104 protein-coding genes and 3 pseudogenes (1 of these 107 only partly in view) are annotated in these 115,343 nt (G+C 40.4%); 62 read left to right on the top strand and 45 right to left on the bottom strand.

Annotation, left to right across the window (positions count from 1 at the left end):
• Positions 1-325: 325 nt before the first annotated feature.
• The 3 genes from OCV27_RS15715 to OCV27_RS15705 all read left to right on the top strand — a co-directional run bounded on the left by OCV27_RS15715 (position 326) and on the right by OCV27_RS15705 (position 5,977).
• Positions 326-2,665: a M4 family metallopeptidase gene (locus OCV27_RS15715; protein WP_125322092.1), complete on the top strand. Its 2,340-nt coding sequence runs from the start codon at positions 326-328 to the stop codon at positions 2,663-2,665.
• Between the two features lie 84 nt (positions 2,666-2,749).
• Positions 2,750-4,300 (top strand): M28 family metallopeptidase, encoded by a 1,551-nt coding sequence (locus tag OCV27_RS15710; protein WP_125322095.1) that lies wholly within the window; start codon positions 2,750-2,752, stop codon positions 4,298-4,300.
• Between the two features lie 126 nt (positions 4,301-4,426).
• The gene (locus tag OCV27_RS15705; protein WP_125322098.1) at positions 4,427-5,977 is read left to right on the top strand and encodes a M20/M25/M40 family metallo-hydrolase; all 1,551 of its coding nucleotides are present in this window, start codon (positions 4,427-4,429) and stop codon (positions 5,975-5,977) included.
• Positions 5,978-6,046: 69 nt separating this feature from the next.
• Here OCV27_RS15705 and OCV27_RS15700 read toward each other — a convergent pair whose 3' ends face one another.
• The gene (locus tag OCV27_RS15700; RefSeq protein ID WP_221740614.1) at positions 6,047-6,877 is read right to left on the bottom strand and encodes a 5'-nucleotidase, lipoprotein e(P4) family; all 831 of its coding nucleotides are present in this window, start codon (positions 6,875-6,877) and stop codon (positions 6,047-6,049) included.
• Positions 6,878-7,209: 332 nt separating this feature from the next.
• Between OCV27_RS15700 and OCV27_RS15695 the strand changes: the two genes are divergently transcribed.
• From OCV27_RS15695 to OCV27_RS15650, 10 genes are all read left to right on the top strand, one after another.
• Complete coding sequence (locus tag OCV27_RS15695; RefSeq protein ID WP_125322101.1) at positions 7,210-8,055, top strand: tryptophan 2,3-dioxygenase; 846 nt, start codon at positions 7,210-7,212, stop codon at positions 8,053-8,055.
• 18 nt (positions 8,056-8,073) lie between these two features.
• The gene (locus tag OCV27_RS15690; RefSeq protein ID WP_125322104.1) at positions 8,074-9,252 is read left to right on the top strand and encodes a kynureninase; all 1,179 of its coding nucleotides are present in this window, start codon (positions 8,074-8,076) and stop codon (positions 9,250-9,252) included.
• A 152-nt stretch (positions 9,253-9,404) separates the two neighbouring features.
• A complete protein-coding gene (locus OCV27_RS15685) occupies positions 9,405-9,953 on the top strand; it encodes a DUF2975 domain-containing protein (protein ID WP_125322107.1) in 549 nt (182 codons plus the stop codon).
• Between the two features lie 9 nt (positions 9,954-9,962).
• Complete coding sequence (locus OCV27_RS15680; protein WP_125322110.1) at positions 9,963-10,181, top strand: helix-turn-helix domain-containing protein; 219 nt, start codon at positions 9,963-9,965, stop codon at positions 10,179-10,181.
• A gap of 15 nt (positions 10,182-10,196) precedes the next feature.
• Positions 10,197-11,087 (top strand): hypothetical protein, encoded by an 891-nt coding sequence (locus OCV27_RS15675; RefSeq protein WP_125322112.1) that lies wholly within the window; start codon positions 10,197-10,199, stop codon positions 11,085-11,087.
• 104 nt (positions 11,088-11,191) lie between these two features.
• Positions 11,192-12,916 (top strand): LVIVD repeat-containing protein, encoded by a 1,725-nt coding sequence (locus tag OCV27_RS15670; RefSeq protein WP_125322115.1) that lies wholly within the window; start codon positions 11,192-11,194, stop codon positions 12,914-12,916.
• Between the two features lie 106 nt (positions 12,917-13,022).
• Entirely contained in the window at positions 13,023-13,925 is a 903-nt protein-coding gene (locus tag OCV27_RS15665) for a homocysteine S-methyltransferase family protein (RefSeq protein WP_125322117.1), read from the top strand.
• Complete coding sequence (locus OCV27_RS15660) at positions 13,912-15,447, top strand: BCCT family transporter (RefSeq protein ID WP_125322119.1); 1,536 nt, start codon at positions 13,912-13,914, stop codon at positions 15,445-15,447. Before OCV27_RS15665 ends, OCV27_RS15660 begins: the two co-directional genes overlap by 14 nt.
• Before the next feature lie 95 nt (positions 15,448-15,542).
• Entirely contained in the window at positions 15,543-16,928 is a 1,386-nt protein-coding gene (locus tag OCV27_RS15655) for a TldD/PmbA family protein (protein WP_125322121.1), read from the top strand.
• On the top strand, positions 16,928-18,271 hold the full coding sequence (locus tag OCV27_RS15650; protein ID WP_125322123.1) for a TldD/PmbA family protein: 1,344 nt from the start codon (positions 16,928-16,930) through the stop codon (positions 18,269-18,271). Before OCV27_RS15655 ends, OCV27_RS15650 begins: the two co-directional genes overlap by 1 nt.
• A 74-nt stretch (positions 18,272-18,345) precedes the next feature.
• Here the strand turns inward: OCV27_RS15650 and OCV27_RS15645 are convergent, their stop codons facing one another.
• On the bottom strand, positions 18,346-20,049 hold the full coding sequence (locus OCV27_RS15645; RefSeq protein WP_125322125.1) for a protein adenylyltransferase SelO: 1,704 nt from the start codon (positions 20,047-20,049) through the stop codon (positions 18,346-18,348).
• A gap of 143 nt (positions 20,050-20,192) precedes the next feature.
• Here OCV27_RS15645 and OCV27_RS15640 point away from each other — a divergent pair, with 143 nt between their 5' ends.
• The gene (locus tag OCV27_RS15640; RefSeq protein WP_125322127.1) at positions 20,193-20,408 is read left to right on the top strand and encodes a TIGR02450 family Trp-rich protein; all 216 of its coding nucleotides are present in this window, start codon (positions 20,193-20,195) and stop codon (positions 20,406-20,408) included.
• A 57-nt stretch (positions 20,409-20,465) separates the two neighbouring features.
• The gene (locus OCV27_RS15635) at positions 20,466-20,777 is read left to right on the top strand and encodes a DUF4144 family protein (RefSeq protein ID WP_125322129.1); all 312 of its coding nucleotides are present in this window, start codon (positions 20,466-20,468) and stop codon (positions 20,775-20,777) included.
• Positions 20,778-20,884: 107 nt separating this feature from the next.
• On the opposite strand, the gene uilS is transcribed toward OCV27_RS15635, so the two are convergent.
• Positions 20,885-21,790 carry a UilS family quorum-quenching N-acyl-homoserine lactonase gene (uilS, locus tag OCV27_RS15630; protein WP_245986770.1) on the bottom strand — a complete coding sequence of 302 codons (906 nt, stop codon included), beginning with the start codon at positions 21,788-21,790 and terminating at the stop codon, positions 20,885-20,887.
• A gap of 267 nt (positions 21,791-22,057) precedes the next feature.
• Between uilS and OCV27_RS15625 the strand changes: the two genes are divergently transcribed.
• Both OCV27_RS15625 and OCV27_RS15620 read left to right on the top strand, forming a co-directional pair.
• Positions 22,058-23,314 (top strand): peptidoglycan DD-metalloendopeptidase family protein, encoded by a 1,257-nt coding sequence (locus OCV27_RS15625; protein ID WP_125322136.1) that lies wholly within the window; start codon positions 22,058-22,060, stop codon positions 23,312-23,314.
• Between the two features lie 277 nt (positions 23,315-23,591).
• Positions 23,592-25,226 carry a methyl-accepting chemotaxis protein gene (locus OCV27_RS15620; protein WP_125322130.1) on the top strand — a complete coding sequence of 545 codons (1,635 nt, stop codon included), beginning with the start codon at positions 23,592-23,594 and terminating at the stop codon, positions 25,224-25,226.
• A gap of 147 nt (positions 25,227-25,373) precedes the next feature.
• On the opposite strand, the gene OCV27_RS15615 is transcribed toward OCV27_RS15620, so the two are convergent.
• Positions 25,374-25,853, bottom strand: a complete 480-nt coding sequence (locus tag OCV27_RS15615; RefSeq protein ID WP_125322131.1) for a PaaI family thioesterase — start codon at positions 25,851-25,853, stop codon at positions 25,374-25,376.
• A gap of 372 nt (positions 25,854-26,225) precedes the next feature.
• On the opposite strand from OCV27_RS15615, the gene OCV27_RS15610 reads away from it, so the two are divergent.
• On the top strand, positions 26,226-27,929 hold the full coding sequence (locus tag OCV27_RS15610; RefSeq protein WP_125322132.1) for a S8 family peptidase: 1,704 nt from the start codon (positions 26,226-26,228) through the stop codon (positions 27,927-27,929).
• A gap of 53 nt (positions 27,930-27,982) precedes the next feature.
• Here OCV27_RS15610 and OCV27_RS15605 read toward each other — a convergent pair whose 3' ends face one another.
• Positions 27,983-28,696, bottom strand: a complete 714-nt coding sequence (locus OCV27_RS15605; protein ID WP_125322133.1) for an SDR family NAD(P)-dependent oxidoreductase — start codon at positions 28,694-28,696, stop codon at positions 27,983-27,985.
• A 932-nt stretch (positions 28,697-29,628) separates the two neighbouring features.
• Here OCV27_RS15605 and OCV27_RS15600 point away from each other — a divergent pair.
• The 3 genes from OCV27_RS15600 to OCV27_RS15590 all read left to right on the top strand — a co-directional run bounded on the left by OCV27_RS15600 (position 29,629) and on the right by OCV27_RS15590 (position 32,137).
• On the top strand, positions 29,629-30,231 hold the full coding sequence (locus OCV27_RS15600; protein ID WP_125323272.1) for a nitroreductase family protein: 603 nt from the start codon (positions 29,629-29,631) through the stop codon (positions 30,229-30,231).
• A gap of 204 nt (positions 30,232-30,435) precedes the next feature.
• Positions 30,436-31,353 carry a LysR family transcriptional regulator gene (locus OCV27_RS15595; protein WP_125323273.1) on the top strand — a complete coding sequence of 306 codons (918 nt, stop codon included), beginning with the start codon at positions 30,436-30,438 and terminating at the stop codon, positions 31,351-31,353.
• Between the two features lie 190 nt (positions 31,354-31,543).
• Positions 31,544-32,137 carry a cysteine dioxygenase gene (locus OCV27_RS15590; protein ID WP_125323274.1) on the top strand — a complete coding sequence of 198 codons (594 nt, stop codon included), beginning with the start codon at positions 31,544-31,546 and terminating at the stop codon, positions 32,135-32,137.
• Positions 32,138-32,239: 102 nt separating this feature from the next.
• Here the strand turns inward: OCV27_RS15590 and OCV27_RS15585 are convergent, their stop codons facing one another.
• Positions 32,240-33,244 (bottom strand): Gfo/Idh/MocA family protein, encoded by a 1,005-nt coding sequence (locus tag OCV27_RS15585; protein ID WP_125323275.1) that lies wholly within the window; start codon positions 33,242-33,244, stop codon positions 32,240-32,242.
• A 447-nt stretch (positions 33,245-33,691) separates the two neighbouring features.
• Between OCV27_RS15585 and OCV27_RS15580 the strand changes: the two genes are divergently transcribed.
• Positions 33,692-35,449 (top strand): ABC transporter transmembrane domain-containing protein, encoded by a 1,758-nt coding sequence (locus OCV27_RS15580; protein WP_245986875.1) that lies wholly within the window; start codon positions 33,692-33,694, stop codon positions 35,447-35,449.
• Positions 35,450-35,505: 56 nt separating this feature from the next.
• Here OCV27_RS15580 and OCV27_RS15575 read toward each other — a convergent pair whose 3' ends face one another.
• Positions 35,506-36,267 carry a YdcF family protein gene (locus tag OCV27_RS15575; protein ID WP_125323277.1) on the bottom strand — a complete coding sequence of 254 codons (762 nt, stop codon included), beginning with the start codon at positions 36,265-36,267 and terminating at the stop codon, positions 35,506-35,508.
• 396 nt (positions 36,268-36,663) lie between these two features.
• Between OCV27_RS15575 and OCV27_RS15570 the strand changes: the two genes are divergently transcribed.
• On the top strand, positions 36,664-38,283 hold the full coding sequence (locus OCV27_RS15570; RefSeq protein WP_125322916.1) for a M91 family zinc metallopeptidase: 1,620 nt from the start codon (positions 36,664-36,666) through the stop codon (positions 38,281-38,283).
• Entirely contained in the window at positions 38,283-40,400 is a 2,118-nt protein-coding gene (locus OCV27_RS15565) for a hypothetical protein (RefSeq protein ID WP_125322917.1), read from the top strand. Before OCV27_RS15570 ends, OCV27_RS15565 begins: the two co-directional genes overlap by 1 nt.
• Before the next feature lie 71 nt (positions 40,401-40,471).
• On the opposite strand, the gene OCV27_RS15560 is transcribed toward OCV27_RS15565, so the two are convergent.
• The 3 genes from OCV27_RS15560 to OCV27_RS15550 form a co-directional block, all read right to left on the bottom strand.
• A complete protein-coding gene (locus tag OCV27_RS15560) occupies positions 40,472-42,874 on the bottom strand; it encodes a hypothetical protein (RefSeq protein WP_125322918.1) in 2,403 nt (800 codons plus the stop codon).
• A 349-nt stretch (positions 42,875-43,223) separates the two neighbouring features.
• Positions 43,224-44,087: an AraC family transcriptional regulator gene (locus tag OCV27_RS15555; protein WP_125322919.1), complete on the bottom strand. Its 864-nt coding sequence runs from the start codon at positions 44,085-44,087 to the stop codon at positions 43,224-43,226.
• A gap of 106 nt (positions 44,088-44,193) precedes the next feature.
• Entirely contained in the window at positions 44,194-44,616 is a 423-nt protein-coding gene (locus OCV27_RS15550) for a hypothetical protein (protein ID WP_125322920.1), read from the bottom strand.
• Between the two features lie 246 nt (positions 44,617-44,862).
• Here OCV27_RS15550 and OCV27_RS15545 point away from each other — a divergent pair, with 246 nt between their 5' ends.
• Positions 44,863-45,123, top strand: coding sequence for a DUF5062 family protein (locus OCV27_RS15545; protein ID WP_125322921.1), 261 nt, complete (start codon positions 44,863-44,865; stop codon positions 45,121-45,123).
• 96 nt (positions 45,124-45,219) lie between these two features.
• Here the strand turns inward: OCV27_RS15545 and OCV27_RS15540 are convergent, their stop codons facing one another.
• From OCV27_RS15540 to OCV27_RS15520, 5 genes are all read right to left on the bottom strand, one after another.
• Positions 45,220-45,810: a ShlB/FhaC/HecB family hemolysin secretion/activation protein gene (locus OCV27_RS15540; RefSeq protein ID WP_337969485.1), complete on the bottom strand. Its 591-nt coding sequence runs from the start codon at positions 45,808-45,810 to the stop codon at positions 45,220-45,222.
• 55 nt (positions 45,811-45,865) lie between these two features.
• Positions 45,866-46,891: a ShlB/FhaC/HecB family hemolysin secretion/activation protein gene (locus OCV27_RS15535; protein ID WP_125322923.1), complete on the bottom strand. Its 1,026-nt coding sequence runs from the start codon at positions 46,889-46,891 to the stop codon at positions 45,866-45,868.
• 6 nt (positions 46,892-46,897) lie between these two features.
• Positions 46,898-48,757 carry a hypothetical protein gene (locus OCV27_RS15530; RefSeq protein ID WP_125322924.1) on the bottom strand — a complete coding sequence of 620 codons (1,860 nt, stop codon included), beginning with the start codon at positions 48,755-48,757 and terminating at the stop codon, positions 46,898-46,900.
• Positions 48,758-48,845: 88 nt separating this feature from the next.
• Entirely contained in the window at positions 48,846-49,058 is a 213-nt protein-coding gene (locus OCV27_RS15525; RefSeq protein WP_125322925.1) for a hypothetical protein, read from the bottom strand.
• A 255-nt stretch (positions 49,059-49,313) separates the two neighbouring features.
• Entirely contained in the window at positions 49,314-49,706 is a 393-nt protein-coding gene (locus OCV27_RS15520) for a hypothetical protein (protein ID WP_337969458.1), read from the bottom strand.
• A gap of 704 nt (positions 49,707-50,410) precedes the next feature.
• On the opposite strand from OCV27_RS15520, the gene OCV27_RS15515 reads away from it, so the two are divergent.
• The 7 genes from OCV27_RS15515 (at position 50,411) to OCV27_RS15485 (ending at position 54,311) form a co-directional block, all read left to right on the top strand.
• On the top strand, positions 50,411-50,827 hold the full coding sequence (locus OCV27_RS15515; RefSeq protein ID WP_125323505.1) for a tail fiber domain-containing protein: 417 nt from the start codon (positions 50,411-50,413) through the stop codon (positions 50,825-50,827).
• A 154-nt stretch (positions 50,828-50,981) separates the two neighbouring features.
• Positions 50,982-51,686, top strand: coding sequence for an AzlC family ABC transporter permease (locus OCV27_RS15510; protein ID WP_245986752.1), 705 nt, complete (start codon positions 50,982-50,984; stop codon positions 51,684-51,686).
• Entirely contained in the window at positions 51,676-52,002 is a 327-nt protein-coding gene (locus OCV27_RS15505) for an AzlD domain-containing protein (RefSeq protein WP_125321675.1), read from the top strand. Before OCV27_RS15510 ends, OCV27_RS15505 begins: the two co-directional genes overlap by 11 nt.
• A gap of 403 nt (positions 52,003-52,405) precedes the next feature.
• Entirely contained in the window at positions 52,406-53,137 is a 732-nt protein-coding gene (locus tag OCV27_RS15500) for an acid phosphatase (protein ID WP_125321677.1), read from the top strand.
• Positions 53,138-53,172: 35 nt separating this feature from the next.
• On the top strand, positions 53,173-53,565 hold the full coding sequence (locus tag OCV27_RS20900; protein WP_420919494.1) for a DUF1440 domain-containing protein: 393 nt from the start codon (positions 53,173-53,175) through the stop codon (positions 53,563-53,565).
• Positions 53,477-53,734, top strand: a complete 258-nt coding sequence (locus OCV27_RS20895) for a DUF1440 domain-containing protein (protein ID WP_420919497.1) — start codon at positions 53,477-53,479, stop codon at positions 53,732-53,734. Before OCV27_RS20900 ends, OCV27_RS20895 begins: the two co-directional genes overlap by 89 nt.
• An 85-nt stretch (positions 53,735-53,819) precedes the next feature.
• Entirely contained in the window at positions 53,820-54,311 is a 492-nt protein-coding gene (locus OCV27_RS15485) for a GNAT family N-acetyltransferase (protein WP_125321679.1), read from the top strand.
• Positions 54,312-54,488: 177 nt separating this feature from the next.
• On the opposite strand, the gene OCV27_RS15480 is transcribed toward OCV27_RS15485, so the two are convergent.
• Positions 54,489-54,902: a hypothetical protein gene (locus OCV27_RS15480; protein WP_125321680.1), complete on the bottom strand. Its 414-nt coding sequence runs from the start codon at positions 54,900-54,902 to the stop codon at positions 54,489-54,491.
• A gap of 17 nt (positions 54,903-54,919) precedes the next feature.
• Entirely contained in the window at positions 54,920-55,594 is a 675-nt protein-coding gene (locus tag OCV27_RS15475; RefSeq protein WP_125321682.1) for a hypothetical protein, read from the bottom strand.
• Positions 55,595-55,817: 223 nt separating this feature from the next.
• On the opposite strand from OCV27_RS15475, the gene OCV27_RS15470 reads away from it, so the two are divergent.
• Positions 55,818-56,276, top strand: a complete 459-nt coding sequence (locus OCV27_RS15470) for a DoxX family protein (RefSeq protein ID WP_125321684.1) — start codon at positions 55,818-55,820, stop codon at positions 56,274-56,276.
• A 121-nt stretch (positions 56,277-56,397) separates the two neighbouring features.
• Here the strand turns inward: OCV27_RS15470 and OCV27_RS15465 are convergent, their stop codons facing one another.
• The gene (locus tag OCV27_RS15465; protein WP_125321686.1) at positions 56,398-56,754 is read right to left on the bottom strand and encodes a hypothetical protein; all 357 of its coding nucleotides are present in this window, start codon (positions 56,752-56,754) and stop codon (positions 56,398-56,400) included.
• Between the two features lie 477 nt (positions 56,755-57,231).
• On the opposite strand from OCV27_RS15465, the gene OCV27_RS15460 reads away from it, so the two are divergent.
• Positions 57,232-58,146, top strand: a complete 915-nt coding sequence (locus OCV27_RS15460; protein ID WP_125321688.1) for an omptin family outer membrane protease — start codon at positions 57,232-57,234, stop codon at positions 58,144-58,146.
• Between the two features lie 41 nt (positions 58,147-58,187).
• Here OCV27_RS15460 and OCV27_RS15455 read toward each other — a convergent pair whose 3' ends face one another.
• On the bottom strand, positions 58,188-58,643 hold the full coding sequence (locus OCV27_RS15455; protein ID WP_245986745.1) for a RebB family R body protein: 456 nt from the start codon (positions 58,641-58,643) through the stop codon (positions 58,188-58,190).
• 158 nt (positions 58,644-58,801) lie between these two features.
• Positions 58,802-59,230, bottom strand: coding sequence for an acyl-CoA thioesterase (locus OCV27_RS15450; protein WP_125321690.1), 429 nt, complete (start codon positions 59,228-59,230; stop codon positions 58,802-58,804).
• A gap of 167 nt (positions 59,231-59,397) precedes the next feature.
• On the opposite strand from OCV27_RS15450, the gene OCV27_RS15445 reads away from it, so the two are divergent.
• On the top strand, positions 59,398-60,162 hold the full coding sequence (locus tag OCV27_RS15445; protein ID WP_125321692.1) for a ferredoxin--NADP reductase: 765 nt from the start codon (positions 59,398-59,400) through the stop codon (positions 60,160-60,162).
• A gap of 67 nt (positions 60,163-60,229) precedes the next feature.
• Here the strand turns inward: OCV27_RS15445 and OCV27_RS15440 are convergent, their stop codons facing one another.
• The gene (locus tag OCV27_RS15440) at positions 60,230-61,600 is read right to left on the bottom strand and encodes a YjiH family protein (protein ID WP_125321693.1); all 1,371 of its coding nucleotides are present in this window, start codon (positions 61,598-61,600) and stop codon (positions 60,230-60,232) included.
• Positions 61,601-61,945: 345 nt separating this feature from the next.
• A complete protein-coding gene (gene ppsA, locus OCV27_RS15435) occupies positions 61,946-64,336 on the bottom strand; it encodes a phosphoenolpyruvate synthase (RefSeq protein WP_125321695.1) in 2,391 nt (796 codons plus the stop codon).
• A gap of 158 nt (positions 64,337-64,494) precedes the next feature.
• Between ppsA and ppsR the strand changes: the two genes are divergently transcribed.
• Positions 64,495-65,328 carry a posphoenolpyruvate synthetase regulatory kinase/phosphorylase PpsR gene (gene ppsR / locus OCV27_RS15430; RefSeq protein WP_125321697.1) on the top strand — a complete coding sequence of 278 codons (834 nt, stop codon included), beginning with the start codon at positions 64,495-64,497 and terminating at the stop codon, positions 65,326-65,328.
• 6 nt (positions 65,329-65,334) lie between these two features.
• Here the strand turns inward: ppsR and OCV27_RS15425 are convergent, their stop codons facing one another.
• Positions 65,335-66,033 carry a substrate-binding periplasmic protein gene (locus tag OCV27_RS15425; RefSeq protein ID WP_245986747.1) on the bottom strand — a complete coding sequence of 233 codons (699 nt, stop codon included), beginning with the start codon at positions 66,031-66,033 and terminating at the stop codon, positions 65,335-65,337.
• A gap of 204 nt (positions 66,034-66,237) precedes the next feature.
• Positions 66,238-67,947: a phospho-sugar mutase gene (locus OCV27_RS15420; protein WP_125321700.1), complete on the bottom strand. Its 1,710-nt coding sequence runs from the start codon at positions 67,945-67,947 to the stop codon at positions 66,238-66,240.
• A 393-nt stretch (positions 67,948-68,340) separates the two neighbouring features.
• Between OCV27_RS15420 and coxB the strand changes: the two genes are divergently transcribed.
• The 4 genes from coxB to OCV27_RS15400 are packed head-to-tail and all read left to right on the top strand — an operon-like array spanning position 68,341 to position 72,604.
• On the top strand, positions 68,341-69,456 hold the full coding sequence (coxB, locus tag OCV27_RS15415; protein WP_479676696.1) for a cytochrome c oxidase subunit II: 1,116 nt from the start codon (positions 68,341-68,343) through the stop codon (positions 69,454-69,456).
• Complete coding sequence (gene ctaD / locus OCV27_RS15410; RefSeq protein ID WP_125321704.1) at positions 69,453-71,111, top strand: cytochrome c oxidase subunit I; 1,659 nt, start codon at positions 69,453-69,455, stop codon at positions 71,109-71,111. The genes coxB and ctaD overlap by 4 nt, the downstream gene beginning before the upstream one ends.
• 9 nt (positions 71,112-71,120) lie before the next feature.
• Positions 71,121-71,723 carry a cytochrome c oxidase assembly protein gene (locus OCV27_RS15405; RefSeq protein ID WP_125321733.1) on the top strand — a complete coding sequence of 201 codons (603 nt, stop codon included), beginning with the start codon at positions 71,121-71,123 and terminating at the stop codon, positions 71,721-71,723.
• Entirely contained in the window at positions 71,720-72,604 is an 885-nt protein-coding gene (locus OCV27_RS15400; protein WP_125321706.1) for a cytochrome c oxidase subunit 3, read from the top strand. The genes OCV27_RS15405 and OCV27_RS15400 overlap by 4 nt, the downstream gene beginning before the upstream one ends.
• A 7-nt stretch (positions 72,605-72,611) precedes the next feature.
• On the opposite strand, the gene OCV27_RS15395 is transcribed toward OCV27_RS15400, so the two are convergent.
• Entirely contained in the window at positions 72,612-72,848 is a 237-nt protein-coding gene (locus OCV27_RS15395) for a DUF2909 family protein (RefSeq protein WP_125321708.1), read from the bottom strand.
• Between OCV27_RS15395 and OCV27_RS15390 the strand changes: the two genes are divergently transcribed.
• The 4 genes from OCV27_RS15390 to cyoE all read left to right on the top strand — a co-directional run bounded on the left by OCV27_RS15390 (position 72,799) and on the right by cyoE (position 76,137).
• Complete coding sequence (locus tag OCV27_RS15390) at positions 72,799-73,578, top strand: SURF1 family protein (RefSeq protein ID WP_125321710.1); 780 nt, start codon at positions 72,799-72,801, stop codon at positions 73,576-73,578. The two genes, OCV27_RS15395 and OCV27_RS15390, sit on opposite strands and share 50 nt — an antisense overlap.
• A 3-nt stretch (positions 73,579-73,581) precedes the next feature.
• Entirely contained in the window at positions 73,582-74,130 is a 549-nt protein-coding gene (locus tag OCV27_RS15385; RefSeq protein ID WP_125321712.1) for a hypothetical protein, read from the top strand.
• Between the two features lie 76 nt (positions 74,131-74,206).
• The gene (locus tag OCV27_RS15380) at positions 74,207-75,244 is read left to right on the top strand and encodes a COX15/CtaA family protein (RefSeq protein ID WP_125321713.1); all 1,038 of its coding nucleotides are present in this window, start codon (positions 74,207-74,209) and stop codon (positions 75,242-75,244) included.
• Positions 75,241-76,137: a heme o synthase gene (cyoE, locus tag OCV27_RS15375; RefSeq protein ID WP_125321715.1), complete on the top strand. Its 897-nt coding sequence runs from the start codon at positions 75,241-75,243 to the stop codon at positions 76,135-76,137. The genes OCV27_RS15380 and cyoE overlap by 4 nt, the downstream gene beginning before the upstream one ends.
• Here cyoE and OCV27_RS15370 read toward each other — a convergent pair.
• From OCV27_RS15370 to OCV27_RS15355, 4 genes are all read right to left on the bottom strand, one after another.
• Positions 76,125-77,036, bottom strand: coding sequence for an amino acid ABC transporter permease (locus OCV27_RS15370; protein ID WP_125321717.1), 912 nt, complete (start codon positions 77,034-77,036; stop codon positions 76,125-76,127). The two genes, cyoE and OCV27_RS15370, sit on opposite strands and share 13 nt — an antisense overlap.
• A gap of 74 nt (positions 77,037-77,110) precedes the next feature.
• Positions 77,111-77,947 carry a transporter substrate-binding domain-containing protein gene (locus OCV27_RS15365; RefSeq protein ID WP_125321719.1) on the bottom strand — a complete coding sequence of 279 codons (837 nt, stop codon included), beginning with the start codon at positions 77,945-77,947 and terminating at the stop codon, positions 77,111-77,113.
• An 8-nt stretch (positions 77,948-77,955) separates the two neighbouring features.
• On the bottom strand, positions 77,956-78,756 hold the full coding sequence (locus OCV27_RS15360) for an amino acid ABC transporter permease (RefSeq protein ID WP_125321720.1): 801 nt from the start codon (positions 78,754-78,756) through the stop codon (positions 77,956-77,958).
• A complete protein-coding gene (locus OCV27_RS15355) occupies positions 78,753-79,472 on the bottom strand; it encodes an amino acid ABC transporter ATP-binding protein (protein ID WP_125321721.1) in 720 nt (239 codons plus the stop codon). Before OCV27_RS15355 ends, OCV27_RS15360 begins: the two co-directional genes overlap by 4 nt.
• Before the next feature lie 308 nt (positions 79,473-79,780).
• Between OCV27_RS15355 and aroG the strand changes: the two genes are divergently transcribed.
• Both aroG and OCV27_RS15345 read left to right on the top strand, forming a co-directional pair.
• Entirely contained in the window at positions 79,781-80,833 is a 1,053-nt protein-coding gene (gene aroG / locus OCV27_RS15350) for a 3-deoxy-7-phosphoheptulonate synthase AroG (protein WP_125321723.1), read from the top strand.
• 17 nt (positions 80,834-80,850) lie between these two features.
• The gene (locus OCV27_RS15345; protein ID WP_125321725.1) at positions 80,851-81,345 is read left to right on the top strand and encodes a hypothetical protein; all 495 of its coding nucleotides are present in this window, start codon (positions 80,851-80,853) and stop codon (positions 81,343-81,345) included.
• Between the two features lie 227 nt (positions 81,346-81,572).
• On the opposite strand, the gene OCV27_RS15340 is transcribed toward OCV27_RS15345, so the two are convergent.
• Together OCV27_RS15340 and OCV27_RS15335 are read right to left on the bottom strand one after the other, a co-directional pair.
• Entirely contained in the window at positions 81,573-81,872 is a 300-nt protein-coding gene (locus OCV27_RS15340; protein ID WP_125321727.1) for a type II toxin-antitoxin system RelE/ParE family toxin, read from the bottom strand.
• An 8-nt stretch (positions 81,873-81,880) separates the two neighbouring features.
• Positions 81,881-82,123: a type II toxin-antitoxin system Phd/YefM family antitoxin gene (locus tag OCV27_RS15335; RefSeq protein WP_125321728.1), complete on the bottom strand. Its 243-nt coding sequence runs from the start codon at positions 82,121-82,123 to the stop codon at positions 81,881-81,883.
• A gap of 639 nt (positions 82,124-82,762) precedes the next feature.
• Here OCV27_RS15335 and OCV27_RS15330 point away from each other — a divergent pair.
• From OCV27_RS15330 to OCV27_RS15305, 6 genes and pseudogenes are all read left to right on the top strand, one after another.
• Complete coding sequence (locus tag OCV27_RS15330) at positions 82,763-84,016, top strand: zinc metalloprotease (protein ID WP_125323404.1); 1,254 nt, start codon at positions 82,763-82,765, stop codon at positions 84,014-84,016.
• A gap of 601 nt (positions 84,017-84,617) precedes the next feature.
• On the top strand, positions 84,618-86,090 hold the full coding sequence (locus tag OCV27_RS15325) for an aerolysin family beta-barrel pore-forming toxin (protein ID WP_337969457.1): 1,473 nt from the start codon (positions 84,618-84,620) through the stop codon (positions 86,088-86,090).
• A 441-nt stretch (positions 86,091-86,531) separates the two neighbouring features.
• Positions 86,532-87,413 carry an aspartyl/asparaginyl beta-hydroxylase domain-containing protein gene (locus tag OCV27_RS15320; RefSeq protein ID WP_337969456.1) on the top strand — a complete coding sequence of 294 codons (882 nt, stop codon included), beginning with the start codon at positions 86,532-86,534 and terminating at the stop codon, positions 87,411-87,413.
• Between the two features lie 30 nt (positions 87,414-87,443).
• Positions 87,444-88,310, top strand: a complete 867-nt coding sequence (locus OCV27_RS15315; protein WP_125323471.1) for a DMT family transporter — start codon at positions 87,444-87,446, stop codon at positions 88,308-88,310.
• A gap of 96 nt (positions 88,311-88,406) precedes the next feature.
• Positions 88,407-88,756, top strand: a pseudogene (locus OCV27_RS15310) (aerolysin family beta-barrel pore-forming toxin); the annotation flags it as partial.
• A 257-nt stretch (positions 88,757-89,013) separates the two neighbouring features.
• Complete coding sequence (locus tag OCV27_RS15305) at positions 89,014-90,072, top strand: hypothetical protein (protein ID WP_125319991.1); 1,059 nt, start codon at positions 89,014-89,016, stop codon at positions 90,070-90,072.
• Between the two features lie 583 nt (positions 90,073-90,655).
• Here the strand turns inward: OCV27_RS15305 and gcvP are convergent.
• The 3 genes from gcvP to OCV27_RS15290 form a co-directional block, all read right to left on the bottom strand.
• Positions 90,656-93,520, bottom strand: a complete 2,865-nt coding sequence (gene gcvP, locus OCV27_RS15300) for an aminomethyl-transferring glycine dehydrogenase (RefSeq protein ID WP_125319992.1) — start codon at positions 93,518-93,520, stop codon at positions 90,656-90,658.
• Positions 93,521-93,639: 119 nt separating this feature from the next.
• Positions 93,640-94,020, bottom strand: a complete 381-nt coding sequence (gene gcvH, locus OCV27_RS15295; RefSeq protein WP_125319993.1) for a glycine cleavage system protein GcvH — start codon at positions 94,018-94,020, stop codon at positions 93,640-93,642.
• A gap of 38 nt (positions 94,021-94,058) precedes the next feature.
• Positions 94,059-95,354: a serine hydroxymethyltransferase gene (locus OCV27_RS15290; RefSeq protein WP_125319994.1), complete on the bottom strand. Its 1,296-nt coding sequence runs from the start codon at positions 95,352-95,354 to the stop codon at positions 94,059-94,061.
• Between the two features lie 376 nt (positions 95,355-95,730).
• Between OCV27_RS15290 and OCV27_RS15285 the strand changes: the two genes are divergently transcribed.
• The 6 genes and pseudogenes from OCV27_RS15285 to OCV27_RS15260 all read left to right on the top strand — a co-directional run bounded on the left by OCV27_RS15285 (position 95,731) and on the right by OCV27_RS15260 (position 102,157).
• Positions 95,731-96,351: a helix-turn-helix domain-containing protein gene (locus OCV27_RS15285; protein ID WP_125319995.1), complete on the top strand. Its 621-nt coding sequence runs from the start codon at positions 95,731-95,733 to the stop codon at positions 96,349-96,351.
• A 247-nt stretch (positions 96,352-96,598) separates the two neighbouring features.
• Positions 96,599-97,717 carry a glycine cleavage system aminomethyltransferase GcvT gene (gcvT, locus tag OCV27_RS15280; protein ID WP_125319996.1) on the top strand — a complete coding sequence of 373 codons (1,119 nt, stop codon included), beginning with the start codon at positions 96,599-96,601 and terminating at the stop codon, positions 97,715-97,717.
• A gap of 174 nt (positions 97,718-97,891) precedes the next feature.
• Positions 97,892-98,872, top strand: a complete 981-nt coding sequence (locus OCV27_RS15275; protein WP_125319997.1) for a S1 family peptidase — start codon at positions 97,892-97,894, stop codon at positions 98,870-98,872.
• Between the two features lie 247 nt (positions 98,873-99,119).
• Complete coding sequence (locus tag OCV27_RS15270) at positions 99,120-99,788, top strand: LuxR C-terminal-related transcriptional regulator (protein ID WP_125319998.1); 669 nt, start codon at positions 99,120-99,122, stop codon at positions 99,786-99,788.
• A gap of 119 nt (positions 99,789-99,907) precedes the next feature.
• A pseudogene (locus OCV27_RS15265) lies at positions 99,908-100,755 on the top strand (helix-turn-helix domain-containing protein).
• Positions 100,756-100,838: 83 nt separating this feature from the next.
• Positions 100,839-102,157 (top strand): annotated as a pseudogene (locus OCV27_RS15260) (MATE family efflux transporter).
• Positions 102,158-102,222: 65 nt separating this feature from the next.
• Here the strand turns inward: OCV27_RS15260 and nadE are convergent.
• A complete protein-coding gene (gene nadE, locus OCV27_RS15255) occupies positions 102,223-103,050 on the bottom strand; it encodes an ammonia-dependent NAD(+) synthetase (RefSeq protein WP_125319999.1) in 828 nt (275 codons plus the stop codon).
• 107 nt (positions 103,051-103,157) lie between these two features.
• On the opposite strand from nadE, the gene OCV27_RS15250 reads away from it, so the two are divergent.
• Positions 103,158-103,670 carry a nicotinate-nicotinamide nucleotide adenylyltransferase gene (locus OCV27_RS15250; RefSeq protein ID WP_125320000.1) on the top strand — a complete coding sequence of 171 codons (513 nt, stop codon included), beginning with the start codon at positions 103,158-103,160 and terminating at the stop codon, positions 103,668-103,670.
• A 30-nt stretch (positions 103,671-103,700) separates the two neighbouring features.
• On the opposite strand, the gene OCV27_RS15245 is transcribed toward OCV27_RS15250, so the two are convergent.
• Both OCV27_RS15245 and OCV27_RS15240 read right to left on the bottom strand, forming a co-directional pair.
• Positions 103,701-105,551: a putative bifunctional diguanylate cyclase/phosphodiesterase gene (locus OCV27_RS15245; protein WP_125320001.1), complete on the bottom strand. Its 1,851-nt coding sequence runs from the start codon at positions 105,549-105,551 to the stop codon at positions 103,701-103,703.
• 123 nt (positions 105,552-105,674) lie between these two features.
• A complete protein-coding gene (locus tag OCV27_RS15240) occupies positions 105,675-106,553 on the bottom strand; it encodes a LysR family transcriptional regulator (protein ID WP_125320002.1) in 879 nt (292 codons plus the stop codon).
• Positions 106,554-106,665: 112 nt separating this feature from the next.
• On the opposite strand from OCV27_RS15240, the gene OCV27_RS15235 reads away from it, so the two are divergent.
• Both OCV27_RS15235 and OCV27_RS15230 read left to right on the top strand, forming a co-directional pair.
• On the top strand, positions 106,666-107,844 hold the full coding sequence (locus OCV27_RS15235; RefSeq protein WP_125320003.1) for a multidrug effflux MFS transporter: 1,179 nt from the start codon (positions 106,666-106,668) through the stop codon (positions 107,842-107,844).
• Positions 107,845-107,905: 61 nt separating this feature from the next.
• Complete coding sequence (locus OCV27_RS15230; protein WP_125320012.1) at positions 107,906-108,253, top strand: hypothetical protein; 348 nt, start codon at positions 107,906-107,908, stop codon at positions 108,251-108,253.
• Positions 108,254-108,321: 68 nt separating this feature from the next.
• On the opposite strand, the gene OCV27_RS15225 is transcribed toward OCV27_RS15230, so the two are convergent.
• From OCV27_RS15225 to norR, 5 genes are all read right to left on the bottom strand, one after another.
• The gene (locus OCV27_RS15225; protein WP_125320004.1) at positions 108,322-108,945 is read right to left on the bottom strand and encodes a glutaredoxin domain-containing protein; all 624 of its coding nucleotides are present in this window, start codon (positions 108,943-108,945) and stop codon (positions 108,322-108,324) included.
• 52 nt (positions 108,946-108,997) lie between these two features.
• Positions 108,998-109,888, bottom strand: a complete 891-nt coding sequence (locus OCV27_RS15220) for a DMT family transporter (RefSeq protein ID WP_125320005.1) — start codon at positions 109,886-109,888, stop codon at positions 108,998-109,000.
• Between the two features lie 106 nt (positions 109,889-109,994).
• On the bottom strand, positions 109,995-110,621 hold the full coding sequence (locus OCV27_RS15215) for an HAD family hydrolase (protein WP_125320006.1): 627 nt from the start codon (positions 110,619-110,621) through the stop codon (positions 109,995-109,997).
• A 20-nt stretch (positions 110,622-110,641) separates the two neighbouring features.
• A complete protein-coding gene (locus tag OCV27_RS15210; protein WP_125320007.1) occupies positions 110,642-111,001 on the bottom strand; it encodes a glutaredoxin family protein in 360 nt (119 codons plus the stop codon).
• A gap of 51 nt (positions 111,002-111,052) precedes the next feature.
• Positions 111,053-112,642, bottom strand: coding sequence for a nitric oxide reductase transcriptional regulator NorR (gene norR / locus OCV27_RS15205; RefSeq protein ID WP_125320008.1), 1,590 nt, complete (start codon positions 112,640-112,642; stop codon positions 111,053-111,055).
• A gap of 240 nt (positions 112,643-112,882) precedes the next feature.
• On the opposite strand from norR, the gene hmpA reads away from it, so the two are divergent.
• Positions 112,883-114,055 carry an NO-inducible flavohemoprotein gene (gene hmpA, locus OCV27_RS15200; RefSeq protein ID WP_125320009.1) on the top strand — a complete coding sequence of 391 codons (1,173 nt, stop codon included), beginning with the start codon at positions 112,883-112,885 and terminating at the stop codon, positions 114,053-114,055.
• A gap of 38 nt (positions 114,056-114,093) precedes the next feature.
• On the opposite strand, the gene OCV27_RS15195 is transcribed toward hmpA, so the two are convergent.
• The 3 genes from OCV27_RS15195 to OCV27_RS15185 form a co-directional block, all read right to left on the bottom strand.
• A complete protein-coding gene (locus OCV27_RS15195) occupies positions 114,094-114,630 on the bottom strand; it encodes a hypothetical protein (RefSeq protein ID WP_245986668.1) in 537 nt (178 codons plus the stop codon).
• The gene (locus tag OCV27_RS15190; protein ID WP_125320010.1) at positions 114,623-115,162 is read right to left on the bottom strand and encodes a YaeQ family protein; all 540 of its coding nucleotides are present in this window, start codon (positions 115,160-115,162) and stop codon (positions 114,623-114,625) included. Before OCV27_RS15190 ends, OCV27_RS15195 begins: the two co-directional genes overlap by 8 nt.
• Before the next feature lie 68 nt (positions 115,163-115,230).
• Positions 115,231-115,343, bottom strand: partial view of a cold-shock protein gene (locus OCV27_RS15185; RefSeq protein WP_006960450.1) — the 3' portion only. Its footprint extends 97 nt past the window's final position; 113 of the gene's 210 nt are visible here — the last part of the coding sequence; its start codon lies beyond the right edge, outside the window — the gene reads right to left on this strand; the stop codon is at positions 115,231-115,233.

Below are 115,343 nucleotides of genomic sequence, written 5' to 3'. Positions count from 1 at the left end.
CAACTTTTATTATTAAAGTAATTTGTATTAATGCGCAAGGAAACAGATGATTATTTTGTATTATGTACTAAATTTGCTCTTCTAATGAAATATTTAGTTGTATTTCATATTATTATAAATGATTGATTCTTTATATTTAAAAATTATAAGCTGATGGATTTTATTATTTTTATTGGTTTATTTTATGATTTATAAAATAAATGCAACAAATGTTGTGCACTTGTTTGGTTTATTAAATTTATGTTAAGAATGGGTTGTATTTTTTTTAATCGTTAGTGTTATGGTTCTAGTGGCATTTATAAATGCCATGATAAGGAGAATCATAATGAAATTAGACAACCGTCTATTGGCCATAGCCGTAGCCAGTGCACTGTCGTTATCAGCACATGCCGGTGAGTCAGTCTATCTAAGCAAACCCATCAACTTTACTTCTTTTTCTGGGCTGAACTCTCAGCTTGGTGTTGATAACGCTTCCAGTTTCAAAATGGTGAAACAAGTGAACCTGGAGCAACGCGGTATTCACAAAGTGAAGGTTCAACAAAACATTTGGGGAGTACCCGTATGGGGACATTCTCTGAATGCAACACAGAGCGTTCGTGGAGGAGCCCTTAAATCTGTTCAAGGGCAATACGTCAAAGTGACAGGCGTTGACCGTAAGTTTGTTAAGCCATCGTTGAATCGGGCTCAAGCTCTAGAGTTGGCTAGTAAGGATATCACCGCTGGTTTGACAGGTAACAAGTCTATAGCAAATGCAAAAGATAACCTTTATGTCTACCAAGATGGTGACAAAACTCGTTTGATTTATGTGGTTTCTTACTTGGTGCAAGGAAAAGGACATCCATCACGTCCTTTCACTATGTTAGATGCTCATAGTGGCGAAATTATCAAGCGCTGGGAAGGTATAGCCCATGCTGAAGTCGGGACCGGACCAGGTGGTAATGACAAAACAGGCATGTATGAATATGGAACTGACTACCATTATCTAGATGTTATCGAAAATGGTACTGATTGTGTTATGGAGTCTGATAATGTTGTCACCGTTGATCTAGATGGTGCAACAGAAGGAACAACAACATATTCATATGAGTGCCCACGCAATGAACATAAAGCGGTTAACGGCGCATTCTCACCGCTCAATGACGCTCACTACTTTGGTAATGTCGTATTCGACATGTACAAGAACTGGTTTGATACCGCGCCATTATCATTCAAGTTAATGATGCGTGTTCACTACGGTAGTAGTTATGAAAATGCGTTCTGGGATGGTGAGGCTATGACATTCGGTGACGGCGGTAGCATGTTTTACCCGCTTGTTAGCCTAGATGTATCAGCCCATGAAGTAAGCCACGGGTTTACTGAGCAGAATTCTGGTCTTATTTACGCCAATCAATCGGGTGGTATGAATGAAGCTTTCTCTGATATTGCTGGTGAAGCTGCTGAGTACTTCATGAAGGGGACCAACGATTGGATGGTAGGGCGTGACATTTTCAAAGAAGAAGGTGCCTTGCGCTATATGGAAGATCCATCTCGTGATGGATCTTCTATCAACCATGCTTCTGAGTACTACGATGGATTGAATGTTCACTACAGCTCAGGTGTCTTTAATAAGGCCTTCTACCATATAGCAACAACTGAAGGTTGGGATACTAAGAAAGCATTTGAACTGTTTGTACTTGCAAATCAGATTTACTGGGCGGAAGACAGTAATTACTGGCAGGGTGCTTGTGGCGTTAAAAATGCGGCCAATGATTTAGGTTACAGCACTGATGACGTTGTTGCAGCGTTTGATATTGTTGGTGTAGAACCTTGTGCTGAGCCCCCATTACCACCAGAGCCAGAGTATCAACGTCTAGAAAACGGCGTAGCGACTACGGTTGAAGGTGGAACAGGTTCAAAAACTTACTTCGATATTGAAGTACCAGAAGGTCAAGACAACTTAACGGTTGAACTTGAAGTGGCATCCGGTGACCCAGATATCTACATCGGTCTAGACTACGCACCAAGTCAACAAGAAAACATTTGTAAGAGTAATTCTGTAACAAATGAAGTTTGTGTGATTGAAAGTCCTGAAGCTGGTCGCTACACCATCAATGTCTTTGGTTATTCTGAGTATGCAGATGCGAACCTTAAAGCTTCATTTGACGCTGGTAGCACTAATGTTCCACCAGTAGCCGCGTTTGATCATGTTGTCACTGGCAAGAAAGTTGACTTGACTAGCACAAGTACAGATAACGATGGTCAGATTGTGTCTTACCAATGGGATCTCGGTGATGGCACTTCTAAATCTGGTGCAGTTGTTAGCCACACATATGCAGCAGCAGGTGACTACATGGTGACTCTAACCGTAACAGATGATGCAGGTGCAGCGACATCAACCAATCAAACCATCACTATTGAAGGTGGAACAACGGATGCATTCCCTCTGAGATTGCAGTTTGGTGACAAGCAGCCTAATGGCAAAGCTCGCGTTAAACTTGCTTGGGAATATGCGACTGATGATTACTATGTTGTGAAGCGCGACGGTAAAGTAGTCGGAGCAACTGAGTTCACTTCATACATTGATAAATTCCGCCACAATGGAAGTATTAACGTTGAATACCAAGTATGTACTTCAGGTGGTATTTGTTCTGAAACGAAACGTTACCGCTTCATCAAAGTTCAATAAACCATTCTAAACTTCAGGGCTCCGAGACCGGAGCCCTTCTTTGCTCTTATTTTTAATATAAGTTACAAGGGATTGAGTCTCGCTATGAAAAAAACATTATTAGCTATTGCTTTAATTAGCAGTACATCTGCCTTTGCCTCGGTTGATAACAACACATTAAAAGATGGTGAAGTTTGGATCACTACAGATGCCGATGCCCAAGAGCTAATCTCTCAGCATGGCGCAACAGTATTGAAAAGCTTCTCTCATAAAGGCTTTGCCGCATATCCTAATGCAGTAGTTGCGAAAGTAAAAGAAAGTCAGCTAGCGGCTGTATCAAGTCACATGCATAAAGAAAAACACCGTTGTGGTGGTTATATGGTGCATGCTGACAAGGAAAGTGCCATAAAAGCGGCGTCTATGCCTCTTTCTATGAGCGATTTTGAAAAACCCGTGATTAGTCACAATGAAACTGTGGAGTCACTTATTTCTCAGGTTGAGCCAAATAATTTGGTCACAACCATTGAGAATCTGACCAGCTTTACTAACCGCTTCTATACCACGTCTACAGGTATTGCAGCGTCAGATTGGCTGTTTGAACGCTGGAGTGAAGAAATTAAAGACGTATCTTTTGCATCAGCACGTCAAATATCTCACAGTGAATACCCGCAAAAATCAGTTGAGGTGACATTACTAGGTGCAAAGCATCCTGATGAGATTGTCGTTGTGGGAGGGCACCTTGATTCTACTGTAGGCTCATGGACCACAGAAGGTACAATTTCTCCAGGAGCTGACGATGATGCTTCAGGTATTGCGACTGTAACTGAAGCGCTACGTCTAATGATTGCAAGTGGTATTCAGCCAGATCGTACTATCAAGTTCTATGGATATGCTGCCGAAGAAGTTGGTCTACGTGGTTCGCAAGATATTGCAGAGGCAATGGAGAGTGAGGGGGCTAATGTGATATCAGCGCTACAACTTGATATGACGAACTACAATGGCTCCGTTCATGATATTACCTTTATTACTGATTACACAGATTCAAACCTAACCGCTTTTCTTAAAGAGCTGATTGATACTTACACTGATGAAATCTCCTATGGGTTTGATCGCTGTGGCTACGCTTGTTCAGATCATGCTTCTTGGCATAATGCGGGATATCCAGCCGCGATGCCTTTTGAGACTATGTTCCATGAATACAATTCTAATATTCATACTGAAGAAGACACATTAGAAAACTCTGATCCGACTGCTAGCCACGCGATGAAATTCGCGAAATTGGCTATTGCTTACTTGGTTGAAACAAGTCTTGATGATGTCGAATCGCCAGCCAATGAGCTAGAAAATGGAGTACCTGTCGAAGACCTTACTTCAGGATATTTTGATGAGCAGTTTTTCACTTTCCGCACTACGGAAGCTGGTGAAGTGACGATCTCGATTTCTGGGCCGCAAGGTGGGGATGCTGATCTGTATGTAACTTACGAGGGTCTAGTCTCTAAGACTGAATTTGATTGTCGTCCGTTCCAAAATGGCAGTAATGAACAGTGCGTGTTCAACAAGCCAGCTGGAGAGTTCAACATTATGGTTCGTGGATATCGCAACTTCGACGAGGTTGATATTGTGGCCAGCTTCAGTCCTGAAAGCTCCCAAGAGTAACACATCCAACATGTGTCAAAGTTTTTTATAATCAATGTGTTATAAAATTGAATGAACCATAGGGCTCCCCAGGGAGCCCTATTTTTATCGATAGAAATAATATCAAAAAAGGAACTGAGCTTGGTTATGAAAAAAACACTTGTCACTCTTGCTTTATTTGGGCACATGTCAGCCTTCGGTGCAATCGATTCAACAGAGCTAAAAGAAGGAGAAGTCTGGATAACCACAGATGCTGATGCTAAACATCTCATTACTCAACATGGTGCTGATATATTGACCAGCTTTTCACACAAAGGCTTTGCTGCATACCCAAATACCCTTGTAGCGAAGATCCATCAAAATCAATTAGCTTCTTTATCGAGTCATATGCATCAAGAGAAGCACCGCTGTGGTGGTTATATGGTTCACGAAAATCAGGAAAAAGCTTTAAGGGCTGCGGCAATGCCACTTTCAGTGAGTTTGTTTGAAAAGCCAGTGATAAGTCACCACGAAACCGTTGAATCACTTATTGCTCAAGTGGAGCCGAATAATATATTAACCACCATTGAGAATCTTACCAGCTTTACTAACCGTTTCTATACTACTTCTACAGGTATCGCTGCTTCCGATTGGCTATTTGAACGTTGGAGTGAGGAAATTAAGGAGGTATCCTTTGCATCTGCAAGGCAAATCTCACACAGCGAATATCCGCAAAAATCAGTTGAAGTGACCTTACTTGGCTCTAAATATCCTGAAGAAATTGTAGCTGTGGGAGGGCATCTTGATTCCACTGTCGGCTCATGGACTACTGAAGGAACTATTTCTCCGGGAGCTGATGATGATGCATCTGGCATTGCTACGGCAACCGAAGCGTTGCGTCTTATGATTGCAAGTGGTATCCAACCAGATCGTACCATTAAATTTTATGCTTATGCGGCTGAGGAGGTAGGTTTGAGAGGGTCTCAAGATATTGCTGAAACACTCAATGAGCAGCAGGCTAATGTTATTGCCGTTTTGCAGCTTGATATGACTAACCATCAAGGATCGGCTCATGATGTGACCTTCATGACGGATTATACAGATGCTAATTTAGTGGAGTTTCTTACTGAGTTGATGGATACTTATATTAGTGAATTGACTTATGAGACTGATCGTTGTGGTTACGCATGTTCTGACCATGCGTCTTGGCATAACGCAGGCTATTCAGCTGCAATACCTGCAGAGAGTTTTTTCCATGATACAAACCCGAACCTTCATACCCCCAATGACACGCTAGAAAATTCTGATCCTACAGCAAGTCATGCAACAAAATTTGCAAAGTTGGCGGTTGCTTATTTGGTCGAAACAAGCCTTGATGATATAAATTCGCCAGTTAAAGAACTAGAGGGCGGTGTACCTGTTGAGGGACTTTCTTCTGGCTATTTTGATGAGCAGTTTTTCACTTTCACAACGACTGAAGTGGGAGAAGTTACCATCTCAATTTCTGGACCACAAGGAGGTGATGCTGATTTGTATGTGACCTATGACGGCCCGGTATCTAAGACAGAATTTGACTGTCGTCCATTCCAAAATGGTAGTAACGAACAGTGCATTTTCAACAAGCCAGCAGGAACGTTCAAAATTATGCTTCGAGGCTATCGAAACTTTAATGATGTAAGTATTGTGGCTAGTTTCAATCAAGAAATCCCAAGTGATTAAAAGTTAGGGTATAAACCATGCCGTTCATGTAATGTGAACGGCATTTTTGTTGGATATCATGATACTAGGTTATTTATCCTTCCAAGCCGTTTTCGTTGCTGCTTTAATAAGCGTTTTTCGATTCTCTTGTGTTGCTTCAGGTTCTGATTCACCAAAAATAGCGGCAAGCCAATGACCATCTGTTGGATTTGGGAAAAGAATGTACTTGCTGCCAAATAAATCTTTGTCCTCTTCCATCTTAGCAATGCGTCCATCTACATCGCCTTTGATATAGTACTTATGCTTAAAATCATTCAGGTTGTCACCAAGGAGCACAACCACGTTATAGTTCTTTAATATTTCATTTTGGCGTGTTTCTTTATTGGATGTATCCGTTAATACAGTGAGGTGCGCATCATCTTTCAATGGGAATCCCATAGCCAAAATATTTTGCTTGGCTAATTCCCATGTTGGCTCTCCCTGATCACGGGAGGTGACATAGAAGATGTCTACATTATTGCGATTTGCGTATTCAAGAAAATCGTTAGAACCAGGGCTTGGAATCATACCATTTGTTGGGATCCATTTATCCCAAAGAGGATCCTCAAAGAAGTCCTTCTTGTTTTGTATCAACCTTCCCCAGTATTCAAGCGGCAGTACTAAAGTATCATCAAGATCTGTCACTATAGCTAAAGGCTTGTCTCCTTTTTTGTGATTCATAAGTGCTTTATCAAGGTGCATTTTGGCAAGATTGAAGCCCTGATAGTAAAGCGCTCTATATTCAGCAGCTGTTTGTTTCCAAGCTACTGAGTAAGCTAATAAATTATGCTCATTGTTATCAGTAGCATAAGAATTGCCAGTAAGTAATGTAGCTAAGGTAGTTACGCTCAAGGTGATGATGCTCTTTATTCTATTTTTCACTGTCTAATCCAATCCATTAGTACATATTTTGTAAATGATTCTGCTGTATAACTTAAAAACTTGTGATAGTCACATCAAAATCAATTAATCAACAATAATCTAAATTATTGCTTCAAACTTTTTCAAGATTACTTCTATGGTTAGTTATAGGTTTCTAGGTAGATTTTAAAGCTACTTATGGTGAATCAATCAAGGTAACTGTATTCACTATGACTTTCTAAATGACATACTTCATTCTAGGTCTGTCCTTTGTTATTAAAGCGATAACCTTGAATTTTTCGTAATAATATACAATTGATAGCATCTTCAGTAAGAAAGCAAGGACTTAGCTTATGGCATGCCCACATGATAATTTCCGAGAAATGGAAAAAGACATTCATACCGATTTTAAAGACGATATGTCTTATGGGGATTATCTAAAATTAAATCAAATCCTTTCCGCACAAGTACCTCTCTCCGACCAACACGATGAAATGCTGTTTATTATTATTCATCAATCCAGTGAATTGTGGCTCAAGCTTGCTGGTCATGAGTTGTCGGAAGCGATAGAAAACCTTAAGCAGGGAGATTTTGGCCATGCATCTAAAGTGATTTCTCGTGTTAAACAAATCTTTAATCAGCTTACCCAATCTTGGTCTATTCTCTCCACTCTAACTCCAGTCGATTATCTGAAGTTCAGAGATTCTTTGGGCTATTCCTCAGGTTTTCAGTCCTGTGGTTATCGCAAGCTTGAATTTTTGCTAGGCAATAAAAATCAAGCACTACTGAAAGTTCATGAAAATAACGCTCAAGCGTATCAAGAATTAAAGGCAGTGCTCGAAACGCCTAGTTTGTATGACGTGACCTTGTCAATACTTGCCCAGCAAGGGTTAGAGGTAGACAAGAGCCAACTATTAAGAGATGTGAGCTTACCTTATGAAAAAAACGGCTCAGTACTCAATGCATGGCTTACAGTTTATCGTGATGCAGATAAATACTTCGAATTGTACGAATTAGCTGAAAAACTGGTGGATATTGAAGATAGTTTTCAGCAATGGCGATTTAAGCATATGTATACGGTGCAACGTATCATTGGTCATAAGCGAGGTACCGGAGGCTCATCTGGAGTGGCATTTTTAAAAAAAGCACTCGATATAAGCTTTTTTCCTGAACTGTTTGAATTACGTACTCAACTTTAAGCGAAACAGGATTAAAGAATGGATATTGCCAAAGATTTACAGCAGCATTACCGAGAATTTGATGTTGCTGAGCGCATTTTGCTGTCTGGACACTCTCATCAGGCGTGGCCAGATGTGGCAAAGCAGGGTGTGTTAGATTGCTTCAACGACGCAGCTAAACACATTGATGATAAATGGGAATTAGCGTTTGAAAAAGCAGAGAGAGTTAGAGTATTTTATCGTTTAACTATGCATGAGCCAAATGGGCAAGTTGTTCTGGGGCAGTCAACTCATGAGCTTATTCTTAGGTTCTTATCTGATCTCAATTGTTTCAAATCGAAGAAAAATACACAGATAAAAATAGTGACTACAGATGGTGAATTTTATTCAATACGTCGTCAACTAGAACGGCTTAAAGAGCTAAACATTCATATAGATGTTGTTCCTACTCAACCATCAGAAAGCTTAGCTGATCGTATTATAGAAAAAGTGGATCGTTCGACAGACGCAGTGATGCTATCGGCGGTCTTCTTCGCAACTAGTCAAATCTTCAAAAAAATTGGTCAAGTTGCCAGTGCGGCAAAGTCACTTTCTATTCCATGCTTAGTCGATGTCTACCATGCAACTAACGTGATTGAGTTCGATCTCGCTAAATGGCGGCTGCAACACGCGTTTATTGTTGGTGGTGGTTATAAATATTGTCAAGCGGGAGAGGGAAATTGCTTTATGCGTATTCCCCGAGGTTACAATGGTTCGCCAATTATCACAGGATGGTTTGCTGAGTTTGAATCTTTAAACCAAAAGGCCCATCAAGTGAGTTATGGCAAAGGGCAAGGCGCATTTGCCGGTTCAACTTATGATCCTACCAGCCATTACCGTGCTGCTGCTGTATTTGATTTTTTTGACCAGCAGGATTTATCTGTAGCAAGACTTGCAGAACTCAATCGGCAACAAATCACTAGGTTATGGCAAGGCATTGAAAGCTTAAACCTTACGAACAAGGTTTTATCGTTTCCGCGACATAGTATTCAAAATAATGCAGGTTTTCTATCCTTAACTACGCCAAAAGCAGCTGAATGGGTAAAACGGCTTAAGGCTAGAGGGATCCAAACCGATAGTCGAGGAGATCAGCTGAGGTTGGGTCCTGCGCCTTACGTATCAAATGAACAAATCGACAATGCGTTGAACGAGATAGAGCAAGTTGCAGGGCACTTTTAGTTAATCATCTCAGGGATCATTTCCTAACATATTAAGCTATTGGCAAAGAATAAAACATAATAAAGATAAAATTTTAATGTTTATCAATAAATTTTTGTTGTTTTGTTGGTTTTTGATGCTAAGATGCCTCCATCAATCAGTTGGAGATCTTTATGCAACAAATTCAAATCTACAGCCGAAGAATTGGGATAGTTATTAACTTTTTGATGGTTTTATTACCTGTCGCGACTATCTATTTTTGGCTAACAGTGCAAACTTCCGGTGATATATTGACTAAGTCAGGTATATTTGAGCTTAGTTATGATGTTAGTTCATACACTAGTGAGCCTTTAACTTTACAAACTCGTTTGTTGTCTCTATTGATTAGCTTACTCCCTTGTGGAATTGTATTTTATGCCCTTATCTTACTGAAAAATCTATTTAAAAGTTACGAGAACGGGGAAATATTTACCATTCAGACTGTAAAATACTATCGCCAACTTGGCTTTGTCTTTTTTTACTGGGCGATTGGTGGTTTTGTATATTCAGGGCTCTTTTCAGTAGCACTAAGTTTTAATAACCCTCCTGGTGAGCGCTTGCTGGCATTGACTTTCACCGGTTTAGATGTGATGGCCTTATTCTGCGGTTTTATTGTGGTGGTTATTTCACATGTTATGCGTGAAGCTCAGCAACTTGCCGATGAGCAAAAACACACAATTTAGGAGGTAGCAGTGGATATTATTATCAATCTGGATGTGATGATGGCCAAACGCAAGATGCGCTTAAAAGAGTTATCTGAAAGAGTGGGTGTGAGTGAGCAAAACCTATCGATTTTAAAAAATGGCAAAGCCAAAGCAATTCGCTTCAGCACGTTAGAAAAAATCTGTCAGGCTTTAGAATGCCAGCCCGGTGATATTTTAGAGTATCAGCCAAATTCTTTAAGTAATTAGTTTTATGGGATCAATATGAATATTAAATCGTCAAAATTATTACTCGGAGTTTACCTTTTTATTGTGGGAATACTCGCTGTTAATATCCATATACAAATGACGAACTGGGGGGTAGCTTATCCTCAATGGCAACCGACGCAATGGATAAATATGTTCATATTTGTTATTCAAAGCTTAGGAATACTTTGGTTGAGTTTGCAATTGGTGCGCTGGAAGCCCTCAATCAGCTTCGCTCAACATATTGGTATTGCTTTTGTCACTATGGCTGCAATTCAAGAGCTTTTTATCCGTTTACCACTTACTGCAGGCTATACAGTGGATCAAAAGTATTTATTTGTTTGGGTATTAAGCTACCTTCCCGAGCTTTTAGCAACCTTTGTTATAACGTTAGCTATTGTTAGTTTTCAGCGCTGCTTAGCAAAGCGTTATAATCTGTTTTTCACAGCAATAGTGGTCATTTTTTACAGCGTTGGGGTACATCTCTGGCTAACCCCATTTTTGCAAGAAATCACAGCCCCACTTGCTCAGCTTCTTACTCCGCCATCTGAATCGGGCGTGCTGTCTTTCCCATATCCTAAGATAGTCGACATCATTGCATCAGTAACCTTTATTGAGCCTATGATTGCCGCCTATTTTATTTGTTATCTGATCGGTCAAAACGGCACCAGAAATCTAAAAATGCTTTTGCCCAAAACCATCGCTGCTCTACTGATACTGACTCAAAGCGGCGCAAAGTTTGTATTTTATATGTGGATTTCAACTATTGATGATTTGATGGATCGTTTGTTGAGTATCAGCCAATTTACCCTAGAGTGGGTGTTTATTGGCGTGGCAGTCAGTCTTGCTGTTGCGTATTCTCAATCAAGGAAAAGTAGAGAGGTATCTCTCGCCAACACTACTGATTAAACTCCAGATATCCTATTGAGATAAAGCCAACAAGGTTCAGTTTTCTGTTTTCCTGCTGAGATATAGTCTTATTCTCATTTACTTGATTGATAATAAGGCTGTTTATGTTTGATTCGATTCCGATACGCTCCTTAATTTTAGTATCATTGATTGCCAGTAATACGGCTTGTGCGGCGAGTGCTGACACGCCATATGTGATTGATGATGAGATGGTAAAAAGGCAAGTGGCTTTATCTCCCAATAAGGATCCTAAAGCTCCCAGTCCGTCAGATTATGGGTTTGGTCCAGATGGGCGTTTTTATCACCCTAAGGAAGCGCCAAGCTCGCATCAAGCGCAGCCGTTTGAAGGCCAGTTGGACTACTGGGATACGCAAAGCTATCAGCATAATATGACGGTTGAAGCCTACTATCCGATTACGGTTGAGCCTTTTCATACTTGGCAAAATATGGTGGACTTTGATGGCAAGCGCTACTTGTATCAGTATGTCAGGGGCGATCTGAAGGTTTTCGATATTACGAATCCAAAGGACGTAAAATTGCTGTTAACTAAAGGGCATACATGGGGGAAATCGGGTCTAGGAGAAGCACAACAGCCCTTTAAAGACGGAGAAATGATGGGCGCCGCGTCGATTCAATGGAGTGAATCTGAGCAAAGTTATGTGATGGTGCAAGCTTATGAGGTCAGGCGTTTTGGCTTACTTAAGGATAAATATCGTAGTCCAGAGCAAGTTAAAGCTATTCGGCAAAGTCAGCATTTGAAGGGATTTAAGGTATATAGCATGAAAGGGCCAATGCCTGAAGATTGGACCTTACTTTCCGAGCGCACCACGGATATTCTTAATCCAGATGCTCCAATTGGTCAGCAACAAGGCTCTGGCGTGCGCGACATACCGTCGTATTATGGTGATGGTGTGATGTATTTAGCGGCTGCGCCCGATAAAAAGTATGCATTAACGGAATACCCTAACGATTTATACAGTGCCGGCTACCAGGCTTGGGACATGTCTGATCCTCGCAATCCTCGTTTGTTAGACATGCTGTCAGTTCCCGGTCAAATCGCTGGTGATCCTGAGCATGAAAAAGCATATAAACAAAATCCTCGTGTAGGTAATCGAACTTCATGGATGGGAGCGCGTATGTCACTGTTTATTAATAATAAAGAATCAGAATATGCGTATGCTGCTATGGGAGGGTTAGGGCTTTATGTGGTCGATATACATGATCCAAGCCAGATGAAGACGGTAGGTCATGTTACTTTCCCGCCTAGTGTTGCTGGCACGGAAGGGGATTTTATCGATGTATCTCAGGTCGAAGAGACGGGGCTAATTTATTATAGTGGTTACCCATTGAATGAAGATTGTTATGAACCCTATAAAGATGTATATGTGATTGATGTATCAAAACCCACTAATCCAATAGTTAAAGGGGTTTTGCCAAGACCTATGCCACCAAAAGAGGCAAATTTTACAGACTATTGTCAGCGCAGAGGCAGCTTTGGTCCTAAACGTACAGGAGCCTACCATCAACCTGGTATTGCCAAGTCAGGGTTATTGCCCTACAACTTTTATAATGCAGGTCTGCAAGTATTTGATGTATCTAAGCCGAACAAACCCAAAATAACAGCTTACTTTGTTCCACCATTTGCTCCGGATAAAGTGGCTGATTATGCGATGGGTAACTTATCTCATGCGGTGTATGTCGAGTATGACCGAAACTTATTTTGGCTCTTTACTAACCATGGTTTTTACGTATTGTCTAGCCCTGTATTAGGGGAGCCTAGCTTTGAGGCGCCAACGAGACCTTGGCCAGAAAAAGTGATTAACGAATAAGTTAACTATGAATTTTCTTCATGTTAAATATGAAGAAAATTAACTGTAACTTGCAGTCTATTGTGATTTAATGACCATTAAGATGTTAAGACGTATGGATGTCTAAATGGTTAGCCTTACAATATTGGATGGTGGAATGGGGCGAGAGCTTAAACGCATTGGCGCCCCTTTTTCTCAGCCTCTATGGAGTGCGCAAGCACTGATCGAGTCTCCACAGCATGTTAAGCAAGCGCATCAAGGTTTTATAGAAGCTGGCGCGCAGATCATTACTGTGAATAGCTACGCTTGTGTGCCGTTTCATTTAGGTGAAGCGCTTTATGCAGAACAAGGCCAAGTACTGGCAGAAAAAGCTGCGCAGCTTGCCCGCGAAGTGGCGCAAGAATCAGAGAAAAAAATTTTGGTTGCAGGTGCACTTCCGCCGGCGTTTGGTTCATATCGTCCAGATTTTTTTGATGAGCAAAGAGCGTACGAAATCATTACCAGCTTGGCTGAAGCTCAGCAGGCATATGTTGATATTTGGTTAGCTGAAACTATTGCAAGCCTTGGTGAGGCGAGAGTCATCACTAAGGTATTAGCGAATTCTAAAAAACCGGTATACCTATCTTTCACCTTGCAAGATGACACTGAGCAATCACCATCTCTCCGTTCGGGAGAGTCAGTTACGGAGGCAGTGGAAGAATTACTTGACGCCAATGTCGATGGTATTTTCTTTAACTGTTCTATCCCAGAGGTTATCGAAAATGCTATCAAAGAAGTGAACAAAGTAATGAAGCACAATGATAAGCCTTTTATTATTGGGGTATATGCTAACAGCTTTGCACCAATAAAATCTGACCATCAGGCCAATGATTCACTGCAGGCAATTAGACACTTTTCACCCTCAGAATATCTTGAATATGCTCAAAGATGGTACGAGTTAGGGGCGCACGTTATTGGGGGATGCTGTGGTATTGAGCCGATCCATGTCCAAGCTCTAGCACAGTGGAGAGACAGTCTTGAAGAATCTTAATTTAGGATTGGCTATCCCTGCTATTGTAACTGTTTTGTTTATTCTACTTGTTTCCTCTTTGTATCCTGATCAAGCTCAAGATATGGCAGGCAATGCGATGACTTTTGTCACCGACTGGTTTGGTTGGTTAGTGCAGCTTGTTAGTTTGGCATTGGTTGGTTTTTTGCTTTGGCTCGCTTTCTCGAAATATGGAGATATCCGCTTAGGAGATGATAAACCTGAATACTCTAATTTCTCGTATGGAGGGATGATTTTTACTGCTGGAGTAGGAGCATCTTTGATTTATTGGGGTATTGGTGAACCCATGTACTATTTACAATCGCCTCCTCTTTTTGCAGAAGCTAATAGTTATACTGCCGCCGCTTGGTCTGTAACTTATTCTATTTTCCATTGGGGTGTCACAGGGTGGGCGATTTATTGTTTCCCTGCGATTCCGTTTGCCTATGCCTTCTATGTTAAAAAGAAACGCACTTTAAAGCTTTCTACCTTATGTGAGCCAGTACTAGGTCGTAATAAATACGTGGCTAAATCCATAGATTTACTGGCGATTTTTGGTACTTTGGCAGCATTTGCAAGTTCATTGGCGTTGACGGTAACTTTGCTTAGTGCTGGTGCTGCTGAGTTGTTTGGTGTAGAGAATAATCTTGTTCTACAGGGGAGCATCATAGTGCTGTTTGTTTTGGTCTTATTTGCTGTCACCTTGGTGGGATTTAATAAGGGTATAAGCAAGGTATCTGATTATACAGTGATCTCGGCGATTATATTCGCTTTGTTTGTTTTGTTCTCATCCAATGTACAATTTATTTTAAACAATCTCACCGATTCTTTGGGGGTAATGTTAGATAGTTTTTTTCGTATGTCACTTTGGACTGATCCTGTGCAGCAAAGTGGCTTCCCGCAAGCATGGACACAATATTATTGGTTTTGGTATTACGCTTACCTGATAATGATGGGGCTTTTCATTACTCGCATATCAAGAGGGCGGACAATACGTGAAATGATTTTGTATGCGATTTCAATGGGTTCTCTTGGTTGTACTTTTTTTATTTCAATTTTTGGCGGTTACGCGGTATGGGCTCAGCTATTAGGTGGCTACCCTGTACAAGAATGGATGAGTAGTGGTGGGCAAACTTTCGCAGTTGTTTCCCTAATTCAAACGTTACCAGCAAAGAATCTGGTTCTCTCTTTGTTTTTGATAATCCAGTTTTTTTTAATGCTCACTACCATGTCTAGTGCGAGCGTAGCGACTTCTATGCTGACCACAAACCGATTGTCCATAAATGGGGATCCTGACATTAAGGTAAAGCTACTTTGGGCTGGAGCCATTGCTTTGATTAGCTTTAGTGTGTTTTTGACAGGCGGTGGTATCAATACCATAAAATCATTGTGTGTGGTGGCTGGGCTGCCGATGATGTTTATTTATGGGGTGTTAATTAAACAAATTATGATGGAATTAACTGGAAAGAGTGCGCGAGAGTATGATGTTGAAGAAGAGTTGAAACCCAAGGAGTTGATCGCTTAGTCGCAAAAATACCAAAAAGCGCTTTAACAATAGAGGTAGTTAAAACCAATTCTTGTTAAGATGAAATCTCTAAATGCAGTCCCCTAGGAGATTTCATGCTTAACTTTGTAACAGCGCAAGCCGTCATTGATCACGCTCTTTTTTTAGGCGCTGATTTTGCCGAGCTATTCGTTGAACATCACCAAACGAATACTGTTCAAATTGCTTCAAGTGAAGTAGATAAAGTCAACACAGGTATCGATTTTGGTATTGGTATCCGACTCTTTTTTGGTTATAAAGTTCTTTATGGTTACACCAACAGCACAGATGAGGCTGAATTAAAACGAGTGACTTCACTCCTTGCTGCCAAGGACAAACGCCAGCAAATTGTTTCATCAGGAGCACTGAATTTAAACTCATATCCAGCTCAACATGGTTGTAAAATGCCTCTTAGCCAAGATGCTAATCTAGATGCAAAGATTGCTTTTTTATTGGATGTTGATAAATCCGCACGCGCAGAAAGTGAGTTTATCAGCCAGTTTATTGGTAGTGTGCTTCAGCGTGAGCAGAAAATCTCTATCTTCAATTCTGAAGGTTTACAAGTTGATGATACCCGCCATTATATTCGTGTTGCAGGTAATACGGTTGCGCAGCAAGGTGATGAGCAAACTTCTGGTATGGAGGGGCCTGGTGCTCTATCTGGTTGGGAATTTAGTCAGCATTTGGATGCGAAAGAGCTTGGGCAAACCATAGCGCAGCAAGCACTGGTTAAATTGGGCGCAGATCCCTGCCCATCCGGAGAAATGCCAGTCGTAATTGGTAATGGTTTCGGAGGTGTCATTTTCCATGAAGCATGTGGCCACTTACTGGAGACGACAGCCGTTGCCAAGAAGGCGTCGGTATTTCATGACAAGATGGGTGAGATGATTGCACATTCTGCGGTCAGTGCTGTTGACGATGGCACTATGACCAACGAGTGGGGATCGATTCATGTTGATGATGAAGGCATGCCAACTAAACGCACTCAATTGATTAAAGATGGTAAGTTGACCAGTTTTATGGTCGATAAAATGGGTAGCCTGAAAACGGGTTATCAGCCGACAGGATCAGGCCGTCGCCAGAACTACAAGTTTGCTCCTGCGTCTAGGATGCGAAATACCTTTATTGAAGCAGGTGATCATTCTCTTGATGATATGCTAGCTGGAATAGAGCACGGTATTTACGCCAAAAAAATGGGTGGTGGCTCGGTTCAACCGGGCACAGGAGAATTTAACTTTGCGGTGCGAGAAGCTTATCTAATCGAAAACGGCAAAATTACCAAACCATTAAAAACAGCAACCCTTATTAGCACTGGCCCTAAAGTACTTAAAGAAATCAGTATGGTAGGCCAAGATATGGCCTTAGCACCGGGAATGTGCGGTTCAGTCAGTGGTTCTGTCCCGACGACCGTTGGGCAGCCTTCCCTTAAAGTGGATAATATTCTGGTTGGAGGTGGTAACTAATGAGTAGTGAACAACAACTTCTTAACTCGGTGGATTACGTTTTATCAGAAGCTAAACGGCAAGGCGCCGAAGCAGACGTGATTGTCAGTCGCAATAGCAGTTTCTCCCTTAAAGCAAACCAAGGCCAGTTAGATGAATATAAAGTCAGTTCTAGCCAGGTGCTTGGGGTGCGTGTTGTCAAAGATGCACGCGTTGCCACCAGTTACTCAGAATCCCTTGAACAAACCAGTTTGGATTTAATGCTAACCAACGCGTTAGAAAGTGCACGCTTTTCTAAGCAAGATGAACACCAAACGATTGCTTGTATAAACAGCCATATCCAATCCGATGCAGACGAAATTGCCCAGCCGGATACGGCGTTAGTTGATGATAAAATTCAATTAGCCGTCTCACTTGAGCAAGGGCTTGTCGATAAATCTGATGGAGTTAGCTCTCCTTACAATGGATACAGTGACGGTGAAGTTCAACTTATTATCGCTAATACTCAAGGAAGTTTGTGTCAGCACTTTGAGCGCTCATTCAATTGTTATGCCTATGCATTACTTGAAAAAGACGGTAAACAAGCCATGGCAGGTAAAATGTCAGTGGGTCGACGTTTTACTGATTTGAGCCCGGCATTATGTGTTGATGAAGGGTACAACCTGGCACGAGAATTACTTGATGGTTCGCCAATAGCAACAGGAAAGTACGCGGCTGTATTTTCCATTAATGCTTTAAGCAGTTTATTTGGCGCTTTTGGAAATGCATTTTCTGGTATGAGCGCGATGAAAGGTGTGACGCCACTTGCCGATAAGCTTGGTCAAAGTATTGCCAGCAATCTGATTTCTTTAACAGATGTAGCTTACACGCCAAATGGTATGTCGATTGCCAGCTTTGATAGTGAGGGTTTTGCTACGCAAGACAATGTATTGATTGCCGCTGGTGAGCTTAAGACTCTGCTACATAACAGCCATAGCGCAAGTTATTTTTGCGTGGTATCGACAGCTAGTGCTGCTCGAGGTGCAAAATCCAGTTTAGATGTCTCTGCAAACCATAAAATGATTGCACTTGGTCATAGTAGTACATCTGAAGTTCAAGCGGGTGAGTACTTGGAGTTGGTTGAATTGCAAGGTGTTCACTCTGGCGCAGATGTGGTCAGTGGGGACTTCTCGTTTGGTGCTAGTGGTTTCTTGTGCCGTGATGGGCAGCGTATTCAACCGGTGCGCGGAATAACCGTAGCTGGCAACTTCTACAAGATGTTGCAAGAAGTTGATGCAGTGGGTAGTACCCAAGATATCAATGATAGTCGGACTTTCTTCGCCCCAGAGATCAGATTTTCACGATTGAGTATTGGTGGTAAATAATCTGTATTTGTAAGAGGACTTGGTTAAGTCCTCTTTGCTATGGTTAGATTTTTGTTCTATTTAAATAGAGTGCTTTATGACGAACAACTGTAGTGTGACACGCCACCTGAAGCAAAAAACTCTAGTGGCCTTAAGCGGTAATACTTATCTTCCATCTGCTGTGATTGTTCACCATAAGGGTCTTGAAAAACCTCTTCCAACTCATGTATTAAAGTATAATCACCATTTTCTGCTAGCTGGTAGGCAGGCACAATTAACCACTCACGCCATGTGTATTTGGGGTTAATCTGGTTCATCTGTTTAGCGATAGCTTCCGGACTTGATGCTGAAGGTATTTTTTTTCGCCATGAGGTTAACCATTGTTGCCATTCTTCCGTAACTTCATCACTGGGCGCGGCGTAGAAACTGCTTTCAATGTCTGAGATGTTTTCGGGAATATTACAAAGCTCACGAAAAAAGAGTGTGTAGTCGACATGGGTTTTCATCATCAATGTGATAAGTTGGTTGAGTAACTTATGATCGAGTGTTTCTAGTCCAAGTTTATCTGCCCACATCTGGTTAATTTTAGTTTGAATCAACGGAGAGAAACCTTCACAGATCTTCGCTAGTTGCCTTTTCTGCTCTGGTGACGAATGCAAGAGCGGTTCTAATGCTACGCAGAACGTCTCGAAGTTTTTTTCCGCAGCTAAAGGTTGATTTAGAAAAGCGAAGTGGCGACCACCGCCAGTCCATGGTTGAAAATAAGGCTCAAAATACTCACAAAATCCAAATGGCCCATAATCTAGAGTAAACCCTCCAATAGCGCAGTTGTCGCTGTTAAAGTTACCTTGGCAATAGCCGACTCGAATCCAATTGGTGACTAAAGAAGTTAGTCTTTCTCGAAATGAACGGGCTAGAATTAATACCTTCTCCGTAAGTGGTAAAGTGTGATCAATCTCATCTCGATATTCTCGCTCGATTATATGGAGCGTAATCATTTCTAACTCTTTCAATGCATCAGAGTTAGTATGGCAGCGAGCCCGACGACTAAAGAGCTCAAGTTGTCCCACACGTAAGAAAGAGGGGGCGACTCGGGTTGTAATCGCAACCGGGTTAGACACCAGGATGTCAGGATTTTCAGAGCGAGTTCCTTCGCTATACCAAGGCCTGTCGACAGTTTCTGATTGTGATGCAAAAAGGCATAGAGAACGGGAAGACGGGATCCCAAGAGCATGCATGTATTCTTGAGCAAGATATTCTCGCACACTTGAACGAAGTACAGCCCTACCGTCGGCACCTCGACAGTATGGGGTTGGACCACCACCTTTTAACTGCATTTCCCAGCGCTTATTATTCAACATACCTTCAAATATTGAAATGGCTCGGCCGTCTCCGTAGCCATTCCCCGTTCCAAATGGGCACTGTTGTATGTATTCAGTACCAAAGATAGAGAGAGCATAGCCCGTCGCCCAGCCAGTATTTTTCATTGGTTCAGGAGCATTATCCATATCACCAGAAAACAGTCGTTTGAAGTCTTTTGATTTGGCTAGATCATCACTTAGTCCAAGTTCTTCAAAGAATGTGGTACTGTGACTTACATAAACAGGCTCAGCAATAGGGGTGGGTGTTACGGGAACATAATGCCCAGAGAATATTTGCCTTGAGAGATGATCCTCTCCATTCACTGTTGCATCAGGGTCTGGTTTGAGAGTGTTTAGCAAAGAATAATCTACTGCCGCAGCAAGACTCTCGATGTGCACCAGGCAATTTGAGATTTGGATGTCTTTCGGTTTGCTCATCGTCTTAATGCTCCAATGATGAATCTGACTTACTAGCCATGATACGTTTCTATTGATAAAAAGGCATCAATCATTGACCTAATGTTTTTTTAAAGACGTACAATGAGTTGATAAATCAAACACTCTTAATCTGTGGATTATATATGAACAAAATCAACCCAGCTAAGCTTCGCAATAGTAAATGGACCGCAGTTACGCCTTTGAAACGAGAAAAGCACTTTTTGGTAACAGAAGCGGAGTATGATGATGAAGGCCGTATATTATCCTGCACTTTGCAAGCAATACTGTCGAAAAATGACTATCTCATTGATTGGAATAAGTTAAAAGACTCAAGCCAATGGCTATATGGCTGGAAGTAGTGTTAACAGCAGTTCAGTGGTAAATTAGATTATTAATTACAGCTACTAAAAATTGTTATGGTGAAATGGCCTTGTTTACTCAAACTAGAAGGGGATCCTGAGCTTATTGTTCTCGCTTGCGAGCAAGCTTTATTCCGCGAACTTGACGGTCTGATTTGCAGCTATTCCGATTGCCTGATTGATAGTTTTGGGCAGGTCTATCAATTCAAAACATCCCAACGCGGCTGTACCGTTGAATCACTTGATCTAATTCTCTCTCTTGAGCGTGTTACACAGCTTATTCAGGAGCACCAGTTTGTCCAAGCTGAAGTCTGCTTGACGAAAATTCAGTTCACTTCGATAATTGAAGCGATTCAGTCGCTAGCGTAAAAAACACAAGGACACATATCAAGAAAGTTAAAGATTTTTTGATGCCATAAACTTTAACTATGGTGAAACTAATCTTTTTTCTAGTGTGTCCTAAGTGTTGCTACTGATTACAAGTATTGGTTAAACCAATCCAGCTGTTTGGTTACTACCGATTCAAAGTGCTTACCAGAATAGACTTGATAATGTGTTGCTTCTTTTTCCACATACAAGGCTTTTGGTTCATTGGCATGGTCGAACAATACCCTTGATTCTTCTAACGGGTTTACACCATCGTCTTCTGCCGCAACAATCATCAATGGCTTATTAAGATTTTTCAGCGCTTGTACTGGCTTATGATTTATTGTTTCCCAAACAGTGAGAAACGGAATCTTGATTGTCAGCGCAGGGAAGTCATCTTTGTATTTATTAAAGAAGTCCACTGATTGAACGTCACTTAATACTTTAGCAATGGGGACCATCATTTCTTTGCCAGTTTTTGCTTTTTTGTCACGCATGCGCTCAACTGTAGAGAGAAATTTATCTTTTTCTTCAGCAGACATTTCACCAGTAATGACAGTTTCGCCGTCAGCAAAGGTTAATTGGGCGATGACACATTTCACTTCTTCGCTCTGACTTGCTGCAATGATCGCATTTGCGCCACCAAATGAACTTCCCCATAAAGCGATACGGTTTGAATCAAGAGATGGCTCTTGTTTTGCCCAATCAATAGCAGCATGGATGTCTTCGATTTGTAGATCTGGGACTAGGCGCCCTTTCTCGCCTTCGCTTTCGCCAAATCCACGGTAATCGAATGTCAAAGCAGCGTATCCTTGATCAGAAAAACGCTTTGCAAAAGCTGGAAGCAGTAGCTCTTTTACACCACAAAAACCGTGGCAAAGAATAATTAAAGGTGCAGGCTTAGTTGTATTTTCTGGTAAGTATAAATGACCTGAAATTGAATAGTTTTGTGATTTAAATCCGATTGCTTGGTACATCTGTATTTCTCTTATCATGTATGTGTTGTTTTTATACATGATGCCATCACTTATTTCATTACGATGAGTGAATAAAAAAATAATTTCAATAGATGTATTTAATTGATGAATTGATAATTTAATCAATAATGGTTAATCTATACAGAGGCTTGTTTGTCTTATTTTTGATTCAATAATGACAATCGGAAGGTGACAAGCCTCCCGGAAAACCGTAATCTTAGTGCTTTGTTTTAACCATGTATAGGTCAAGTTGTGCAACCCAATAGTTTTAAATCTCGTTTTAGAGAGCTTTCTAAGTCGAGAAAAATGATACTTTTGAGTCTTCCTATTGTTGCCGCATTGGTTATATCTGCAACGAATAATTCCAGCCAGAACAAACGTATTATCCATCTTTCTTTACCTGAATCGAGTATCACAGGCAATCTGATGAATCAGACAGAAGTGATTAGTGATATACCAGATTATGAGTATGTCATTAAAAGAGGAGATAACTTGAGTACCATTTTCGATCAGTTGGGCTTTGGCTATACGGAACTGATGAAAGTGATGGAAACGGACCTAAACTATCTGGCATTAGATACTTTAAGACCAGGAAATACATTGAGGTTCTGGCGGGATATAGATACCAAACGTTTAGCTAAAATGGAATTGGAATTTAGTATTGTTGAGCGGGCGGTATATCGTTTACTTGATGATGGAAGTTTTACGTTTAATACGGTCAAAATCCCTAGCATATGGAGAGAGCAAGCGCTAGTAGGAGAAATCGCAGGCAGCTTTTCTCAGTCTCTACACCGTGTTGGCCTTGGAATTAATGAAAATGAACAAATTGTAACGTTACTCAAAGATAAGCTTAACTTCTCTCGTGACTTGCGTGTCGGTGATGTATTTGAGGTTGTTCTTTCCAAGCAATATGTGGGTGAGCAAGATACGGGTAATCGTGAATTGCAAGCGATAAAGATTTATAATCGCGGCAGAGAAATAACAGCATATCTTCACTCTGATGGTCAATACTACGATAAGAATGGCAACAGTTTACAGCGTGCGTTTCAACGAAAACCTGTGGGCGGTAGTTATCGATTAAGCTCTAATTTTAATCCCACTCGCAAACATCCCGTTACTGGTCGTATTGCTCCTCATAATGGAACTGATTGGGCGACTCCTACGGGTACTCCAATTCAAGCTACAGGCGATGGAGTTGTTGTGATGACTCGCAAACATCCGTATGCGGGTAACTATGTTGTTATTCAACACGGAAGTCGCTATAAGACACGTTACCTTCACCTGAGTAAAATTTTAGTGAGTAAAGGGCAAAAAGTGTCACGTGGGCAACGAATAGGTCTTTCTGGCGCAACGGGGCGTGTTACTGGCCCACATATTCATTATGAGTTGATTGATCGCGGACGAGCAGTAAATGCTATGACTGCAAATATTCCTATGGCGAGTTCAGTATCAAAGAATGAAATGGTGGCATTTAAAGCACGTCGAGATGAGTTAGATACAATGTTGAGACAGCAAGAAATTCAACTGGCAAGTAAGATGGAGTCTGAAAAACCAACCAGTTAAAGATTAGGCAAGTCATAGATAGTATTCTCTTGCATTAGAACAAGGTCATGGATTTATCCTAGTTTTATCAAACTAAACGCACACATTACTTAAATCAATGTGTGCGTTTTTTATGGTCTCTAATAAACTTAATGCTGATGCCACAAAGTATTGCTTTGAGAAATACAAAAAATATTCATAATTTGATGTAAATGAAGCTTATTTGTGCTTTGTATTACCACAATTGGTGATTTTTCGCCTAGAATTATTGATTGAAACGACAATTAGGATTTGTTTTATGAAAACTTTGCAAAAACTGCCGACAAAGATGCTGATTTTTGGTGCACTTACCGTCATTATTGTGGGCTTTACTTCAATTGCCATTCTTGCCAGCCAGTCAAATCAGAATGTGATCACTAGTCAAGAACAAGTTTCTAAGACCTATATGATAAAAGGCAAGATTGATAGCTTACTTGAGCAAATTCTAAATATTGAAACAGGTTTTCGCGGTTATATGCTAACGAAATCTCAGTCCTCTTTGATGCCCTATAAAATAGGTATTGAAAACATCAAAAAAGATATGCAGTACTTGGCTGGTATTTTTATCAACAACCCGACGGACGTGCAAACAAAAAGGCTAAATGAGATTAGAAACCTCTATGAGGAGTGGCTTAGCGTTGAAATTGATAAGGGAATCAAGCTGAGAACATCTGTTAGTGACACCGAAGTCTTAGATTTCATTCAGCAAGATCGTAGAAAATACGTGGATGATATGCGTGTCATCTTCGAGAAAATTGTTGGAGCGGAAGATGAATTCTTACAGACGCGTTATACAGCGCTCAAATCTTCGCTATCTTCTTCAGTGTTTAATGTGATTGTGCTGTCGATAATATCTTGTGTCGTATCAGGTGTATTTTTGATGATTATTAATAATTTACTGTCGAGTAACATCAGTGAAATGTCTCAAGCAATAAGGCAACTCGCCAAAGGTACACTAAAACCTTTAGTTCTGACACCTTCAAAAAACGAATTTTTCAAAATAAAGCAGACCTACAACCAGTCTATTGAGCAACTTTCTCAGTTGATTAGAGAATTGACTGATTCGTCGGACAACACCAGTGCGGCTTCTAGCCACTTAACGCAACTAATGCAAAATACAGCAGATAATACTCAGGATGTGCTTAATCGGGTTGAAAGTATATCGACGGCTATCAATGAGTTATCTAGTACATCTAAAGAAGTGTCATCTAACGCTGTACAAGCTGAGGAAGAAACGAAGAAAGCGATCAGTAATGTGAAGGATGGTAACACAGCATTGGATAAATCAATTGTATTGACACAGAACATTAACAAGTCAGTGCAAGAAACAGCAAGTATGATCGAGGAATTAAAAAATAGTGCAGTCAACATTGGAGAAGTCACTAATGTTATCAGTTCTATTTCTGAGCAGACTAACTTGCTTGCCTTGAATGCCGCAATTGAAGCCGCTCGTGCAGGAGATCAGGGTCGCGGTTTCGCTGTTGTAGCTGATGAAGTTCGCCAACTCGCGGGCAAGACACAAGAATCGACACAAAATATTCAAGAGATCATTACTAAACTTCAAGAGCAATCAGAAAAAGCGAATAATAATATGATTGCTAATGTTGCTTCGATACAAGAATCAGTAGATTTGTCTGATAATGTTAAGTCGTCTTTCGATGATATTGCTGGTTCAGTGGAAACTATTTCTGGCATCAATACGCTTGTTGCTACAGCCTCTCAAGAGCAATATAGTGTGACTGAGGAGATTTCCCAAAGTACTGTAGCTATGTTTGATTTGGTCAATGAGAACGTTGGTGCTGTTGATCAAGCGAAGTCATCAGCGACAGAGCTCGCATCACTGGCAGACAAACAGAACACAGAACTTTCGTTTTTTAAAGTTGAGAAAAATTAGGAAAAATACAAGCCGAATGTAAATTAAAGCTCATCAGCTATTTGGTTGTTGAGCTTTTTAGCATATTTAATCACTGCATTGTAGGGAAGGAATGACTTTTCGATAATCTGGTTAGATGAAAAGCGAGCAATACCTAAATTGAGTCACTTATGAGCGAGGCTCAAACCATTCATTGGGTACTTTTACTGCGATAATAGTACTTTGGCAGCATAAATCTCCGCCAGAAAATAGGTCACAATTTAACATGATTTTATGGTCTTTTGCCTCAGATATTGATGCGATTAACTGTACATCACTATCTATGGGAACAGGCTTTAAAAACTTGATGTCCAGATTTCCTGTTGCGAACCACACAGTTTCACCTATACCAATATTTCTGCTACGCATTTTATACCCTTTGGCAATGGCAGTACATACACAATGACAATCAATGATGGTTGAAATGATACCGCCATTGAGAAAATGCAACGGTCCGGCGCTATGATGTTGTAGGGGAGTAAAACTGCAGACCGATTCGTTTTCACCATTCCAATAGCTATGAATTTTTAATCCTTGCTCATTCTGAGGACCACATCCAAAGCAATGGTTATTGGGTATTTGTTCTTGAAACGACTTTTTGGGTTCCATTTGTACTCCTCAGCTATTGGTGCCATAAATTTCAGTTGTTTACCATCCACCCTAGTTAAGCATGTGTTATATATTCTTCAAGTTTAAAATACGATTTTGTGATGTTTTACAGTTGCTTTCCGCTATCTTTGATGGCCAAAACAGCATATTTGTCCAGATGGTATGCTGTATATAGATAAGTCTTTTTATGTGGGTTAAATGTTATGAAAGTGTTAGTTTAGTCAATAGGAGTTATCTCAAACTTTAGGGAATAAGTGTTACCAATAGTGAGATCTTAATATCATTTAATTGACGATATGAATGATTTTCTAAGTTTTGCACCTTATCTTTTGTGCGCTTTTTGAGCGCATAATTAAATAGGATGTAATTAAGATGAAAAATGGATATAAGCTTTCTACGCTTGCCGTTGCAATTATGGCTTCTGCGTCAGTTTCAGCTAGTGTTGAACCAGCTCCGGCTAACTTACCTTTTATTACAGATGTAAAAGGTAATATTATTGAAGACTATTCACCACAACTCGCTAAACCTGCAGCTTTGTTTTCAATAAACATGTTTATCCCACCCTCTGAACAACGAGGTGATTGGTTCAATATGTCTGCTAACTACTCAAATCTGCAAGGCGTTGGTGCTGATTATGTGTATGAATCTATGCTCCCACCACTTAAACCTCAACCAATCATTGTTGCAGTTCTTGATTCTGGTGTTGATATTGAGCATGAGGATTTAAAAAATAAGCTTTGGACCAATAAAGACGAAATCCCAGGTAATGGTATCGATGATGACGGAAACGGCTACATTGATGATATCCACGGTTGGAATTTTTTGGGTAATTCACTAGGACTAAATGTTGATCAGGATACTTTGGAAGTAACTCGTGAATACAAAAAGTATCTTGGAATGGTCAATGAGCAAGAGTGGATTGCACCCAAAGAGCTTGAATATTATAAAGGTGTTGAGGCCGATTACCTTAGGTCTGTAGCAAAGAATCAAAGCTTGCTTGAGAAAGTTACTCTTGCTTTCGAGCAGGCGAATCAGTTCAAAGGGGATATCCTTGAGTTGATCGAACATAAAGACTTTACAGTGGATGGTTTACAAATATTGTTATCGCATTCAAATCCAGAGGTAGTCGAAGCTACAAAAGGTATTTTAGCAGTATTTGCATCATGGTATTCATTTGACTATTTGGAGTCGCGTAAAAATCGTTATCAGACTGCTCTCGATTATCATTACAATTTAGAGTTAGACACTCGTCAAGATATTGTAATGGATGATATCGATAATGCTTGGGAGAAGGGTTATGGGAATAATGATGTTAAAGGCCCAGTAGGATCACATGGTACACACGTATCCGGTATCATTGCAGCTGAACGCCGCAACGGTATTGGTATTGATGGCTTGGCTGAGCATGCTCAGATCATGGCTGTTCGCATGGTACCAAATGGTGATGAAAGAGATAAAGATATTGCCAATGCGGTGCGTTACGCGGTAGATAATGGCGCAAAAATTATCAATATGAGCTTTGGTAAGAGCTATTCACCGCGTAAGTTTATTGTTGATCATGCATTCCGTTATGCAGCAAGGAAAGGTGCGCTTATCGTGCACTCTGCAGGCAATAGCCGCAATGATAATGATATCAAACCAAGCTTCCCTAACCGCTTTGCAAAACACCAATGGTCCAAGCCTATTTCAACTTGGATGGATGTAGGTGCTTCTGCGAAATATGCTGATGATTCTCTCGTTGCGAGTTTTAGTAATTATGGTCAGGAAACGGTAGATGTATTTGCTCCTGGCTACCGTGTTTTATCATCTACGCCAAATAATACATACTCTGCATATAGTGGTACTAGTATGGCAGCACCAGTGGTTTCTGGAGTGGCTGCAATGGTATGGTCACATTACCCTGATCTGTCAGCTGTTGAGCTTAAAGATCTGTTAATGAACAAAGCTCGTATTTATCCAGAGCTATTGGTCAAAAACCCTACATCACCAGAAGATTTAGTTCCATTTACCACTTTGTCTATCTCTGGAGGCGTTGTTGACGCAGAAGCTATTTTTGCTGAGCTGCAAAGCCGTTAATTTTGTTGTTTATGAAGTGAAGGGGGGCTACGTTATGTAGCCCCCTTCTTATTTTAACTATTTTCTAAATCAATGATTTTACATCGTATTGGAATAACCGACATAGCTGAGCCAGAAGATAAGCTGCGAACAAAATCTATTGCTTTGGTGATATCTTTGGTTTCAATTTTAAGTTGATTATCGATTCGTCCATCATCTGTCATATCGGTATCAACGACGCTTGGACATAAGCAACATACCTTTATGTTGTATGGTAGGAGCTCTTGATAAAGCGATTGGCTATAACTGACTATGGCTGATTTCGTGGCTGAATAAGCTGCAATTTTTGCTACAGGAGATAGTCCAGCAGTCGATCCTAGATTATATATTTCACCAAATTTTTGTTGCTGCATTTTTTGCGCTACAACATTACATATCACCATTGTTGAAGTCAGGTTAATATTGATCAACTCTGTGAGTTGGGTGAAAGATAGTCCAATGTTACCAGCTTTAAGTATGCCAGCGCTGTTAACTAATACATCTATGTTATTAATATTTTCTAAAATTGGTAGTAGTGAGGACTCTAAAAGTTCAGGGTATGAGAAGTCAATACTGTATACCTGTATTGATAGATCTGGAAACTCTCGATTTATTTCAGACCTGAGTTTGTTTAGGTTGTTTAGGCTATTGGCAATTAGCACTAAATGATACCCTTGTTGAGCAAAGTAGTGAGATATTGCCTTTCCGATCCCTCTACTTGCACCAGTGATTAATGCGGTTTTAGCCATAGTGTATACCCTCTGAATCTTAAGATTCTATGTTAGTTAACGGCTGGGTAAGGTTTCCAGCTTTAAATAAGTAGTAACTAGTTATAGTACACCTATAAGTTACAGGTTTTTTCTAAAAGGTGTAAGAGATATATAAGAGGTCCTATCAGATATTATGATTTATTGCTCGGTAACATAGGTATTACTTTTGTTCTACAATTAAATAATAAAATTTTAATTAGACTGATAATTATATTTAATAATAATTTTTTTATTATCTTAATTAGTCCATCGGTACTATAATTAATTTAACGGATTAAATGGTGATACTATGAAATTTTTAAAATATTTTATATGTTAATTTAACAATAAAGATTAATTAAACTTGTTAAATGAAAAATATATGCAATGGTTATAGTATTGAATAGGTTGACTAAGAAATGCTTCAGAGGTTATGCTGAGACAAACCTGTTGATTTTTTTGGTAAATATTCATTATGTGAATACACATGATCTTTTTTGTGAATTTCATTCGTCATACGAATTTCATTCAGAATGAAAATTATGTGAAAATGAACAAGAACATAGGATCACAAAAAATAAGATGCCAAAAAGAAATTTAATTATCATAATCCACTTGCTATCGATAGAAGCTATTTATGACAAGTTGGCAATGAATAGCTCTTTAACTAAGCTAAGATCATTGATTTTCCTACATAGTCGCATAGGCCTTATGAATTATTGATTATATTTATATTTTATTTTTAGTTTCATTAATTATTATTTTGTTTACAAATAAAATGAGTCTTAAATCCTTATTTTATATTTCCATTTGTGGTTGTGGGTATTGATGCAGTAATGATTTTCAAGTTTTCTGAGTAATAAAAGTAAATACTTACCCTTTAGAGAAAGAAAAGTAGATATCATTAATAGAATATAAAAATGGGAAAGCTGATGAAAAATTCATTTTTGCTAAACCTAGAAAGGAGACGCACTATATATTGTTTAGGCGACAGTGTTACCCAGCCTAAGAAGCATATCTCCGATCTAGTAAACAAGGCGGTAAAGTTATCGCCTTCTGCGTTTAACTCCCAGAGTACACGTGTTGTGATATTGTTTGGTAACCACCACTGTAAACTTTGGGCATTAGTAAAACATGAACTGAGTAAATTACTAACGTTTGATGCTTTAGATACGAGTTTATCTAAAATTGATGCTTGTTGTTCTTCTGGGTTTGGGACTGTACTCTTTTTTGAAGATACTTCAGTGATTAAAAAACTGGAACAAATCTACCCTTTGTATGCTGAAAATTTTAAAAACTGGTCCGAGCAAGCTAATGGAATGGCACAGTTATCGGTTTGGACTGCGTTGGCGGCAGAAAATATAGGGGCATCTATACAACACTACAATCCAATAATTGATGAGGGTGTCTCACAAGAATGGCGGATTCCTAGCAACTGGAAACTGATAGCCCAGCTACCATTTGGCACCATAGAAAAGGATCCGGAAGATAAAACATTTATTACTGATGAAGAGCGCTGCATTATTTTTGAGTAGGGCGCTCAAGGCCATCAGTACATTTTGAACATTTTGTATATCCAGTTCCATCGTCCAATCAGTTTGCTTGGAAAAACATGCGCTAATAAATATTTTGGAGTGCGTCCAAACTACAACTCATATGGTTCTAGGTGAATTGAAAATTAGTTGAATTTTTTATATTGTACAATGAGTTAAGTAAAAATGCCGTTCACAAGCCATAATATGAACTACCTAAGACGAGTTGATCTTAATCATTTAGTGACCTTACAGGCGTTATTGTCTGAAAAGCATATTTCTCGTGCTGCAATTCGGCTGAGTAAAAGCCAACCCGCTGTAAGCCATTCTTTGGCTTATCTACGAAAAACATTTGATGATCCATTGTTGATCCGCCGGTCAGGTAAGCTGGAATTAACATCGAAAGCCGAAGAGCTTTTACAACCACTAGAGGAGGCGCTAGCTCAGTTGACAACTTTGTTTGCACCATTAGAGTTTTCTCCAAAAATAGCTAATCGTACATTCCGGATTGCTATGTCAGACTATGGTGCGAAAGTAGTTCTGCCTAATTTATTGTCTCAGATTCGTGCAATTGCCCCGAATATAAAATTTGTGGTTAGACAAGGTAGCAGAGACGCTATGATAGCAAGTGTAATAGATGGTGAATCTGATTTAGCATTTGGTGTTTTCCCTGATATCGGTGCTGAACTACAAACCGAAACACTTTTTCAAGAGGAGTTTATTTGTGTCGCTGATAAGTCGACGATCCCAGAGTGTGGTTATCTGAGTTTATCAGCTTGGTTATCTCGTTTTCACCTTCTCGTTGCACTTAAAGAGGGGAGCGATAATGAAATTGATAGCTCACTTAGTAAAATTGGACATAAACGAAATATTAGTATGGTTCTTCCTCATTGGGGGATTGCTGGTGATTTAGTGAGAGGAACGGACCTAATACTAACAGTAGCAAAACGAGCTTTGAATGCATTTGAAAAGCAACCAGATCTGGTCACCTTTAGGCCACCATTTCATATTGATTCCTTTAACTTTGATGTTATTTGGCACAAAAGAAGGTCAACTGATCCTGCTCATATTTGGTTAAGGAAAATGATTTATCGCTCTCTTGCTACGAGGACCGATCAGAGTTAATAGTAAGATTGTATGAGCTGATGCCATTTTGTTATTGAGTGAAATTTGGTCTAAAGATTAATTGCAATTTTAGCGTGATCTAGCTCTTTATTCGGAACTGATTTATGACACTTTTAATGCATGTAAGTGTCTACTGAATCATCATGTAGTTACATTACTTTAACATAGCTACCAAGATAAGGAGGGTAATTTGGGACATCCAATAACGATTACCGATCAGGTACCAGCACTTGCTGTATTGTTTGATAGTGATTTTAGGCTCAATTTTCAGGCATTCATAGAGCAAATCCAGTTGGCGAATAAGCCTCTATCACTGGCAACAATTCGCTTCATATTAGAACACGTAGATCTTACAGATGAAGAGATAAAATCGTTGGTGAGTTTTGATCAAGATAATTATTGTCGGAAGCGTTTATTTAAAAATAAACACTGTGAAATTTTGATATTAAGTTGGCTTAATGGTCAGCGAAGCAAGATTCATGACCATTTGAATACTGCTTGTGGTGTACGTGTATTGCAGGGGGAAGCAACTGAAACCTTGTTTGAGACTGCGCCGAATGGCTATATTTATGCTTCTCAGTCATCGCATTATCCAAAGGGGAGCGTAACCGTAAGTCGAGACAATGATATTCATCAGATTTCTAATTTGCAGGCAGATGGTAAACCTCTTGTCACCTTGCATGTATATTCACCACCTTTGAGTCAGTTCCATTTATACCAGCTCGAAAAAGGTCAGCCTGAACTTCTAGATTTACAGCAAGATACTTGGTTCTACGAAATTTAACTACTTGTCGTTGCACTATTGGTTGAGTCACTTAGTTATACGGCTTAAAAGGAATCAATCAGATAAGAATGTAGAAGAGGCTAGGTCGCCCCTTTAGATATTTTAATTATTTTTCTTTAAGAGTCGAGAAAACCCTTGTTCTTTTAAGCTCTGTTCCATAATGGCGATGACTTTTCGGCTCGTATCTGCTCTGAGTATCGGTGAGCTAACATTACCTTGAATAATTAGCTCAGAGACATGAGTTGCTTCATATTCAAAGCCACCTCCCATTGGTGATTGAGATATGACAGTATGTTGTCCCTTATAGATCACGTCTATTTTGATTGGATTCCACCACTTATCATGAATAATAATTTTGATCTCAGGGCCTTGTATAATTGCGTGGCGTGCTAAGTTCTGAGTAATGGAGGCTTTGATGTTCCCATTGATACCTTGTTCGAAAATGAACTCGGCGGTTTCATCTACCTCTGAATTTGGATTGTCTTGCCAGTAAGTGACTTTCGGAAGAGAAATGTTAGAGCCAGTAAGATGAGATAAGTCCGCGTATAGCCAAAGTGGGTATACGCCCACATCCAGAGTAGCTCCGCCACATAACTCGGGGTTGAATATTTGCTGCTCAATACCGAACGAATGCCAGTTACCAAAAGCTGCCTCAATTGAAGTGATTTTGATTTTGTTTTGCTTAATAAATTGGCGCAAACTCTGATAAGCCGGAAAAGTAACCGATTTCATAGCTTCCAATAGAAGTACACCTTTTTCAGAAGCTAGCTGATGCATTTCATCCCAATGACTTAACTCCGTGAAAGCCGGCTTTTCTACCAAAATATGCTTACCAGCATTTAAAAATAACTTGGCCATATCGTAGTGAAAAGGATGGATAGTAGCTATGTATACCACATCAACATCTGGATCATTTGCTAGCTCCTGATACGATGAATAGGTGTTTTCCACCTCATATTGATTGGCAAATGACTCAGTACGCTTTTCACTTCGTGAAGCGATTGCATATAAGTACCCATTTGGGACATGTTTTGTTAGATCGTTGGCAAATCGGTGGGCGATTTTTCCAAGCCCTGCGATGGCCCAGCGAACACGCTGCTCTACCATTCTCTTTCCTTATTCAGGCGTTTAGGTGAGCAATGATACTAAATGGCAAGTTATACTAAGGTCAATAATTATAGTGTCCATAAACCTAGCTAGTATAGTTTGCAGGTTAATGAAAATTAATAGGTGATCGAGCCTTATGAGTAAAATTGATTTTCACACGAGTACTAACTTATCCTACTAAGTAGTAGGTAAAAATCATCTTTCAACGTGGTTTGCAAAGCTGTTGCGTAAAGCTACGTTTTACTTTTTGATATAAAAAATAAAGTTTTATATCATTCGGATAGTTAGCGTTAGCCTCATTTTCGTTTTCATGCTTATAATTAGCAATACTCGGATATTCAAAACCTTAACCAGCCCAATCCAAATTTCAATTCACTAGGCGGTATTATGCGTGGCGCTAAGCAGCATGACATAGATAATTCTCATCCCTCTCGGGAAAATACACTCATGACCAATCGTCGATCTATACATGTGTTAGGTGAATTGATTCGGTTTATTCACCCTTATCGATGGAAAATATTTGCGGCCCTGTTTGCTTTGGTACTAACGGCATGCCTTACTTTATCTGTTGGTCAGGGTCTTCGTTTGTTGATTGACCAAGGTTTTGCGCAGCAGTCTGGAGAGGCTCTTAATCGTGCTATTGGCTTTATTTTAGTTGTCACTATTATGATTTCTATAGGCACATTTTTTCGTTTTTATTTAGTGTCTAGTGTCGGGGAGAGGGTCAGCGCTGATCTTCGTCTTGCTGTTTTTAATCATGTCATTACTTTGCACCCCAGCTACTTTGAAACCAACGGAAGTGGTGACATTATGGCTAGAATTACCACAGATACTACGTTGCTACAAAGTATTATCGGGTCATCATTATCTATGGCGATGCGCAGCGCGTTAATGTGCTTCGGCGCTATCATTATGCTTTTTGCGACAAATATTAAGCTTACCCTTATTGTATTAGTATCGGTTCCTGTAGTCATACTTCCCATCTTGATTTATGGGCGACAGGTTAGAAAACTTTCTCGTCAAAGCCAAGACTCGGTGGCAGATGTTGGAAGTTATGCGGGTGAAGCGATTGAGCAAATTAAAACCGTTCAAAGCTACAGTCGGCAAGCTTTGGAAATTGATGCTTTTTCAGTTGAAGTTGAAAAAGCCTTTGATATTGGTTTTCGAAGGGTTAAGCAAAGAGCAAGTCTCATTTCTGGTGTTATTTTAATCGTGTTCAGTGCGATTGCAGGCATGCTTTGGGTTGGTGGCAGTGACGTTATCAATGGTACTATATCTGGTGGCGACTTGGGGGCGTTTGTTTTTTATTCCATTATGGTTGCTTCATCCTTAGCAACAATATCTGAGGTGATGGGAGAGCTTCAAAGAGCTGCTGGCGCTATTGAAAGGTTGATTGAGATTTTAGAGGTAGAAAACCATATTACTCCGCCCAGTTCGTCTTCGCTCAATGTCGATTCCTTATCTAATGAGCTTAGGTTTGATGACGTGACGTTTTTCTACCCCTCGCGCCTCGATCAACCCGCAATCGATAAATTCACATTGACGGTCAAAAAAGGTCAAGTAGTCGCTCTTGTCGGGCATTCAGGTGCTGGGAAAACGACACTATTTGATCTATTGCAAAGATTCTATGATCCGCAAGAAGGAACAGTTACACTGGGCGGAGCGGATGTTCGTGATTTAGATCCAAGTGCTTTACGTGGAAAAATGGCGCTTGTTCCACAGCAGCCAGTACTGTTTAGCCGTGATGTACTTTACAATATTCGTTATGGTAAACCTGATGCAACAGACGAAGAAGTTATTGCTGCAGCCAAAAAGGCTCATGCACACGACTTTATCCTTAAACTACCTCAAGGCTACAGTAGTTTTCTTGGTGAGAGAGGGGTTCGGCTTTCTGGTGGGCAGCGCCAGCGCATTGCTATTGCAAGAGCGATTCTTAAAGATCCAGATATCTTATTACTTGATGAAGCGACGAGCGCACTTGATAGCGAAAGTGAGTATCATGTCCAGCAAGCACTTGATGCATTGATGCGTAATCGGACGACAGTCATTATTGCTCACCGATTATCTACTATTCAACATGCAGATCAGATCGCTGTTTTAGAGCACGGGCATTTGGTCGATACTGGTGATCATAAGCAATTGTTGACGCGCTGTGAGTTGTATCAGCGACTGGTGGCTTTACAGTTTACTCCAATGAATGGGTAGGCGAAAATTCTATAAGAAAGCGAGCTGTACTGGCTCGCTATTTACCAATTTATACTTTAAACATCACCCGGCTGTTCTTGTGTCGCATTCCAATCCATAAAGTTATATACATAGTAGCGTAGAATGCCTGCATATTCGTGTAGTGCGAAATCAGTCACCGCGAAATTGTACCACAGGGGCATGGTTGAAATTCTCGCATCCATATAATCAGCTCGTACGGGAACCGTCTTAATACCGAAATGCTTAAAGTAGAGCTGGCTGCGTTGCATATGCAAGCCGGAAGAGACAAGTACTATAGTCTCAGCTTGCTGTTGATTAAGAAGTACCGAAGTAAACTGAGCATTTTGCCACGTATTGACACTGTCAGCCTCCAAAATAATGTCTTGTTTAGGAACATTGAGTCTTAGTAGTTCTTTTTGATATATGTCAGCTTCAGTTACCCCATTGTTTTGGGCGTCTCCTCCGCTAATGATAATTTTACATATTGAGTCTTGTTTAACACAACTGTAATACTGAGTTGCGGTTTCATGTATACGTCCATAAGAGAAAAATGTTGGTTCAAAACTTCCATCTGTTTGTATCAATTGTGTGCCAGCACCAAGCAAAACAATGGCATTGTTAGATGACCACGGAACCTCTTTTTTTACTTGATATTGAGTTTGCAAATTATCTAGTAAATAACTGGGAACAACCCCTGTACCTATGAGTGTGAACAAAGTAAAAAATATTGATAATGAAATGTAAAGGGTCTTTTTCCATTTGAATGCCTTGGCTGCAACAGCAAAGAGCAGCAATAAAAGAAGTGCAAGAAAACTCATAACTATCCTTCAACTAAATAATAATCTTACTGACAGTATACGTGACTGGAGCTAGAAGCAATAGATATGTCTTTTGATGATGACATAAAAATAAATAATAAAATCATGCACAGTTCAGTGTGGTTTTATTGTTCAGACTTGTGAGTCTATGAAAAAAATTGCTATAAAAATAAATATAACTCAGATAGTTATATCGTAATTTTCATTCTTAATTGATCTAAATCAGTTTTCATATGGTCATGATATAGCAGACTGGTCATGTTTGATTTCATGTGAATGAATACGCATTTAAATTGGATTTATTGAGATGCAGCCATCCTTCTTTTTGTAATAAAAAATGTCGTAATGAAATCTAATTTTTTGTGGTATTCAGAGAATAATAACAAGAGATAAAAGATGAAAAGGCTATTGGGGATATTACTATATATTTATACAACCCACGCAGTGGGAGCTCTATACTATGGTCCCGCCGATGGTAAAACTATTATTGATATTGGCGATCCCAAGGGATATCTATTTAAGATTGAAAAAGGGATCTATGTACAAAGTACATCTCAAGATTATATTAAGAATATAACGAATTTATTAGATCAGATTAAAAGTACGCCAAGTGGTAGGGCGATTTTACATCAAGTATCACATTATCACCCATTACCATTACCCGGCCAATCTAGAGCCTTGCCTTTCTCAAAATCTTCTGCACCCGAAAATGTATTAAAGAAAATCCATGTCGTTATAAATGAGGCAACCGGCAACAAAAACTTTGTCACTGAACCTTTAGTTACAGAATTGTCATATATTAGTCATCAATCAAATGGCCTTGGTGTGCCTGCACGTATTTATTTCAATCCGAATACAGAAGTCGTGATTCCAGGAACGAGAGAAACGATTAAACCATCTGTCGCTTTAGGCCATGAATTGGTTCATGCTCGAGATTATCTTTCAGGTGGGTTACCTACAGGCCTGCGTACCGTGTCACATATCGCGCCTGTTGATGGAGTCGATGAACAAGGAATGATTTTTAGGCAAGGTGATCGTGTTGAGTTTCAGCTTGCTCGCAAAGAATTTGAAGCGACAGGTATTGCTTATCGTAATAAGGAATCAACTACAGAGATAAAGAAACTTACCATTACTCGTCAACGTTCTATCGAACGCCGAGAAAGTTATGGTGACCTTTGGCATCAAGCCAAAAAGCAAGGCAATGTATCGCGGGCCGAATATAAAGAAGTCAAAACCAATCTTGCTTTGCTAAAAAAGGAAAAGCCGGTTACTGAATACCATTTAGCCAAGGAATTAGGTGCGCCTACTCGAGATATGTACTGGCCAAGTCGTATGCTTCCTTACCAGCATGTAGATTCGCCTAGTCTAGGTAGTAGAAGTACGTCTAGTCTAGGTAGTAGAAGTACGTCTATGCTTCGTCGCCGTCCCGGAAAAGTCAGTGCTTTGGCCGAACGTACCCATACAACGACATCTTATTTAGATAATTCTGAAAATCCACTGGTTGTTGTGAGCTCAAGTGTATTCTCAGACCACAATAAGAGTCCCAAAATCAACCGAGATGCTAAGAATATTATTGATATCGCGCTTGCAACAGACAGCGATATTGTCGTTCTTGAGGGGGATGAATTTAGACGTCTTTCTTATGGTAAAAAAAGGTTTATTCGTGAATTACAGCTAAAGGCGATTGCCAGTGCAACGAATAACTCAAGTATTGAGGTGAAATTTGTCTCAATGGGCACAAGTGAATTGACAGGAGAAGGAGTTGTGAGTCTTCGGCAAGCCATTCATGTCGCTTTGTTTGCCCCCAATAACGAGGTGAACGCAATTAGGTTAGCTCAGTATATTTCTGGGCAGGGGACATCACTTATGGTCAACCATACCGGAGAGCTTACTTCACACGCTCGAATTCACCCTTTTCAATTAAAACAAGAGTGGGCTGACCTTGCATTACAACAAGATGTCACTCTGATCCCCGAAAAACCGCTCCCTCGACTTAAAAAATGCTGGAGTTTATAATGAGGGATAGATGCCATTTTGTGTGTTTACTCTCTCTTGTCTTGTTTCAAGCTCAAGCTGAACAGTGGTGCGATATACTCAACAGCCAGCTTGAGCAGGAAGAGGTTTGGCTCTCTCGACTTGACACGGAATTCTCATCTAGCTTGCAAAATGCGCAGTCTCTATCTGCCATTGAACAAATCCCAAGCTTAGTTTTTCCACAGGATAATATTCTTTCAGGACATCGAGCATGGTCTGGCTTAGCATTGACGGTCAGAGAGAATACTCAAGCACCTGGCACAGCATCTAGCTCAAGAAAAAATCAGTTTCAACGTCTTGCGCAACGTACTCTGAGTCGGCAATTGTTGTATGGTGTTGCAGAAGGTTTATCCGCAGGGCTAGATGTTATTACTTTGATCCCTTGGTACGATAGATTGGTCAGAACGATGTGGGATGATTCAGCGACAGCTTTGGACAGGCTTGCAGTGACATTAGATCCAATACCCTTTATAGGCTTTGCAGTCAGCTACTACGATACCTTATCTCATATGGATAGCCCCCAAAAGCGCATTGAGCAATTTGCCCAATTGGGTCACTATACCTACGCGAATAATAACCCTGAAGCCATAATCAATAGAGCGACAGCGGTTCATATCGATCAACAGTATCAACAGCTGAAAAACCACACTAACGAGCTGGCTAAAAGGATCATTAGTGTCCATATGCTGCATTACGATGCGACGTTTAGTGCAAAAGTTCTTGAGATCGAAAAGGTGCTCGATGAAACTTTCGCACAAATGGATTCAGAGTATGTGCACCTTATGCTCAATCGCTATAATTCGACCGAGCACTTGACCCATCCTTTTGGTAATAGAGCTTGTATTAATCAACGAGAATTGCTGGAGGATAAATTACAAGCGAGTGAAAATATCAGTGTTAGGGAGCGCCAGAGTCTTAGAGAATGTAGCTACCAAGCTTTGATAGCTAATTTAATGGTAATTGGTGTCGGAAGAAGTCATTTAAATGAGGCGGCTAGAAGTGACTTTTTTTCTTACAAACAACAAATGGTAGACCAAGCTATTGAGCATATTTCAAGTTGGCGACAGACTACCATTGATATACAGAAAACTGCGATTGATGCAGCAATTGAATCTGTTATTTCTAGTGACGATCTTATTCGTTATCAGCAAAACCTTTACCAACGAGCGAGAGATATTGCAATCAACAACTTTTCAGTACAGATTATGCAGCGTCCCGCAACTGAGCGTGAACTTGAAACAGGACGTTTTTTAGTTGATGAAGGTGAATTGGTGTGTGGTCTCTATAGCTGTACTGTGTATGAGGGACGAGAAGTGTTGTTTGATGAAACAAAAGATCCTCTACTCACTAGATTGAATCAGCCTCTGCTCACACTCAATACACAACAATACCTCTCGCAGCATTATCAGCATGCTTGGTCTGAGGCTGAATTGGATGAGCCCTACATCAACTTGTGGACTCAGTGGCAACATAGAAATGAGTATCATTTTTATGCCTTACCTTATTTAGGTAACCCATCGCTGCAAGTGATAGAAAAAGACATGCCATTGCTTATTGATGTGCTTGAAAATATTCCAGAAACATTAACTGCGCAGCAAGCTTTACCATATATATATCGGTCGATGCGAGAAACCATTTCTACCATGGATTCGCATAAAGCGTGGGTGATGCTTGGTGATTTTGTTTTTCGTTTTCAGTATGAGCTACGCCAACAGCAAAGGTTGCACTTTCTGCCTGTGTCTTGGCAGCAGGTAATTTGGCCTGAATCTGTTTATGGGCCTATGTTTAACGCCTACCTAAGTAAGCCATACTGGTACTTATCATCTCAATCTTGGGCACAAATTTTGCCTCTTTATAATCAACGTTTCCGCGTTGACTGGTTTTTACAAATGGGGCAAGGTCATCGAACTTATCTCACCGAGTCTGTAAGTCGAGACGTTTATCTCAGTGATAAGTATTGGCATGATGTTAGTGCTCAGCTCTATGCGGTATTAAATATTCCATCTATGCGCTGGCGCCCATTTGATCACCTGCTGTTCACTGATATATGGTCACAGGTGATAGAAAATGAAGCTTTAATAGCTGCGAGTCAAAGCTAGTCTTTAGGGTTCATATGCTAGATTAGAAGAATTTAGGCTGCTGGCTAAAATACTGCGCAGCCCATTGAGTATTAGTGAGATGAGTTTGTTTGTTTGTTTTTAGGAACTTTTCTCTGCAAATGCAATGCTTTAGCAATTTTACTCTTATTGCTGAGAGCTTTTGAACGCTCAGCTTTAAAGGGCTTTTTAGCCCATGTTTCCTTATGTAACTTCTCTGTTTTTACAAATTGGCTTATGAGTAACTGGTTGAATACTAGAAGCGCATTGGCAAAGCTTTCTGCAGAATTATTGTCTTCAGATGCTTCTATTGCTTTTCTGTAAGCTTGCATCTGTTCGAAAAACTCAGCTTCTGTAATTAATGCCCTAGCTTCCTTTTGTGCTTCTTTTAGCAAAGTTTGGGCTTGATGGTGTAAAGCACTCTCGGGATCTGCCAGCTTGAAAAACATCTCCTGATAACTGCTTTTGTGTGACTGAATAAATTGTGCCCAAGGATTCTCCTGCGATGAAAGATCTTTACCCGCATCTTTATACAGCTTATTGAATCTGACTAAGCTGTATATAAGGTCGTTAGAGTCGATATCTTCACCTACCACCTGTTGCTGGCGCTGTTGGTAGCGTAAATTTGCATCGAGTGAAAAACCTGAACCAGTTTGAATGCTGCCGGTAGTACTTGTCACTATATCGCTTCCCGTGTAATAACGGGTAAATTGGCGTTGTTCTTGGCCATTAAATACTAGCTGTTTTGCGTCGGGTTTGAACCAACGCTTCTGTATGGTTACCAACCCTGTCAAGTCGAGTTGTAATAAGGTTCCTACATTGATAATGGAGTCCAGTTGATTACTCACTAGTGCTTCAGACAGTTGTTTTTGCAACTTGGGAAGTTGGAGTAGTTCTGTTAAATTCGTGTGAGCCGAGAGTGTTATATTCACATCTCGATACTCTCCGCATCGAACCCTACTAGGATGGATAAAATGTCGCTCGCGCTCATGAATAGTAAGGGTAATAGGCCCTACTTGTACGGTAGCAGTTTGGTTGACATCCTTCTTGCTCTCCATAACATGTTGTCGAACTTTAGTGAGGTGGTTGAGTCGAGTAACTGAATATTTAAAGTCAATATTTTTCAGTGTCTGATGGATACGATCGGCCATGTTTGTAAAGCCATTTTCTGCTTGATTTGCAGATGGGCTAAGCTCTTTAGCTGAGGCATTAAGCCATGCATGGCACAAATAGAAGAACTGTAATTGTTGATGACGGCCAATATTGCCGTATTTATCTTCTAACCTATGTTTATTGCATTCATGAGAGGCGTTCCATTGGTTTGCTGATTTTATATGATCGTGCTTTTTGACGGTTTCAGAATATTCAATAATGTCTTTTTCTAACTGCTCAGAAAATGCTATCCACTCTTTAGGCTTGTCAATACTTGGTACAAATGCGTTAAGAAAAGGTGCAAGGCTAATCATATCCTCTGGATTTTTAATATATTGGGTAAGATCTTCATACACAGTTTCTACAGTTTTTTCTTTGCTTTTGGACGTTTGCAGCGCTGCCTGAGCACCTAGTGTATAACGTGGGCTGACACTAAACTTTGCTGTTGCACTGACTTCAGCAGCAGAAGTTTGTCTATTTTTGATGCCATGCTTGTAGGTTTTACTTTGCTCAGGTCGCATTGACTGATACATCTGGTCAAATTTTTTGTCGCTTATGCTGGCAACATGCTCAGAAAGTACAGGGGCTATAGTGGTTTTGGCATTTAGTGCTTTTTGCTTTTGTTGTGTCAGCTTAGACGACGATTTTTGGGCAAGGTATTGACCGAGTTCTTTGTGATTGGTGAACTTTTTATATTTAGTTTGAGTTGTAGATAATTGGGTTTGAGCTCCAGCCCCCAGTTCAAAATGCTCACTTATTTTAAAAGAAAGCCCTGTCCATAACCTTGCCATAACGCGCCTAACGCTATTGATTCGCACCGAGCCTTCGTCATTGTTGTCAAAGCGTTTACCCGACTCGATACCAAATGTTTTACTTAGTACTTTTGCACCGCTTGCATCAATATTACCAGTGATATTTAGGCCTGTTGTGGTTTGTTGCCTTGCGCCCACTTTGCTGAGATAAGCTGTATCTTGCATGTATCGTTCAGCTCGTAACTCATGCTCTGTTTCTAACTTTTCTATTTGATTTAAGCGCCCGAGCTCTTTCTCTATAAAGCGGGCCTCTTTTAAACTGATGTCATCACTAATAACTATACGCTTACCTTCTTGGCCCAGTTTAAGACTACTTACATGACGTGAAATGTCTCTTTTTAACTCGGCTAGTTTGATTTTATTAGCGTCGTTTTTTCTATGCGTAATGCGTGCGATAGACTGAGCTAAATTTGGCAGCTTATATGATTGTACATATTCGCTAATAGAACGAATAGTTGGACAATTAATATCAATTTTTTGCATCTTAAAAATCGGTTCATAAGTAGTTAGCATGTAAGGTAAACTCCTAATATTGCGCTTTTATGAACTTACTGGCGTATGTATAATTTTTGTACGCTATAGATTTGCTTTGTGCAAACCTCACTCTTTTAAATTATGGCAAAGGATCACAAGCTTGTAACAATTAATAACCTAAACGTTACTTCTATAGCATATTTTATGAACAGTGTGAGTTACTGTTTTTAGAGGTAGGTAGTAAAGTTGCTGCAGGGTTTGTAAATTTCGTTTTCATCAAGGTCGTGTTGCTATGGATCATAAGGCTGAGTACTCTAATAAAACTTAGACTCCAGTGAAGCCTAAGTTTTATTAATTAGTTCGACTCTCAGAGTTTGAAGCCAGATTTTTACCGGAGAGGTAGATAAACTTCAGTGAGTAGGTCACACTCATCCACTTGATGGCTAAAGTTTATATACCGAAAAAAGCAAGGAAAATCCCGTAAACTGGCTTCGCTTTGAGGAAGCCACTTTTGATATAGGTATTCTATCGTTTCATTCATACGGCTATAGCTTCCCTTGTGAATTACAACCGCGCATCTACCACTAGGAATTACCCCAGATTTTACCCCATATTCATTTTTTGGAACCTCACCCTGATAGGAGCCGCAAATATCAAACTGGAACTCTTCATCTGGTGTGATACTTGGGTCAGAGTGAGGGATACCGAATGTGTCATGTGTTTTTATTGGCGATAATCCTGTCGATTTTCGCCACTGTATAAACGTTGAGACAGTTTCGTAAATCAGCTTTTCAGAGCCGATATGCTCAATTAAAGCAACTTGGGTTTGTTTGAAATCAATGATGTTCACATCCATTACTTTATCTCCAACTTTTGGGGGATGATAGTCATACCGTGAGTGCCAACAACGCCACTCAGGTTGATTTCTGAATTGAGAGGGGGACTGACCAAATATTCGCGAAAAAGCGCGAGAAAATGCCTCTAGACTTTCAAAGTGCGCTTCAAATGCAATATCCGTAATACTTACTTCATATTCGAATGCTAAACGAAACGACGCTCTCTTCATACGAGCCAATAATACATATTGGGTTGCACTTTTTCCCACAGACGACTTGAATATCCGATGAAAATGGTATTTGGAGCTTGCTGCCAGTGTGCTGAGTTGCTCTAGTGTGAACTCATCATCTAGATGATGATCAATAAAATCGCATACTTTTTTGATTTGAAGTTCATGGCGTTTGGTCGTTGTCATTCTTTGCTTATTCCCAATTCAGAAGTCGCATTAATAGTAATTAAGATGATTTCTGGTTGCTTGATTGAGATTGCTTAATAGAATTGGTGGGATGACTCGTGGGCACTTATGCCCACTTGATAGAATTGGGTAACTTTTGTTTAAGTGCATATATGTGTCTGATTAGCTGGCCTTCATGTATGGCTTCATGCTCAAGTAAATGGACGAGCAATTCGTTTCTTTCTGGTGTCCAGTCATGAACCTTGTTGACTTCATGATTGAATTTATCTGTTGAAGAGTGCAGTTTAGAAATAATGCTTGATGGGCTATCTGTCTCTTCTAATGAACAAGTAAAGCCATCCCATTTTCCTAAGCTTAGGGCTCGTGAATAGCTTTCTCTTGCGCCGACAATGCACCACATATGTTCACCAACAGATTTACTTTTAGCTATATCGAGTTGTGAAGTAAGTAGAGAAGGTTCAAGTGATTCTATGAGGTCCAGAAGGGATTCAAAACGCTGGCGAATATTCTTTAATATAGTATCTCTCAATATATGTACTCCATGTGCCCTATGTTATGTTCAGAATGTTGAAATCGAGGATGTGCATTGCAATAAGTTGTTGATAGCTATGCCATATCGATAATGGTGAATGAGATGTTAGCATTAAAACGACAACGATAAATTAGGCTTGCCGAGTATTGGTGTGACTAGCCTAACGATTATGAGAGTCTGTTAGCACGCGTTTTTTCTGGTTTGATGTTAATCTAAGTGCAATTGTTTAAAGAGGTTTTCTCTATGTCAAAAAAATCAAAGCTTCATAACGAAGACAAATTAGTAAAAAAAGCGTTGGAAATTGGTGGGAAAATGGCCAATATGCAAGGCTTCGACTTACCGCAATCACCACAGCCTTTAAAAGTTAAAGCCATCTATCTATTTTTGGTTGATGCCAAACAGATTACGCCACTACCCGATAGCAAGCTCGATGGTACTAGCATCAAGCACAGACTTGCACTTTGGATCCATAGTGTATTACCTGACGATGATCCATTGAAATAGTTTTTACTACTGTAGTTAAGGCGAACCTACGGTTCGCTCTGCATGGCAGTTAAAGCGTGAAAATACAGATAGCTAGATTTTTAATTTTGAGTGGGTTCAGAAGTTATAGGAAATATTTAACCACAATGTGGGTGTAGTAATACGGCTGTCTGATTGTGGAAGACCTCCAACTGTTCGCCATGCTGCTGCGGTATCTATATTTAGGCTTTTGTATGTGGCTTGTAGGCCAAATCCGATGCCACCTATGCTTCGGTCGTTATCTTGTGTTGTCCATGAAGTGTGATTAGTTTTGATATGCCCATAATCGTAAAAGATATATGGATTAATGTTATTGTTGTAGGTATGACGTAGTTCTACTTGCCCGAAAATGCCTTCATCACCATAAGATTCACCAACTGGATAAGCTCGTACACCATTTGGTCCGCCCAGACCAAAATCTTCCGAAGAGTCTAGGTTTTCAAAGGTTTTCTGCCCTACTATGCGAACATAGAGACTGAGTTTTTTGGCTGGTAGAGCTTGTATACGTCTAACATCCAAATTAATTTTATCAAACACACCTTGAGTATGGGCTGTCAAATTGTCAACTGCGTATAGATTGTCATCCAGATCAAGAAAGCCATGGGCCCAAGATAACGATCCGTATGTTACTCCTCCACCCCAGAAGGTATCTCTATAATCAAAGTTCAGTGCTGTTGTGATAGTGTCGCTTGATTTTTTCGCTTTGGTAGAGGTGATTCTTTGTTCATCTACTAGCCATTTTCGCTGGTAGGTAGTGAAAAAGGATAGATTTTTTTTGTTGGGAGCGAATTAGAGGATAGCTTAATCCAGCACTTATTATATCCGCGGTACCATGGGCATCAAGGCTACTAAACTCTTTACCCAATTGATAATCAGTATGCTGAAATCCCATATTACCACGTAGCCCTGAATGAAGAAGTGGTAGGCTATATGCTAATGAGCCAAACCACATGTTTTCTTCTGTATAGATTATTGTCGTGTCGAACTTATCTCCAAAAGTTAAAGGACTATTTAAATAACCTTTTACCTCAATGCGACCGCTACCTGTATAACGATTTCCATGGTTGTCTAAACGTACACTTCCCCCATAATGAGTGTCAGGGCTCATATTGATGATAAGATCGCCTAAGCCGATACTTTTACCAGGGCGTATCACGGGTGTGACCTTATAACCTGGTTGATCGTCAAGAATAAGGCAGATATTTTCAAGCTCGGAACCTTTTATTATATTCCCTGCTTTTAGTAAAGACAGGTATTGCTGGGCAGTTTCTAAATAATCTGCGTTGAGTTCGTCATTTGATATAGATATGTCACCATAGCGGCCCTCAATAATTGCTATTTGAAGTTTGCCGTCCGTTAAGGTTTGAGCAGGCATAATTGCACGGGTGAAAGGGTAGTCGTGTTTGTGATAGAAGGCTGTAATTGTATTGGCAAGACTCCGTATACCAGAAAAATCTAACGTTCTCGCCGTAGTATCTAGAAGTGATAATAATGTTTCATCTGAAAAAATTGAATTACCGTTCAACATAATAGTTAGTATCTGCACTGTTGCACCACCTGGTTTGACATTTTCTTGTGCGGCAGGCTCTGTAAGTGATTGCATTGGGGTCGCTTTGGGAAAAAAGGATGATTTGTTGAGCTCTTGGACTGTGTGACCAGAATCAGGCTTTTGTTGTGCTTCTACTGCAGCCGTAATAATGCTTACAAGGCTAATAATTGTGAGGCGATAAAGTGAGTTTATTTGATACAAATCTCTTTACCTTTTTTGAATTTGGGTATCGACTTTTATTTGATTGAAAGAATTTATAAAATCTGGTGTAACCCATGTTGGGAAATTAATACCACCATCGACCACAAAAACTTTTAGTGGACCAGACACATTATGTTGACTATAAAGCCAAGTGGAAGATTCAATAGTTTTGTCTTTTCCATTATTTGATGAGTTGGTATCACCCTCCACCTCTGAACTATCAATTTGCACTATATTTAAAGATCCGATGTCATTTGAAAAATTGATTTCAAGAGGTGTAACGATAACTTTGTTTGGCAAAGGTGCGATGGATTGAACCACAGATACCGCAGTTGCTTGTGGGATAGAGGAATCTATAGCAGGAGTAGGAGTAGGAGGAGTAGTAGGAGGAGAAATAATAGCACTACTGTCATCAGCTACATTTTGGATGATATTTTCAATACCACTGGCTTTCCCGGCAGCGTAATACCAATTAAGATTTTCACTGCTGTTGGGATCTAAGTCAGCCATACGTAAAAATAACCCGTAAGATCCATCAATTTTGTTTGTTATTATTTCCGATGAGCGCGGATCCTTCTGCATGATTTTGGAAAATTTGCCGAAACCTGTGGTAACAGTATCGGCACCGTCAGAGGTTGAATAAAATAATACGGCCGCGCCAGTGCCATCGATTTCTTCAGTAATCTTAATCGCTTTAGCTTGGGTATTTTGTTCTGAAATCTGGGCAAAACCATCGGAAATATTTCCTTTGGCCATATAACTTGTATCTGATTCACCAACAAAGTCATCCCTAGTTCCAATCCACAAACGAACATTAGTTAAGGGGGTCGTAGTGCTATTATTCGAAACGGTCGTTGTAGTTCTTACAAATTTTTTATCCTGCTCTAAAGTGTATGAGTTAGTAATATCAATGGTGTTTGCTGTTTCGGTAACATTGACATTAGTCGTTGCTACGAGAGTTCCTATCCCCTCATCGTAGTTGGCTATGTTTATTGAAAGTGAATTCTTAACACTTTCAAGTAATGTCATGCTTCCTATCTCTCCGTTGGTTGCCAACACCTCTCCATTATAATTCCAGCTGTTGCTTCCATCGCCACCTGTTGCAATGCCAAAATCTAATGGGTAATCTTGATAGGTTAGTTGGTACCAGCCAGCTATACGGCTTGATGATATTCCATCATCATAATAAAAGGGCTGAAGTAGCGCCCCTGTGTCCGTTATTGCAGCACCTGTATTCTTATCAAACTTAATTAAACTATTACCAAAATAGAGATTATTTACCGTTCCAGCACTGCCTTTTTTCCAAGTGAAATTTGCAGCTTTTGGTATTAAAACGTCTACTCCAGATGCGATGGTATACGCACTTCCTAAGCCAGTTGCTACTATGTTGGAGTTGATTTCGATATTATTATTTGCAGTCAAAGTGAGTTTGTTGGCAGACCATGACACAGTATCGTTAACGTAGAGGTTTCCTCCTACTCCAGTAGTTTGAATCTGTACATTGCCACTGGCTAAATTACTTGATAGCGCGGTGCCTGAAATATCACCACCACTTGCTGAGACGGTAAAATCGGTTGGATCAATAAGCCATGTACCATTTTCGCCTTGTTTTGATTTGGTATTAATTTGGGTGTCATTGGCTATTTTTATATTCGCTGCACTGGTTTCAATAAATCCTCCATTACCGCCGTTAGGGGCAGAAGCATCAATGACACCTGCTACTTTAGTGGTTCCATAATCCATATCACCGAGTAGGACAATTTCACCTTGTTCTCCAGTAGATAAAGTTTGTGCTACTGTAATTCCAGTATGATTGATAACGCTAGTAGCAAGTTCATGCACGGCCTTTGTTGTTAAATAGACCATACCGCCATTCGCATGTACTGCACCGCCTTGCTCAATCAAGGTTGTAATGGCACCTTCTTTGACTTCTAGCTTTACAGGGCCACCTAAATCAAGTTTCTTTATTCCCCGCGCCCATCATGATATTGCCTGATTGAGAACTAATTGTTCCCTGATTAATGATTTTTGCAGCGATTAATGCAACAGTTCCTCCTTGTGTTGCAGTGATATTTCCTTGATTAACGATGACGTTAGTACTTTGTCCTTCAAAAATATAGTTGCTAGCCAGAAAATCTTGTGTGTCGATGTCATCCCAAACGTGCACAGAAAACAGACTAAAAATTTTGGCGTATTTGGATACATAAGTGATTTCCCTTTACAACGTACCCTTTATACTAAAAATAGCATAAAGCCCTTTAATCTGTATGCGCTTAGTGATCTTGCTGAACGATGGCTTAATTTAACTGGTTTCCGTATTCAAATTTTGTGGCATGTTCTATCTCAATCTCTCCATATATATTTATAAGTTAGTTATGTGTAGAACTAGTGGTCTAACCCCAATAAAATTGGCAAGAAAGGGTTAAAGGCGATATGCAGATGGAATAACGCCTCCTGTATTATAGTAAGTCTTATATGAGTCAACTAGCACCTGAGTACCGTTAGGCTTCTGTATTTCAAATACCTCCCAACGAGATGTTCCTCTGTCTGCTGGTTGTGGTGTGTAGCCCGCAGGGCAACTAAAGGCTTTACTATCAAAATGGCTTTCAGTGACGCGGAATACATTAAAATACTGACCATTTCTTTGATGTACTCGTCCCCATGTACCTTCGATAGTCTCATAATTTCCATTTTGATCGAGTAACCAATCCCAATCACTACCATCAGACAACCCACAATAAACATAAGTCATAGAATATGACAGGGATGAATAAATACACAATATGGAGAAAGAATATACTATTATTTTTTTCATTATTAATTAAATCCGAAGTTATATATTTATATTGTTTCATAGTGATCGCAGATAATGATTTTGTGGTCGTATGGTATTATGATAAGATTTATTCCCTTCCATAAAGTATGATGATCCGTTTGGAAGGGATATTTGAAATACTTCCCAGTAGGAGGTATTTCGATCTGCTGGTTGAGGAATATAACCAGAAGGGAATTTGATTTTTTTTTGATTAAAAATTGATTGCTGTACATTGAACACATTGTAGAAACTCGAGTCGTGTAATGATATACGCCTCCATTCACCTTCTATATTTATATAGTTTCCTTGTTCATCATACAACCAATCCCAATCACTCCCATCTGGCAAGCCACAGTAAACATATGTTGTGGAACTAGCTTGTGCTAAGTTTATTATACTAATGTAAAATAATAATATTACGGATAGTGTTTTCATTGTTAACTGATATTAAAAAATCATATTAGATGTCATTTTTAACATAAAAAAAACATTTTATAATCTGAAATTTGAACTTACTTGGTATATGTCACTAAAACAATTAAATATAAAATTAAAATTATCATCCGTGTGGTTATTATATTTTATTAATTCTAGGTTTTTATATATAATTCTTTCTATAATTGATCTTGTATGGTTAGATGTAAATGCCTATTAAAATGATATACAATAAAAATTATTTATAAAATAAAACACAGTGAGACTATATGATAAGTAAAAAAGTATTTTTTTTCATCACTATTTGCATGGGATTGATGTCACATTACTCCATCGCAGAACAGTTAAATAAACCTAAAATTTGTTCTGATAAGTTCCAGCCATGGTGTAGCGATAAGGAATTAAAGAAAAACATATCTAATATAACATCACCAATAGAAAAAATAATTAAAATTAAAGGTGTTAGATATCAACTTAATGGTTCAGATCAGGTAGAGTTTGGGTTTATTGCACAAGATTTACAACGTATTTATCCAGAAATTGTTCGGGAATCATCTGATATAGACTATTTAAGGGTTGACTATCGTTCAATGATTGCAATCTTACTAGAAGCTATTAAAGAGCAGGAAAAACGTATTCTTACTTTAGAAAGCTTAATTGAAAAAGATCTCATTACTAACGAATAATAACAAATCTCATAGTTAGATTGTTTATCTCACCATATAAACTTATGTATAAATATTACTTTCTCCTCATATGATTTAAGACTATGAATAATATTTTTATTATGTTATAGAATGACATACATCATTATTAAGTAAAAAGAGGTTAGTAGATTTAGTGTTAACAATTAAAGAGAAATCGGCCTTAATATATCAGGCCAGTTTTGCTATTTTTCCACTTTGCTTAGCTGTTATCCCTTGGGGTGTTTTATGTGGTTCGTTGGCGATTCAAGCTGGGCTTACATCACTTCAAGCACAATCAATGTCACTGTTTATTTTTGCTGGTGCGGCTCAATTAGCAGGTGTTTCTATGTTCGGTGCGATGAGTCCAACGGTACCTATACTTTCTTCAACGTTTGTCATTGGCTCTCGTCATTTACTTTACTCAGCAGTATTTCAATCATATATAAAGGATTTGCCTTGGTTTAGAAGAATGATTTTTGCTTTCTTTCTCACAGATGAAATGTTTGCAATTGCAACGAGTCATATGGATAAAAGTCGTTCATTTAGTTATCTGTATGCGGTGGCCGCAGGTGCCATTTTCTATTTGGTTTGGAACCTTGCAACGCTTGGGGGAATTATCGCAGGGTCAAATATCAGTAATATTGAAGAGTTAGGACTTGAGTTTGCTATTGCGGCTACTTTTATTGCGATTGTTATTCCATCAATAAAAGATCGTTCCACTTTGGCTGCGGTATTGGTCAGTGGAATAGTTGCACTTATCTTAGATCTCGTTGGGTTTGAATATTCGCTTATTTGCGCAACGGTCTTGGGAATGATTGCAGGCTTTTATACTTCGAACGGAGAACACTATGACACTTAATACGGATTGGGTGATTTTCTTGATGGCGCTTATTACTTTTGCTTGTCGATATTTGTTTTTTATGCGATCAATCCCGATTTCTCTTAGCAGTAAAACCAAGCAACTCTTAAGGTATACTGCGCCTTCAGTCCTTACTGCTATGTGGGTTCCGATTGTGTTTCTAGAACATGGTACATCTTTTTACAACTTGTATACCAGTCCATTTTTTTATGCTGGTGTGATTACTGTGTTGTTGAGCTTGAAATGTAACAACACACTAATGATTGTTGCAGGCGGTATGTTGGCATTTTCTATTTTTAATTGGCTTGTTATTTGAATAGCTACTCATGGCTAAATTTGTATAAAATTCAATATTAAAACTCAGGTCTTTACCTGATATAGTGTGCCATCTTATTAGAGTAGGCTATGGCCGTTGCTTACTCTAACATACTGACTTGAAGGTCTATTTTTGGTCAGTATATGTTTTATTTTAATAAGAGTTGAGCAAGTTTCAATATTGTTATTTTACTTTCTCATTAACTAGATAAAGCCATGGCATTTTTAAAGTCATTAATAAATAAGATACAAGCTCGATTGACACATGAGATTAACCCTCAGAATAAGAAAATACCCCAAAGGAGTGAGGATAATTATTGCCCAAATGATCTTTCTCATCAAGAACACCAGTCCTTTGCCCTTCAGAGTGAAATGAGTACATCAATCCTAAAAGGAACTCGTCGATGATTAGAACTTTAGCCGCCATTACGTCAATACTGTGGTCTTCATATATTTTTGCTGCCACTAATGATGAGATTGTAAACTTTCTATCTGTTCATGAAGTACCCGATAGCTTGTCAATTCTTCCTCCTCCACCGACTGAAAATACGGTTCAATGGAATGCTGATAAGCAGGCTTTTATTCAGACACGACATTTTGAAGGAACGAGAAGATGGAAGCTTGCAATAGCAGATGCCAACTTATCCGCCAACCATATGGGAGATGCATTTAGCGATGTTTTGGGCATTGATATCTCGCCCAGAACAACCCCAAAACTTATCGAGGTGTTGAAACGGGTACGTGGTGATAGTGCGAGGCTAGCTGTTCGCTCTGCCAAGCTGGAATATATGAGAATTCGTCCGTTTGTTCAATTCAATACGCATTCGTGTACTCCAGAAAGTGAGAAGGCTCTTTCAGGAAATGGTTCATATCCTTCAGGGCATGCATCATATGGTTGGGCTGCTGCTTTGGTGTTAGCAGAACTGGTACCAGAGAAACAAAATGCACTGTTCGCTAGAGGCTATGATTTTGGTCAGAGCCGAGTAGTATGTGGTGTGCATTGGCAAAGTGATGTTGATGCAGGTAGGCTAATGGGCTCTGCAGCTTATGCGCGCCTACATGCTAAACCAGAATTTATTTCTGCATTAGCTGAAGCGTCAAAGGAATTACAAGAGTTGGGTGTATTAAAAAAATAGTTTAGGAAAGTAAATCAAATGCAAAAGGAATTGGTATGATTAATACAACGAATACAAAGATATTATTTTGGGCAACATTAGTCGGTGGTGCAATTAGTTCCTTAGTAAAATCTGGGACAGAATCACCAATGCCACCTCGTATACCCGGAGAGATATCCCCACCAGCTGTTAACATAGACCAGTGGGGACAATGGCTTGGAATTAATTCACATTCTTTGGACTATATCTATCAAACTGTAACTGTAACTGTAACTGTAACTGTAACTGTGCCGGTGCTATTGTACTTTACCATTGGCTTTTCAGCTTTATTTTTGCGTTTGTTTATATCGCTTTTTCTGCATACTGGCCAAAAATTCGTTTGGGGTTTGGAGCTGTGTATGGATTACTATCGTTATGCACGGTCTATTGATACCAGCTCTGGGATTTAGGCATCCAGCTTATCTTGATGGCCAAATTGGTTGGTTATGGAACTTAAATAATTATGAGCTATGGAGTGAGCTTATAGGACATTTATGTTGGTCTATATCGATTGAAGTTAGTTTAATTGCTGTTTTAGCTTATTTCTCAAAGCCGATTAGTGGAAACTGGTATAAGTAAGTTGAGGTAACGATATTTTTTACATAGATATAGAATGATGAGTGTAAAGGCTTTATAAGCTTTATCACTCGTAATCAGGAGAAATATGGATATTAAAATTAGGTGCTCAGAAGTTGCTGATGCGTTGCAAATTAAAGAAATTTATCAAGATACTAATGCTTATAGTAATACTCTTCAACTGCCGCACCCATCGTTAGATTTGTGGGAAAAGCGATTATCTAATATGGGAGACAATCGGTATCCGTATGTCGCAATAATAGACAATGAAATCGTGGGGCATATTGTGCTTGATGTTAGCGTTAACCCTCGCAGAAAGCATGTTGCCTCTTTTGGGATGGGAGTTAAAGACAACTACTCAGGTTTAGGGGTAGGTAGCAAGTTACTTTCAACCATAATAGATTTGGCAAACAATTGGCTGAACTTATCTCGCATAGAACTTACCGTATACACAGATAACCATGCCGCAATTGGCTTGTATAAAAAGTTTGGCTTTGTTATTGAAGGTGAGTCTCCTGCTTATGCGTTTAGAAACGGGCAGTATGTATCTGCTTTTCATATGGCAAGGCTCAAAAATTGATTGCTGATGCCGTAGGATCAGTTGCTCTTCTCAGAAAGAACGCCTTAGTAGCATCTTAAGCTGCGACTGAATGGTGGTTGAATCTTATACAAAGGGGCCATATAGCCCCATGTTTAGCATTAGAATTGAACATCAATTTAGCAATGAAAGGTGTATTCAGTCTTGCGCTGGCGGCCGTTATTCTTGTTGATCTTTTTGGTTAATATACGTAAATAGAGTAGCGACTGAGCATTTAGCTGTAATAAACGCAGAGCCAATTTCTTGCTCATCGTCTTTCGCAGTTTTTAGTGCAGCTTCTAGTGTTTCACCGATTTTGAAAAGGATAGATCTAACAGTTTTTTTGTGATCGCTATAAGGGTCAATCAGCTTATGTAAAGGGTAGTGTTTTTGAGCGATCTCTGGACTGTCTGGGACTAGATAGTTTCTCGCAAAAGTTTCACCAAATGATTCTCCTTTTCTTTGGAATAAGTAACGAATGTCATTATATCGATATGATTCAAATTGGTTGTTGTACATAACTCGACCAAAATCAATTACTTTGAGAAACAGTTCATCACTGCCTTTAACTCTATGAAGGATTAAATTACCCATATGCAGGTCGCGGTGTGCTAATTGACGTTGTACATAATTTTGGCAATTTCAATCATTTGTAACGCAACATCTAATGCATCATCTCGGTCAAGGAAATTAATATCATCGAGAAGTTCAGTGCTAGTGACACTATTTTTATCATAGATATCAAACTCGGCGTAAGTATAGCTTGTATCCAATCCCTCAGGTGTATCAATAATACGTTGAAATGACGTGTAAAATGCAAGTTCTGGTTTATCTTCTACGTACTCTGCTAAGTCTGTTTCTCTGGCAAAATCTTCGACTCCTACTTTTGTATCGGCGCGCAAAGTCCCCGTTTCTCGGTGGACTTTTTTATTGACACCTCCTTGCTTAAATGAGTTATTGGTCAATGTTGCTTCGCGTTCTGACTCGGTCACAATGATTTTATATTGATCAAGGGTATCTGATAATGCTTTAGCCTCATTAAGGTTAACTTTGTCAATGTAGCTTGAATAGTCGAGAGTTTGGATCGAGTCATCCTCAAACAACTCTTCATCGTATAATTGTGTACAAGACATGTTTGGTACGTTGTCATTTGAAGAGGATATTGGTCCCCCTTCTGTTACGGAAGCTAGTAAACCCACCTTGTTATACATAGAATAGGACTCTTTAGCAGAGCCATTACTAACCAGTAAAACGTTTAAAAGTGTCATTGCCAAGCTGGGATTCACAGCAAACTCCTGACTTGATAAAGTCTATTAATCACCATTTTTAAAGATTAGTTCAGTTGATGGCTTTGGCCACATCAAAGTTTCCGTTCAGTTTTTTCGAATAACATCATCATGATGAAGAGATTTAATTCCTAATTATTTGCAATTAGTATTGAATTTAAGCGAATAAAAATAGTCATAACAGCAAGCTTCTATGTTATTTGAAAATATTGAGGAAAGGTTTATGAAAGTACTGTTTCGAGCATTATCAGTTTCAAATTCTGGATTTGAAACCCTAATTCTGCGTATTCCAGTAGGCATTATTTTTATGGCCCATGGGGCGCAGAAATTATTTGGCTGGTTTGGTGGCTATGGCCTAGTGGGTACAGGCCAATGGATGGAGTCGATTGGTCTTGGCCCCGGTGTATTGATGGCCTTTTTAGCGGGCAGTGCCGAATTTTTTGGTGGACTATTTATCCTGCTTGGGCTGTTAACGCGCCCAGCTGCAATACTCGCCGCTTTTACTATGGTAGTGGCTATCTTTAGCGTTCACTTCGAAAATGGATTATTTATGTCTAACAATGGCTACGAGTTTGGCTTGGTATTGTTGGCCGCTTCGGCCTCACTAGCAGTTAGTGGTGCAGGTAAAGTGTCGTTCGATAACCGTATTGCAAGGCGTTTAGGCTATCCTATAGCGGTCTAGTTTATCGCTCATTAGTTGTAATAATTTATCCGCGTGAGGTGTCACACATATCGCGCGGATTGCTTTTTGGCCGACGCGCTCGGTATATACCCAGTGCGTTAGATAAGGTGAATATCGATTTCTATCTTCTATCGATACTACAGTTGAAGGTGTGGCTAGGGAAATCTGCTGGTACTGGTGGTGGTACAGGGATAGCATTTAGTTTAATAACAGCAAGCTCTTCTGTTTCAAAATAGTTTGGTGCGTGGTATACGCGATAGTTGAATCCATAGAATCCATCGTGGTATTCCACATATTCTGACTGGCCAATCCATGCATCTTGCGATTCTGTTTTTAGCTCATACAGCTCGTTCACACAATATTTAGAAAGATGGTAAGTAGACTGTTCATCGTCATTAAGCATTTTAATATAAGAAGCGAATGTACTTGTTGATGCAACAAGTAAGAGTGACGCAATGGATAGAGATTTTAACTGCATAATTAACCAACCTTTTAATATATTATCTATTGTTTTGTATTTTTGTCTATTTTGGGTGTGATAATCCCAAACATTAGGGTTACCTCACCTTTAAGCACGCGCATCATAGAAGCTAACTATTTGATTGAAAAGTACTCTTTTCTTAGTGATAAAAAAAATAGGCGAATAACCAATTTAGGTCACTTTTTACACATGTCATTATGAATAAAATCATAATCATAAATGTAAATTTGTTAGGTAACTAATAAATTAAAGAGGTTTACAAGCTTTTAGTTTACATATGCTTTTACATTTGAGTGTGATTGATACATTAGGGTTTATTTCACGCTTTATCGTTTTCATTGTTTAGCAGTTTGACCATGCCTTGCTCGTACTCTAGGATTTTAATGAATGGGTGAACATGATTTAGATAACTTGTTGAGATAAAATTGATTTATTTTTATAAATAAACGCTGAAGTGGGGTATCGAGTACAGTTATGAAACTATTTCCCTTATTATTCATTTCTCTTCCTTTTGTTTCTGAAACCAGAGCGGCCAGTCAGCAAGGTAGTATGATTTTTGAAAGTTCAATTGGCATGTTAAATGGTTCATCAACGGAGCTGGTCTACCGAAATTCGGGTAGTAAACTCAGCCAACTTGATTGGGAAATTGACGGCGTACCCATTATTAACTTGGGCTCAACTTGGGGCGTAAGTGACAACTGGACTCTTGCAGCACACTTTTGGTCAGTACTAACTACTGATGGTGATGCCCATATGGAAGATAGAGACTGGCAGGATACTAATCAGTCTTCTCCTACGGATATCTCAGTTCATTCTGATACTAAGTTACGACATGCATTTGAAATAGATTTGAACTCCACCTATTGGGTACTACAACAAGCTAACTATAAAGTAGGTCTACTCAGTGGCTACCAATATAACGAGTTCAAGTGGGACGGTATAGGAGGGACTTATTCGTATAATAATGGTACGAGCGTTGGCTCTTTTGCGGATGTTGTTGTTATTGATTACAAACAACAATTCAGTGTGTTTTATATAGGTCTTACTGGAGAGTATCAACTGGACTCTCGATCTGAGCTTGGCAGCTCATTCAAGTGGAGCCCTTTTGCGTATGCTAAAGATGTGGATAACCATTATTTGCGTAATTTGAGATTTTATGATGACGGTAATGAGCTTTCCAACTTTATCGCTTTATCACTGAACTACAGCTTTCGCTTTTCTTCTCAAACTCAGATTTATGCTGAGTATGCTTATACCAAATATTTTGAAGCAAGAGCAGATATAACATCTGTTAATACCAGTACTGGTGCGACTACTTTCTCGCCTAATGCGGGTGGGTTAGACAATGAACACTCAATCATTTCGATTGGGTTGAAATATATGTTTTAGCCTACAAACATAAACAAACGTAGAAATTGGTTTAGTGTGCCTTATTGTGTTTTGGGGTTGTGAAATACTAACCCATCAGGCTTCACTTTCCCGATTAATGAATTCTGTTGTGACCCTGAAGCCGCAGAGCTTACTGAAGTGGCCAATATTCTTGCACATGTGCTGGCAACCGTTGCAGCAGTGGTTACTTGAGATTGTTGCTGATTATTGATCGCGTTGTGCATCGCTAAACCAATCGTGTCTGCAAAAGTACTGTCGGTTAATGTGGTTCCCTGCTGAGAGTAGGGTGAAGTTGATGCGTTTGACGGTGTGGTATTAGCATTGGTATTAGTGCTAGGGGCTTCTATTGCTTGCATAGCTGCGTCTTTGGCCGCTTGCTCGGCCTTTCTAACGGCTTGTTCTGCCTGCATAGCAGCTTGTTTAGCCACCTGTTTAGCGGCTTTTTTGGCCGCATGTTTAGCTGCGCGTTTTGCAGCTTGTTTCAAGAACCAATTCATCTATCCAGCACCTACTATTCTACGAAGTCAAACGATAATTTATTAATAGTAAAGAATAACGAATAAATTAAGAGGGACACAATAGCTAACTATTGGTAAAAAATAGCGATGTTTAGTGTTGATGTATGAGATTGTGACATTTCACTTTAATAAGCAGTTTAAGAACCCTCCAAGTCCAAAATCCCTTGTTTTATTTCACTCGGGAGTTGGACTTTACAATTGTTTATAAAATCAAACATCACGCAGGTTGCTTGGCCTTGAGTGCAGATTTTCCCTATTTTCTGACTGGCAATTTGGTATTCCATTGTGAATCTGTCTTCTTGCAGATCGACGACCTTAGCACCTATAACGAGTGTGTCTGGGTAAGTGATGGGTACTTTGTATTTACAGCTGGTTTCTGCCAGTACAGGGCCAATAGTAGTTTGAGATGGATCGACTAATAGATTGATTTTAGAGAAGTAGGACAGGCGAGCAGATTCGAAATACCGAAAATACACCACATTGTTAACATGCTGGAGGGCGTCCATTTCTCCCCACGCTACCTTAACTTCAGTGACAACTGGAAATGTTTTCAATAGTTCGTGCATGGAGAGCCCTCAGTCAGTAGTTGGAATTTAAGATTGTATTGTAAAATCATCAAAGTGGTTAAAAATGTTGCGAAAGTGTGATTGCTGATGGGGGGCATGTGGCAGAGCTTTACATCATTAGGTCAGAGGAGTAGTTTTAAAGTAATAAGACTGAATGAGGATCTGATATGACAGCACCTAGCGGTTTTAATCTTGCTTATGTTGATCGGCGCACTGACTGGAATGATGAGCTATTTAGTTTGCATTTGAGTGGCTCACCGCTTGATTTTAAAGCGGGGCAATTTACCAAGTTAGCTTTGTATGATGATGGTGGCTTACTTATTAGCCGTGCTTATTCAGTCGTTAACGCACCTCTCGCCGACAGTAATATTTTAGAGTTTCTAGTGGTGTCGAACCCTCAAGGTAAGCTGACACCAAAATTACAGCAACTGAGAGAAGGTGAGCAGGTCTATGTTGGCAATACTGCTCATGGCGATCTGATTCTGAGTTCTATCCCGCAAGAGACGAAAGATTTGTGGTTACTTTCGACGGGGACAGGCATTGGACCGTTTCTATCACTGCTCAACGATGTCAATGCACGGCCTAACTACAATAAAATTGTTTTGGTGCATGGTGTCAGACATGAAAGAGACCTAGTTTACCGTGATCTGATTACCCGGCTGGTGGATAACTATAAGGGGCGCCTGTGTTATTTGCCGCTCGTTTCCAGAGAGCAATCTTCATTTGCACTTAGTGGCCGTATCCCCCAATTAATAGAAGAACTCAAGCTGCAAGACCTTGCTAAAGTACAACTAACGAAAGAAAACAGCTTTGTGATGTTATGCGGTAATCCTGAGATGATCAAAGAAACCACCTTGACGTTACAACAATTGGGATTAGATAAGTTTCGCAGAGCAACTGGCGGAAATATTACCTTTGAGCGTTATTGGTAATCGGTGTGACCGAGATAGAAAGCAATAAAGGCCCAGCAGGGCCTTTATTGCTTTTGTGAACAAGAGTTTAGAAGATCAAATGAGCGATACCAGCAATAACAGGTAGTGTAATTAAGGTTCGCAAGATAAAGATTACGAATAGCTCAAAAATATTGACCGGAATGCGGCTGCCAAGAAGCAGTGCGCCCACTTCTGACATGTAAATTAGCTGAGTCACAGACATGGCTGCAATAACAAAGCGTGTCATTTCGTTATCAATTGAGCTTGCCAAAATTGCGGGAATAAACATATCAGCAAAACCAACCACAATCGTTTCTGAGGCTGCTACAGCTTCAGGTACGCCGAGTAGTTCTAAGAAAGGAATAAAAGGCTGACCAAGGATGCTAAACACAGGGGTGTACTCAGCAATCACTAAAGCTATTGTACCTAAACCCATAACGACAGGAAGTACGCCAAATACCATATCGATGGCATTACGCACACCTTCGCCAAAAACAGACTTAAATGATTTTACTTTACCTGCTTTTTCAAGCGCTAATTCCATACCCCAAGAAAAATTGCTGTGACCTACAGGCACAAGGTCGGAATCTTTAGCCCGCGTAGTGCCATCAATAAAGGTATCTTTTTTCATACTTAGTGGTGGAATACGTGGAATAATAATGGCTGCAATAATACCTGCAAGGCATATAGCGCCATAAAATGGTAAGAATAAGTGCTCGAGTTCGACTTGCGCTAGTACGACCAAGCTAAAGGTGATAGATACTGCTGAGAAAGTCGTTCCGACTACCGCTGCTTCTCTTTGAGTATAAAACTTAGTCTCGTACTGTTTACTGGTTAAAAGAATACCTACTGAGCCATCCCCTAACCATGATGCCATACAATCGATAGCACTGCGGCCAGGAAGATTAAAGATCGGTCGCATGACCTTGCTTAGAAGAGTACCAAATAGTTCTAGCAAGCCAAAGTTGAGTAGAAGAGGAAGCAGTAAGCCCGCAAAAATAAATACTGAGAAAAGCGTAGGCAATAAGCCTTCAAGTACTAAGCCACCAGTATTTTCTTCCCATACTGCTTTCGGACCAATTTGGAAGAAAGTCATCGCAACTGCGAGCCCACCGATAACACGCACTAATAGCCATAGTGAGCTAGGGTTGAACAGTCCATTTAAAAAAGCATTACGAGCGATAAACTCAGGATTTTTTATGCGACATAAAACAGATACGGAGGCCATAAAGATAATGATGGAGGTGACAATACCAACCAAGTGATCGCCAAATAAAGCTTGGATAGTTTTCGCGAGGATGGCAACAGGAATAGTGATATCCCCTTCATAGCTAATGGGTGCCATGAAAAGAAATAATCCCAGTAATGAAGGGATCAGGAACATCCAAAGATTACCTTTGGTATTTGTCTGTTTGATAGATTGAGCGTTATTCTGCATTACAAATCTCATGTTACTGCTAATGAACGTAGGGCTTGTAATTAGCTAGCATACTTATTCATTAAACATCTTTATTTAGTCATCCTTGGCGCAGGTTAATCGTTATTGTCTAGCCTTGCAATACTATTCAATAAATTTCCCTAAATATGCACAATTTAATATGACGCTTGTATGGAATGATGGTGTTTTGTTTCATGGATGTTAATTTGAATGGTTTTATGTTGCAAGTTGGTTTTGTGCTGTTGGGTGTGCTGAGTAAATAATTGTGATGTCACTCATTTTATTTATTAATCACTCAAATGAAAAAACCGCCCATTGGACGGTTTAAGCGATCTTATTTGAAACTTACTTGTCTGTCACTTTCCCAAGTTTTAGCCAAGTATCGATCACTGTATCTGGGTTGAGTGACACTGAGCTAATTCCTTGCTCCATTAGCCATTCTGCTAGGTCGTCATGGTCTGACGGGCCTTGACCACAAATACCTACGTATTTCCCGGCCTTGCTAGCTGCATCTATTGCCATTTTTAGCATAGCTTTGACTGCTGGGTTACGTTCATCAAATAAATGGGCTACGTCACCTGAATCGCGATCAAGACCAAGTGTAAGCTGTGTCATGTCGTTTGAACCGATGGAGAAACCGTCGAAGTATTTGAGAAAGTCTTCAGCGAGGATCGCATTAGATGGCAGTTCGCACATCATAATGACTTTCAGCCCTTGATCGCCACGGCGCAAACCATATTTAGCCAGAATATCGATTACAGAGGCTGCCTCGCTTGGTGTGCGAACAAATGGGATCATAATTTCGACATTTTTTAATCCCATGTCGTTACGAACGCGCTTAATTGCCTGTGTTTCTAGCTCAAAACAGTCCTCGAACACCGGAGAAATGTAACGAGAGGCACCTCTAAAGCCTAACATTGGGTTTTCTTCGTGGGGTTCATAGCCTTTGCCACCGACTAGGTTGCTGTACTCGTTAGATTTAAAATCAGACATACGGACAATAACTCGTTTCGGCCAGAAAGCGGCCGCTATAGTCGCAATCCCTTCGGTGAGTTTACTGACATAGAAATCTATCGGATCTTTATACCCTCGGATACGCTCGGTGATTTCTGCTTTAAGTTCATTGGTTTGCGCATCAAAATTGAGTAAGGCTTTAGGGTGAATACCAATCATTTTGTTGATAATAAATTCCAAGCGCGCTAAGCCAACACCTTCATTGGGGATTTGAGCAAAATCAAAGGCACGATCTGGGTTGCCTACATTCATCATCACCTTAGTCGGTAGTAATGGAAGCTCATTGACGGTTGAACGCTTAATAGCAAAATCCAGTTTGCCACTATACGCATAACCAGTTTCACCTTCAGAACATGAAACTGTGACAATATCGCCATCAGTCAGGCGAGAAGTTGCATCACCGCAGCCAACTATAGCGGGAATCCCCAGCTCTCGTGCAATGATAGCTGCGTGACAGGTACGGCCACCTCGATTGGTGATGATAGCAGAAGCTTTTTTCATCACGGGTTCCCAGTCAGGATCTGTCATATCAGTCACTAATACATCTCCGTCTTGCACAAGAGACATTTGGTCTAATGAATCGACTAATCGAACTGGACCTGAACCAATACGTTGCCCAATAGCGCGACCTTCTACGAGCACGTCCGCTTTATTGTTAAGTTCGTAACGTTCAATAACATTCTGCTCACTTTGTGAGCAGACTGTTTCTGGTCGAGCCTGGACAATGTAGAGTTTACTGTCGTTACCATCTTTAGCCCACTCAATGTCCATAGGACGCTGGTAGTGCTGCTCAATAATCATCGCTTGTTTGGCTAATTCGGTGATTTCATCATCATTGAGAGAAAATTGCTGACGCTCTTGCTCAGTAGTATCAATGATATCAACCTGTTTACCGATTTCAGGATTGTCAGAGTAGATCATTTTGATCAGCTTAGAGCCGAAAGTTTTCTTAACAATGGCTTGCTCGCCTGCTTCTATCATTGGCTTATGGACATAGAATTCGTCAGGGTTGACCGCCCCTTGAACAACCATTTCACCAAGCCCCCAAGAAGAGGTTACGAATACGACTTTATCAAATCCGGATTCAGTGTCTAATGTAAACATAACTCCAGAGGAAGCTTTGTCTGAACGAACCATACGCTGGATACCCGCTGATAGCGAAATCCCCCTATGGTTAAATCCTTGGTGTACTCGATATGAAATCGCTCGGTCATTAAATAAAGACGCATAAACGTGTTTTGTGGCTTCAAGTACGGCGTCAATTCCGCTGACATTGAGGAAGGTCTCCTGCTGGCCAGCAAATGAAGCATCAGGTAAGTCTTCTGCGGTCGCAGAAGAACGTACGGCAACTGACAGCTCAGGATTACCTTCTATCAGCTCTTGATAATTTTTCCGTATATCCTGCTCAAGATCAGCGGGAAATGGAGCTTCTAGGACCCATTGGCGGATTGCCGCCCCTGTTTTTCTAAGCGCATCAACATCTTCAACGTCTAGTTCATCAAGTAGTTGGTGAATACGTTCATCTAGGCCTTCAAAGTCTAGGAATTGGTTAAATGCATACGAAGTCGTAGCAAAACCGTTGGGCACTGAAACCCCCGCATTTGATAGATTGGAAACCATTTCTCCAAGTGAGGCGTTTTTCCCGCCGACTTTGTCGACGTCTGCCATGGATAGGCTATTGAACCAGAGGGTGTTCTTTTGCATGTCTTTCTCCAGAAACATTACAGTTTTGTAGGAATAGAGCAAACGTTTACGCTTATTTTTAAAAAAGCCCTGCCATTTTTAAAGTTATGCAGCACGTATCTATTGGCTATGCGTTATTATCGGTATTATTATGTTAACTATCCTACCTCAAAATAATTTTAAAGTTTAAATAAAAAATGCAAATTGATATTCAAAGTCGTGATGTATTCTATGTTTCTGACGGAACAGCTATCACATGTGAGACATTAGGGCATGTTGTCCTAGGCCAATTCCCACTCAATGTTCATGAAAAGACATTTCCCTTTGTTGAGAGTGAGGAGAAACTTGCCGATTTATTAAGGGAAATTGAGCTGTCTTTTAAAAAAACGGGTCTTAAACCTCTGGTGTTCTTTTCGATTGTTATCCCACATATCAAGCTTAGGCTTTTGCAGGCACCGGCATATAGTTACGATGTACTGGCTGATATCGTTGAACAGGTAAAAGGTGATATTGAGATGGAACCTCAACCTCAACTTCAACGTTCCAGAAGTGTAAATAAGGACTCAGCATCGTATTTTGATCGTATTGCAGCAATAGAATATACGCTAGCTCATGATGATGGCATTACCCTCAAGGGGCTAGGTGAAGCGGATATAATCTTGCTTGGCGTGTCACGTAGTGGAAAAACACCAACCAGTTTGTATATGGCAATGCAATTTGGATTGAGAGTAGTCAATTATCCTTTCATTGAAGAAGATATTCGCCGCTTGAAGTTGCTTTCTGAGTTTGAAGTGCATAGACATAAGTTATTTGGTTTAACGATTGATCCAGAAAGGCTAAATGAAATTAGAGAGAACAGGCTGGCAGGGAGTGATTACGCCAGTGCCGAACAATGCATTAGTGAATTGGAGAGTGTTGAGTCTTTGTTTCGTCGAGAAGCTATCCCCTATATTAATACCTCTGCCTTATCCGTGGAGGAAATATCTACTCGTATACTTGAAAAGGCAGGGCTACGTCGTCGACTTTTGTAATCTATGTTACTCAGTTTGATATTTCTTTAGTCCTTGATCGAGCAGTTTTTTAAGTTGTTCTTTGTACTTGTATTTTTTTGAAATTAGCATGTGGAATTTGTGCTTAGGCATATTGGGTACAAGTTCTATGGCTACATCATTAGCCAAGTAATCAATACCCCAGATGCTTTTTATACCGCTGACTATTTCTTTCCATGCAAGAACGACGTCACATTTACCGTCGTTTAACTCCTTGACAAGCTCATGCATACTATGGGCATTTTGATGTATTTTTTTCAGCTTGAAGTCGCTGTAGTTATATCCGTGAATGCCGCATACTTTATAAGCATCTAAATCTGAGGATTTAGTAATTTTGAGGCCTTGAGTGAATTTGGATTTCTTGTACAGGTAAGAGGGCGTTGTGGCGTAATACCAAGTAGTGTAAAGGAAGTCTTTAGCCCGCTGATCTGAGTAAGTGGCACTAACTGCAACTTGAAAGTCTCCCGATCTCCCTCCTTTTAGGCACCGAGACCAAGACGACATAGTAAAGTCAAAGGTAATCCGATTTTTTGGCAAGATTTCATTAAGTACGTCCAAGTCAAAGCCCTTAACTTCTTCGTTCTCTACATATGTATAGGGCTCCCAATCAATTGAGTCACCACAGATATTTAAATGTGTGTCAGATAAATCATTAGTATTGGCTAAACCATTAGGACTTAGCAACATTAATAAAAGCCAGTAGTAGATTCGTAAATTCATGCTTGGATAGGATCATTGCCGTTGTTAACAACAAGTATAGACACCATAAAAATAATACTGGTGATTTTGTCGCTTTAAGGTAGTCAATAAGTGATATCTATAGATAAATAATGTAATCGTTGATTACCTGTATAAAGCGGCGAATGTCATTGCGCTTTATACAGGTATTTTTTAGTGGTCTAAGCTGGTTTGATGTTCGCTAATTAGTACATCAAGAGACAGCTCGGCCCGAGCTTCTGCCGAGGCGAGGTTTTCTTGCTCGTTAAATTCCTCGACTACTTCGTAGTAGCATTTCAACTTTGGCTCTGTACCTGAAGGTCGCACAATGACTCTAGCTCCACCAGCTAAGCGATAGATCAGCACATCGCTAGAAGGCAGGTCAATGGTTTCATTTCGGCCATCCGCATGGTGCCTGATTGATGATTTTAGGTCATCGATTTCGGTAACTTTTCTACCCGCAATATGCGTGGGCTGCGCTGCTCGGAGCTTATCGCCTATTGGTGGCGATTTAGGATCCAATGCTGTACTGTGTTGAGCATTGATGTACATACCGTGTTCACGGTAGATACTCTCTAATTGATCCCAGACTGTTTTACCTTCGCTTTTTAACTCTGCAGCCATTTGTGCGAACGCAACTAAAGCAGATAAACCATCTTTATCCCAGACTTTGTTGCCTATGGTGTACCCCAGAGCTTCTTCATATGCAAAGAGAAATTGCCTATCGGCGGTTTGCTCCTTCATAGCAATATTAGTTAGCCACTTAAACCCTGTTAGCGTTTGGTAATATTTTGCGTTGTGGAAATGCGCAATTTTTTCCAATAGGCTAGAGGAAACGATAGTGTTACCAACTAATTGCTTTGATGCTTGTGTTTGATTCAAGAGGTAGTGACCAAATAACGCACCAACTTGATCTCCAGTCAGCATCTGATAATTTCCGTCAGACCTAGCTGCAGCGACTGCAAAGCGATCTGCATCGGGATCATTGGCGCAGGCAATATCAGCATTATTTTCTTTGGCAAGAGCGATAACCATATCCATCGCTCCAGTTTCCTCAGGGTTAGGGAAATGGACGGTAGGAAACGTTCCATCTGGAACTTCTTGTTCAGTCACACTGTGAACTGATGTAAACCCTGCATCCTTAAGCAGTGTTTTAGCCATTTTTGCACCGACCCCATGCATTGCTGTATAGGCAATAGAAAGTGGCTCTGGTTGGTGGCGGAAATTAAGTACGGGAGTTTGGCTGACGACCTGACGGTAAGACTGATAGTAATCGTCGTTCAGCCAGATCAATAGTGTTTCTTTCTCAGCTTGTTCTAGGGTCATTAGTGAAATTGGAGTAGTTGCAGCTTCGTCAATTTCTGCTGCAATTCCAGAGTCATGGGGTGGAATTATTTGGGCGCCATTTTCCCAATATACTTTAAACCCGTTATACTCTGGCGGGTTATGACTTGCTGTTACGACGACGGCTGCGGCTGCGTTTAAATGTCTAACGCCAAATGCAACGATGGGAGTAGCGGCCACATCATGGGTCAGATATACCTTGATACCAAGTGCAGCAAGGACAGAAGCTGTATCATAAGCGAACTGTTTGGAATCTGTGCGGCCATCATAGCCGATGACAACACCCCGTTGTTTAGCTAGGTCAATATTCTTAATTAAATATCGACCTAAGCCAGTGGCAGTTTCTTGAATGACAAGTCGATTCATTCGATTTGGCCCTGCACCTACTTTACCTCTTAATCCTGCTGTACCGAATTCTAGTCGCTGACTAAATCTATCTGCGATTTCTTGATTATTCTTTTGTTCAACTAAGTTTTTTAGTTCTTGATGAGTATGCGGATCAGGATCTCTTTCCAACCAGTGAGTGACTTGCTGCATCATATTTTATTTTACCCCGACAATCTTTGTCCTGAGAGAATGGAATTTAGGAAACAATCATTAGATATTAAGTAAAATTGGTCATCTTTTGCGAGAGAGCAATCGTTAAATCAAATATTGTGATCAAGGTAAACTTAAATCGGTCTAAATCATCGACATTTCCAGTAGCACTTTCTTGCATATTCCGAAAAGGCCAACTAGGTTTTGATAACATAAATATAACAAAATCAATCAAATTTACCGTTATAAGCATATTTTCCGTGCCCATGTACCCATTAGGACTTTTTTGCGCCATTGAGAGCTAGGTGTGTAGGTTAAACCGTCATAGATGAAGCCTCAAAATAGAGGAGAGATCTTTTGAAAAGATTACAGGTAATACTGTGGCAGCTAATCAACTTGTTGTTTTTTAGTTTTGCTACGTCGGTGAGTGCTGAGCAACCCTCACTAAACATGACCAAAGGTGTAACAGGTATTAGTAGTCAGGTGTATGACTTACATATGCTGATTTTCTATATATGTTGTGCCATTGCGGTGGTGGTTTTTGGGGCTATGTTTTACTCCATGTACCACCATAGAAAGTCTAAAGGCGCCGTTGCGGCCAATTTCCATGAAAGCACTAAAGTTGAGATTATTTGGACCGTCATTCCTATTATTATTTTAGTTCTTATGGCAATACCAGCAACACGCACTTTGGTTGCGATGGAGGACACTTCTCAATCTGATTTGACCATCAAAATTACGGGTTCCCAATGGAAATGGCACTACAGTTATTTTGGTGAAGATGTTGAGTTTTTTAGTTTGTTGGCGACAAGCCAAAAGGAAATTGATGGCATAGAGGAAAAAGGCGCTCATTACCTTCTCGAAGTCGATAATCCTCTTGTTCTACCTATTAATCGCAAAGTCCGGTTCTTGATGACATCTGATGATGTGATTCACTCTTGGTGGGTGCCTGATTTTGCAGTGAAAAAAGATACTATACCCGGTTTCATAAACGAAGCGTGGACTCGTATTGATAAACCAGGCATCTACCGAGGTCAATGTGCTGAGCTTTGTGGACGAGCACATGGCTTTATGCCGATAGTGGTTCAAGCCATGGAAGAAGATGATTACGATGCTTGGCTGGTGGCGAAAAAGGCAGAAATTGAGAAAGTTAAGCAAGAAGCTGCAGCATCGTTAACAGCGTCATTATCGAAAGAAGAGCTAATGAATGTTGGTGAAAAAGTTTACCTCGATAGGTGCGCGGTTTGTCACCAAGCGAGTGGTGCCGGTATTCCTGGAGCATTTCCTGCGATAACAGGCAGCAAGGTTGCAACTGGTGAGGTGACCAAGCATATAGACGTTATTGTTAATGGTCGTCCAGGTACTGCCATGCAGTCTTTCGCTAATCAGCTTTCAGATAAAGAGATTGCCGCTGTAGTGACATACCAACGAAATGGATTAGGAAATAAAGTGGGTGATATTGTACAAGCATCCGATGTGAATGCATTTAAAGCTTCCAAGGAGGGACAATGAAAACGTCCAAACCTGAGTCATTGACTACCGAAAGCGTAAAATCTGCACCAGCGACCGATGCGGATCTAGCTGGACCGAACAGCGGTATTGCGATTGATGAGCATGAACATCATGATGCTCCGCAGGGGATTTCTCGCTGGATATATTCTACTAACCATAAAGACATCGGGACTCTTTACCTTTGGTTTAGCTTCATCATGTTTCTGACTGGCGGCGCAATGGCGATGATTATTCGCGCTGAGCTTTTCCAGCCAGGTTTACAGCTAGTTGAACCCCATTTTTTTAACCAAATGACCACAGTGCATGGTCTTATCATGGTTTTTGGTGCGGTTATGCCAGCCTTCACTGGTTTAGCCAACTGGATGATTCCTTTGATGATTGGGGCGCCAGATATGGCTCTACCAAGAATGAATAACCTCAGTTTTTGGATTCTACCATTTGCCTTTTTAATTCTACTTGCTTCGCTGTTTACTGAAGGTGGTGGGCCCGATTTTGGATGGACTTTCTACGCACCACTTTCAACAACCTATGGCCCAGACAGTACTGCATTATTTGTGTTTGCGGTGCATATCATGGGTATTAGCTCGATCATGGGTGCGATTAATGTCATCGTGACCATTGTCAATATGAGAGCGCCTGGCATGACATGGTTTAAAATGCCTTTGTTTGTTTGGACTTGGTTAATTACTGCTTTTCTACTCATTGCTGTTATGCCTGTTCTGGCAGGTGCGGTGACAATGGTGTTAACTGATAAATACTTTGGGACGTCATTTTTCGATGCTGCTGGTGGAGGGGATCCAGTGATGTTCCAACACATCTTTTGGTTCTTCGGTCATCCCGAGGTTTACATCATGATATTGCCTTCCTTCGGTATTGTATCGGCCATTATTCCGGCTTTCAGTGGTAAGAAGCTTTTTGGTTACCATTCTATGGTTTACGCCACCTGTAGCATCGCGTTGCTGTCATTTTTAGTATGGGCTCATCACATGTTTACTACCGGAATGCCGGTGTTTGCAGAGCTTTTCTTTATGTATTGCACCATGTTAATTGCGGTGCCAACAGGTGTTAAAGTTTTCAACTGGGTTGCGACAATGTGGCGTGGTGCTATGACGTTTGAAACGCCCATGTTGTTTACTATTGCCTTTATTATTTTATTTACGATTGGAGGCTTTTCCGGTCTTATGCTGGCAATAGTTCCGGCTGATTTTCAATACCATGATACCTATTTTGTAGTGGCGCATTTCCACTATGTATTGGTGTCAGGAGCTGTGTTCTCCATCATGGCTGCTGCTTATTATTGGTTACCGAAGTGGACAGGTCATATGTACGATAACCGATTGAGCTTGTGGCATTTTTGGTGCTCAGTTATTTCGGTTAATGTGCTGTTTTTTCCGATGCACTTTGTCGGTTTAGCCGGAATGCCACGACGCATACCTGATTATGCGATTCAATTTGCCGACATCAATCAGATAGTGTCGATTGGTGGTTTTGCTTTTGGTTTGTCTCAGCTGATTTTCCTCTGGGTAGTGATTAAATGCATCCGTGGAGGTGAAAAAGCCGAGGCAAAAGTATGGGATAGAGCGGAAGGTTTGGAATGGACGGTTCCAAGTCCTGCTCCTCATCATACTTTTTCGACACCACCACGAGTTGATTAAGGGTGTATGATGGATAAGCAAGTGCAATCAAATAATAAACTCACCCTAAAGCTGCTAGCTGCAGTTTTAGGCATGTTTGGCTTTGGGTTTGCTCTTGTGCCTCTCTACGATGTCATGTGTGACACTTTAGGTATTAATGGCAAAACAAGTAGTGAAGCATCTATTCAGCCTCAAGGTATGGTGCCGGATACATCACGTGTTGTTAGGGTTGAGTTTATGGCGCATCTTAATCAGGGGATCCCCTGGTTATTTGAGCCAGACAAACAGTATATGGATGTCCACCCCGGACAAGTAATTCAGACCGTATTTATCGCGACAAACCAGTCGTCGAGAGCGATAGTAGGGCAGGCGGTCCCTTCAGTTTCACCTGGAATGGGAGCTGCCTATTTTAACAAAATTGAATGCTTTTGCTTTAACCATCAACCTCTCGATAGTTTGGCCAAAGCGGAAATGCCGCTCATTTTTTATCTCGAGCCTGATATTCCCGACTCGATTCACACATTAACATTGTCTTACACCCTTTATGATATTACCGATAAGGTTCCTCAGCCTGTAGAACTGGCAAGAGCTGAATCGAGTGGCGATCTCACACAGCAAGGAGCTAAGCCATGAGTTCAAAAAAGCAATCCTATTATGTTCCAGCACAAAGTAGTTGGCCGATTGTTGGAGCGGTTTCTTTATTTCTTATCGCTGTTGGAGCTGGCTTGACCGTGCAGAATATGGCTGACGGTGGTGCAGGAGGTACCTATGGTAAGCTTATATTGTTGTCTGGCTTCCTTTTCCTTCTCTATATGTTCGCCGGTTGGTTTAGTAATGTTATTACTGAGTCGATGACAGGTAAATATTCAGAACAGATATCGCGCTCATTCAGACAAGGGATGAGTTGGTTTATTTTTTCCGAAATAATGTTTTTTGGCGCATTCTTTGGTGCCTTGTTTTACGCAAGGATGATTTCAGTGCCTTGGTTAGGAGGCGCGAGCAACAATGCTATGACTCATGAGGTATTGTGGCCAGCATTTGAAGCCTTATGGCCATTAACCGCAACTCCAGATGGTACAACGACTCAAGCTATGGGATGGCAGGGTATTCCTTTAACAAACACGATTATACTCTTGCTGTCTTCAATCACCTTGCACATGGCGCACATCAGTTTGGAACAAAATAAGCGCATGGCATTGATAGTATGGCTTGAGCTAACAATTGTACTTGCAGGGTTTTTCTTATATTACCAAGGCGTTGAGTACGCTCATGCCTATCAAGATCTCGATTTGACATTGCAGTCAGGAGTATATGGCAATACCTTCTTCTTACTCACCGGTTTCCATGGTATGCACGTATTTTTGGGGACGACAATCCTCATCATCTTACTAGCGCGTATTGCCAAAGATCACTTTACGCCCAAAGATCACTTCGCATTTCAGGCAGGAAGCTGGTATTGGCACTTTGTTGATGTTGTCTGGTTGAGTTTATTTATATTTGTTTACGTGCTTTAACGATACGTTAGTAGGGGCGCACATTGGGTTCTACTAATCCGGTAAGAAGGGCCGAGAGTAATAATATGACGGCGAGTGCTGAAAGAAAAACTCTCCGTCCAAGATAGTGACTCATAGGTTTGTCTCCATCAATCTTTTGGTCATCTGGTTGTGGCCCTTTTACCATTTCGAACATTGCTCTTGCGAGATTTACAATGACAAAGAGTAGTAGCAGTACCAACAGTGACTTAAAGATCAATACCATAAAATTTTCCTTACCAAGGTCGTTGAAAAAATGTTCTGTTTGGGTTGGGTTGCTATTAACTTTGGCCGTCTTTTTCACTTTGGTCAACTTAGGTTTTTGGCAATTAGCAAGAGCGAAGGAAAAGCAGGTAATGGAGCAAGTTTTGTCAGCAAGAGAGCAGTTTGCAGTTATTGGTATTGACGAACTACACTTGGCGGATTTCACCTATGTAACTGGAGTTAAAGTAGGTGCTAAGTTGTCCCCCATCAAGGGACGGTATTTGCTACTTGATAATCAAATATATCAAGGAGAAGTCGGATATCTTGCTTACCAACTGATGGAGTCGGAAAGAGGGATGAAAGTTTTGCTTGAGAGGGGGTTTCTACCAGCCAGTACTCAACGTGAACAATTGCCAAAGGTTGCTTGGCTGACAGCCCCTATCGATATTACGGCAAGGTTATATCAGCGTTCAGCCAATCCATTGAGTGACAATCTCTATATGGAAACGAGTATTCCACATCGGATTCAAAACTTAAATATTGAAAGGCTTACGCAAATTTGGGGGTATTCTATTCAACCTTATGTTTTGCAGCCCATAGCATCTGAATGGCCTTACCCACAGCCATGGCAACCGGTACCACTTAGTTCTACCAAGCATTTTGGTTACTCAATTCAGTGGTTTAGTATGGCTGCAGCATTACTTATTTTAAGTCTTTGGGTAACGTTCAGACTGTGTAAAGGCAAGGAGTGAAAGATGATTAATAAGGTCTCTAGAGGTAGGGTCATGTTTGTGGCTTTGATAACGATGTTTGCCTTACCGGCTGTTATTGCGAAAGTTTTACTTATTAATCAATGGTATGAATCTGGCGTGACCAATAAAGGTCAGCTAATTGAATCAAGACAGAGTTATGAAAAATTAGGAGTAACTAATCCTTATGTAGGACAGCAATGGCAACTAGGGTACTTAGTCCCATCAACATGTAACGAATTTTGTCATCAGCAAATGTACTTACTTGGACAAAGTCACTTGGCGTTAGGTAAGTATCAAAGTCGAGTGGTACCAGTGCTCTTGATATCTAAAATGAGTGATAAGACCGTATCACAGGAGCACCAATTTAATTTGATAGAAGTCAACGATGCCTTTCATCAGCTAGTGTCTGACTTTGAGTTGGTAATTGTTGACCCTTTAGGCCAATTAGTGATGCGTTACCCTTTGGTTGAAAGCCAAGATGAACTCATTAGCCAGAGTAAAGACATATTGACGGATTTAAGGAAACTATTGAAGCTCTCAAGAGTTGGTTAAAGCATAGTTTCTGATTTCATATTAATGCAAATGCAATCTAATGGAGTTAACTGAGACTCATGGAAGGAGTTTGGTTATGGGATTGACCAATTTAGTTCGTTTAACCTTAGTTATGACAGTGACGGTCATTTTATTAGGGGCATATACACGATTAGCTGATGCTGGGTTGGGATGCCCAGATTGGCCGGGATGTTATGGCCATTTAATAGTACCAGATGAACAACATGAAATCGCACTTGCAATGACCTTATATCCAGAACTGGTGATTGAAGCGAACAAGGCTTGGCTAGAGATGATTCATCGGTATTTTGCTGGCACTTTAGGTGTCTTGATTTTTACCATTTCAGTCAAATCGCTCAGCGATAGTCGGATACCCAAGAGTATGCCAATCGCCCTATCAGCGGTTGTGATCTTTCAAGCTTTACTTGGTATGTGGACTGTGACAATGAAGTTGATGCCGGTTGTTGTTATGGGGCATCTACTCGGTGGTTTTACACTGTTTTGTTTACTCATGGTTTTATATTGGCAGTTGCGTGAGAGAGGCGCGCCTAGAGAAAATATTCTGTCATATCCAAGAGGGATAAAATGGCTTGCTTCAGTCACGTTATGTTTGGTCATCATTCAAGTGGCTTTAGGTGGGTGGACGTCTTCTAATTATGCAGCCTTGATGTGTAAAGATTTACCAATCTGCGATGGTAACTGGTTGGCATATCTAGATTTTGAACGCGCATTTACCCTCATTCAGCCCGAGCAGCCTAGTTATGAATTTGGTACGCTAGATTATGGTGCTCGAATGACTATTCACGTGACCCATAGACTAGGCGCTGTATTACTCACTTTGGTTTCCCTGTGCTTAATATTGGCTTTGTTATACACTAAAAAACCCAATTTTAAATGGTCAGCTATACGGGTGTCGGTTTTATTGGCGATACAGATAGGCTTAGGTATATCCAATGTAGTGTTTAGTTTACCTTTGGTTGTAGCCGTTGCTCATAATCTAGTCGCTGCGTTTTTGCTTGTATCGATTTTACACGTCAACTATCAGCTTTGGCATAAGAAAGCGTTCGATGATGTGAATACCCCTCAGTTTATTAGTAAGGAGAGCTCACAATGAACAATTCTATTAGTCATGTATCTGAGCAAGAACGTTCCTTGTGGATCACCTATTTGACTCTGACTAAACCCAAAGTAGTTGCTTTAATGTTGCTTACTGCTTTAGTTGGAATGTGCTTGGCTGTTCCTGGGACATTACCAGTCCAAGAGGCCGTATTAGGAATGGTTGGTATAGCTCTAATGGCGGGATCTGCTGCGGCATTTAATCATTTAATAGATCGGCGAATTGACGCAATAATGGCTCGCACATACAAACGGCCATTGCCTTCAGGCGAGCTTAGCACTCGTAGTGTATTAATCTTTGCTAGTGGGTTGGGGGTGGCTGGCTTTTTCGTCTTGTACGGCGGCGTTAATACCTTAACCGCGTGGCTAACTTTCGCAAGTTTGGTTGGCTATGCTGTGATATATACCATGTACTTAAAGCGTGAAACGCCACAAAATATTGTTATTGCCGGTATCGCTGGTGCTATGCCACCTCTACTTGGTTGGACGTCAGTGACCGGTGAAATGCATGCCAATGCATGGTTGCTTGTGATGATTATTTTTATATGGACTCCCCCTCACTTTTGGGCTTTAGCTATTCATCGTAAAGAAGATTATGCCAAAGCTAACATACCTATGTTGCCTGTAACGCATGGTGATGAGTACACTAAAACGTCGATTTTTCTGTATACCATTTTGCTGTTTGTTATTTGTTTATTGCCTGCTCTTGTCGGTATGGCGGGAGTTTTTTATTTAGTTTGTGCAACCATTTTATCTGTCTTGTTTATTTACCATGCATGGAAGCTAAAATTTGAATCATCAAAGACGCAGGCGATGACAACGTTTAAATTTTCAATATGGCATCTGATGCTGTTGTTTTCTGCTTTGTTAGTAGAGCATTACTTTGTTTGATGCTGAAGAGTGCGGCGTTCTATTTTTCTAAACAGAGCAGAAAGCGTCGCACAAAATATCAGATACACAGCGCCGACAATAAGCCAAATTTCAAAGATTAGGCCTGAAGAATTAGCGACTTCAGTGCCGACAAACGTCATCTCTTGAATAGAGATAAGAGAAACAATTGACGTATCTTTTACTAGGGATATGGCTTGTCCTGCTAATGCTGGAGTGATAGTAGCTAACACCTGAGGAGCAATAATAAATCTATATTTTAACCACATAGATAAACCTAGAGCATCTGATGCTTCCCATTGTCCTTTAGGTATACTCGCTAGGCCGGAGCGAACTATTTCAGCAATATAGGACGAAGATAAGATGCTGATACATAAAACACCTGAAAGTAAGTTTTCCCAGAGCGGTTTTGGGCCAAATAACAAAATTTGCCAATATTGAGCCTGTTCAGATGAACCTTGAAGCATGTCGCTTAAACCCAAGCTAGGAATGAGCTGATTAGAGATAAAGAAGTAAAATATAAATACAAATACTAAAGGTGGGATATTACGTATTAGTAAAATGTATATATTGGCTGAAGCGCGCAGTACATAGACGGATGAATGCCTTGAAATACCTACGAGTATGCCAATTGGTATTGCGAAAACTATGCCCCATACACTTAGTCTTAATGTTGCGATCACGCCTTGGAAGAAATAAGGCAAAGTACCATCAGAACGTGGGGTAAAGAGGAGCGTCAACGCGTCGTTCCAATGCCAAGTATAATGAACTCCAATTGATGCTCTTTGGTGAAGCCAAAACCCAGCGACAGTTAGCAAAAATAATAAAGTTAGGTCGAGCTTATTGAATTTCCAATAACGCTTCGGACTTGGTTTTGATTTGAGGATGCTTGTCGTCTCCACTCAATATCCCACCCTTAAAAAGTTGTATATTAGGTTGCCACAATACACCTTGGTAGAGTGGCTATTGTTATGGTTTAGTCGTGGTTTCTAATATGCTGTTGCCAGTCTAGGGTCGAAAACCAGTACTCATAGCGCTGCTCAAGCCATCCATCTTGGATACGATCGTTAATCCAGTGATCAAAAAAGGCTTGTTTGTCTGTTTCTCCTAATCGAACAGCAAAGGCTTCGTTACCTTTAGATAACCGTTCGTTAAAAGGTATAAATAATGTGCTGGCATTTTTTACTGCCTCATGTTCTGGCTTTGGGCTGGATGCAATAACGGCATGCGCATTTCCATTAAGGACTTCTTGAAACGCTTGTGCGTCATCATCGAACTGAAGGATTTTAGCTTTTGGGAAAGCCTCACGGGCGACTTGCACGGTATAAGCGCCTCTTCGTGCCGCAATCTTGATGCGTCTTGAGTTGAAATCACTGATTTTGGAAAAGCCTGAGGCCAGTTGCTTGTTAGCAGCCAACTGCACGCCAGAATGAGAATATGGGCTGGTAAATAATACGCTTTTTGAACGTTCAGCAGTCACGCTCATTCCACCGATAATGACGTCAAACTTTTTAGCTAAGAGAGCCGGGATTATCCCATCCCAAGCGGTAGGCACAAACTCGACCTTCCAGCCTGAGTCAGCGGCTAAGCGTTTCGCTACGTCTACCTCAAAGCCAACTAAATCTCCTTGCCTGTCACGCATTGCCCAAGGGACAAATGTTGACATGCCGACACGTAATGTTCCCCTTTGATTTATGGTGTCTAGATTTGGTGTATTACTGGCATTTGCGGTTGCCGCTACTAAGATGAAGAATGTGCTTATTGCCACCCAAACTGCACGCAGTAAAAGTGGTATGTATTTGAGAGGTTTCATTTGTTTTCCTACGTTGGTGCGCGCCAGTTAGCGCCCAGTTTATTTTCAAGCCAGACAGACATAGCAGACAATGAGAGGGTCAAGAGTAAGTAAATGGCGGCCACGGTAAACCAGATTTCAAATGGCATTGCTGTCTCTGAAACAATATTCCTTCCCTCAGTGGTCAAATCAAAAATTGCCATGACACTAACAATTGATGAGTTTTTTACCAAAGAAACAACCTCATTGGTCAGAGGAGGGAGTGTACGCTGAAGTAGCTGAGGGCCAATGACGTTATAGTAGGTCGCAAAGGCGCTAAGGCCGAGTGAATGTGCAGCTTCGAATTGTCCTTTTGGGATGCTATTCAAACCGCCACGGAAAACCTCAGCTGTGTAAGCCCCTTGAAAAAGAGATAATGCAAGGATAGCGGTGGTTAATCTATCTAGCCCGATCACGGGACCAAAGATAAAGTACAACAAATAGATTTGTACCAGCAGCGGGGTATTGCGGATCAACTCAATGTATACAGTAGCGATGGAGCGCCCAATCAATGAGTCGGACAGTTTGAGTAAGGCGGTTAACATTCCAAGCAGTAATGTAAATATTAGACTCAGCAATGAAATTTTAATGGTGACGAACAAACCGTCAATTAGTTCTGCTGGCCACCATTGCCCTTGTTCATAAAATGCAATGAAATCAGGTACTCGCTGCCATTGCCATTGGTAGTTCATTGCTCTAGCGCCAGACTCTAGAACCCAACCTAACAATAATATCAAGATAAGGATTTGTATTAGAGCAGAAAAAATAGGTTTGAATGTCTTTAAAATCATTGGTGACTTAAGATCTGTTCGAGAAAATGCTGAGTTCTTGGGTGCTTAGGATTGTTAAATAGTTGCTCAGGTGGCGCTATTTCTAAAGCTCTCCCTTGATCCATAAATAAAACTCTATCGGCAATTTTTCTTGCAAATCCCATTTCATGAGTGACACAAACCATGGTCATTCCTGACTTCGCGATACTTGTCATCACTTCCAGAACTTCTTGTATTGTTTCAGGGTCCAACGCTGATGTTGGTTCGTCAAACAGTAATAACTCTGGTTTCATGCAGAGTGAGCGAGCGATGGCAACGCGCTGCTGTTGCCCTCCAGATAACTGGATTGGGTATTTGTCTGCTTGATCGGCAATGCCGACTTGGTTAAGAAAGTGCAGTGCTGTTGCTATTGCGTCTCGTCTCGAGAGTTTTAATGTTCGGGTTGGAGCTAAGATCAAATTATCAAGGATGCTCAAGTGAGGGAAAAGATGAAAATGTTGAAAGACCATGCCTACTTTTCCAGGAGACGTTTTTGATATTGGCTGGCCAAAAACTTTAATGTCACCATGAGAAATGTCTTCAAGGCCATTTACGGTCCTTATTAAGGTTGACTTACCTGAGCCAGAAGGGCCACAAATAACCAGCTTTTCACCTTTTTTCACTGATAGGGTAATGTCTTTTAGGGCTTGGAACTGACCGTACTGCTTACTCACATTTGTAAATTCAATGGCATTCATTCAAGAACCAACTGTGCAAATTGTTGTATTACTACCTTACCTACATCATAACGATATTGCACCTTGCTGTGAATAAAGTTGGTTTTAAAAGCTTGTGCTAACTCATAATTTTAATGATGTAATCTATGGTTTACGCCTAATGTACATTTCAAAGACAGAGTCTATATTGCATTTTATTTGAAAAAATGGTTGCAAGCTTCGTTTTTGATAGATAAGTTACACCAAAGCCCAAGAAAATAACTGAGTATTTAAGTGCGCCATATATGAAGCGTACTGCTCAAATAGATAAGAATAGGAAGACGTAAGCAATGTTCCAGACTGATGATGTACGAATTAGTAAAGTTAAAGAATTATTACCGCCAGTAGCTGTTTTAGAGAAATATCCTGCCACAGAAACTGCGTCTTCTACAACCTTTCAATCTCGTCGAGATGTTTCAAAAATTCTTAGTGGAGAAGACGACAGGTTGTTGGTGATTGTTGGCCCATGTTCAATTCATGATCCTCAAGCTGCACTCGAATATGGTAAACGCTTGAAAGTCTTACGAGATGAATTAGGTGACCGCCTTGAAGTTGTTATGCGAGTGTATTTTGAAAAGCCGCGTACAACAGTTGGCTGGAAAGGGCTGATAAACGACCCGTACATGAATGACACGTTTAAAATCAATGATGGTTTGCGCATTGGCCGTAAATTACTGCTTGATTTGACGGACCTTGGTTTGCCAACCGCGAGCGAGTTTCTTGATATGATCACGCCCCAGTATGTGGCCGATCTTATCAGTTGGGGCGCGATTGGGGCGCGTACAACGGAGTCTCAAGTTCACCGCGAGTTGGCATCAGGCCTGTCTTGTCCTGTCGGGTTTAAAAATGGAACGGATGGAAACATCAAGATTGCTTCTGATGCCATTCGAAGCGCAAGTGCATCACACCACTTTCTGTCAGTGACTAAGTACGGTCACTCTGCGATTGTTGAAACAGCAGGGAATTCAGATTGCCATATTATTTTGCGTGGCGGTAAAGAGCCTAACTATAGCGCTGAACATGTGCGTGAGATTAAGTCTCAGCTTGAAGCTTCTGGCTTGCCACAGAAAGTTATGATTGATTTTAGCCATGCAAACAGTTCTAAGCAGTACCAGCGTCAGATGGTGGTTACAGAAGATGTTGCTGGTCAAATTGCTTCGGGTGAAGACGCTATTTTCGGTGTTATGATTGAGTCTCATTTGGTGGAAGGACGTCAAGATTTGATTGACGGTAAAGTGGAAACATACGGTCAGTCTATTACCGATGCTTGTATCGGTTGGCAAGATACTGAAAAAGTACTTCGCCAGCTAGCTGATGCGGTTGCAGCTCGTCGCCAGCGATAAACAGCAAAATTCAAAGCATGTTAACAAAGGCAGAGAAATCTGCCTTTTTTATTGCCTGCTCACCACCTACAGGTCTGATATTTTTATCTGAAGACGACTATTATACAGCTGAAAAATCGAATTTTATTAGTTCGAATGGCTCTGTAATTGCTTGGTCAGATAAATGTGTACAGTCTGGCCGAGTTATGTATTGTTACGTTAACTTAAAGAATATCTCTGAAAAAGACCAAACTGTCTCGATAAATACGAATACAACTTTAATAATCACATGCGAAAAAGCTCAAGTAAAAGTCAGTAGTTATGGGAAGTTGGGTAATCAAAGTGGTAAGAGAATGTGGGACAAGGTAGTTGCGCCAAGTCAATTGACCGTTACATATGGTCTAAAGTTTGAATTACCCTCGCCTACTTTGTTTGAAACGGTTCCTAACCTTCGCGTGGGCTTGAAGGTTTCTGGTTACAATGATCTATTTTCCATGACCAATAAACCACTTGTTAATGTCGCGGGGCATTAGGCTAACAAGCATTTAAGAGTGATTCCTAACTCTGGCAATTTTGTTGTTAAGTTTTGGTCAGTGATTACGGTGGTATTATTAGGTTTCGTGGTAGCGCTGCTCGCACCTTAATATGGCCTTGGCCCACGGACATTTTTCTTAGCTCCGGCTTTCAAACTAAATCCAATTTTAATCGTGAGTTTTCCAATCAGGCTCAGCCCCCAGTGGCAATTGCTGGGGTGGTGATATTATTTCAAATGGTTCTGGGGCAACTGCGATTGACTAAGAAGGGCAACGATCAGAATAAAGCCATCTTCTTTGGTAAAGTAGGCGGTGTGTTTACCAATATGGAAGTAGAAGCCATTTGGATATAACTCATTACAGTTTTTGCCAACGGCTGGATTGTCAGCAAGCATTTGAAAAGCAGTGAGTAGGTTGTCTCTGTAGCGACTCCATTGTGACTCTGAAAAGTTTGTAGCCGTGTAGTTTTTTATTTTCCGCAAATGGCTTTGTGCCAATTTACTTAGCTTGTAGTTGTTCGTTTGCATACTTGAGGTTACAGGCTTTTCAAGAATGTTTCGCCATCAACTACATTACCTTTCGAGAGATCTTCTTTTGCAGCTTCAAAGCAATGTTTAATGTACTCTGCTTTCATTGCTTCAAGCTCTTCGTAATCCTGAATAGACATAACAACGACAGCATCTTTGTTGTTTTTGCTGATCTTAACTGGCGCTCGTTGTGCACTTAGAAGTAGTTCACCAAAATTACGCTTGGCGTCATTTGCTGTTAGTGTATGCATGTTAAAGCTCCAACATTGGGTTACCAGTAAGAGTATAATTGTTTGTGCAAAATGTTCAATTTAATTAAATCGTGCGATTTATGACGCTTGTTGCCCTAGCTTCAAGTCAGTTTAGTGTTTATAGCATAATGGTTTAGGTTATGTGCCAGTATTGTACTTGGTGTTAGCTATTAATCCTAAATTGTGAGTATTAGTTTTTATAAAAACAACTTTCCGCATTCGCGGTATTTTCAATAGGACAGGATTCCATATAAGGATCATGAGGTACGCAGAAGGTATAAGCGCCATCTGTTTCTGCACGAGTACCTTTTACCCAATCATAAGACCAATTATTGTGCCACTACACATCCAGCAGCAGATAGGTCCGTTTATGGCATAATGCCCCCTCGTAATAAAAAATTGTAAAATTATGATTTAAATTTTTATTATCAATTATCCAGCTTTTATCGTATTCCATGTTCTTGATCAAGCTATCTATCTTAATATGCATTTAGTTTCTTAATTTTAAGAGTATGATTATGGCCTGTGGTAGTAATTATGGCCCTGACGATGATTTAATTCGGTGCATGTCCTCGTTAGTTTCGTTAGTTAACCACTTGATAATGATGTCCATAAAAACGTTAAAAAAGGAAATCGACCATGGTAACAAATGAAGTAGAAACCAGAGAAGCTGAACAGTCAATTGTAGAAGTACATACTGAAAAAATTGGACTTTCATTTTATGAGTACAGTCCAAACGGCTGGCAAGATTCTCCTTTGACTATCAGTATTGATGGTGATGTCGGATCATTAAATAGGGCGGGGTATTATGAAGTAAAAAAGCTAAGCCTTAAGTATAAGTTAAGAATTCATATCTCTAAAGCAAGAAAGGAGCAGATAGTCAAAGCAGGCAGTACTGTTATTGATTACATCAAAAACCATCTTACATTACTTGTTCATTACGATGAGGAGTATATAGTCGCTGATCATTACACTCTAGAAAATGACACAGGAAAAATAGACTTTAGTCTCTCAGATAGATCGTCAGCCTCTCCAGCAGAGTTTACTGATGTTGTTTCAAATGAAGTTGTTAATGAAGAGAGGCAGAGCAATCATGGTAGGGATTATCACTATTACCTTACTTTTGACATATCTGCGCAGCATGACAAAAAATTTGAGATAGGTAGTAACATTTCGACAGCCACCCCCATTTCTTTTGCCATAGACACTGAAGCCTTGAATTTATTTTCGGTAGTAAATATAGAGCCGATCCACTTCTTTTATAACGACCATTCTAACGCAGAAGTAAGCGCCAGTAATCAGAGAGACGTTGTCACAAATCAGAACTTTGTCGTTTTTTCAAAAGAGCTTGAAACGTATCCAAGAGGCCCAAACCAGTCAGGAAGACTTCAGCTAGGTCAGAAAAATTATTATGGGTTCGATCCTTCTTTTACCAATCTCAACGGTTGGACGCAAAATGATATCAATCTCGAAACGACAGAGGTAACCACTCAGCTTAACCTATTGGCTAAAGCGTTAGTCGATGCAGGATATGCTGGTACAAGCTTTGAGTACACGAGTGATTTAAGTAAGGCTAAGCTGGTTTTCAAACGAGACCTTAACCTAGCATCACAAGGTGCACACACAGGATTCCAGAATGGTAGAAATGAGTTTATCACCAATACCGGTAGGCTATTTACTTGGAACCACAGTTACCATGTGGTGATACATGAAGCATTACACGCATTTGGCCTGAGGCACCAAAGCAATCAGGTTCAGTCCATGATGAACTACAACAGCCTGCCTAATGGTGGCCTGATATCTTACAATAATAACAATGCATTTTCAGATTTAGATAAGCTGATGATTGATAAGCTTCATCAATCAACCCATCCAGCAGCAAGCACTGATTAAAGAGGCGTTGAATTCTCAGATGAGCTGGTCAATTATTTTGAATAAACTGCGCTCACTATAGTTGGCGCAGCTCATTGAGCTGAAAACGTTCCATCACACACAAGGACATTTGTGTTCACCTTGCAAGCTATAAGGTGCTCATAAATGTCCTTTTAAATGCTTAAAGAATACCTAGAGTACAGTAACTCTCTCGGCTAAGTCCTGATTCAAATTAGCATTTATCAGTCTTAATTGAACCTAAGAAATAAAATTCCTTATGGATAGCTCAGAGCTAGTATGGTGTGTGTCCCGAGCATGCTCGAGCATGCACTCCTGTTGTGTACGAGGTGTATCTTAGTACCTCTAATCAGGTGGCCAAATTCACTATGCCACTACAATCTCAGGTGGTGGAGGGCGTGAGCGCTTCAACAAAGTAATTGAACACTACACTTACATTTCTAAATCTTTCAGATTGAACAATTCCTATCCTCTATTTGGTTAATTTTTGATCGATTTATGATGTCTATGCCACATTATTGTTAATATTGTTAATATCATTGTTTACTATAAGTTGAATTTATGTGATCACTATTGACTGATTTCACAGTTAGGAGTGTGAGCCATGATAAAATCTAATACTTATAAAGTTTTGATCCCATCCGTACTTATTTCTGTTCTGTCTGCAAGCGCACAAGCTAAGATTTATCCTGACCAGTTAGTGATTGATCAACTGGGTGAAGATATCTGCCGTTCTGGTTACCGCCCGATAGATCGCTTTGAAGCATCCGCACAAAAGGACTACATTGTCTCTCGCATGGGGCAGTGGCAAATCGCTGGGCTAAAAGATAACTGGGTGATCATGGGGCCTGGTTACCATGGCCGAATCAAGCAGGATAGTCCCAATGGTAGTGCTTGGTGTTACCCTAACGAGGCGTTGTCTGAAATTCCTAACTACGCCCCGAAATCTATCCCAGAGGGTGACGAGATAGACATTCAGTATGCGCTGGTAACCAATCACTCTAACTTTGTTCGTCCATTGAGTTACCTTGCCCACTACCTTGGCTATGCATGGGTTAGCGGCAATCATGGCCAATTTGTCGGCGAAGATATGGATGTCAGACGTGAAGGCGACGGCTGGGTGATTCAGGGCAATCAAGACGGCTCATGCGACGGCTATAAATGCGATAAGAAAACCAAAATCACTGTTGATAACTTTGCGTATACCCTTAACGACAGCGATTTCTGGCACGGCACTGTAACTGAATCGAGTCGCCAGCTAGTAAAAACCGTGACAGCGGTTGCTCGCAATAGAAGTGACATCCCGCAACAGGTAGTTGTGGATCTGAAAGTGGATGAATCAACCGATTGGTCTAAAACCGACACATATGGCTTTGCTCAGTCGGTATCGACAGAAAATGAATTTAAGTGGCCTTTGGTCGGCGACACTAAGCTGAAGATTACGCTGGAAGCCAATCAGAGCTTCGCCAGCACTAATGGCGGATCTACTAGTGAGCAGGTGACACTCCAAGCAAGGCCAACAGTGCCCGCAAATTCTGAGCTCCCGATTCGTGTCGAGCTTTACCGCTCCAGTATTTCTTATCCATACCGCTTCGGCGCGGAGATTAGCTATGACGTTGAATTTAATGGCTTTTTGCGCTGGGGTGGCAACGCTTGGAATTCTCATCCAGACAACCGTCCTGACAAAGCACACACCTTTACCATGGGACGCGGTAGCGAGAACTCTGCAGATATTCGTTATCAATGGGACCACCGCTATATACCAGGTGAAGTCAAATGGTGGGATTGGAGCTGGGCCATCAATGAAAATGGTTTAGGTAACATGCAATACGCGACAGGAGCAAGCCTACGTCCGTTTTACTCTCAGGTTTCCGGTGATTTCAATGCGGAATCGCAATTTGCTGGCACGATCGAAATTGGTCAAGCCACACCGATAAGTAACCGTACCAAACGCTCTACTGAAGCTCTGGTTAGTAAACAAATCGGTGATATAGAAATCACAACCAACTTTGACGCACAAGAACTTGAGGCACTTGGTTTTGGTGATGCTCAGCTGACCATCACACCGGTTGAATAATTTGCTTACAGCAATCAAAACTAAAAAAGGCAAACCAATCGGTTTGCCTTTGATTTCTGTATATTATCACTAAATACATTGTTCTCTATCGCTTCGTTGACTGTAATAGTCCTTTTGGTATGTCGTGTACTTACACGATTAACTTCCTAGTCTTATAATCTTTTAATCTAAATATGTATATTTGGGTTTTATTTAAATATTCTCAATTTTAAGCTCGGTATTGTTAAATTTATAAGAATTTAACAATGATATTAATTAATAATATTACTCATATCATTAATTGCATTGTTTTTTTTGACTAAATCCACATTAATTGAAAAGTAATCTATTATTTACATGTTATAACTACTAATAATATATTTGTATATGTTAGATTTAATATGTTAAGCACACTTTTGCATATAAGTGTTTTTTGATAGTCAATATATAAGAAAGAGAAATATGAAATCTAAAACAAAATTGTTAGGTAAAATAGAATTTGATACTGATAAACTAATACAAGATTTAGAAGTAATTTCACAATTCCCAGTGTTTGAAGAAGAGTATAATGAGTTTAATAGTGGAACTTGGATAAATAATTCATTATGGAATGATAATGGAGACTATCGTAATACTCAATATAAAGATAATCCAAACTCAGCAAAGCTAACAGAATTAGGTGAAAAAACTGACTATATAAACTCAGTTATCAGAAAATACTTTGATGTAGATAATCTCAAGATGGTAAGAACACGTAACTTGGTTAACGGTCAAGTTGTACCCCATAAAGATTTCATTGAATTAGACGACAATAAAGGTAAGTATATTCGAATTTTAATACCTTTAGAAACGTCTTTAACATCATATCATAGCGATGAGCACTATGGTGTATTTAGAATGCGCAAAGGTGATATATGGCAATTAGATGCAAGTGTTGTTCATGCAGCCTACAATTTTGGTAATGGAAATAGAGTTATTCTATGTTTAGACTTTCAATATGATAATGTAAAAGATCTTAGCCCAGAAATCATATTTAAGGATAAATCTATATGGAATAATGATGTACAGCCTTTAATATTTGACAGAGCTTCTTTAAAAGACCAGGATATCGAAGACTTTATCTTAAGTGTTTCTCAGTCAATACATAGTATTGAAGATATTAAGCAAGCTGTGCTGAATATATCTAGTGCGCATGTTCATCATGATATACCAATTAATAAAACATATGATTTGCTGATAGATTCGGTAAAAAATAAGAATGATGACATATACAACTTGTGTTGCAACATGAAAAAGTATTACACTGTGGATCGAAACTTAGGCGAACGATTTACGGCAGTGTAAATTTATAACTTTATAGCTAGGAGGCTGTAGGTGAAACACTTAGGATGGGTTTTTGTTTTTCTTTGGGCTTCTGGCTATATAGCTTCTTCTATTGGTCTTAATTACTCAAACCCACTATCATTTATAACATTAAGAGTAATTATATCATTAATATTTTTTATCATTGTATGCTTAGTTTTACGGAGTGATATAAAAGAGTTAAACAAATATAATGTGATACATTCAATGCTGGTCGGTCTATTGTTGCAATTCTTATATCCTGTTTTCTTTTCTTACTCACTGATTACAGGAATAAGCCCTACAATGTTGACCATTGTATTGGGATTGCAGCCAGTATTAACATTAATCATTTCAAGAGATATTAAATTTAAAGTTCAGATTTACGCTGTATTTGGTTGTGTTGTTGGAACTTTAATATTTTCTGCCGAGAATTTTAGTTTAGGCACAACTAATATGGAAAATTTTTCTTTTGCGATTCTCTCATTATTAGGGGTTACTTCTGGTACAATTCTCCAAAAGAAATATTGTTCAAGTATTCCAGTTGAAAGTAATATGCTTATGCAATGTTTATCTTCAGTGATTGTACTTATTCCTACTACATTGATCATCAGTGAGTTCAAGTTTGAACTTAACTATACTTCTGTCTCAGCACTATTTTGGCAGGCGATATTAATATCTTCTCTATCGTCAATATTGCTAATAAGGGCTTTGAGCTCTGGAGCTGTTACAAATGTATCCACCTACTTTTCATGCGTACCGGCTGCGACTGCTTTGATGACTTATTTTGTATTTAATTCAGTTATTAATACAAATATGCTAGTAGGTATGATCATCATTTTCGGTTGTACTTGGCTAGTTCAATCTTCCCCGAAGCTAAAATTAGCTCCTCAGAAATAAGTGACATGAGATAAAGGTTTCTTGTTTATATGGAACACATGGATTATGAACATGTGTTCCACTTTTTTCAAATTCATTAACTAAACATAGAACTTAGCAGGTATCCGTTATCAATGGGACCACCGCTATATACCAGGTGAAGTCAAATGGTGGGATTGGAACTGGGCCATCATGAAAATGGTTTAGGTAATATGCAATACGCGACAGGAGCAAGCCTACGTCCATTTTACTCTCAGGTTTCAGGTGATTTCAACGCGGAATCGCAATTTGCTGGCACGATCGAAATTGGTCAAGCCACACCGATAAGTAACCGTACCAAACGCTCTACTGAAGCTCTGGTTAGTGAACAAATCGGTGATATAGAAGTCACAACCAACTTTGATGCTCAAGAACTTAAGGAACTTGGTTTTGGTGATGCTCAGCTGACTATCACACCAGCCGAATAATTTGGCTATGTAAAAAAACTCAAAATCTGAACTCCAGCACCACTAGGAGTTGTTACCTCGAACAGAGCAGCTTAGCTGCTCTGTTTATTTGTTTCAGGGCAGAAAACACGAAGGTTCGCCTTCCGCCATATACCATCTTGGACAAGACTAGTATTTATGCTGTTTAGCATAACGGATAATCTATTAATTTTTTTGATAATAATGTAAATTACACTAATTGCTAATCTGTACTAAGCGTGGAATAAAAGAGTTAAAGTATGAGACATAACTGGTTTAAATTCATTTTAATGAGCACTTCGTTGTATTCCTTTACGGCTTATAGTCAACCATTCGAGAGTGTGATTGTGACTAGCGGCCAAGGAGGAGACTATCACGCGGGGCTTGTACTGAAAGATTTGATACCAAACAGTAAACAAGTCGATGTAGATGCTTTTGGGGAACTTAATCCAGGCAAAAGAAAGTGCCAGATTATTTTTGGTCAAGGTGCCGCAGATAAATTACTAACTAACAAAGAATTTATAAAGTCATTCAGTAAAGAACCACTTGCAATCTACTCCCATTTACTTGATCCAAGTATATTGGATTTCGTCAAGCATCATGTCGATAATGGTGGACGTATTAATCTGTTCGTAACCGATTCGCAGTTGAACAAATTGAAACTATCGTCACCACTTTTGTATAAGAAGACTCAGAGCAAAGAATCAAACATTAAGGTTTATTCGGCTCCTTTGGCGGCATCATCAATCGTACCAGACGATAATGTCCATATATCAGCACCTAAACTGGATAATGTCATATGGTTTGGCGGAAACTACACCAACTCAAAAGGGCGCAGAGAAACTTTTACAACTAAGCAATTTGCTGATTCACTGAATCAAATTAAAGGAAGTATTGCGACGGGATCTTCAATTGGACTATTTTTGATGCCGAGACTTTTTACTAATGATATGACACGAAACGAAAAGAGTGCTCGTGTCCAAGCGTTGGTTAATCGTTTTCCAAATAACAAGGTAATTATATTTGCCAGTCAAGATTTGTTGTCACAGTTTTCCGTCACCTCGGAAACAAGTGTTCCATCTTCCTACACAAGGCTTATGCTAAGCGATTGGGGGAACACTCGGCAATTTGCATCTGTCGATCAGTACAATATTTTCTCTGACTTAAGTAAATATACAGTAACGCCATTTTTAATTAATGACGAAGATCAAGATCAGGTTCTTTACGCTAAGACGTATCTAGCCGCGAAGAAAAATCCTGTTCAACAAACAAATATTATGCAATTAATTGAAATTCACCAATGCAGTAGTAGCATGTAAGTCTCATGGTATTATCGTGTGTAGCCCTGTATGTGTGCAAACGATACAGGGCTATAGACCTTAGTCGCTTGTCTAGGATTTTCTAAAAAATAAGCTTCGATCAATTGAAGCCATTCAAGCAGTGTTGGGCGACTGTTTCGCGGTATTGACGAATACTTGTCTAAAAAGTAGGTTCTTGCAATTCAGGGGCATCGGCTAGGGTATCTATTTCATGTGGGTTGGAGTTGGTTTGCAAATACATCAGCAAAGCTTGCAAGTCATCCTTATTGAGAAGACTGTTCACGGCGTACACTGTTTACCACTATTGGAATCTTGGTAGGAGGATGTAACGTAAGCGTTAGAATTAGTATTGAGCAATTGCTGTAACTCTGGCATGTTACTTGGTCCAGAACAAAGACTGTGATGGGCTGACTGAGTGATGTTGTAGGTGAAATTATCGCCTGAACTTATAGATTCTGGTATCAGGATGTGATTCTAACTCACGGGGAATCACTAAAGCCTTGATGCAGGTGATCCTTCATATATTTGTGCCAAAAACAAAAAAGCGAACCAATCGGTTCGCCTTTGATTTCTGTAAAGAAACTTACTCTTCGTAGTTATCAATACTTGGGCAAGAGCAAATAAGGTTACGGTCGCCGTAGACGTTGTCGACACGGTTAACCGTTGGCCAGTATTTCCACTGCTTAGTTGCCGGTGTTGGGAAGCAGCCAAGTTCACGCGAGTATGGACGATCCCACTCGGCAGCAGACAAATCTGCTTGTGTGTGAGGTGCGTTGACTAGCGGGTTGTTCTCTAGTGGCCATTCGCCATTCTTCACCTTGGTCATTTCTTCGCGGATGGAGATCATCGCCTCACAGAAACGATCGATCTCTTCTAAGTCTTCCGATTCAGTTGGTTCAACCATCAGTGTGCCAGCCACAGGGAAAGACATAGTTGGCGCGTGGAAGCCGTAGTCCATAAGACGTTTGGCAATGTCTTCTTCGCTGATGCCTGTCTCTTCTTTTAGCGGACGAATGTCGATAATACATTCGTGAGCCACACGACCATTAGTACCACGGTAAAGTACCGGGTAATGAGGACGTAGACGCTCCATCATGTAGTTCGCATTTAAGATAGCGACTTTGGTTGCATCGGTTAGACCAGCTTCGCCCATCATAGCAATATAAGCCCAAGAGATAGGCAAGATAGAGGCACTACCAAGATCGGCTGCTGCTACTGCTAAGTCTTCACCTTCTACACCGTTTTCAATGTGACCTGGTAGGAAAGGCGCTAGATGCGATTTGACACCAATTGGCCCCATGCCTGGGCCACCGCCACCGTGCGGGATACAGAAGGTCTTGTGCAAGTTAAGGTGAGAAACGTCAGAGCCAATGAAACCTGGAGAAGTAAGGCCGACTTGCGCATTCATGTTGGCGCCATCAAGGTATACTTGGCCACCAGCAGCATGGACCATTTCACACACTTCTTTCACTTGCTCTTCGTATACGCCGTGCGTTGAAGGGTAAGTGATCATAATGCTCGCGAGGTTGTCTTTGTGCTTTTCAATCTTAGCCGCAAGATCGTTCACATCGATGTTACCCTCGTCATCACACTTAACGACCACAACTTTCATTGACACCATAGAGGCTGTCGCTGGGTTGGTGCCGTGAGCAGAACTTGGGATCAAACATACGTTACGGTGTCCTTCTCCGCGGCTGTCATGGTAGCGTTGAATGGCGATAAGGCCGGCATATTCACCTGATGCACCTGAGTTCGGCTGTAATGAGAAGGCGTCATAGCCTGTAATCTCACACAGTTTTTCTTTAAGATCGTTAGCAAGTGCAGTGTAGCCAGCTGCTTGTTCTAATGGCGCGAATGGGTGAATAGAGCCAAATTCTGGCCAAGTGACAGGGATCATCTCAGCCGCAGCGTTGAGCTTCATAGTGCAGCTGCCGAGCGGGATCATACCGTGAGTAAGAGAAAAATCTTTGTTCTCTAATTGCTTCAGGTAGCGCATCATTTGCGTTTCGCTGTGGTGCGTATTGAATACTGGATGAGTCAGGTATTCCGATGTGCGGCGAAGCGCTTCTGGGATAGCGGCAAATTCGTTGGATGCAATCTCAGTAGATAAGGCATTCACATCTTCTTTGACATCAAATACAGCAAATAAGGCTTGGATATCTGCCGTTGTAGAGGTTTCATCCAAACTTACACCGAGCTGACCTTTCAGTAGACGAAGGTTGAGATCTGCTGCTTGCGCTTTGGCGTACAGCTTGTCTGTATTGGCAGAGGTATTGATAGTGATGGTGTCAAAGAAGCTATTATGAGCAAGCTCAAAACCAGATTTAGTCAGCCCTGCCGCCAAGATAGCCGTCATGTGATGGGTGCGGCGTGCAATAGTGCGCAGGCCTTCTGCGCCGTGGTATACCGCGTAGAAAGAGGCCATGTTAGCCAGCAGTGCTTGCGCGGTACAGATGTTCGATGTCGCTTTTTCACGGCGGATGTGCTGCTCACGCGTTTGCATTGCCATACGCAGCGCTTGTTTACCTGTGCTGTCGATAGACACACCGATAACACGACCTGGAATAGTACGCTTGTGCTTTTCACGCGTTGCCATAAATGCAGCATGAGGACCACCGTAGCCCATAGGAACGCCGAAACGCTGGGTTGAACCAATGACGACATCGGCGCCCATTTCACCTGCTGGTTTAAGCAGTGTAGAAGCAAGTAGGTCAGTCGCTACTGCAACTAATATTTTGTTCGCTTGCGCTTTAGCGATGGTTTCAGTGATATCTCGCACTTCACCTGTGGTGTTTGGGTATTGTACCAACGCGCCGAAAACATCTTGCTCAGCAAGAGAGTCAAGTGAGCCAACCAGCACGTCAAAACCAATGTATTTAGCACGGGTTTTGATGACTTCGAGTGTTTGCGGGTGTACATCATCAGCGACAAAGAATACGTTACTCTTGCTCTTACCTGCGCGTTTACAAAAGGTCATGGCTTCAGCCGCTGCGGTCGCTTCATCAAGCAAAGACGCATTGGCTATGTCCATTGCAGTTAGGTCCATGACCATTTGCTGAAAGTTAAGCAGCGCTTCAAGGCGGCCTTGTGAAATCTCTGGTTGGTAAGGCGTGTACGCTGTATACCAGCCAGGGTTTTCCAGTACGTTACGCAGAATCACATTGGGTGTGAAGGTGTTGTAATAACCTTGGCCGATAAAAGTACGCTTAACTTGGTTTTGATTGGCAAACTCGCGCATAGCTGAGAGCATATCTGTTTCGCTCATAGCTTCTGCAAGAACCATTGGCTTCTCAACGCGGATTTGCGCTGGTACGGTTTCATCGATCAGTGTATCAAGGCTGGTGGCTTTGATAGCATCCAACATCTTTTGTTGGTCTTTTTTATTAGGGCCGTTGTGGCGAGCAACGAACTCATTTTGGGTGCTAAGGCTTTGAAGTAATTCAGTCATTGTCCTTTACCTACTCCATCATTCGGGTATTGGATACCACTACTGATATAAATGATTATACGTCCGAATTTTGAAAAAAAGCTGCCCCCGTTATGGGACAGCTTTACCTATTTGCCTAATTACTCGTCTTCGATTGAGTTTAGGTATTCTTCTGTATCTTTGAGATTGTCGAGTTCAGCAGCATCTGCCATTTTCACTTTGACAATCCAGCCGCCTTCATAAGGCTCTTCGTTGATAAGCTCTGGGCTATCTTCGAGGTCTTCGTTTATCTCGATTACTTCACCAGTAATGGGAGCGTAGATGTCTGAGGCTGCTTTTACAGATTCAACCAGAGAGAAACTATCACCTGCATCAATTTCAGCTTCTACTTCAGGAAGGTCAACGAAAACTACGTCACCCAGCATTTCCTGTGCATGCTTTGAAATACCGATAGTTGCTGTGCCGTCACCGTTGTCACGTACCCACTCGTGGCTATCTGCAAACTTCAGTGTTTTATCCATTGCTTAGTCTCCAAAAAAATAACTTTGTTTAAATTTGTTTACTTGTAAAGAGGGAAGCGGCTGCACAGTGTTTTTACTTCTTTGCGAACGCGTTGTTCCACTTGTGCATCACCTTCTGGGTTTTCTAGCAGCCCATCCAGTACATCGCCAATCCAATTACCAATGAGTTTGAATTCTTCAGCGCCAAAACCGCGGCTTGTACCCGCAGGTGTACCTAAACGTATACCCGATGTAATCATAGGCTTCTCAGAATCGAATGGTATTCCATTTTTGTTACATGTGATCCCTGCACGTTCTAGCGCTTCTTCTGCTTTGTTGCCTTTCAATCCTTTCGGACGAAGATCAACTAGCATTAAATGTGTGTCAGTACCACCAGTGACAATATCGCATCCACGAGTTTGCAATACTTCAGCCAGTACTTTTGCATTATCAATGACTGAATCAATATAAGAGGAAAACTCAGGGCCAAGTGCTTCGCCGAATGCGACCGCTTTAGCCGCAATAACGTGCATTAGTGGTCCGCCTTGAAGTCCAGGAAAGACCGCAGAATTGATTTTCTTAATAATGTCGTCATGGTTGGTTAAAATCATGCCGCCGCGTGGGCCACGTAGAGTTTTGTGTGTTGTTGTTGTTACTACGTGTGCATGAGGTAGTGGGCTAGGGTGAGCCCCTGTTGCGATAAGGCCAGCAATGTGGGCCATATCAACCATTAAAATGGCGTTGACTTCATCGGCAATGGCGCGAAATTTAGCAAAGTCGATAGTACGTGGAATTGCGCTTCCACCGGCGATGATCATTTTAGGCTTGTGCTCAATTGCTAATTCACGAACATCTTCGTAATTAATTTCAAGTGTTTCACGGTCAACGCCATACTGAATAGCATTGAACCATTTGCCAGAAAGGGCAGGGCGAGCGCCGTGCGTTAGGTGACCACCTGCGTCCAGCGACATGCCAAGAATAGTATCGCCAGGTTGAAGTAATGCGAGTTTAACTGCGCCATTTGCTTGAGCGCCAGAGTGAGGTTGAACGTTTGCGTATTCACATTTAAAGAGCTGTTTCGCACGTTCAATCGCGATGGCTTCTACGGTATCGACATGTTCACAACCACCGTAATAACGACGACCGGGATAACCTTCTGCGTATTTGTTGGTTAAGCATGTGCCTTGAGCTTGCATTACGGCTTTCGATACAATGTTCTCAGAAGCAATCAGCTCAATCTGTTCATTTTGGCGAGTATTTTCTGCTTGGATGCCAGCAAAAACCGCATCATCTGTAGCAGCAAGGTTGGTTGAGAAAAAATTCTCTAGGCTGTGATTTGGGTAAGTGTTGTTCATGGTAGATGACCTTCCATTCGTGCTAACGAGATTATTAATAGGATTATCGCTCTCGTTAGTCCTTTTTTCTGTTTACTGCCCTCTATAATGAAGACAAGGTGAATTCCATACCCCAAATGATCTATCGCGGGGAAAAACCGAATCTCACTGTTAAATCACATTATCAGTCAGTTCGGAAATCGCATCTCTACAACTAACAAGTTGGTAACATAGCTTTTGTTGAAGCTATAATCAACTAAAAATTTCCTATTGGAAACATGGTTTCTGAAAATGTTACCGAGAGCACGGTTTATTTGTCCTAGTTATCTTTTTTATCCTATAAGCTTAGTGCACAATAAAAACCAACACGAAATGGACATTCAATGAAGAGGGATACATGCCTGAAGACACCTATGACGAGTACCCATCTTTGACTCTTGCAAAAGAAGGCGAGCAAAATATTGAGCCTTTAAAATTAGGCGAGAAAATTAAGGACATTCGAAGTAAATTGGGGATCACTCTTGAGGAAGCAAGTCAGCGTACAGGTTTGGCTCGTTCTACCTTGAGTAAAATTGAAAATGAACAGATTTCTCCCACGTTTCAAGCAATGCAAAAACTGGCGTTAGGTTTGCAAATTGACATGCCACAACTATTTGAACCACCGAGAAAAAAGGTGGCAACGGCACGTCGTGATATTACGAAAACTAAGCAGGGTAAACCACACCCAACACCTACCTATGAACATGAGTTACTGGCGACCCAACTTTCTAACAAAAAAATGATGCCTTTTAAGAGTCGTATTCATGCACGTAACTTTGAAGAGTATGGTGACTGGGTTCGCCATGACGGAGAGGAATTTTTACTCATTCTTTCTGGCTCAGTTCTCTTTTATTCTGAATTTTATGAACCCGTTGAATTAGGTGAAGGTGATAGTGTTTATTATGATGCGACTATGGGCCATATGCTGATTTCTACCAGTGACGAAGACGCCAATATTTTGTGGGTAACGGCTAAATAGTGACAGCTTTTTCAGATTTCCTATAGTAAAAGCAAACGATTGTATTTTGGGTTTTAGTTGGTACAATGACGCGATCTCGATTGAGGTGGCGTTTTCTTTTGTTATCGTAAAATGTGAAGATGATGTTAAATGTCACATTTTGAATGCTTGCTATCTTGTTAAGAGTGCAAAAAGGTCTCACTCGTGTTTATTATTGGAAACAAGGTTTCCTTGAATGGAAAGCGGACCTGATTAAATGGAGACAACAATGACTCAAGATCTACTTAAAACACCACTTCACTCCCAGCACGTAGAAGCTGGCGCGAAAATGGTTCCTTTTGCAGGCTATGATATGCCAGTGCAATATAAAATGGGTGTAAAGAAAGAGCACCTGCATACTCGTGATGCCGCTGGGCTTTTTGATGTATCCCATATGGGGCAGCTTCGATTACATGGTGAAGGCGCTGCTGCATTTCTTGAGTCTTTAGTTCCTGTTGATATTATCGATTTGCCGCAAGGCAATCAGCGCTATGCCTTCTTCACTAATGAGCAGGGCGGAATTATGGATGATCTTATGGTGGCAAACCTAGTTGATCATTTGTTTGTCGTGGTCAATGCGGCATGTAAAGAACAAGATATCGCGCATTTAGAAGCCAATTTACCCGCCGACGTTGAACTTGAAATCATTGACGATCGCGCGCTACTTGCACTTCAAGGACCTAAAGCGGTGGATGTGCTTACGCGTTTTAACCCTGTGGTTGCTGAAATGCTATTTATGGACGTCAAAAAACTCGATATTCTCGGCATTGAATGTATTGTTAGTCGCAGTGGTTACACTGGTGAAGATGGCTACGAGATCTCAGTACCAAATACTCATGCTCAAGAGTTGGCTGCTAAGCTAACTTCAGAACAGGAAGTGGAATGGATTGGACTTGGCGCACGTGATTCATTACGTCTGGAATGTGGGCTATGTCTCTATGGGCATGATCTAGATACAACAACAACACCTGTTGAAGCTAGCCTTTTATGGGGCATCCAAAAAGTGCGCCGTACAGATGGAGAACGCGCAGGTGGATTTCCTGGTGCTGATATCATCCTCAAGCAAATCGAGACTAAAGATGTATCACGCAAGCGTGTTGGTCTTGCAGGGCAAACTAAAGCGCCTGTGCGTGAGGGTACAGAGTTGTTCGATGCTAACGATACCAAGGTTGGTGTTGTTACCAGTGGCACCGCAGGTCCGAATGCGGGTAAACCTGTTTCAATGGCATATGTTCGCGCTGACTTGGCGGCCATCGGGGCGGAATTATTTGCTGATGTTCGTGGTAAGAAGTTACCAATGATAATTGAAAAAATGCCGTTTGTACCACAGCGTTATTACCGTGGATGAGTAGGTATTTTTAAGTAAGAGTATTCGTTTAAACCTCTCATCTGAGAGGTTTTTTTTTGCCTATGTTTTGATATTGAGCTGATTATTTTTAGAAAAATTAGCGCCTTATATGCTAACCCCTCCCCGAGTTGTAAGCTAAACTTAACCTTGATAGGTAACAAGGGAGACGAAAAGATGAAAGCATCACTTGGGTTTCTAAGCTTAGTATTTGTGTTCTCTCGTGCGCTAGCTAACGATGTTTCTGCCTATATCGTCAATGGTAGTAACGCGAACATCGTTAACTACCCTTCTTTTGCCAGTATGTTTTATATTAATGGAGGTGCTTATAGTAATTACTGTGGCGCGACTATGCTAAACAGTCAATATGCGCTTACAGCCGCTCATTGTATCTATGGCAATCCGAGTAATATGCTCAATACTTTTATTATTCCTAAACTAGAAGATGAATCGACTTATGTGTCTGCTGAAAAGGCAAGAGCACTAGAGTTTTATTATCCAGATGATTACATCGATTCTGGTGCAGTGTTGTGGCCTAACGATATTGCAGTGATTAAACTTGAGTCTCCACTTTCTGTTACAGATTATACGTATTTGCTCAATACAACCTATAACAATAATTTCCCAGGAGGCACTACCTATAAAGCAATTGGTCACGGTCAAATAGCAGGTAATGTATCGGGTGGGAATCAATTACTAGAAACTGATCTCGATTATGTATCTTTAAGTAGCTGTCGTACTCAATATGGACTAATTACCGACAAACAGGTTTGCTTTGGCGGTGCTCTATCCGGAAGTTATAGAAACTCTACGTGTAATGGAGATTCAGGTGGCCCAGTCTATTTATTTAACGGAATAGAGTATATTCAAATAGGGATAACGAGTTTTGGGCCTAAGTCTTGTGGTGACCCATCGGAGACAGTAACTTCAGTTTTTACCGATGTTTACGATTATATAGGCTGGATAAACAGGGTAATAAATGGACAAGAAACACCTAAGTATTATGTCACGACAGCTAATGGGCAGCGTAGTTTAATCAGTAACGTGAGTTCATCTAGCTCTAGTTCTAGCTCTAGTTCTAGCTCTGGAGGCAGTACTAGCCCAGTGATCATATTGGTTTTGGCTTTCATTGCTCTATTTGTTCGGTGTAGAGATTGAATCAACAGAACAAGACATTCATAAAGCAATGGATTGTAATGAATACCTTTTTATTGATTTAAGTTTGAACTATTTATGAGATCTTGGAGACTAATCTGTCTCATATATGATAATTTAATGTTAAATTCATCATTTTTTGAGGTTTTTTATTGGGCTAAAGTAGTTTTTATATTCTGGCTGGCTTGACAATATTTGCCGAATCAATATTGTTACTTCGATCAATAAGAGTGAGCCGGAGAAAATACAGATGGCGAGTCGACCAATCTATAAAGTAACTTTTCTTTCAGATGATTCCATGCAATCTAGAGTGTTTAATCAATCTCTACAAAGAGGTATTAACCACCCCGTTTGTATGAATGCGGTTGAAAATTTAGTTGAGAGTACAGCGGATGGTGTTAGCCTTGGTGACTATGTCTTGTTTGACTACCACTATTTGAATGAAACCAAATTTGAGCAGTACAATCAAGCTCGAATGATGAGTGCTAATAATGCCAGAGAAATTATTATAAACTGTCCAAGAAATATACCATCAACTGAGCTCTTAAAGTGGAGGAACTTGGTTGGAGTCTTCTATCTCGATGACAATATGTCGATATTATTTACGGGTATGGATAAGATCCTTCAAGGTGAAATGTGGCTGTCACGTCAGGTAGCCCAAGAGCACATTGAGCATTTTAGATCCGCTAATACAGCAACGACTTCTCAAGTTTATGCAAACCTGACAAAACGCGAAAAACAAATTATGCGTTTATTGGGGCATGGCGCATCCAATGCAAAAATCGCCGATGATCTTGTTGTGACGGAAAATACGGTTAAGACACATCTGCATAATATTTTTAAGAAGATTAATGCCAAGAATCGATTGCAAGCGTTACTTTGGGCAAACAACAATATTGCTTTAGAAGAAAGGTCTTAAATTCAGTATGAATAATTCTTACTGATATACCTGCACAAAGCTTTGAGTAAAGATTAGGGTAAATTTATATGAAGTTTAAATTCACCATTGGATCTGAATAAGCTGTTCTAACCGTTATTATGCATTTAACTGACAAATCAATATTAAGTGTCCAATTAGTCTCTGGTCAGCCATGCTGTGCAGACGAGTTTGATGATACACAAGACCCATTTTATTCACCACACCGTCATGAATATTGGGAGGTTGTCTGGTGCCTCAATGATGTCGGCAGTCAATGTATAGACTTTGTTGAATATTAAAACCGATCAAATCGATTTTTCACTATTACGCTTGGTCAAGTGCATTCTTCTCAATGTATGGGAAATAATGTCCGTTTTTTGGCTTTTTCGACAGGCTTTATTGATACCCATCCTCGCAATATTCAACTAATGAACAGTATTTTCGCCTCATTTGATAGAGTCCCATACATTGACTGCTGTGATGAAGGTATAATTTACTTAGAATCGATTTTTTCGCTGCTCATTGAAGAGTGTAAACGGATTGATTGTGACTGGGATTTGGTGGAATCATTAGTCAGCAGTTTTATGCGTTATTTGATTCGACATTCTAAACAATCTGATGGTAGTTCAATACTTTACGATGGACGAGTTACTGCACTGGTTGAGTTGATTGATAGGTACTATCGACAAGAAAAAAGAGTGAATTTTATGCGGATAAGTTGTCTTTGACCACCAAAAGGCTTAATGAAATTGTTAAGCGGGATAAGGGAAAATCAGTCACTCAACTCATACATGATCGTCTTGTATTGGAAGCCAATAGAGAAATGACTTTTTCAGAGAAGAGCATCAAGAAAATTGCTTTAAATTTGGGTTTTGATGCCCCAGCATATTTCAGTCGATTCTATCGTTCACAAACAGGTGAAACACCAACTCATTTTCGTCTTCAATGTTCAGATAGTGCAAGATAATAGGCATTAAATCCATTTATAGTGGCTCTTAAGGTACTGATAATACCCGAATGTAAACTTAATTATTCGGTAGTGTTAGTTCTATGACAGTCAATTTAAACAAGGATCCAATTTCCACATCTTTCTATCAGTATTTATGGCCTGCATTGGCCGGAATGCTTACTAAATCTCTGTTTATTATGGGTGATGGGTTAATTATAGGCATAGGGATTGGAGTGGAGAGGCTCGGTGCTCTCGCACTTATAATGCCAGTGTTTTCTATTTTTACTGCCCTTGCGATGATGATAGGGATTGGCGGTGCGGCAAAAATGTCCATAGATATAGGAAAGGGAAAGATTAACTCGAGTCAGGTCTGGTTCAGTCAATCAACTCTGCTGATCGTTGTTACTTCAATTATAACAGCTGCCTTAGCCATTATTTGGCTCGATGACCTTCTGACTCTAATTGGTGCGTCTGGAATAATAGCTCAGTTAGCGCGTGATTATCTTCTCATAATGTTGCCATTTTTCACGCTCTATTCTGGTACTTGGGTTTTATCCTGTTTTGCACGCAATGATTCTAACCCTAGATTGGCAACTTACGCTATGTCTTCTGGAGCCATTGTAAATTTGTTATTTGATTATTTATAATGGAAATGGGCATTAAGGGTGCAGCGTATGGAACCATCACTGCCCAGCTGATTATGTCACTCATTCTTCTCAGTCATTTTGCGCGTGTTCGGGGTTCTCTAAAGCTTAGTTTAAAAGGGATTGGTTTCAGCAAAGCCAGAGATATTCTGGCAATGGGGGTACCTTCATTTTGTGTTGAGATGGCATCTGCATTAACGATAATATTGTTTAACTATATTCTTTTGACTCAGTTTGAAGAGAGTTACATTGTTGCATATGGACTAAATACCAATATTGGTGTTTTCGCACTATTTGTTATGGTCGCTGTTGGACAGGCTTGTCAGCCGATTCTTAGCTTCAACCATGGGGCAAAGCGACAGCCTAGGATTGATGAAACTCTAAAATTAGGTCTAAAGGTAGCGATTATCAGCGGTAGCTTATTTCTCATCATTATCTGGATATCCGCTCCTTTTATAGTATCGTTATATTTAGGTAATTTAACCCAGTTGATATCATTGGCGGTGACAGCATTAACATACTATTTTTTCGCTGTGCCACTGATGGGGTTCAATATCGTTGTTGCCAATTTATTTCAAGCGATTGAGAAACCACAACGTGCGAATGTGCTTGCCTTATCTCGCGGATTCATTTTTGTCGTTCTTGGTATGCTTTTACTCCCTATGCTTTTTCCTAGTAATGGTATTTGGGTGAGCATTTTATTTGCAGAATTTTTGACAGCAATAATGGCACTTAGGCTGTTCGTGCTATATACAAATAGTAGTCACTGTATGTAGTGATTTTAGAGCTTATTTGAGTAATAAAATAAGCTCTGTCGCTGTTTATGTGGAGAATGCCTGAGTTAGTCGTAAATCGTAGGAATGGGTAACCTCTTGTGCTGCGTTGCTTTGTAAATTGCGATTAAGCGGTCTGATGTGTCTTGTGATACAGACTTGCCTTCAAGGAAATCATCAATTTGGTCATAAGTGAGGCTCAGGGCATCTTCGTCAGCTTTTTGTGGATCTAGCTCTTCTAAATCGGCAGTTGGTGTTTTGTTTACTAGGACTTTAGGAGCACCTAGGGTGTCTGCTAGCTCGCGAACTTGACGTTTGCTCAGGCCAAAAAGAGGTGCTAAGTCACATGCGCCATCACCAAATTTTGTATAAAAACCGGTAATGTTTTCTGCTGAATGATCTGTGCCTAAGACTAAACCGCCAACATATCCTGCGATTTCATATTGTGCTATCATTCTTGCTCTGGCCTTTACATTGCCTTTTACAAAATCAACTTTCTCTTCTTGAGTCGGCAATAAACCTGTATTCGCTAAAGCTTGGTGTGAAGATGTATGTAGACCATCAACACCAGGTTTGATATTTACCGATACAGAGTGAGTGGGTTGAATAAACGCCAAGGCAATTTGGGCTTCGTCTTCATCTTTTTGCTCGCCGTAAGGCAAGCGAACGGCAATAAATTGATATCCAGCATTTGTTTCACTATTCAGCTCTTCGATAGCTATTTGTGCCAAACGGCCACAGGTAGTCGAGTCAACGCCACCACTGATACCCAATACTAATGTTTTACATCGTGCATCTTTTAGCTTGTTCTTGATAAATGCGACACGGCGGCTAATTTCAAATTGAGGATCAATTGATGGCAGTACACGCATTTCGTCACGGATTTGCTGTTCCATAGGTTTTCTTCCTGCAAGCATGATTTTACGGAATAATAGTAATATCATACCTCAATGAACAGTTTAGAAAACTATGAATAGTGAATTCACATATATCAGGGAAAAAAATGAACAAAATTGCGGTGTTTGGCAGTGCTTTTAACCCACCAAGCCTTGGTCATAAGAGTATTGTTGAGTCGCTGAGACACTTTGATCGTGTTTTGCTAGTACCAAGTATCTCACATGCATGGGGTAAGGAGATGCTTGAATACGCAAAACGCTGTCATTTGGTTGAGGCATTCATTGAAGATTTATTGCTAGAAAATGTAGAGTTAAGCCTCATAGAAGAAAGGGTATACCAGCCAAAACACACAGTGACAACTTATGCTGTCTTGAGTGAACTTCAAAATCAATATCCTAATGATAATATTACGTTTGTTATAGGGCCAGATAATCTGTTCAACTTTGCAAAATTCTATAAAGCTGATGAGATCCTCAGTACTTGGTCGGTGATGGCTTGTCCAGAGAAAGTTAGGGTGCGAAGTACTGATATCAGGCAGGCAATCGCAAAAAAACAAGATATTAGTAGCCTGACAACACCTCGAGTTTGCCAGTTGTTGAACAGTAAGAAATTCTATTAATTTCTACAGCGTCTTAGAGTTTGTTGACCTTCAGCATGTGATGACTGCGGGCGGCGGTTCAGTAGGGCCGATGTTATTCTGTGCTTCAATAATTGCTTCAGGCTTTTGTGGGCGTGAATAGTAGTATCCCTGAATTTGCGCGCAACCCATCTGGTGTAGCTTATCAACCGCTTGCTGAGTTTCAGCGCCTTCTGCAACGAGATCAACCTTGAGTTGTTTGGCAAGTTGGATGATTAACCAGATCAAGCGCTCAGACGTTGGGTTATTGAACATATTACGAATAAAGCTGGCATCGATTTTGATACAATCTATTGGGTATCGATGAATATAGTTGAGGCTTGAATACCCAGTTCCGAAATCATCAAGGGCAATACAAAAACCAAGTTGTCTCATTTTATTGAGAATATCCCCAATCTCACTTGCCTGTGTGAGTAGTACGGTTTCGGTGAGTTCTATGGTGAACTCTTCGGGTTTAAATCCATAACGGCCGATTGTTGAGGTGATATGTGTAAGATAACGATGTGGATCATTGAGCTCATGCGCAGAGCAATTAATACCTAACTTCACTTTGTGCCCTAAACCTGTTTCCAATTGCTTTTTAGCCCAGCAAGTCAGCTCAAAAATTCTTTCGCCTAAATCGACGATTAAACCTGATTGTTCGGCGGCTTCAATAAATTCAGTCGGTGAGATAAAACCGAGCGAACGGCTTTCCCAACGAGCTAGAATCTCAAAATAATACCAGTGCTCTTGACCTAGCTTGACGATTGGCTGAGCGACAACATGAATCTCGTTTGATGTTTTATGGCCTGATGTAAGCACTTTGCGTAAGGCATCAATTACTCGGGTACGTCTATAGTACTGAGCACTTAGTTCAGTATCATAGCATCTTATTTGTGACTTTCTCGACTGCTTACAGTCTTTAAGTGCCAAACTGGCATTGAGAATCAACTGTTCGGCATTCACTCTATGATCTGATTTGATCGCTATACCCATGCTGACATTGATTTTGACATTATGTACAGGGTCAGTATAGCCAGCACTGAGCTTGGCCAATATTAGCCGACATGTTTCTATAGGGTCACTGGCGTAAGTAATAAATGCAAATTCGTCACCAGAGATGCGAAAGGCGAATTGTCTGATATGTAGTGAAGATTCAATAGCGTGAGCGACAAACTTAAGTACTTGATCACCAATATATTGTCCATATAAATTGTTAATAGATTTGAAGCTATCAATATCTACATAGACTAATGCCAAATAGTTAGCATGTGATTCAGCTAAACGTTCAAGCTTGTCGGACAAATAACTTCGGTTTAGTAGGCCTGTTAAATCATCATGGGAAACTTCGTAACTGAGTTGTTTGACGAGACTATCAGACCGTGCCGCGAGCCACTTTACTCGCAAGCTATGTACTACCATATTAGCGAGCAATATGTGGTAATATATCAGCTCTTTAGGGTTTTCAATCGGTTGCTTGAATGTTGATAAAAGTACGCCAAGTACTTCACCTGAAGCTGTTTTTAACGGAATACCGATATAAGCTTCTAATTCATGCTCTCGGATGTAAGTGTCTTCTGGAAATTGCAAAGAGACTTTTTGAGTGTAAAGTAAATAATCCAGTTGAGAATGACTTACTCGAAACGAGGGAGTACTTCTTAGTGAGTAAGAATGGGGGATACTTTTAGAATCAAAGCAAGCTTGGGATAAACAATAGCCATTGGAATTAAATTTATCTATTTCTACGATACAGGTGCAATATGTTTCAAAATGTTGATTTAACACATTGGTCACTTGATCTAACAACTCAGCACCATCAAGTTGCAACGTATGATTAATGACATCTAAATCTATAGATGCCACCTGTACTGGTGTCCTAGCCATTTGAGCCACCTAATTTGTCGTGATTTAAATCACTTATTTATTGGTAATGCTATGATTAAATATGGTACAGGTCTCATATTATTTCAAATTTTGGCAAAGTTTTTTCTCTCGACTACGGCCAGCCTATTGGTCTATCAATCTATTTTTAAGATAATCGAGAAACAGTTTAGTACGGGTATGTTGGTAATCTAATTTAGGGTAATAGGCATAAACAGTTGTTTCCTCAGTAGTTATAGCGGGTAAAATTCTTTTGAGTGCACCAGATTTTAATTCATCCTTGATCATAACGTCATTTGAAATAAGTATGCCTATAGCATTTTTTGCTGCGTAGAAAAGAGCTTCAGGATTAGTTGTTGCAAAGTTACCTTTTAGGACAACCCTTTTACCATTGTTGAGTTTGACTTCCCGTTGGGGTCTCTCCCCCCAAATTAGTATGTTGTGTTGGGTGAGTTGTTCGATATTTTCCGGCTCTCCATATCGGTCTAAATAGATTGGGGAAGCGTAGAATCCAGCATTGTGCTCGAACAGAGCTGTGGCTTTAAAGCTTAAAGAGTTAAGTTGTTCAAGTTCCCTGCTAATAAAAAGATCTAAGCTGAGCTCTGGTAACTGACCTGGAGTGGTAGTAATTAATTGTATTCGTATATCAGGATACATCTGGAGAAAATCATCCAGATATTGAACTAGGAACTTAGAACCTACGGCAATGGTGGCACCTATCTTCAATAGGCCAGCGGGTGTTTGATTAACTGAGCGTGTTTCATCAATAATGGATTGCCACCCTTCTAATTGAATTTTCGCCTGCTGATAGAAAAGAGCTCCTGCTTCAGTTTGAGTAACACTGCGAGTGGTACGTTTAAGTAGTTGTACGCCAATTCTTTCTTCGAGCCAGTGAATTCGCTTACTTATCGCAGAGCTCGTCGCATTCATTTTACGAGCAGCTCCATTAAAACTGCCTTCATCTACAACTCGAATATAACTCTGTACGCTTTGGATCCAATCCATTTTCTACCTTACTCTTTCCTGTATGGAAGTAATTAGTTTCCAATTGAAGATATTATCATTATATAGAGTTTAATTTAAACTTTGTTGCACATGAAGTATGTGAGGTATAGGGATGAAAAGAGCGCCGATTTTAATGGCGATGTTAATTATTTCGACAGGACAGGTAGGTGTCAGCATCTATTTACCTTCACTGCCAATGATCAGTAACGCCCTACAAATCAGTCAGTCCGATGCACAACTATTAGTTACTCTATTTCTTATCGGTTTTGGTTGTTCACAGCTTTTTTATGGCCCTTTATCTGATGCTATTGGCCGAAGACCTGTTTTTATTTTAGGTCAGGGCGTCTATTTGATTGGAACTTTGCTATGTATTCTATACAGCCATAATCTCTGGTTGTTGGTGTTTGGGAGGTTACTTCAAGGGCTAGGCTCTGGAAGTGCGTCGGTTTTGGGTCGGAGCGTTCTTCGCGATTGCTATGATGGTCATGAGTTAACAAAAGCACTGTCGTATGTCTCAGTAACGGCATCTATCATGCCAGTTCTTGCCCCTGTACTTGGTGGCTGGGTGGCATTCTATTTTGGATGGGAGTCCGTCTTTGTCTTTGTGTTTACCTATTTGGCTGCAACTTTTGTTTTGGGTTACTACTTACTGCCTGAAACAATGACTTATGAAAGAACAAAGTTCAATATAAGAACAGTGGCATTAAATTATGTAAAACTAATCAAGAGTAGACAAGTGCTTTTCAGCGCTAGCTATAACTGGATTACTTATTTGGCATGTGTTGTTTCTTTGTCTGTGATGCCATTCATCCTGCAACACGAATTGGGTTTGACCGCAGCTCAATATGGAACTGTGATGGTAGTACCTTCAGCGGGTTTATTAGCTGGAACTTTAGCATTAAATGTTCTAAATCGTTACTTAAACTCACGGAAAATCCTTGGGTTAGCAGCCGGTATTATTGTGCTGTCAGGAATATGGTTAATCGTGGCAGACTTGACAATATTTAATATTACTTGGGCGTTTACTTGGATGGTGGTTGCTCAAGGTTTATCTTTTCCACTCTCAATTGCAATGTTACTGGCACCATATAAAAGACAGGCTGGAGCAGTATCTGCTTTAACAGGAGCTATCCAAATGTGTTTTGCTGGACTGCTCGGTGGCTATTTAGTTGAGAGTTGGATACAAAGCAGCATAGCACTAGGTGTGTTTTACCTTATTTGTGCAGCTATCATGGCGACCGTATTGTACGTTAGTCGCGTAAAGCCATTCATACATCAAGAGTTTGCTTGAAAGACATCGACTGCCTGATACAATGCGCTGATTAGTTGACACATACTCTGAAGGAGTGATGATGGAACACAAAGAATTTTCTGAATTAGTGATTGCGCTTTGTAAGCAAGATAGCTTGCCACAAGTCCTAGAACTACTAAAAGTTAGTGAAGATGAAGAAATCGCTCAAGCTGCGTTGTCACTGGCAGGTCAGTTTGCTTTGGCAGAGGTTGAAGGTGAACAACGTATTTACCACGTGACCATTGAGGACAATCCAGAGGGCAAAGACCAGGAATATATTGAGCATATTATGAATGAAGGCGATGATGTTGTGCGCTTTGTTGCTTGGTTCTTTGAAGTGATGTTTGACGTAAAACGAAAAGAAACTTATCAAGCTGCAGGTAAAACGTTTCAGCAGCCCAAACGATAATCTAATCGAGAAGTTCTAGATAATGAATGGCCTCAATAGTTAGATAGCCAACCATTGAGGCCTTGTTTTTAACCAGCAGAGCTTTGATTATTTTCTAAATTGACGACGTTATCTGGAACGTTATTCAGTCCTTTTTTCTCAAGCCAAGCTGCAAGGTTGTCAGCGCCACCAATGAACTGACTTTCGAGCCAGATTTGTGGGACAGTAACGGGTGTCTTTTCACCAATAATCGCTTTGACTTCAGGGATCATTCGATATAAAGCTGCGCTATCTTTAACGACATCATGGTACTGGTATTTTATCCCAGCATCATCGAGCAGTTTTTTTGCTTTGACACAATATGGGCAGGTAGCCTTACCATAGACAATGTTACCTTTAAGCGTGTCACGTTTTGTCCACTCTTTTATGACCGATTGAACTAAGACACCACGGTTTAACGCTTCGCCTTGGCTGACAACTTTACCTTCAACCATAAGAATAGGTGCGTGCCATGCTCCCACTTTAAGTGGTTCCCACCAGTGAGATAACCAGTCTTTGACTTCCAGTTCAACGGCGACGTCAGACAATTCATTTTCAAATGTATCTTTTAGAATATCTTTGGTTAGCGTGCATTCTCCACAAGGAATTTTGACACTAAATGGCCCCCAACTGCCACCCCAGCGATATAGCGTTATTTTGATTGGATCTGTCATAGAGCTCTCTCCCATACATATCTATAATTAATAGAACGAGATTGGCTGGTATTTATTTCAATTGGCGAGATTTTTTTGATTCCCATTGAGTGATGAAAGCAACAGATGCAATAATAATGGCCGCGCCAAGCCATAATCTACCTGGTGGAACCCAGCTAAAGACAAGCCAGCCAGCCAGCACATTTAATGGTAATTTAGCGTGATCAAAAGGCTGCACAAAAGACGCATCTGCAACAGAATAGGCCTTTACGACAGCCCATTGAGCTAAAGCTGTCAGTGCGCCTGCTGCGAATAATACTAGCCAGATCGAACCGCCTGTTGGTGTTTGCCAGTCGGGTATCGCGAGCAGAATATTAAATGGGGTAATCAAAACCAGTAAATAGACAACCATAGTGGATGGTGAATCATCAGAGGATAATTTTTTGACCATTAACGAGTAACAGGCCCAAAAAAATGCAGCGCCAATAGGAAGTAATGTCGCCCAGCTAAAGTCATCAGCCCAAGGTTCTAAGATCAGCATGGCACCAATAAAACCAGATAGCGTTGCTCCCCAGCGAGCTATACCAACTTGCTCTTTTAAAAATAAGCCTGAACCCACGGTTGCAAAAAGTGGAGATGTCATTAATAAGGCAATACCTTGCCAAATAGGAACAGGGTAGGCGAGGGCCCATAACCACAGCTGGATGCCGATGACAGAAATGAAGACACGAAAAATATGCCAGCCGAGGTGGTTTGTACGTAAGGATTGACGAATGCCAAGAGTTTTTAAATACGGCATAATAACTATCAGTGCTATCGCATATTGAAGCAGAGCGACGGTCGTAGAAGATAAGCCAAATTTAATGCTGGCAATTTGCGCAAGGCTATTAACCAATGCAAACGCTAATCCAGCCGTGAGCATCCAACTTGCTCCCTGTACTGGGTGATGGGTTTTTGAAACCATAATTATCTTATTAGAAAAAGAGTAAGCAGAATCATACGACGTTATCGCTTATTCGTCATCTATCTTACTGTTTAATATTTGAATTTTGCTGAAATAGTCATTTAAATTACTTTACTAAAATAGGCGTAACATTGTACTTTAGTAAAGTGAGCAGTTCATCTAACTCTGCCACGCTCACTGACGCATAACGAGAAAATGAGCTGACTTGACCATGAGTGACAAGACAAGAAGGCATATTTGCGTTGCTGGCAGCTTGTAAGTCATAGACATAATCGCCCACATATAGAACTTGTTGAGAGGTTAGCCCCCATTCATCGGCAAGCGCTAACAAAGAGTCTGGGGCAGGTTTAGGTGGGAAGTGTTCACGACTAATGATGCGTGAAATGTTCAACTTATGTTGTTCCACTTTCCGTTGGGACGCTTGGTAGCAATTACGTGTAATAATGGCGGTGTATAGTTTATTTTGCTCAATGTAACCGAGTAAGTCATGGCAACCTTGCATTGGGGTGGAATGATTTGCGTCATCAAGTTCGTGTTTGAGTACCAACTGCTTTGCTTGCTGTGCAGATTGAGAGCAATCCAGCCCGTCAATAAAAGTAAGTAAATCAATGTCTTCTGGACAACCTATTTGTGTTCTCAGCCATTTAAAATTTAGACTTGAGCTAACTAAAGTATTATCCAAATCAAAGACGACAGCTTTGATCTTTCCTATGTCTAGATCCATCACTTCCATGTGAGCTTCCTCAGTAGACGTTATGTGAATTCTTTTTCCAAATACGTAACAATATCAGATGACTCATACATCCATTCTACCGTGTTATTTTTTTCTATCCTTAAGCAAGGCACTTTTATTGTTCCTCCGCCCACTTCAAGTTCGGATCTATGCTGCGGGTTAGCTATGACATCACGCAATTCAATATTTACTGATTGGCGTTTCATTGCTCTGCGCACCTTGACACAAAATGGACAAGCTTCAAATTGGTATAATGCGAGTTGTTTTGCTTTATCATCAATTTTTTGCTGATCTTGATTAGACCGTTTGACACCTTTAGGTGAGAAAATAAAATTGAGCAACAGAATTACACGGCCTAAGAACCAACGGACGAACTTCATAATATTCCTTACAACATGGTATTTATAGTAACATTGTACCCAAGTTAGTCTTTAATGAGTACTGATCTTGTGTTGCTTTGTTACTGTCAGCCCCAATCGTCTGGCAAGTCGAGTTAGATTCGCACGGTCTGTTTTTAACTGGCGAGCGGCTTTGGCCCAGTTAAATTGAGCTTCGGTAAGTGCGTGTGTGACTAGCTGCCTTTGATAATCTTCTGTCGATTCACGTAGCCCTTTTGACCAAGTTACCTCCGGCATATAAGTTGCGAGAGAAGTTTGGTCTGTGGGTATTTTAATTGGTAAGGTATTTAGCTCCCCAATATCCTCAATTGAAACTGAAATTAGCTTGGCGTTGTTAACTCGTGCTCTAGCTTTTAGCGCTGCTCGGTTGATAACATGTTCTAGTTCGCGTACATTGCCCGGCCAATTGTAATGTGGTAGCAGATGTTGAGCATCTTTACTTAGTTTGATTTGAACGATACCAAGCTTACGCCTTGCCTGCTCAAGGAAGTAACCTGCCAGAAGAGTAATGTCGCCTTCGCGTTGACGTAGTGGAGGAACACTAATTGGGTAAACACTCAAGCGATGATAAAGATCCGCTCTAAATCGCCCTTCAGCGACTTCTTCAGGGAGATCGCGGTTGGTTGCGGCCAATACACGAACATTTATGGTTTCAACAGTATCTTGGCCAACGGGCTGGATTTCATTGTTTTGTAGAGCTCGTAAGATTTTACTTTGTGCATTGAGTGGAAGTTCACCGATCTCATCTAAAAAAAGCGTCCCTCCATCTGCAAGCGCAAATTTGCCTAAGCGGGATTTATCAGCGCCAGTGAATGCACCTTTAACATGACCAAACAGTTCACTCTCAACTAAATTTTCAGGAATAGCAGCGCAATTAACATACACTAAGGGTTGTTTACGTCGATTGGATAAGTGGTGAATGCTTCGGGCTACTAACTCTTTACCGACCCCTGTTTCGCCGTTTATAAGGATGTTAAAGTGAGAGGGTGCGACTACCTCGATATCCGATTTTAACGAGAGCATCTTTTGACTTGTTCCAATAATTTCTCCTCCTTCTCGTTCCAATGCATCTTCGTTTAGTTCTTCAAAACGTTGCTGAGTTTGTTTTGCTTGCTGTTCGAGTTGATTGACTGTCATAGCCACTTTAAGTGTTGAAGCTAGGATTGCTGACAAAGCCTCTAAGCTACGTGTTGGAATTTGGTCAAAGACATTGGGCGTTAAGCTGTCAAGTGCCAGTATCCCTAGAAGCTTATCAGCATAGATAAGTGGCAGGCCCATGCAGGAATGCATGGGGAGGTCACCTTCGTAATCAATTAGCAAATTATCAAACGGGTCGGGCAAATCGCAATTGGTATCAAAGCGTACTACCACTTTTGATGAACATATGATGTTTAAGCGTGGATGCTCGCTGATAATAAATCGACGTCCTAGTGTGTCTCTTGTCAAGCCTTGGATAGCGAGTGGAATAAGAGTTTCACCTTGTAATGAAAGTAGCGCGATACTATCACATTGAATCGCTTTGCGGATCGCATCAAGCAATTTGTGAAATCGCTCTTGCTCATTATGACCAGTAGCAAGGCCAATTGTCATATCGATTAAAGTAGAAACAGAAATATCTTGCATGCTAGCGGTAGACTCCAGAATGAATTGTGATGCCTTTGCAGTCAATTGGGGCGGTTAAAATACAGTCACAGTCAGTATGTTATTAGACTATTATAGAGTCATTTGGACTTATTTCAATAGGTCTAAATGACTTTCATAAGACTAATTATTCACTAGAATCCAAGTAATTACGCGTTTTGGTGACTTGGCACTGATTGTGCAAAAGCATGGTAAGAGTAACCAGACTTGGAGAATATATAGATGCTCAATAACCAGCACATTGACGTTGTAAAAAGTACCATTCCTTTGCTAGAAAGTGCCGGACCAGTTTTAACTCAGCATTTTTATCAGCGTATGTTTTCACATAATCCAGAGTTGAAAGACATCTTCAATATGACGCATCAGAAGACAGGTCGCCAAAGTGTGGCTTTATTTGAAGCGATTGCTGCTTACGCAAAGAATATTGAAAGCTTGGAGGCATTGGCTTCTGCTGTTGAGCGAATTGCTCATAAACACACCAGTTTCAATATTCAAGCGGAGCATTATCAGATAGTTGGCCATCATTTAATCGAGACATTACGTGAATTAGCACCAGACGCATTTACAGAGCAGGTAGAAGAAGCATGGACGGCTGCTTATTTGTTTCTTGCAAAAGTATTTATTGATCGTGAGGGTGAACTATATCTGCAAAGAAAGCAAGCAATCGGAGGCTGGGAAAATGCGCGTCAGTTTATTGTAAGAGAGAAAACGCAAGAATCTGAACTAGTGATGAGCTTTATACTGGCTCCAGTTGATGGTGGTGAGGTACTTGATTATGTTCCTGGGCAGTATGTTGGAGTTGAAGTTAAACCATCGCTAGGCGAGCATAATGAGATTCGTCAGTATTCATTGTCGCAAAAGCCCAATGGTAAAAATTATCGTATTTCAGTTAAACGCGAAGTTGGTGAGCATAAAGGCTTGGTGTCTAATTTTCTTCACGATGAAGTGAGTGAAGGTAATATGGTTCAATTATACGCACCAGCTGGTGATTTTTATTATCAGGAGAAAGGTGCCCCTGTAGTGCTTATTTCTGCGGGTGTAGGTGCAACACCTATGCAGTCAATGCTACAAGTGCTAGCGGATTCGGGTAAGCAAGATGTGTCGTACTTGTATGCTTGTAACAGTTCTCATCAGCACACTTTTAAACATGAAACTGATCAGCTTATTGACCAATGTGGCTGGCAGCAGTTTACTTGGTATTTGAATGGTGAGGCACATTTTAAAGGTCAAATGGACCTATCTTCGGTAGCAAGTTCATTATCTTTAACTTGTGCTGATTTCTATCTTTGTGGGCCAGTTGTGTTCATGGAAATCATGGTCAAGCAGTTAGAGGACCATGGGGTACAAAGAGATCGTATTCACTACGAAGTCTTTGGCCCTCATGCTTACTTATGATTTTTGACAAAGGGTTTCCTGCAGGGAACCCTTTATAATCAGCCGAAATTATTTTTTAGCCAGTTCCAAATTGAAATTCGATTTGATGCAATGGGTGAACTTTTGTTACCGAGGTAAAAGCTAGCGAGAAACTGAGCCCGAATCTTGTGAGTGTCTGAATTTGACAGCTCTCTCATTGTCTTTGCTGTGGCATCTGCATGATCGTTAGCTAGGCTGAAATCCATTTTTAAGTAACCCTGAACGTAGAGCCAGACATGCGTAACCAGTATTAGCATGTGGAAATCTTGATACTCAAAATTTTTGGCGTATTCGGCACCTAAAGTTTTGTTGAGTGCCTGCCACATAGTTTTGACAGCCTTTTGATTGAGTTCAACATTTGATAGGCATTCAATATGAGCTTTAGTTAGAATACCTAGTAGGTGAGATTCATCTGCTGCATTGGGTTTATGTTGCTTAACTTTGGTAAATAACACCGAATGTTGTTGCAAAAATTGTTGCCATAACTGTGGATGGTCATTGATTAGCTGTAGTGAACTGATACCTATCTTTTGAAACGCTTGGTTGAGTTCACTCATTGGATTGTAGTGTTTCTATTTGAATTTCAAATGAACCTTTATCACAATCAACGAATACGCTTGTTCCACTGATCATGATAGACAGATCCATCCCCCGTTGAATTACTTCAGATAAGGCTTCTATACCTTCGGAGCTAAGACGATAGATATTAGCATCATACTGATGTGATTTATTTTTATTTTGTTCCCACCAAACGTCAGACTTATTAGTAAAGCTAAAAATATCAACCCTACCTGCTAAGCGAGTCGCTTTCTTTATACGATCGAGAGCTGGCTCGCCGACCTCAATCCAATGTGAAATTGTGCCATCTAATGCTTTTACCCAAAGATCTGGCTCTTCGATTGATGACAGACCTTTGGTAAATGTCAATTCTGCTTGGTACTTTATGCAGTATGCTAACACACGGGCGAGCATCCGAGTTGTATTCTCTGACGGATGCTGAGCTATGGTCAACTGTGGCGAGCTATATAGGTCTCTATTGGTATCTGAAATAGAGAGCCGGAATTTAAAAATAGTCGGTTTTAGTGCCATAATTATTTTCTACACATAAAAAAATAGCCAGCGTAGAGCTGGCTAATGAAATTCATTTAGTTTAAAAATTAAACTAATTTGATGTTTTCTGCTTGAGGACCTTTTTGGCCTTGAGATACAGTGAACTCAACTTTCTGACCTTCAACTAGTGTACGGAAGCCGTCACCAGTGATAGCAGAGA

It is taken from the genome of Vibrio pectenicida (genome assembly GCA_024347015.1).
In the GTDB taxonomy this organism is placed as follows: domain Bacteria; phylum Pseudomonadota; class Gammaproteobacteria; order Enterobacterales; family Vibrionaceae; genus Vibrio; species Vibrio pectenicida.
This window is presented reverse-complemented; position numbering and strand designations above follow the sequence as displayed.

Coding starts and splice junctions, on each gene's coding strand:
- OCV27_RS15515 (WP_125323505.1), top strand. CDS start 50,411: ATGATAAGTAAAAAAGTATTTTTTTTCATCACTATTTGCATGGGATTG.
- OCV27_RS15465 (WP_125321686.1), bottom strand. CDS start 56,754: ATGCAGTTAAAATCTCTATCCATTGCGTCACTCTTACTTGTTGCATCA.
- gcvT (WP_125319996.1), top strand. CDS start 96,599: ATGACTCAAGATCTACTTAAAACACCACTTCACTCCCAGCACGTAGAA.
- OCV27_RS15270 (WP_125319998.1), top strand. CDS start 99,120: ATGGCGAGTCGACCAATCTATAAAGTAACTTTTCTTTCAGATGATTCC.
- OCV27_RS15570 (WP_125322916.1), top strand. CDS start 36,664: ATGAAAAGGCTATTGGGGATATTACTATATATTTATACAACCCACGCA.
- ctaD (WP_125321704.1), top strand. CDS start 69,453: ATGAAAACGTCCAAACCTGAGTCATTGACTACCGAAAGCGTAAAATCT.
- OCV27_RS15400 (WP_125321706.1), top strand. CDS start 71,720: ATGAGTTCAAAAAAGCAATCCTATTATGTTCCAGCACAAAGTAGTTGG.
- OCV27_RS15485 (WP_125321679.1), top strand. CDS start 53,820: ATGGATATTAAAATTAGGTGCTCAGAAGTTGCTGATGCGTTGCAAATT.
- ppsR (WP_125321697.1), top strand. CDS start 64,495: ATGCAAATTGATATTCAAAGTCGTGATGTATTCTATGTTTCTGACGGA.
- OCV27_RS15290 (WP_125319994.1), bottom strand. CDS start 95,354: ATGAACAACACTTACCCAAATCACAGCCTAGAGAATTTTTTCTCAACC.
- OCV27_RS15635 (WP_125322129.1), top strand. CDS start 20,466: ATGGTGAAATGGCCTTGTTTACTCAAACTAGAAGGGGATCCTGAGCTT.
- OCV27_RS15555 (WP_125322919.1), bottom strand. CDS start 44,087: ATGACAACGACCAAACGCCATGAACTTCAAATCAAAAAAGTATGCGAT.
- OCV27_RS15225 (WP_125320004.1), bottom strand. CDS start 108,945: ATGACAGATCCAATCAAAATAACGCTATATCGCTGGGGTGGCAGTTGG.
- OCV27_RS15605 (WP_125322133.1), bottom strand. CDS start 28,696: ATGGCTAAAACCGCATTAATCACTGGTGCAAGTAGAGGGATCGGAAAG.
- hmpA (WP_125320009.1), top strand. CDS start 112,883: ATGCTCAATAACCAGCACATTGACGTTGTAAAAAGTACCATTCCTTTG.
- OCV27_RS15620 (WP_125322130.1), top strand. CDS start 23,592: ATGAAAACTTTGCAAAAACTGCCGACAAAGATGCTGATTTTTGGTGCA.
- OCV27_RS15530 (WP_125322924.1), bottom strand. CDS start 48,757: ATGGTCTATTTAACAACAAAGGCCGTGCATGAACTTGCTACTAGCGTT.
- OCV27_RS15595 (WP_125323273.1), top strand. CDS start 30,436: ATGAACTACCTAAGACGAGTTGATCTTAATCATTTAGTGACCTTACAG.
- OCV27_RS15615 (WP_125322131.1), bottom strand. CDS start 25,853: ATGGAACCCAAAAAGTCGTTTCAAGAACAAATACCCAATAACCATTGC.
- OCV27_RS15650 (WP_125322123.1), top strand. CDS start 16,928: ATGAGTAGTGAACAACAACTTCTTAACTCGGTGGATTACGTTTTATCA.
- OCV27_RS15250 (WP_125320000.1), top strand. CDS start 103,158: ATGAACAAAATTGCGGTGTTTGGCAGTGCTTTTAACCCACCAAGCCTT.
- OCV27_RS15685 (WP_125322107.1), top strand. CDS start 9,405: ATGCAACAAATTCAAATCTACAGCCGAAGAATTGGGATAGTTATTAAC.
- OCV27_RS15690 (WP_125322104.1), top strand. CDS start 8,074: ATGGATATTGCCAAAGATTTACAGCAGCATTACCGAGAATTTGATGTT.
- OCV27_RS15360 (WP_125321720.1), bottom strand. CDS start 78,756: ATGATTTTAAAGACATTCAAACCTATTTTTTCTGCTCTAATACAAATC.
- gcvP (WP_125319992.1), bottom strand. CDS start 93,520: ATGACTGAATTACTTCAAAGCCTTAGCACCCAAAATGAGTTCGTTGCT.
- OCV27_RS15610 (WP_125322132.1), top strand. CDS start 26,226: ATGAAAAATGGATATAAGCTTTCTACGCTTGCCGTTGCAATTATGGCT.
- OCV27_RS15215 (WP_125320006.1), bottom strand. CDS start 110,621: ATGGAAGTGATGGATCTAGACATAGGAAAGATCAAAGCTGTCGTCTTT.
- OCV27_RS15345 (WP_125321725.1), top strand. CDS start 80,851: ATGTTAACAAAGGCAGAGAAATCTGCCTTTTTTATTGCCTGCTCACCA.
- OCV27_RS15210 (WP_125320007.1), bottom strand. CDS start 111,001: ATGAAGTTCGTCCGTTGGTTCTTAGGCCGTGTAATTCTGTTGCTCAAT.
- OCV27_RS15675 (WP_125322112.1), top strand. CDS start 10,197: ATGAATATTAAATCGTCAAAATTATTACTCGGAGTTTACCTTTTTATT.
- OCV27_RS15355 (WP_125321721.1), bottom strand. CDS start 79,472: ATGAATGCCATTGAATTTACAAATGTGAGTAAGCAGTACGGTCAGTTC.
- OCV27_RS15330 (WP_125323404.1), top strand. CDS start 82,763: ATGGTAACAAATGAAGTAGAAACCAGAGAAGCTGAACAGTCAATTGTA.
- OCV27_RS15580 (WP_245986875.1), top strand. CDS start 33,692: ATGACCAATCGTCGATCTATACATGTGTTAGGTGAATTGATTCGGTTT.
- OCV27_RS15645 (WP_125322125.1), bottom strand. CDS start 20,049: ATGAGCAAACCGAAAGACATCCAAATCTCAAATTGCCTGGTGCACATC.
- OCV27_RS15305 (WP_125319991.1), top strand. CDS start 89,014: ATGAGACATAACTGGTTTAAATTCATTTTAATGAGCACTTCGTTGTAT.
- OCV27_RS15585 (WP_125323275.1), bottom strand. CDS start 33,244: ATGGTAGAGCAGCGTGTTCGCTGGGCCATCGCAGGGCTTGGAAAAATC.
- OCV27_RS15275 (WP_125319997.1), top strand. CDS start 97,892: ATGAAAGCATCACTTGGGTTTCTAAGCTTAGTATTTGTGTTCTCTCGT.
- OCV27_RS15460 (WP_125321688.1), top strand. CDS start 57,232: ATGAAACTATTTCCCTTATTATTCATTTCTCTTCCTTTTGTTTCTGAA.
- OCV27_RS15190 (WP_125320010.1), bottom strand. CDS start 115,162: ATGGCACTAAAACCGACTATTTTTAAATTCCGGCTCTCTATTTCAGAT.
- OCV27_RS15285 (WP_125319995.1), top strand. CDS start 95,731: ATGCCTGAAGACACCTATGACGAGTACCCATCTTTGACTCTTGCAAAA.
- OCV27_RS15505 (WP_125321675.1), top strand. CDS start 51,676: ATGACACTTAATACGGATTGGGTGATTTTCTTGATGGCGCTTATTACT.
- OCV27_RS15705 (WP_125322098.1), top strand. CDS start 4,427: ATGAAAAAAACACTTGTCACTCTTGCTTTATTTGGGCACATGTCAGCC.
- nadE (WP_125319999.1), bottom strand. CDS start 103,050: ATGGAACAGCAAATCCGTGACGAAATGCGTGTACTGCCATCAATTGAT.
- OCV27_RS15365 (WP_125321719.1), bottom strand. CDS start 77,947: ATGAAACCTCTCAAATACATACCACTTTTACTGCGTGCAGTTTGGGTG.
- OCV27_RS15220 (WP_125320005.1), bottom strand. CDS start 109,888: ATGGTTTCAAAAACCCATCACCCAGTACAGGGAGCAAGTTGGATGCTC.
- OCV27_RS15395 (WP_125321708.1), bottom strand. CDS start 72,848: ATGGTATTGATCTTTAAGTCACTGTTGGTACTGCTACTACTCTTTGTC.
- OCV27_RS15240 (WP_125320002.1), bottom strand. CDS start 106,553: ATGGATTGGATCCAAAGCGTACAGAGTTATATTCGAGTTGTAGATGAA.
- OCV27_RS15715 (WP_125322092.1), top strand. CDS start 326: ATGAAATTAGACAACCGTCTATTGGCCATAGCCGTAGCCAGTGCACTG.
- OCV27_RS15560 (WP_125322918.1), bottom strand. CDS start 42,874: ATGCTAACTACTTATGAACCGATTTTTAAGATGCAAAAAATTGATATT.
- OCV27_RS15545 (WP_125322921.1), top strand. CDS start 44,863: ATGTCAAAAAAATCAAAGCTTCATAACGAAGACAAATTAGTAAAAAAA.
- OCV27_RS15625 (WP_125322136.1), top strand. CDS start 22,058: ATGATACTTTTGAGTCTTCCTATTGTTGCCGCATTGGTTATATCTGCA.
- OCV27_RS15195 (WP_245986668.1), bottom strand. CDS start 114,630: ATGAGTGAACTCAACCAAGCGTTTCAAAAGATAGGTATCAGTTCACTA.
- OCV27_RS15565 (WP_125322917.1), top strand. CDS start 38,283: ATGAGGGATAGATGCCATTTTGTGTGTTTACTCTCTCTTGTCTTGTTT.
- OCV27_RS15405 (WP_125321733.1), top strand. CDS start 71,121: ATGGATAAGCAAGTGCAATCAAATAATAAACTCACCCTAAAGCTGCTA.
- OCV27_RS15325 (WP_337969457.1), top strand. CDS start 84,618: ATGATAAAATCTAATACTTATAAAGTTTTGATCCCATCCGTACTTATT.
- OCV27_RS15450 (WP_125321690.1), bottom strand. CDS start 59,230: ATGCACGAACTATTGAAAACATTTCCAGTTGTCACTGAAGTTAAGGTA.
- OCV27_RS15230 (WP_125320012.1), top strand. CDS start 107,906: ATGGAACACAAAGAATTTTCTGAATTAGTGATTGCGCTTTGTAAGCAA.
- OCV27_RS15600 (WP_125323272.1), top strand. CDS start 29,629: ATGAAAAATTCATTTTTGCTAAACCTAGAAAGGAGACGCACTATATAT.
- OCV27_RS15235 (WP_125320003.1), top strand. CDS start 106,666: ATGAAAAGAGCGCCGATTTTAATGGCGATGTTAATTATTTCGACAGGA.
- OCV27_RS15655 (WP_125322121.1), top strand. CDS start 15,543: ATGCTTAACTTTGTAACAGCGCAAGCCGTCATTGATCACGCTCTTTTT.
- uilS (WP_245986770.1), bottom strand. CDS start 21,790: ATGTATAAAAACAACACATACATGATAAGAGAAATACAGATGTACCAA.
- OCV27_RS15390 (WP_125321710.1), top strand. CDS start 72,799: ATGACAAAGAGTAGTAGCAGTACCAACAGTGACTTAAAGATCAATACC.
- OCV27_RS15440 (WP_125321693.1), bottom strand. CDS start 61,600: ATGCAGAATAACGCTCAATCTATCAAACAGACAAATACCAAAGGTAAT.
- ppsA (WP_125321695.1), bottom strand. CDS start 64,336: ATGTTTCTGGAGAAAGACATGCAAAAGAACACCCTCTGGTTCAATAGC.
- OCV27_RS20900 (WP_420919494.1), top strand. CDS start 53,173: ATGATTAATACAACGAATACAAAGATATTATTTTGGGCAACATTAGTC.
- OCV27_RS15640 (WP_125322127.1), top strand. CDS start 20,193: ATGAACAAAATCAACCCAGCTAAGCTTCGCAATAGTAAATGGACCGCA.
- OCV27_RS15670 (WP_125322115.1), top strand. CDS start 11,192: ATGTTTGATTCGATTCCGATACGCTCCTTAATTTTAGTATCATTGATT.
- OCV27_RS15425 (WP_245986747.1), bottom strand. CDS start 66,033: ATGTTGCTAAGTCCTAATGGTTTAGCCAATACTAATGATTTATCTGAC.
- OCV27_RS15445 (WP_125321692.1), top strand. CDS start 59,398: ATGACAGCACCTAGCGGTTTTAATCTTGCTTATGTTGATCGGCGCACT.
- OCV27_RS15385 (WP_125321712.1), top strand. CDS start 73,582: ATGATTAATAAGGTCTCTAGAGGTAGGGTCATGTTTGTGGCTTTGATA.
- OCV27_RS15245 (WP_125320001.1), bottom strand. CDS start 105,551: ATGGCTAGGACACCAGTACAGGTGGCATCTATAGATTTAGATGTCATT.
- OCV27_RS15520 (WP_337969458.1), bottom strand. CDS start 49,706: ATGAAAAAAATAATAGTATATTCTTTCTCCATATTGTGTATTTATTCA.
- OCV27_RS15575 (WP_125323277.1), bottom strand. CDS start 36,267: ATGAGTTTTCTTGCACTTCTTTTATTGCTGCTCTTTGCTGTTGCAGCC.
- OCV27_RS15470 (WP_125321684.1), top strand. CDS start 55,818: ATGAAAGTACTGTTTCGAGCATTATCAGTTTCAAATTCTGGATTTGAA.
- OCV27_RS15320 (WP_337969456.1), top strand. CDS start 86,532: ATGAAATCTAAAACAAAATTGTTAGGTAAAATAGAATTTGATACTGAT.
- OCV27_RS15480 (WP_125321680.1), bottom strand. CDS start 54,902: ATGGGTAATTTAATCCTTCATAGAGTTAAAGGCAGTGATGAACTGTTT.
- OCV27_RS15710 (WP_125322095.1), top strand. CDS start 2,750: ATGAAAAAAACATTATTAGCTATTGCTTTAATTAGCAGTACATCTGCC.
- OCV27_RS15665 (WP_125322117.1), top strand. CDS start 13,023: ATGGTTAGCCTTACAATATTGGATGGTGGAATGGGGCGAGAGCTTAAA.
- OCV27_RS15695 (WP_125322101.1), top strand. CDS start 7,210: ATGGCATGCCCACATGATAATTTCCGAGAAATGGAAAAAGACATTCAT.
- aroG (WP_125321723.1), top strand. CDS start 79,781: ATGTTCCAGACTGATGATGTACGAATTAGTAAAGTTAAAGAATTATTA.
- OCV27_RS15380 (WP_125321713.1), top strand. CDS start 74,207: ATGGGATTGACCAATTTAGTTCGTTTAACCTTAGTTATGACAGTGACG.
- OCV27_RS15500 (WP_125321677.1), top strand. CDS start 52,406: ATGATTAGAACTTTAGCCGCCATTACGTCAATACTGTGGTCTTCATAT.
- OCV27_RS15335 (WP_125321728.1), bottom strand. CDS start 82,123: ATGCATACACTAACAGCAAATGACGCCAAGCGTAATTTTGGTGAACTA.
- norR (WP_125320008.1), bottom strand. CDS start 112,642: ATGCAAGATATTTCTGTTTCTACTTTAATCGATATGACAATTGGCCTT.
- cyoE (WP_125321715.1), top strand. CDS start 75,241: ATGAACAATTCTATTAGTCATGTATCTGAGCAAGAACGTTCCTTGTGG.
- OCV27_RS15340 (WP_125321727.1), bottom strand. CDS start 81,872: ATGCAAACGAACAACTACAAGCTAAGTAAATTGGCACAAAGCCATTTG.
- OCV27_RS15455 (WP_245986745.1), bottom strand. CDS start 58,643: ATGAATTGGTTCTTGAAACAAGCTGCAAAACGCGCAGCTAAACATGCG.
- OCV27_RS15420 (WP_125321700.1), bottom strand. CDS start 67,947: ATGATGCAGCAAGTCACTCACTGGTTGGAAAGAGATCCTGATCCGCAT.
- gcvH (WP_125319993.1), bottom strand. CDS start 94,020: ATGGATAAAACACTGAAGTTTGCAGATAGCCACGAGTGGGTACGTGAC.